Origin of the sequence: Sphaerisporangium corydalis (assembly GCF_025506355.1) — a bacterium.
Taxonomy (GTDB): Bacteria; Actinomycetota; Actinomycetes; order Streptosporangiales; family Streptosporangiaceae; genus Sphaerisporangium; species Sphaerisporangium corydalis.
Genome location: NZ_JANZYP010000027.1, coordinates 1 through 103,132, shown reverse-complemented (window position 1 = coordinate 103,132; position 103,132 = coordinate 1). Strand labels below are relative to the sequence as shown.

The following is a 103,132-nucleotide window of genomic DNA, read 5'->3' as shown; positions in this document are numbered from 1 at the left end:
AGGGGTGGGTGAGGATCAGGCGGGCGCCGGAGTCGTCGAGGATGTACTTCAGCCGTTCCCGTGGATAGGCCGGGTCCAGCGGCAGGTAGCATGCCCCGGCCCGTAGCACCGCCAGCAGGGCCACGATGAGGCCGGCGTCGCGCGGCAGGCACACCGCGACGCAGCTCTCGCCGGTCACACCGCGCGCGCGAAGCGTCCGGGCGAGCGCCGCCGACCGCTCGTCGAGCTCGGCGTAGGTGAGTTCGGTGCCGTCGGCCGCGCGGACCGCCGTGGCGCCGGGGGTCCGGCGCGCCTGCCCGGTGACCAGTTCGTGCAGCGGCAGGCCGGGGTACGGGGCGCCGGTGGCGTTGGTCTCGGCGAGCAGCCGCCGCCGTTCCCCGTCGGTCATCACGGGCAGCTCCGACAGGCGCCGCCCAGGGTCGGCCACCGCCGCCGTGAGCAGCACGCGGTAGGCGGTGACCAGCCGTGCGACGGTCTCCTCGTCGAACAGTTCCGTGCTGTACTCCACCCACACGCCGATCCCGTCCCCGGTCCTGATCACGTCCATGGTCAGGTCGAGCTGGGCGGTGCCGTTGGAGAACTGGTGGCGCCCGGCCAGGGGGAGCAGGTTGAAGCCCACCTGGTAGATCGGCGGCGTGCTCGGGTCGCGGTGGGGCCGCAGCGCCTCGACGAGCCGGTCGAACGGCACCTCGGCGTGGTCCAGCGCGTCCACGACGGTGGCGCGCACCCGGTCCAGCAGTTCGGTGAAGGCCGGGTCGCCGCCCAGGTCGGTGCGCAGCACCAGCATGTTCACGAACATGCCGATCAGCGGCTCGACCTCGGGCAGGTCGCGCCCGGCGACGGGCGAGCCCACGACCACGTCGTACCGGCCGGTGAAGCGGGACAGGACGGCGGTGAACCCGGCGAGCAGCACCATGAACAGCGTGGCGCCCCGGCCCCTGGCCATCGCTTCGAGCCCGGCGGCGAGGTCGCCGGGCAGGTCCTGGTGGTACTCGGCGCCGGCGTAGGTACGCCGGGCGGGCCGTGGCCGGTCCCGGGGCAGTCCCAGGTCGGCGGGGATGCCGTCCAGCCGCCGCTCCCAGTGGCCGACCAGGCCGGCGAGGGTCCCGCCGGCGAGACGTTCGCGCTGCCAGGCCGCGTAGTCGGCGTACTGGATCGGCAGGGCGGGCAGGTCAGGCGGCCTGTCCTGCCCGATGGCGTCGTAGATCTCCGTCAGCTCGCCGGCGAGGATCGCCCCCGAGCGGGCGTCGAACACCGCGTGGTGGACGACGAGGACGAGCCGCCAGTCGTCGCCGGCCACCCGGACCAGGTGGGCGCGCCACAGCGGCCCGCCGTCCAGCTCGAACGGCGCCGCCGCCTCCTGGGCGGCCAGTTCGGCGAACGCCTCCTCCCGCCACGCCGAGGACGTCCCGTCCCCGTCGGTCAACGCCTCCTCCCGCCGCCCTTCCGGCACCCGGTCACCGGCGGTGAGGTCGGTGACGGGCAGCGTGACCCGCGGTTCCACCTCGACGACCTGGACGAGGCCGCCGTCCTCGACCGCCAGGGCGGTGCGCAGCGTCTCGTGCCGCCCGGCCACCCCGGCCAGGGCGAGCCGCAGCCGCCCGGGGTCGAGGTCACCGGGGAGGTCGATCCGCATGTTGAGGTTCTGCACGGGGACGCCGGGTTCGAGGCGGCTGAGGAACCACAGCCGTTCCTGGGCGAACGAGGCGGGGAACACGTACCTGCGCGTCACCTGCTCCCCTCCCTATCCGCCCATGGCTTCGCGCAGGCTGCGTGGCCGCATGTCCATCCATACCTGGTCGATGTGGTCGAGGCATTCCTGCTTCTCGCCCGAGAAACCCGTCTCGCGCCACCCGTCGGGGATGGTCCGGCCGGCCGGCCAGATCGAGTACTGCTCCTCGTCGTTGGCCACGACCCGGTACAGGTCCTCCGGCATGTCACGCCCTCTCGATACGCGGCAGCCGGGTGATGGCCGCCTGCTTGTCGCCGTCGCCGTTCGCGGCCCGGTCGCCGTTCTCGCCGTTCCCCGCGGCCTGGGCGCGTATCTCCTGGACCAGCGCGGCCATCCCGGTGACGGTCGGCACCTGGAAGAGGCTGCGCATGGGGAGCCGCACGCCCAGCTTCTTGCGCAGCAGCGCGATGAGCTGGACGGCGACCAGCGAGTTGCCGCCGAGCTCGAAGAACTCGTCCTCGACGCTCACCCGCTTGGCGCCGAGCACCTCGCACCACAGGCCGGCCAGGGTGCTCTCCAGCTCGTTGCGCGGGGCGACGTGGCCGCTCGCCTCGTCGTCGGCGGCGGTCTCGCCGGTCGTGGTGCCGAGCTCCTCGGCCACGGTGTCCTGCGTGAGCTCGCGCACCCCCTTGACGAACTCGCCGAGCGGGGTGGCGTTGACCACGACCTGGCGGCCGAGGCCCACCGCGACCAGGCGGCGGAAGGCGTCGGCCCCGTCGGCGGGGGCGATGCCGTGTGTGGCGCCCTCGGAGTCCAGTACGGCCCCCGCGGCGGCCGACTGCTCGTCGACGGCCTGCGTCCCGGCGGTCTCCTCGGCGCTCCGGCCGACGGTGCGGGCGACGTCGCCGGCGTCGATCCGCCGCAGGACGAAGTCGGTGATCTCCACCACGCGCTGCCCGCCGTCGTCGTACAGGGTGAGGTCCAGCGCCACGATCTCCCCGCCGCCGCCGTCGCGCTGCTGGGCGTGGCTCCACAGCCGGGCGGGGAGCGGGCCGTGGACCGTGAGGCGCCCGTAGCCCAGGGGCAGGTACTTGCCGCCGACCGAGGCGCTCACGAACGCGGTCGCCTCGTCCAGCAGCGCCGGGTGCAGGACGAACCCGCCGGGGTCGGTCCCGCCGAGTTCGGCCGCCACCTCGGGGCTCGCCTCCAGCCGGGCCAGGTGCTCGTCCTGCCCCTGGTGGACGGCGCGCACGCTGCCCCAGTGCGAGCCGAACGTGAGCAGACCGGAGGAGGAGGCGGAGAACATGTCGTCGGTGGCGTGGCTGATCCCGCCGGAGCAGCGGGCCCGTACCTCGGCGAGGTCGGCGGCGCCGGGCACGGCGGGGACCCACAGCGCGACGCCGCGCGCGTGGGACACCGGCCGCCCGGCGGCGACGCTGGTCACCTCGAACTCCAGGCCGTCTCCTCCCGGGGTGAACACCACGCGGATCTCGGCCACCGCGTCGTCGGCCAGCGACAGCGGCGTGGTGAACGCCACGTCGCGCAGCTCGACGACGTAGCCGGGGCCGGGGCTCGGCGTGGTGGACTCGTACGCGGCACGCGCGGCCTCCAGGTAGCCGGTGCCGGGCAGCACCGCGACCCCGGCGATCCGGTGCTCGTCGAGCAGCCAGTGCGTGCGCGGGGAGATCTGGCCGCCGCACCACGGCAGCCGGCCGTCGGGCGGCTCGTGGCGGTGGGTGAGCACCGGATGGCCGAGCGCGGTGACCCGGTCGCCGCGCTGGAGCGCGCGGAACGCCACAGGGGCGGCGACCTCCGCCGCCATCCCCACCTCCAGCCAGGCGCCCCAGTTGACCGAGACCACCCGGCCGGGCCAGGTGTGGGCGTAGGCGTCGAGGAAGTTGTTCGCGGCGCAGTAGTCCACCTGCCCGAACCCGCCCGCGACCGCGGTCACCGACGAGCACAGCATGACGAAGTCCAGGTCGAGGCCGTCGAAGGCCTCGCGGAGCGCGACCGCGCCGAGGATCTTGGGCGCCATCACCTGTTCGGCGGCCTGGCGCTCCTTGACCTCGGCCATGCCGCCGCCGGGCACCCCGGCCGCGTGCACGATCCCGTCGACGCGGCCGAACCGGGCGAGCGTCTCCTCACGGACCCCGCGCATGCTCGCGGCGTCGGTCACGTCGGCGGCCAGCGTCACCACCTGCGCCCCGGCGGCCTCCATGCGGCGGATCGCGGCGATGGCGCGCGCGGTGCGGTCGGTGCCGCCCGCCAGGTCGTCCCACTCCTCGCGCGGGGGCAGCCCTGAGCGGCCGAGCAGGACCAGCCGGGCCTGGAGGCGTGCCGCCAGGTCCTCGGCCAGGGTGATCCCGATCCCGCCCAGCCCGCCGGTGATCACGTAGACGCCGTGCCGCCTGAGGCCGGTGTCGCCGGTGGCGGGCACCTCGATCGGCTCGTAGTCCCTGACCCAGCGGCGCCCGCCCCGCAGCACGACCGGGGACGGCGGCGCGCCCTCCCCGGCACGGTCGAACGCGGGGTCGCGGGCCAGTTCCGCCAGGACAGCGGCGGGGTCGTACGACGCGCCGGCGAGGTCGAGGTGGCGCACCGACAGCCAGGGCGCCTCCAGCGGGACCACGCCGGCGATGCCGGCCACGGTCGCGTGCTCGGGGCGCGTCAGGTCGTCCCCGGTGACGGCCTGCGTGCCGGAGGTGAGCACGTCGAGGTGGACGCCGCCGTCGCGGCCGGCCTGGGCCAGCGCCTGGACCAGGTCGAGCAGGCTGAAGAAGCCGAGGTCCTGCGCGGCCCACATCCATCCGGGCCCCGGGTCGCCCGGCGGGTCGTCGAGCGCCCACGCGTGGACGATCCGCTCCGGGACGCCGGTGTCGGCGAGCAGCGCCTCGTAGTCCTCGGGGGACCCGGGGCGGACGGTGAACGAGCCGTCCGGCGACCGCCCGTAAGCGTCCCCCGGGATCACCGTGACCACCTCGCCGCCCCCGGCACGCAGCGCCTCGACGAGCGGGCCGGCCGCCGGGCCCGTGAAGGCCAGGCAGCGCGGCACGGCGGGCGCGCCGGCGACGGCGATCGGCGCCTGCCGCCAGGCGGGGACGCTGAACCACTCCCCCACGGGAAGCGAACCGGTGCGCGCGGGGGCGGGGTAGACCATCTCCGGGTCGGGCAGGATGGGCACCCAGTGGTGGGTGCGCTCGTAGGGGTAACCCGGCAGCGGGACGCGGCGGCCGGGCGCGGACAGGGCCTCGGCGCCGACGCCCACCCCCGCGGTCCACATCGCGCCGGCGGTGGCGCACATGACCTGGAGGTCGGACTTCGCGTCGGCCGGGCCGGGCAGGCTCGCCAGCGGCGCCGCGCCGCCCTCACGCACGTGCGTCCTGGCCAGGCCGGCGAGCTGGCGTCCGGGGCCGCACTCCACCACCAGCCAGTCCCCCTCGGCGAGCAGGGTGGCCACGCAGTCGCCGAACCGCACGGTCTCCCGAAGGTGGCGGGTCCAGTACGCGGGGTCGGCCGCCTCCTCGGCGGTGATCCACGTGCCGGTGAGGTTGGACAGGAAGGGGAGGGCGGGGGCGTGCCGCGCCACCCCGGCGACGAGCGCGTGGAACTCCGCGAGAATGGGATCCATCATGGCCGAGTGGAAGGCGTGCGAGGTGCGCAGCAGAGTGCGCCCGGTGCCGGCCCCCTCCAGGCGCGCCGCGTACTCCGCGACCAGGTCGGCCGGTCCCGCGACCACGCAGGCCCCGGGGCCGTTGACGGTGGCGACCGACAGGCCCTCGGGGAGCCGACCGCGCAGCTCGTCCTCGTCGAGGCGGACGGCGAGCATCGAGCCCGCGGGCATGCTCTGCATGAGCCGGCCACGGGCCGCGACCAGGCGCAGCGCGTCCGGCAGGGCGAAGACGCCGGCGCAGGTGGCGGCCACGTACTCCCCGATGCTGTGGCCGATCATGCCGGACGGCTCCACGCCGGACGCCTGCCAGAAGCGCGCGAGCGCGTACTCCACGGTGAACAGCGCTGGCTGGGTGAACTCCGTGCGGCGCAGCCGCTCCTCGGCGGCCTCGCGCTCGTCGCCCCCGGGCATCAGCAGGGTGCGGACGTCCAGGCCGATCTCGTCGCGCAGGATCTCGGCGCACTCGTCCACGGCCTCGCGGAACACCCGCTCGGCGCGGTACAGCTCGGCGCCCATTCCCGCGTACTGGGAACCCTGGCCGGAGAACAGCCACGCCACGCGCGGCCGCCCGGCGATGCCCTTGACCAGCCGGCGGGGGTCGCGCAGGGCCTCGGCCGCGTCGGCGGTGCCGGCGGCCACCACGACGGCGCGGTGCTTCATCTCGCGCCTGCCGACGCCGAGGGTGAAGGCGACGTCCGCCAGGTCGAGGTCCTGGCCGGGCTCGGACAGCCGGTCGGCCAGGCGGCCGGCCATGGCGGCGAGCGCGGCCGGGGTGCGGGCGGACAGCCGCAGCAGGTGGGCGGGGCGCGGCTCCCTGGGCCGAGGTTCGCGGGGCGGCGCCTCCTGCAGGACGACGTGGGCGTTGGTGCCGCCGATGCCGAACGAGCTGACGCCCGCGCGGCGCGGGAAGACCTCCGGCTCCCATTTGACCGGGGAACCGACGACGTAGAAGGGGTTGGTGCCGAAGTCGATCGCGGGGTTCGGCCGCTCGAAGTTGACGCTCGGCGGGATCAGGCCGTGCTCCAGGGCCAGGACCGTCTTGACCAGCCCGGCGATGCCGGCGGCCGGGCCGAGGTGCCCGATGTTGGTCTTGACCGAGCCGATCCCGCACCAGCCCGCGTCCGTGGTGTTCCCACTGAACACGGTGGACAGCGCCGCCACCTCGATCGGGTCGCCCAGGGAGGTCCCGGTGCCGTGCGCCTCCACGTAGGTGACCGTCCGGGGGTCGACGCCGGCCACGCCGAGCGCGTTGGAGACGGCGACGGCCTGCCCCTCCGCGCTCGGCGCGGAGAACCCCACCTTGGTGGCGCCGTCGTTGTTGATGGCGTTGCCGATCACGATCGCGCGGATGTGGTCGCCGTCGGCGATCGCGTCGGACAGCCGTTTGAGCACCGCGACACCGCCCCCGCCGCCCCACACCGTCCCCTTGGCCGCGGCGTCGAAGGCCCTGCAGTGCCCGTCGGCGGCGTAGATGCCGTCCTGGTGGTACTGGTAGCCCCACTCGGGGGGCATCTCGATCGACACGCCACCGGTGAGCACCATGTCGCACTCCCCGGCCCGCAGCGCCTCGCTCGCCACGTGCACCGCGACCAGGGAGGACGAGCAGGCGGTGTGCATCGTCAGGCTCGGGCCGCGCAGGTCGAGCTTGTAGGAGACCAGCGTGGACAGGTAGTCGGGGTGGTTGCCCACGTAGATGCCGAGGTTGCCGACGGAGGCGTGCACCTTCTTGTCGCGGCGGATGTACATCCACTGGTACTCGTCGGAGCCGACGGCCCCGTACACGCCCACCTCCCCCGCGTAGCGCGCCGGGTCGTACCCGGCGTCCTCCAGGGCGGAGTGCGACAGTTCGAGGAACATGCGGTGCTGCGGGTCGCGGGTCTCGGCCTCGCGCGGGGACATCCCGAAGAACGGGGCGTCCAGGGCGCCGTAGTCGGCGGCGATGGAGGCCGCGCGCACGAACGTGGGGTCGTCGAGCAGGTAAGCGGGCACGCCCAGCGCCGCCTGCTCCTCCTTGGTGTAGAACCTGACCGACTCCACGCCGTCCACGAGGTTGCGCCAGAACGCCGGGACGTCGCCCGCGCCGGGAAGCCGGCACGCCAGGCCGATGATCGCGATGGGTTCGACCGGGTACTCCTCGTCAATGCCCATGGGGCCGGTCATTCGTTGTTCTCCTGTCTGGCCTGGTGGGGCCGTCGCGACGGGGTGCGTGCCTGGCGCGCGGCGATCCGCCGGGCGGCGCGCTCGGATCCGGTGGGCCGCCGGTCGCCGTCGAGATGCGCGGCGAGGGAACGGACCGTCGGGAAGCGGAAGAGGTCCACGATCGGCACCTCGCGTCCGAGCGAGGCGGCCAGGCGGACCTGGACCTGTGCGGTGGCGAGCGAGTGCCCGCCGATGTCGAAGAAGTTCTCCTCGGCGGAGACCCGTGGCACGCCGAGCACCTCGCGCCACACCGCCGTGATGAGACGCTCGGTCGTGGTGGCGGACTCCTGGTCGTGGCCCTGGGCGGGGCGCGGCGAGGGGGCGGGCAGCCTGGCCCGGTCGAGTTTCCCGTTCGGGGTGAGCGGCAGGGCCTGCAGCATGATCACGTCGGCGGGGACGGCGTACCCGGGCAGGCGGTCGCGCAGGTGGCGGCGCAGCTCGCCCGGCATGGTCGCCGCCGAGGCCGGGACGGCGTACGCGCGCAGCACCTGGTCGTCGGTGTGGCCGGCCGTGACGACGGCCGCGGCCCGCACGCCCGGGTGTGCCGCAAGGACGTTCTCGATCTCGCCGAGCTCGACCCGGTAGCCGCGGATCTTGACCTGCCCGTCGCTCCTCCCGGCGGGCACGACCCGGCCCTCGGTGTCGTAGCGGCCCAGGTCCCGCGTCCAGTACCTGCGGGGGCCGCCGTCGCCCTCCTCGGTGAACCGCTCCTTGGTCAGCCGCTCGTCGAGGTAGCCCTCGGCCAGCCGGCGACCGCGGATCACCACCTCTCCGAGCTCGCCCACGGCGGCCGGGGCGCCGCCGGGGGTCACCACGAGCAGTTCGGCGCCGTCGATCCCGTGACCGACCGGGACCGGGCCCTGGGCGCCCGCCGCCCGGCCGGTGATCTCGTACATGGCCTGCACCTGCGGGGTCTCGGTCGTCCCGTAGGTGTTCACCAGGCGGGCGGCCGGGGCGATCGCGGCGAAGCGGGCCACGGTCGCCGGGGTGAGGCGGTCCCCGCCGAACAGGACCAGGCGCAGGCCGGGGAGCGGGATGCCGGCGGTGGCGACGAGCGTGGCGAGCTGCGGGGTGAGGTGCGCGACGGTGACCGCGCCGTCGCGCAGCCAGGACGCGAGGGCGGCCGGGTCGCGGATGGCGTCCTGCCCGGGGACCAGCAGCACCGCGCCGGTCACCAGCGGCGTGAAGACGTCACGCAGGAGCGGGTCGTGGGCGAGGCCCGCCAGCAGGGCGAACCTGTCGAGCGAGGTGAGGCCGAAGGCGCGCGGGTACCAGTCGAGAAAACGGGCGAGCGGCTTCTCGCCGGCGCGCACTGGTTTGGGTTCCCCGGTGGTCCCTGAGGTGAACGACAGATACCCCCGCTCCCCCGCCTCCACGACCGGCACCCTGCCACCGCCCACCGACCCGCCGTTGCTCAGTGTGAGGATCCTGGGCTCCTCGGGCGTCAGGGTGGGGAGCCAGGCTAATTCGGGCGGGGGGACGGTGCCTGGGCAGCGGAGGAGCGCGCGGGCGCCGACGGCCTCGGCCTGGGCCGCCAGGCGGGCGGGCGGGAGCTCGGGGTCCAGGACGGCCCACCGCGCGCCGCTCGCCAGCACGCCGAGCAGCAGCGCGGGGAGCTCAGGGTGCCGGGCGGCCAGGACGGCTACGGCCTGCCCCGTTGTGATCCCGGCGGCGGTGACGGCGCGAGCGGTACGGCCGGCGATCTCGACGAGCTCGGCGTAGGTGAGCGCGGCGTCCGCACCGGCGACCGCGACCTGCCCGGGGCGGCCGGCCGCCTGACGCAGCACCCGCTCTACCAGCCCGTCGCCACGCCACTCGGGCAACGCGCCCAAACCATCGGGAAGCGCCCCGAGGGTGTCCCGCTGGGGCGGGGGGCGGAGGTGGGCGAGGTGGGCCGGGCGGGCGGGGTCGGCGACCAGGTCGCCGAGGAGGTGGACGTAGCCCGCGAGCAGCGCCTCGATACGCTCGCCTCGGAACAGCCGGGGGTTGTGCACGGCGTGCAGGAGGTAGCGGCCGTCGCGCTCGGCGACGTACATCGTCAGGTCGAACAGCGACCCGGGCAGGCCGGGCCGCAGCGGGCGGGCGGTGACCCCCGGCAGGTCGAGCCGCTGCTCGGACAGGTCGTACATGTTGAACTGGACCTGGATCAGCGGGTTGCGCGACAGGTCGCGGCCGGAGACGAGCCGGTCCACCAGGCGTTCCAGCCGGACGTCCAGGTGGGCGAGCGCGCCGAGCAGCGCCCGCTGGCACCCGGCCACGTGCTCCTCGAACGCCTCCCCGTCCCGCACCGCCAGCCGCAGCGGCAGGACGTGCACGAAGCAGCCCGCCAGCGGCGCGAACGCCGGGTCCCTGCGGTCGGCGACCGGCGTCCCGACGATCACGTCGTCCGCGCCGGTGAGCCGCCTGAGCACCTGGGCGAACGCGGTGAGCAGCACGGCGTACGGCGTGACGCCCAGCCTGGACGCGAGCCTGCGGACCTCCTGGCTCACCCCGGCCCCGACCTCGGCGAACGACGCGGCGCCCTCGAACGTCTGCACGGCCGGGCGCGGGTGGTCCCCGGGCAGTTCGAGCACGGTGGGCGCGCCCTCCAGCGACCCGGCCCACCACTCCAGGTCCGCGGGGTCCTCCCTGGCGGCGAGCCAGGCGACGTAGCCGGCGAACGACGTCGCGAGCGGCGCGTACGGCTCCGCCCGGTAGGCGCGTGCCAGGTCCTCCCACAGGACCCCCTGCGACAGCCCGTCGAACACGATGTGGTGGGCGGTGACGGCCAGGACGTGCTCGCCGGGGGCCAGGCGGAACAGCCGCGCCCGCCACAACGGCCCCTCGGCCAGGTCGAACACCCGCCGCGCCTCCCCCTCCAACCGCCCCCGCAGGTCGCCGCCGTCTCCGGGCACGTCCTCGACCGGCAGTGGTACCTCGCCCGGTGGGGTGACGACGACCGTGGGAACGCCGCCGGTCTCGGGGACGCGCCAGCGCAGCACCTCGTGCCGGCGGGCGAGGGCCGACAGCGCGGCGCGTAATGCGCCGGTGTCGAGCGGGCCGGAGAGCCGCTGCGCCATCGCGATGTTGTGCGCGGGCGTGCCGGGTGAGAGCCGTTCGACGAACCACATGCGCCGCTGGATCGCCGACAGCTCGGCGGGGGCCGTGGCGGGCGGGGACCCCGACGGCGGCGCCGCCTCCAGACGCCGCGCGATGCCGGCCACCGTCCCGCCGGACAGCACGTCCTCGACGTGGATCTCCCTGCCCAGCTCGGCACGGAGGGCCGACACCAGGCGCATGGCGAGCAGCGAGTGGCCGCCCGCCGCGATGAATCCGTCGTCGAGGCCGGGCTCCGCGCCTCCGAACGTCCGCGCCCACACCTCGGCGACCAGCCGTTCGGTCGCGGTGCGGGGGGCGCGGCGGGGCGCGCCGGAGTCTGGAACCTCCAGGGCGCGCAGGCGCTCCAGGTCGACCTTTCCCGCCGTCGTCAGCGGCAGCGCGGGCAGGCCGACGACGTGGGCGGGCACCATGTAGGCGGGCAGGCGGGCCAGACAGTGCTCACGGATCGCCGCGGGGTCGGCGGCGTCCTGCGGCGTCAAGTAGGCGACGAGGTGCCGCAGCCCCGATGCACCGGTGCCGACGTCCACCACCGCCTGGCGGACCTTCGGGTGGGCGCGGAGCACCGCCTCCACCTCGCCGACCTCCACCCGCTGGCCCTGCACCTTGACCTGCCGGTCCAGCCGCCCGAGGAATCCGATCCGCCCGCCGGGCTCCACCACGACCCGGTCCCCGGTCCGATACAGCCGGGACCCCGGCGGGCCGAACGGGTCGGGCACGAAGCGCTCGGCCGACAGGCCGGGCCGTCCGAGGTACCCCCGGGCGAGCTGCGGGCCGCCGACGCACAGCTCGCCGGGCGTGCCGGGCGGGCAGGGGCGCAGCCGGTCGTCCAGGACGTACGCGGTGCTCCCCGGGAGGGCGCCGCCGATCGGCAGCGGCCGGTCCCATTCGCCGGACAGCTCGGTCCCGGCCACGCACACCGTGGTCTCGGTCGGCCCGTACCAGTTGTGGAACCGGCGCAGGCCCGGCCTGGCCCACCTGGCCACCTGTTCGGGGCCCGCGGGTTCGCCCGCGGTGAGGACGTCGCGCAGGCCGGGCAGCCGGTCCGGGTCGAGCAGCGGCAGCAGGGCGGGCGGGATGGTCCCCCAGCTCACCTCGTGCGACTCCAGGAAGCGTTGCAGCCGGGCGGGGTCCACGCGGTCATCGTCCGGGACGAACATGACCGAACCGCCCCTGGCCAGCGGCGCGAAGACATCCAGGACGGACACGTCGAAGCCCAGCGCGGCGAACCCGATGCTGCGGCAGCCGGCGTCGAGGCCGAAGTACTCGCCGGCCATCGTGACGAAGGCGGACGCGGCGGCGTGGCTCACCACCACGCCCTTCGGGCGGCCGGTGGAGCCCGAGGTGTACAGCACGTAGGCCGCGTTGGACGGGTGCGGCGCCCTCGCCGGGTCCCCCGGCCCGCTCTCCTCGGCTCGCCGAGCCGGCCTGTCCTCGCCTGGGCCGTCTTCGCCTGATCGCCGGGCTTGCCCGTCCTCGCCCGCCCCGGCGTCCTGGCCGGACGTTCCCGCGTCCGGACCGGACGGAGGCGGGAACGTTTGGACAGGGAGGCCCGCCAGCAGGCCGGTGCCCTCCGCGTCGGCGACCACGTGCCGGATGCCCGCGTCCTCGATGACGCCGGCCAGCCGCGCGACCGGGTGAGCCGGGTCCAGCGGCACGTACGCGCCCCCGGCCCGCAGCACGCCGAGGATCGAGACCAGCAGCTCGGGCGTCCGCCGGGCGCAGACGCCGACCCGTGTCTCCGGCCCCACCCCGGCCAGGGACAGCTTCGCGGCCAGGGCTGCGGCGGCGTCGGTGAGCTGCCGGTAGGTGAGCCGCCGGTGCCACTGGCGTACCGCCGTCGCGTCGGGTGTGCGCGCGGCCTGGCCGGCGACGAGTTCGTGCAGGAGTGCGACCCGCGTGCCCCCGGTCAGCATGACGCCTCCGTCAGCCTGGTGAGACGCAGCCTCGGCCGGTCGTACGGCAGCGCCACGGCCGCGAGGACCTCTCCGCGCGGCGTGGGCAGCGACAGGTGGGTGACCCGCCATCGGTCAAGGCCGAGGCCGGGGTCGCGGCCGGTGAGGGGCCGCCACGGGCCCGGGGCGGCGAGGTCGGGGAAGCCGATCAGGGCCGGGTCCACGCCGGTTCCCTCGGCCAGCGCCCGCTTCGCCGTGCGGGCGCGCAGGGCCAGCCACGGCCGGTCCTCCTCGGCCATGCCCTCGATCTGCTCGCGTTCGCCGGCCTGGAGGAGGTCGTCGGTCGTGTCCGGGGCGCCCGGCGGGCCGATGGCGACCCCGGCCGCGTGCCCCAGGGTGACGGCGGCGAGGGTGAGGCCGTCGTGGCAGGCGGCGGCGCACCGGAGCTCGGGCCGCCCGGCGCCGTACCGGCGGGCGATCCCGGCAGGCTGAGTGGCCCCGGTGGGCTGGGCGGGTCCGGCGGCGTCGGTGGTCAGCCAGAGGTGGGCCTCGTCGTCCTCGATCGGCTCGGGGCCGCCGTCCCCGGCCAGGTCCGCGGCGAGGAGCCGGGCGAGGTCCGCATGCGGGTCGGCGAGGAACAGGTGGCCGCCGCGCACGGTGCCCAGGTGGAAGCGGGACCGGGTGTGCCGCCCCCATCCGAGCATCAGCGGTGGGGGCACCTCGGTGTCGTCGAGGCCGGCGAAGGCCACCACGGGGACGTCCAGCGGCGGCTCGGGCGTGAACCGGTACCCCTTGATCCACCCGAAGTCGCTCCGCAGCACGGGCAGGGCCAGCTCGCGCAGCTCCGGCACGTCCCGCAGTTCGGTTCCCGCGCCGGCGCGGCGGATGAGCTGGTCGACGAACGCGTCGTCGGGAAGGTCCACCGCGGCGGCCAGCGGCACCTTGCGGTCGGGCGGGTGCGCCCCGCCGACGTACAGGCGGACCGGCGGGGGCAGCGCGCGGCGGCGCAGCTCCCTGACCACCTCGAACGCGATTCGCGCGCCCATGCTGTGGCCGTAGACCGCGTACGGCCGGTGCGTGCGCGGGGCGATCTCGTCGGTGATCTCGGTGACCGACACCCGGGGCGGTTCGGCGAAGCGGGACTCCCTGCCGGGGAGCTGGAGCGGCACGACCTCGGCGACGCCCGCGAGGGTCTTACGGATGGCCCGGTAGGCGCTGGCCGCGCCTCCCGCATATGGCAGGCAGAACAATGTCGGTACGGAGTCGAGCGTGGGCGGTCGCGAGTACTCGGTCACCTAGCGCAGAGCCCCCTGCTCGGCTGGAATGCCCCGGAATTTGATGTGGTAGGGGCACATACCGCACCCCCCGATATAAACACTCGTTCTTGGCAATCACTCTTATATACAGACGGACGGGACGTCGTCAAGATCCTTTGCGTGCACGCGGGTGGGCCACTTAGGGGATGTCCGAAATAAATCGAACAACCGGACCGATAGGGGACGGCGCGCCCTCGCACGGGCCCCGGCGGCCGGCCGCGACTCCGTACAGCTTCGGGATCGGACCCCGCGGGCGCTGACAGAATAGGCATGACCTGCAATAACGACGACATCGGGGACTTCGGGGCGCCCAGGCGGTCCCACCCGGCGATACGGACAGTAGTGACGCGTACCTAATGCCCGAAAAAGGGCGGTCACCATAGTCGCGCCGACCGAAACGGTCAACCGCCCCGAGCCCGCCCCTTCGATGATCTTGGTCACCGGGGACCGCCGGGCGCCCCGGCCCGCATCGGAGGAGCCGACAATTCCCGTCAGATAATCGGTCTGGATTCCGTCAGACCGCGTTCCACCATAAGGCCGTCCGGCTGTCAAGATGGAGGTTGTATTTCAAAATTCAATGAAAACGTTTCGCTGGGCGAATTCCGCCCGGAAAAACCGTGCCACCGGCTGGCGGTCCGCGTCCCGGCGCGTCACCATGGCAGGATGACCGAACCCGCCAGGGTCGCGGCGACGCTTCTGCTCGCCGTCTGGGTGCTCTTCGGTTGCGCGACCGGAGCCGCCACTCCGTCGCGGAAGGGGGACGCCGTGCCGGACCCCCGCGCGTCCTCGGCCGTCCGGCCGCCGCTGCCGCCCGAGCACGCCGCCGCTCTGGCGAGCCTGCGCAAAATCGACGACCACCCGCTGTGGACCATGACCTACAAGGGCGGGTACGACCCCTTCGCGACGATCGAGCCGGCCCTGACGCCCACCGCCTTCGGGTGCTCCCTGTTCTCCGCGCACGGCGACCCCGCCGACCCGCTGACCGGCCGCAACTTCGACTACGACCACCACCCCGCGCTGCTCCTGTTCACCGCACCACCGAAGGGGCACGCGTCGGTGTCGATGGTCGACGTCTCCTACCTCGGCGTGCGGTCCGACGCCGACTTCACCACCGACGCCGGCCGCAGGGCGCTGCTGAAGGCCCCGCTGCTGCCGTTCGACGGCATGAACTCCAAGGGCCTGGTCGTGGGCATGGCCACCGTCCCCGAGGCCCGGCCCGGCCACGACCCCAAGCGGCGCACGGCCGGCAGCGTCCGCGTCATGCGGCTGGTGCTGGACGGGGCCGCCACGGTCGGCGAGGCCCTCAAGGTGTTCCGCCGGTACAACGTCGACTTCAGCGGGAGCCCGCCGCTGCACTACCTGATCTCCGACGCGCGGGGGCGGTCGGCGGTCGTCGAGTTCGCCGGCGGCGCGATGGTGGTCCACCACGGGAGCGGGTCCTGGCAGGCCATGGTGAACTTCGCCTTCACCGGGTCCACCGCGCGGGCACGCCAGGCCGATCCCCGCTACCGTACGGCGGGCGACACGCTGCGCGCGGCCGGAGGCAGGCTCTCTCCGGAGCAGGCCATGGACCTGCTCTCCCGGGTCAGGCAGAACCACACCCAGTGGTCGATCGTCTACCGGCAGAAGGCCGGCGAGGTACGGCTCGCCACCGGCCGGCGGTACGGCACGGTGCACGAGTTCCGCCTGCCGATGGACTGACCCGCCCGAGTGGGGACCCCTTCCGGTACGAGACTTCCGGTACGAGACAGGAGCCCTCCCGCCCTGGTGTACGCCATGATCTGAATTCTCCGCCTCTTTGATCTTTCGGCCGCGAATCCACGGCGGATTGTCGGTGGGCTCGGGTAAGTTCCCGGATCATTGATCGGCCGCCCGCGCAGGTGCCGACGTCTCGATTGGCGTCCGCGGGCCAGCCGGGCTGGAGGTCGAAGGGTTCGTGGACGCGGAGAGAGCCGCGTGGGAGCGGTGCAGTGTGGTGCGGGTGCTGCCACCCGTCGAGCCGCGCAAGCTGGCGAAGGTCCCCTTCGTCGAGCTGGCCGACGGGCGGTTGCAGGGCGTCGTGTCGAGCGGGTCCGACATCGCGCGGGTCTACGTCTCGTCGATCACCGCAGGCACCCACACCTACGACTGCAGCACCAACAACAACCGGCCGTGCGGCGCGCTGCACGGCTCGCCGTGCAAGCATCTGCGGCTGCTCGCCGACGAGGCCGTCCTCCAGTACGGCATCGACCGGGTGGCGCGCTACCTGCGGGTGGAGGCCTCCGGTGACGACGACCTGATGAGCTGTCTGAACGGCCACCCGGAGCGCACCCCCTCGGCGGTGGTGTTCAGCCGATTCCTGCGCCACCTCGCCTACCTGGAGGTGCCGGGCAGCACGGCCCCCATGGCCGAACTGCACTGGTTCCCGGCCGCGGGAGCCGTGGGCTGATGCTCGGCACGCGGCTCGGCGAGCTGCTCCAAGACACCCCTGAGGGGGTCGGCGAGGCGCTCGGCCTGGTGACGGGCTTCGACGACGCCCTCGCGCACGGGTTCGCCCGGCTCGGCGAGGACCGGTCCGCCGCCCTCGCCGCCCTGGCCGGCGCGCTCGCGGCCACTCCACTCGGCGGGCCGGTGGGCGAGGCGGTGGAGAAGATCCGCGCGGGGTCGGTCTCCGACGAGCACCTGGTGGCCCTGGCCGGCGGGCGGGCCGCGCTGTTCGGCGCGGCGCACGACGCCCTGCTCGACCGGCTCGACACCGCGCTCGGGCGGTCGCGTCCGGCCTGGCGGCCTCCCGCCGCCGAGGACGGCGAGGTGCCGGGCAACCTGCTCGGCGGCTGCCGGGTCTGGCTGCGCGAGCTGGCCATCACCGGCTGGCGCGGCGTGGACCACGACCTCGTCACCGCCTCGGACCAGACGCTGGAGGCCCTGCTTTCCGCGCCACGGCTGCGGGGGCTGGCGGTGCTGCTCGACGGCCTGGCGGCCGAGCTGCGCGCGTCGTGCCCGGTCGGGACGATGGAGCGGCTGCCGGTGCGGCGGTGGGCCGACCTGTGGACGCGCGGCCTGCTGCTGTCGCAGGCCGGCGCCTGGGACGGCGGCGCGGAGCCGGTGTCGGGGCGGTTGCTCATCCTCGGGACCGAGGTCCACGAGCACAGCACGGTCGTGCGCGCGCAGGTTCACGCGATCCTCGAACCCGCGGGCGGCGCCCCGCCCCGGCTGGTGCGCGCGAGCGTGGCCGCGGCCAAGGTCGACACGATCACCGGGCCCGCCGTGTGGCGGCTGCTGGGCGGCTACCCCGTGCTGCTGGGGGCGCTCGCCGGGCACCGCACCCTGGAGATCACCGACATGCCCCTGCTGGCCGGCGGCGACCTGGTCTGGCAGGAGGAGCGGGCCGTCGCGGGCGAGCCGGCCGACCCGTTCGCGACGGCGCGGATCCTGCTCGGGCGGGCGAGCCCGGCCGCGGTGCCGCCCCTGGACCGCCACCCGGTGCGCATCTCCGAGCCCGTGCTGGTCGAGGGGTACACGACGGGCGGCGGCGCGTTCGACCTGGGCGGCGCGGCCATCGACGTGGACGTCGACCGGCTGCCGTCCTGCGGCCCGCTCACGCCCGAGATGGTGGCCGCCTCCTCGTCCTGCCTCGGCCTGCTGCGCTGGGACGGCGGGCGGTGGCTGCTGCGTCCCATGGCGGTGCTGACGACGGTCAAGCGCAAGCCGGTCGCCGCGCACAACGGCGACTGGGCGCTCGGGCCCACCGACCCCAAGGCCGCCAAGGCCGAGGCCAGGGCCGGCGACGGGGTCGCCGTGCTTCGCGAGCGGGCGGGACGGTTACTGAGAAAATGAGCGAGACCCCGACCACCGAGCCGAGCGGCCACCCGCCCGGCGCCGTCGACACTCTGACCGCCGGGGCGGGCCACCCGGCAGGCACCACCGGCACTCCGGCCGCCGGGCACGGCCGTCCGGCGGGCGCCGACGAGAACCGTCGCCAGGTGCTCTACTGGCGCCTGCTGTCCCGGCTGTTCGACGGCGACGAGCAGCCCGCGCTGGAGGCGGCGAGCGTGGCGATCGTCGGCGACCTCGGGCTGCCGCCGCCCCTGCTCGACCCCGGGGTGTCGGTGGACAACCTGGTGCAGCGCTTCCCCGAGCTGGGCGAGGAGCTGCGTGACCTGCTCACCGAGCGGGAGCACGAGGGCGGCGGCGAGGTGCGGCGGGCCGCCCTGGTCTCGAAGCTGCTGCTCAACGTGTTCTCGACCGGCACGGGCGACGTCAGCGCCGGCGACCTCGCGACCTGGCAGCAGGACGCGGGCTGGTTCGAGCGGGGCATGGGGTGCGAGCCGGGCGGGCTCCGCGCCCGCCCTGGGAACGAGGAGCTGGCCGCCGTCCTGGCCGGGCTGGAAGGCGGCCTGGTCAAGCGCATGCGCCTGCGCGAGGTGCTCGCCGACCCGGCCCTGGCCAGGAAGCTCACGCCGAGCATGTCGCTCATCGAGCAGCTCCTGCGCGACAAGTCCAACCTGTCGGGGGTCGCGCTCGCCAACGCCAAGGCGCTGATCCGCAGGTTCGTGGACGAGGTGGCCCAGGTGCTGCGCACCCAGGTCGAGAAGGCGAGCGCGGGCGTCATCGACAGGTCGGTGCCGCCGAAGCGGGTCTTCCGCAACCTCGACCTGGAACGGACGATCTGGAAGAACCTCACGAACTGGAGCCCGGAGGACCAGCGGCTGTACGTGGACCGGCTGTACTACCGGCAGACCGCCCGCCGCACGACCCCCGCCCGGCTGATCGTGGTCGTCGACCAGTCGGGGTCGATGGTGGACGCGATGGTGAACTGCACCATCCTCGCGTCGATCTTCGCCGGGCTGCCCAAGGTGGACGTCCACCTTGTGGCCTACGACACCCGGGCGCTCGACCTGACGCCGTGGGTGCACGACCCGTTCGAGGTGCTGCTGCGCACGACGCTCGGCGGCGGCACCGACGGCACGGCCGCGATGGCCCTGGCCCGGCCGAAGATCGCCGATCCGCGCAACACCGTGATGGTGTGGATCTCCGACTTCTACGACAACCGCGCGCTGATCACCGACTTCGAGGCGGTGCGCCGCTCGGGGGTGCGGTTCATCCCCGTGGGCTCGGTGAACAGCTCCGGCAACCAGAGCGTGGACCCGTGGTTCCGCCAGAAGCTCAAGGACCTGGGCACCCCGGTGATCTCCGGCCACATCCGCAAGCTCGTGTTCGAGCTCAAGAACTTCCTCACCTAGGAGACCCGCGAATGACCGACGACATGCTGCGCGCCCCCGCCGAGGTGAAGTACGCCGAGGAGCTCGAATGGCTGGAGTCCGTCGACGACGGACCCAAGCCGTTCTCGTGGCGGCTCAGCCCTCGCATGGTGCGGCTGTTCGTGCTCGGCTCCGAGCGCTCGGACGGGCTCGACCGTGAGATCCCGCAGAAGTGGTTCGGCGACCGCAGCTTCGTCGAGCGCAGCATCGTGACCCTGGCATCCGACCGAGGGCTGCTGCTGATCGGCGACCCGGGCACCGGCAAGAGCTGGCTCGCCGAGCTGCTCGCCGCCGCGATCTGCCGCAACTCCACCCTGGTCGTCCAGGGCACGGCCGGCACCACCGAGGACCACATCAAGTACTCGTGGAACGTCTCCATGGTGATCGCCAAGGGCCAGTCCCGCCAGTCGATGATCCCCTCGCCCATCATGACGGCCATGGAGCAGGGGGTGATCGGCCGCTTCGAGGAGCTGACCCGGTCGACCAGCGACGTGCAGGACGCCCTGATCTCCATCCTCTCCGAGAAGTACGTGTCCATCCCGGAGCTGGACGACGACAACATCGTCTTCGCCCAGCCCGGCTTCTCGATCATCGCGACGGCCAACAGCCGTGACCGGGGCGTCAACGACCTGTCGTCGGCGCTGAAACGGCGCTTCAACTTCATCAAGATCCCCGTGGTGACGAACAAGCGCAGCGAGGCGGAGATCGTCCGCTTCCGCACCGAGGAACTGCTGAGACGGCACAACATCGAGCTGGACCTGCCGCCCACGCTGCTGGACATCCTGCTGCAGAGCTTCGCCGACCTGCGCGCCGCTGCCGCCTCGGCCACCAGCGACGACGAGAAGCTGGAGTCCGCGCTGTCCACGGCCGAGCAGATCGGCGTGCTGGAGGACGCCATCCTGCACAGCAACTTCTTCGGTGACCGCACCCTGCGCGCCGGGACGCTCGCCGGGTCGCTGGTCGGCTCGCTGGCCCGCCGCACCCCCGAGGACCTGGCCATCCTGAACAAGTACTGGCACGGCGTCGTCGAACCGCGCAGCAAGCAGGACGGCGGTGAGTGGGAGGGCTTCCTCGAAGGCGGCCGCCAGGCCATCGCCACGCTCTCATGAGCCCCTTCGGCGCGCTCCGCGAGCAGTTGCTCGACGCCGCCACGGCCTTCGCCGGCGCCCCCGCCGCGCTGCCCGGCATCCTGGCGGGCCTGGTGGACGACGTCGACCGGGCGCTGGCCGAGCCACTGGAGATCTTCCCGGTCTGCCACCACTCGCCGGCCTCGGCGCTGGCCATGGTGCGGCGCCTGCGGGAGAAACAGCCGAAGGTCATCTACCTGGAGCTGTGCGAGGACCTGCGGCCGCTGCTGCCCGAGCTGCGCAACTGCCGCCTGCCGGTGGCATTGCAGGCGTTCGCGACCGACCTCGACGGCTTCCCGCCCGCCTGGGGTCCGCTCAGCATGGTGGCCCCCATCACCGAGGCGTCGGCCGAGTACCAGGCCATCTCCTACGCCCTGGAAACGCCCGGCGTCGAGCTGGTCCTGGTGGACCGCTCGTCCGACCACGTCTTCCAGTGGGCGCCCAAGCCGGAGACCGAGACCGAGGCGACCGGGCACGGCGAGGAGGCGGCCCTGCACGGCGACTCGGTGGGCGTCGAGATCGGCGACCTGCGCCCCCGCTTCGCCGAGCTCGAAGAGCACCTCATCCACCACGGCAAGGTCAGGCACTGGTCGGAGTGGTGGGACCAGTACGTCGAGCAGCCCCTGGCCGGCGCGGACTACGACACCTACCGCCAGGTCATGGTGCTGATCGGCGGCCTGTTCCGGCGGCTCAGGCCGGGCGGCGGCGACCGGCCGGCCACCGACGAGGACCGCGAGCGCTACATGTGGACCCGCATCCGCGAGCACCTCGCCGCGTCCGGCGCCGACCCGGCCGAGTGCCTGCACGTGTGCGGCGCGTTCCACGCCGCCAGCCGGGTCGAGCAGTTCGGCCTGGCCTCCGACGCCCCGTACGAGATCAGCCCCCGCACGGCCACGCGCTGGCTGTACGGGCTGATCCCCTCCAGCCACTCGGCGATCGAGGCCCAGTTCGGGCTGGCCTCCGGCTCGGTGTCCATCGCCGCGGCGACCTGGGCCAAGGCCGTGGCGCGCGGCGGCGTCACCCCGTTCCGGCTCGCGGGCCGGCCGGACACCCGCAAGCGGCCCGCGCGCGCCGGGAAGGCGGCGCCGGTCCCCCGGACCGAGGTCACCGACCGGCTGTCCGGTTTCCTGTCCACGCCGCCGGCCGTGGACGAGCTCGACGAGGCCGAGCTGCTCGGCTGGTCCGTCGACATCGTGCGGCTGGCCCGCCGCAACGGCTACCTGGCCAGCACGGCGGACGCCATCGCGGTGTTCGAGACCTCCCTGCTGCTCGCGGGCATCCGCGACCGGGCCCGGCCCACGCCGTACGACTTCCAGGACGCGGCCGTCACGTGCATCGAGAAGGACGTGGTGCCGGGCCGCCGGGACGTGCGCCGCCTGTGCGAGATCCTGCTCGGCGGCGACCGGGTCGGCGCGGTCGGCTACGACTCCCTGCCGCCGCTGGCGCGCGACGTGTACGACCGGCTGGCGCCGCTGGGGCTCGACACGCAGAAGCGCACGATCCAGCGGGCGCTGCTTGACCTCGGCGCGGACCCCGAGCTGGTGCCGTGCTCTGACCTGCTGTGGATGCTGCGTTACCTGCTGCCGCCGGACGCGGTGCGGCCCATCATGGGCGGGCGGCGGCTGGGCGAGCGGTCGATCCAGGAGAGCTGGGACCTGGCGCTCGGCCGCCACCAGCGCTCCCTCATCGAGCTCGGCTACGAGGGCGTCACCATCGAGCAGGTGCTGGAGCAGCGGCTGCGCCGCGCCGTATGGGAGCCGGCCGCCACGGCGGCCGTCGCCCTCGCGGCCGTCGAGGACGCCCTGCTGTTCCTCGGCGGCAAACGGTTCGTCGACGAGCTCGGCGCGCGGGCCGTGGAGCTGCTTGCGGCCGAGCGCACGGTGGACGACGCGCCGGAGGTGCTGCGCCGGATCCGCCGCCTGCTCGGCTACTACCGCGCCACCGGGCCGGTGCTCCCCGCCTGGTGCGAGGCGTTCGTCAGCGCCGGATACGCCCACTACTGCACGCTGCTGCCGACCGCCTTCGTGGACGAGGACACCGGCGTCCGGCAGGTGGGCGCCATGCTGGGGTTCCTGTTCACCATGGAGAGCCTCGCGCTGGCGCTCGGGTGCGACCGCGCCCAGCTCGAGCTGGCGGTACGGCAGTCGCATCCCGAGGCGCCTGCCAAGGTGGCGCTGCTGTGGGCGGCGCAGTCCCAGCTCGGCGTGCTGCCGCAGGCCGAGTTGCGGTCGCGGTGCGACGAGCTGCTGGCCAACCCGCTGGTGGTCCCGTCGTTCCCTCTGTACATCACCGGGTTCGTGCAGGCCCTGGAGCCGGCTCCGGGGCTCGCGGGGTTCGTGGTCGAGGTGATCTCCAAGGCGTTCGGCCGGCTGCCCGACAGCGTCCTGCTGCCGTGGCTGCCCAAGCTGATCACGATGCTCCGCGACCAGGCCGGCGAGCTGGTGCCGGTGCTCGTCCGCGAGGCGGGCCGCACGTTCCCGGGCACGCTGGCCGAGGTGGACGCCTGGGTGCCGCCCTGGTCGGCGCGACCGGCGCCCGAGGCGTCCCGGGACCCGGTGCCCGCGGGGCCGGTGACCGGGCTGCTGGTGGCGCACCCCTCGGCGCTCGACGCGGTGGCGGAGCTGCTCGGGTGCGAGGGGGAATGGCAGGATCTCGCAACGGACGAACCGGACGACCAGGAAGTGCGCGCACTCCTGTCCGCCCACCCCGAAACCGCCTTCGCGGTGTCGGCACTGCTCGGCTAGCCGGCCGGTCCGGAGCAGGCCGGGGCGCCTTGTGGTGCCCTGCGGGGAAGCGGGGAAGGTGTCGCGGGTTTCGGTTTTTGGCGGTCGCGAAGCCCCCTGCCTGTTTTGTTAATTCCTGGGTGGAAAAGGTGGGGCACCCGGTCCCGATTGAGGTCCGGGTGCCGGGTCGCTCGCCCAGGCGACGCGGTCATGTTCACCTTTGTCTGGAAATTGCGCCTAGCCTGTGTTCCCGCATGTCGGATGACGGGGAATCAGGCCACCGATTATTAAGGTGGAAAGACAGGGCGCGTCACGACAATGCGTCATGACCGCACCACGCCTCAGGAAAAGGCAATCCTCATGACAGATCCCGGGCGCGCTCGCGTCTTGTCACGAAATATCGTTCGGTTCGTGCTGACGGGCGGCATAGCGGTCCTGCTCGCCGCCGGGGGCGTCATCGCGACGTCTTCCGGCGCGAACGCGGTGACGGCGCCGGTCGCCCTGGGTACGGCCGCGAACTTCGCGGTACTGGCCGGGAGCACGGTCGCAAGCACCGGTCCCACGGCCGTCACCGGAGATCTGGGGATCAGCCCGGGTTCCACGTTGACGGGCTTCCCGCCCGGCACGGTCAACGGGGCGATCCACCTGGCCGACGCCACCGCCGCCCAGGCCCAGGTCGACCTGATCGCCGCCTACAACGACGCCGCCGGCCGGACTCCGGCCGTCACCATACCCACCGAACTCGGCGGCACGACGGTTACGCCGGGGGTCTACACCTCGGCCGCCGGCACCTTCGACATCACCGGGAACCTGACCCTGGACGCCCAGGGCGACCCCACCGCCGTCTTCATCCTCCAGGCGGCCTCCACCCTCACCACGGCCTCCGGCAGCACCGTCACCCTGGCCGGCGGCGCGCTGGCGTGCAACGTCTTCTGGCAGGTCGGCAGCTCGGCCACCCTGGGCACCGGTTCCACCTTCATCGGGAATGTCCTCGCCATGACCTCGATCACCGCGACCGTCGGAACCGAGATCACCGGCCGCCTCCTGGCCCGCAACGGCACCGTCGACCTGGACACCGCCACCATCACCAAGGCCGACTGCGCGCTCGACAGGACCACCACCACCTCGGTGAACTCGTCCTGCGCCATCGACCAGCTGAGCCCGATCACCTTCACCGCGACGGTGAGATCTCCGGGCTCGACCGTGCCCACCGGCCCGGTCGAGTTCTTCAGCGACGGCGTCAGCCTGGGCACGGCCCCGCTCAATGCCACCGGCCACGCGGAGCTGACCGTCGCGAACCTCTCCGAAGGCGCGCACGAGATCGTCGCGGTCTTTCCTGGTACGACCGACCTGGACGCCAGCACCTCGCCGCCGTTCATCGTGCGTGTCGATTCCCAGGGGTTCTGCCAGATAGTGGATTGCTGGACGCCGGCCGGTGCTCCATGAATCGCGGCGTATGAAAGTGCCTGGGGGGATTACGTCACGGCTTTCCCGATGCCATGTCCTCATTTTACCGTTCACCACTCGATCGAACGTATTTTGAGCCATCCAACGGGTATCTCGTGGCCATCACCCATGCGTCAAAGAGGACACCTTTCGGGACCGCAACGACATGGAATGAAATGACTTATAGCGACAGCGGAAATTTCGTAGCCTCGCAGTCCGGCAGAACCGCCAAAACGTGGAGCCTTACCGTGCTGCTCGTCGGCGCTTTTTTGGTGACGTCATGCCAGCCCCGGGCAAACGCACTCAAGGATCAACCGGTCGGAAATCAACCTGTTTCACCGGTCAAAGAGGATGAGCAGCACCCCAAGTGCCATCACCGCACCGCCTCCCGAAAGCCACACGTCCACGTGAAGGGTCACTGCTGGAAGAGATGCTGCGGGCCGTGCAAGTGCCGGAAGGGGCACTGCGGGTGCCACCGCGGGTCGAAGGGCAGGAAAGGCCTGAAGCGCGGGACCGGCCCGACCGTCCGGTACGGCCCCGAAGTCCCGGGGGTCGGGACCGGCGCACCTGGAGGCGCGGCCCCCGGCAGCCGACCAGGCACGTACATCCAGATGGGCCCACCCGGCCCACGAGGCCCCCTGGGCCCGACAGGCCCAGCCGGCATCCACGGACCCGAAGGCCCGGAAGGACCTGAAGGACCCGAAGGTCTCGAAGGTGAGCAAGGACCCGAAGGCCAAGAAGGACCCGAAGGCACGCAAGGCCCGACGGGCCCGCAAGGCCTCACCGGCCCCCCGGGCACGACGGGACCAGCCGGCCCAGCAGGCCCGACAGGCGTACCCGGACCAGCAGGCCCGCAGGGCATACCGGGCACGACAGGACCCATAGGTCCGCAAGGTGCGACGGGACCCACAGGTCCGCAGGGCGTGCCGGGGGCGACAGGGCCGGTAGGTCCAGTCGGTCCGCAAGGCACGGCTGGAGTAGCGGGCCCGACAGGCGAGGCGGGACCAACTGGACCGTCGGGAGCGACGGGAGCGGAAGGCGCGCCAGGCCCAGCCGGTCCACAAGGCATCCCGGGACCGGAAGGTCCGCAGGGCGTAGCGGGACCAGCGGGCCCGCAGGGCACGACAGGAGCGACAGGGTCGGCGGGCGTAGCGGGACCGGCCGGAGTAACAGGCGCGACGGGACCGCAAGGCATCCCAGGGCCGACAGGACCCGAGGGTCCGCAAGGCACGGCAGGAGTAGCGGGCCCGGCAGGCGTGGCAGGACCAACAGGGCCGTCGGGAGCGGAAGGCCCGCCAGGCCCGGCCGGTCCGCAAGGCACCACCGGACTCACTGGCCCGGCAGGGCCGGAAGGACCGCAGGGTGTACCGGGACCGGCGGGCGTGGCAGGACCGACAGGATCGGCGGGCGTAGCAGGTGCGACGGGAGCCGAAGGACCGACAGGCCCGGTCGGCCCACAAGGCATCACGGGACCGGCAGGTCCGCAGGGCGTAGCGGGACCGGCTGGCCCGCAGGGGACGACAGGAGCAACGGGACCGGGAGGGGCGGCAGGTCCAGCCGGCCCGCAAGGCGTCACAGGACCGGCAGGCCCGCAAGGCACGACAGGAGCAACGGGGTCGGCAGGCGTAGCAGGACCGGCAGGCCCGCAGGGCATTACAGGAGTGGCGGGACCGGACGGGCCGGCCGGACCCCAGGGTGTCGCGGGGATAGCGGGACCCCAGGGCGCCACAGGAGAGACAGGACCGGCGGGCCCGGCGGGAGCCACCGGGGCGACGGGAGCCACCGGAGCCGAAGGAGCGGCCGGACCCCAAGGCGCCACAGGAGATACCGGACCGGCGGGAGCCACCGGGGCGACAGGAGCCACCGGAGCCGAAGGACCGGCCGGACCCCAAGGCGCCACAGGACCAGCAGGACCAGCAGGACCCCAAGGTGTCGCAGGGATAGCAGGACCGGTCGGGCCCCAAGGTGTCGCAGGGATTGCGGGACCCCAAGGAACCATAGGAGATACCGGACCGGCGGGGACCACGGGGGCGACGGGAGCCACCGGAGCCGAAGGACCAGCCGGACCCCAAGGAGCCACAGGAGATACCGGACCGGCGGGAGCCACCGGGGCGACAGGAGCCACCGGAGCCGAAGGACCAGCCGGACCCCAAGGCGCCACAGGACCAGCAGGACCCCAAGGCGTCGCAGGGATAGCAGGACCCCAAGGAACCACAGGAGATACCGGACCGGCGGGACCGGCAGGGACCACAGGGGCGACAGGAGCCACCGGAGTCGAAGGACCGGTTGGACCTCAAGGCGCCACAGGACCGGCGGGACCCCAAGGTGTCGCCGGGATAGCGGGACCCCAAGGAGCCACAGGAGAGACAGGTGCGGCGGGGCCGACCGGCGCTACAGGCCCGGCGGGAGCCGTAGGGCCGGCGGGGGCCACCGGGCCGGCAGGAGTCACCGGGCCGGCAGGAGTCACCGGGCCGATAGGGCCGGTGGGGGCCACGGGGGCGACGGGGGCCACTGGAGCGACCGGGGCGACAGGCGCCACCGGGGCGACCGGGCCGCCGGGGATGGTCACCTGTTTGGGGGACAGGTGGGGGGTGATCGGTCGTAACTCGGCGGGGGGGCCGAGTGCTGTTTATCGGGTCGGTCCGTATGGCCGGAATCCTGCCACCAACTCCGCGGCCGATGTGCCGCCCCCCTACGGCGTCGGCAGCCTGGGGCTCATCGTCGGCGGCAGTCCCGACAAGATCGCTTTCGGTGACGAGACGGACTTCGCGGAGCTGCGGGTCAGCGATCTGACGACCCTGAAGTACTGGGCGTACGCGGGCACCGACTCCCCCGCGGACGTCACGGTGCCGGGGCTGAGCATCGAGGTCGATCCCAATGTGGGCACGGAGGCCCAGGCGACCCTGGTCTACCTGCCGGACACCTCGACCAGCCCGTCCGCTCCGGCCACCCGGCTTCCGAACACCTGGCAGCAGTACGACGCCGGTGCGGCCGGCGGCCAGTGGTACGCGACCGGGGCGACGGGAACCCTGGTCAACTGCACCCTGGCCACCCCCTGCTCGTTCGGCGACCTGAAGGCCAGGCTGCCGGACGCGGTGATCACCCTCAGTCTCGGCTTCACCGAGGACAGCGCCTTCATCGGCGCCCTCGACGGGCTGCAGGTGAACAACACGCTCTATGACTTCGAGCCGGGCGGCGTGCGGAAGCTTGCCATACCAGCCTCGGTCACCCGGAAGACGAACTGAGAGGTCGTACCGGCGCAAACGGATATGGACCAGTCGGTCACCCGGAAGACGAACTGAAAGGTCGTACCGGCGCAAACGGATACGGACCAGTCGGTCACCCGGAAGACGAACCGAGAGGTCGCACCGGCGGAAACGGATTTGGACTAGAAGGCGGGCGGTTGTCCGGTCTGGCGGCGGTGCTGCCCTCCTGACGCGGGAACCGACGGCGACGCGTGGCGCCGCATAGCGGCGCCCTGGTCTGGTCGAGTGCTATAACAGATCACTGGCGGCCGTGAATCCCATGGTCACCGGCCTCTCCTCCCGCCTTGAGTCTGCTACGGATGTGGGGCGCATGAGGAATCTCGTGCCGGCGGTGCCGCGGGGCGCCGGGGTCTCGACGCCGGCCGGAGGGCCGGCGATGAGGCGGGTCCCGTCCAGGGCCCACCGGCCGGGAATCGCCCGGCTGGCGGTGCTCGCGCTGCTGCCCGTCGCCGCCCTGCTCGTCGCCGCGCCGCCCGGCATGAGCGCCGCGCAACCGCAGGTGGACCTCGGGACCGCCCGCGGCTTCGCGGTCATGGCCGGGAGCACGATCACCAACACCGGGACCACCACCGTGACCGGTGACCTCGGGCTGAGCCCGGGCACGGCGGTGACCGGCTTCCCGCCGGGCACCGTGACCGGCACCATCCACGCCGCCGACGCCGCCGCCGCCCAGGCCCAGATCGACCTGACCGCCGCCTACAACGACGCCGCCGGCCGGACACCGACGGCGACCGTGCCGACGGAGCTCGGCGGCACCACGCTGACGCCCGGCGTCTACAACTCAGCGGCCGGCACCTTCGGCATCACCGGGGACCTGACCCTGGACGCCCAGGGCGACGCCACCGCCGTCTTCGTCTTCCAGGCGGCCTCCACCCTCATCACCGCCTCCGCCAGCACCGTCACCCTGGTCGGCGGCGCCCAGGCGCACAACGTCTACTGGCAGGTCGGCAGCTCGGCCACCCTGGGCACCGGCTCCAGCTTCGCCGGGAACATCCTCGCCCTGACCTCGATCACCGTCACCACCGGCACGAGCGTGAGCGGGCGCGCGCTGGCCCGCAACGGCGCCGTCACCCTGGACACCGACACCATCAGCAGATCCACCGGCGCGCTCTTCATCAGCGTGCCCGCGTCGGCGGACCTCGGGTCGGCGGCGGCGGGCTCGGCCCAGGTGTCGGCCCACCTCGGCGGCGTCACCGTGACCGACACCCGTGACGCCGCCTCCGCCGACTGGGTCGCGACCGTCAGCTCGACGGACTTCACCACCGGTGGCGCCACCGCGCCGGAGACCATCTCCAAGGGGTCGGTCGGCTACTCTCCGGGCTCGGCCACCAGTACGACCGGTGACGCGACGTTCGCCCCCGGGACCGCCGGGAGCCTCGGCTCCGCGCGCACGGCGTTCTCCGCCTCCGACGGCACGGGCGACAACTCCGCCACCTGGAACCCGACGATCACCGTGACCCTGCCCGCTCAGGTTGTCGGCGGAAACTACAGCGGCGTCGTGGTCCACTCCGTCGCCTGAGGACACCCCTCCTCCGGAAGTCACCTTCACGCGGCCGGCCGATGACCGCCGATGGACAAATCCGTGTTATCCCCGAAATGGGCTTAAAAGGTTCTATCGGAATACTTGTCATGCAGCATCATGGCGGCGGTCATAGTTTTTGATCAGGACTTGGCAGGGCATGAAAGGAGATGCGTTTCCTGTCGTGTTAGCGTGCTGCTGTCTCGCTATATCGATGCATAGCCGAGATATCGACATCCGCCGTGATGCAAGGAAGTTCGGTGGCCATGAACAAGATTTCCAGGACGACTGCGCTAGCAGTCGCAGCGATTACGATGTCGGTGGGCATGGTGACCGGAGTCCCGGTCGCCCAAGCCGCCACCTGCGCGGCGAGTGCCGCCTGCGACACCACGACGACGTTCGACATCAGCGCGGGCGCACTGGAGATCACCGTGCCCGACACGGCCGATCTCACCAACGACGGAGCGCCGGGCGGATTCGCTTACGGTCTGCTCGGGGCGGTCACCGTCAACGACGCGCGGGCGTCGGCCACTCCGGCCTGGACGGCGACCGTCACCGGCACCTCCTTCATCACCGGCGGCGGCGACGACCCGGGCGAGACCATCGCCAACAGCAGCGTGTACTACTGTTCGGGCTCCGCGACGGCGACGACCGGCAACGGTACCTTCACGGCAGGTCAGACGGGCTGCGCCGCACCAGGGCCGGCGACCGGGGCGACGCTGGCCGCCCAGCGCAACGCGTACTCGCACACCACCGGCACCGGCAACAACTCCGCGACCTGGAACCCGCAGATCACGGCCGTGCTGGCGCTCAGCAACATCACCGGCCAGTACACGGGCACGATCTCTCACACGGTGGCCTAGCCACGTGAGACGGCGTCCCTCGCTGTTCACGTCCATCGCGGTGGTCTTCCTGCTGCAGGGAGCGGCCTGCGCCGCGGCTCTCGCGGATGGCGGCCCGGCCGGTTCCCGGCCGGGCCGCCAGGGGTCCGACGGCAAAATCGGGATCAGATTGCTGGAGGCCTCGTCGAATCGTCGCGACGACCCCCGGGCGCTCCTTTATGTCGTCGACCACATCAACCCCGGCACCACGATCTCGCGGCGACTGGAAATAAGTAACACCTCTGCAAAAGCGCAACGCGTGACGATGTTCCCCGGCGCGGCGACCATCGACCACAACAAATTCGTTCCGGCACCGCATCGCGATGCCAACGAGCTGAGTTCATGGATTTCCATCGACCCCTCGGAACCGGTCGTGCCGCCGAACGGCAATGTTCAGGTGACGGCCACGATCGCCATTCCGGAGAACGCGTCCAGGGGGGAACGGTACGGCGCCATCTGGGCCAAACTCGCCTCCTCGCGGGAGCCGGGGCACAGGAACGCCATCGCGATGATCAACACTGTCGGCATACGGGTCTATCTCGACATCGGCCCCGGCGGCGACTCGCCGTCGGACTTCCGCATCGACCGGCTGACGCCCGGCCGTGCCAAGGGCGGCACGCCCGTGGTGAAGGCGATGGTCACCAACACCGGGCAGCGTGCGATCGACCTGGTGGGCCGGATGTGGCTCTCCGACGGCCCGAGAGGCATGCGGGTCGGCCCGTTCACCGCGCAGGTGGGAACGACGCTCATGCCGGGCACCGGCGCGCCGATCGTGGTCACGCTGGACGACTGGCTGCCCGACGGGCCCTGGCGGGTCAAACTCCTGATGGAGAGCGGCCGGGTCCGCCGCACGGTCACCGGCACGCTGACCTTTCCCCAGAAGGACGCGACCTGGGGCCGGGCCGCGCGCCTGGACTCCCTGTCCCCGTGGATGTACGTCGCCGCGGGGGTGCTCGCCACCGTGGCCGCCCTGGCGCTCGCGGGCCTCGTCGTAGGCCGCCGGCTGTCCGAACGGTACCGGTCCGGAGCGGCGCCGAGGCGCTAGCCTGTCCTCCAGGTCGCGACATGCGAGAAGGGCATGAGCGGGTGGCCGTACCGGACCTTCGACACCCCCGGGTGGCAGATGACCCACATGATCTCCACCACGCCCCGGCAGCGGCCGATGACCGGGGCGCGCCAGGTGTCGCGGTGGGCGCACCGGCTGGTGGCCGTCTCCCTCAGCGTCTTCGCGCTGGCAGGGGCGGTGCGACTGTGCGCGCCCGGGACGGCGGGGACGACCGGCGAGCCGGCCGGTGTCCGGCGGCAGCTCGCGTTCCTGCGCTCGGCGCTGGACGGCGGCGCCGGCGACCAGGCCCAGGCACTGTTCCCCGAGGGGTACTTCTTCCTGCACGCGCTGTACGGCCTGACCTGGGTCGAGCTCGGCATGCGCTTACCGGCCGGCGAACGGCCGGCGGCGCTGCGGGAGGCACGGTGGGCGCTGGGACGCCTGGACTCGCCGTCCGGCCGCGCGCCCTTCAGCCCCGGCCTGACCCCGCCCTACGGCGTGTTCTACCAAGGCTGGAGCAACTGGCTGCGCGGCGGCGTGCTGAGCCTGCAACCGGAAGGGCACCGCGACCCGGCCGAGCTGCGGCGGTTCGCTAGCGACTCCGCCGCGCTCGGCGGGGCGTTCGACGCCTCGCCCACGCCGTACCTGGCCGCCTACCCGGGCCAGGCGTGGCCGGTCGACTCGACCGTGGCCATGGCGTCGCTGCGGCTGCACGACACCCTGCTGCCGCCCCGGTTCGCCGGCACCGCCGGGCGGTGGGTCCAGGAGGTGCGGCGGCGGCTCGACCCGGGCACCGGGCTGCTCCCGCACCGGGCCGACCCCGCCACCGGCGACCCGGCGGAGGTGGCCAGGGGCAGCTCGCAGAGCCTCATCCAGCGGTTCCTCCCCGACATCGACCCGGCCTTCGCCGCCGGGCAGTACCCCCGTTTCCGCGACCGCTACCTCGCCTCCCCCCTCGGCCTCGGCCCGGCCGTGCGGGAGTACCCCGGCGGCGCCGACGGCCCCGCCGACGTCGACTCCGGCCCGCTCCCCCTCGGCGTGAGCCTGCCGGCGACCGTGGTCACCATCGGCGCTGCCCAGGTCAACGGCGACGCCACGCTCGCCGCGGGGCTGGCCGCCTACGGCGAGCTGGCCGGTCTGCCGATCGGCACCCCGTGGACCAAGCGGTACGCCTTCGGGCTGCTGCCGATCGGCGACGCCTTCCTGGCCTGGTCCAAGACCGCGCGCCCCTGGGTGACCCGCGCCCCGCCCGCGCCCCCGGACCGCCTCTCCCCCCTCTGGCGCCTCCCCCTTCTGGCCCTCCTGCTCGCCCTCGCCACCGTCCCCTGGCTTCCCGTCCGGGTCAGGAGCCGGGGGCGGGCGGGGCGGCCGTGAATACGGCTCGCGGACCAGGGTGACGCGCGGCGGTCAGCGGGCGGCGGTGCGGAAGATCGGCCAGCAGATCTCGGTGAGCTGCTCGGCGCCGGGGTCCTCGCCGGACACCAGGTAGTTCTCCCGGACCGGCCCCTCGACGCTGAGCAGCCGCTCGGCCACGAAGCCGCCGAGCGCCCCGTAGGTGCGGTCGACGTCGTCGTGCGAGCCCCGGTGGACGGTGACGGCCAGCTCGGCCGCCGGGAGCTCCACGATCTCCACGCGGCCAGTCGCGCCGGACGTGGCCGCGCTCGGCACGAACACGGTCGCCTCGCCGATCTCGTCGCCGAACAGTTCGGGCGCGTACAGGCCGCCGGGCGGTCCCTCCGCCGTGCCGCCGGCGGTGTTCAGGGCGGAGCGGATCTCGCGCATCGCCCCGCTGAACCAGTCCCCGAAGCCGGGGATGTCCACCGTGGCGGTGATCGCCCACACGGGGGTCGCCGGGACGGTGCGGAACTCGACCTCGATGGGGCGGACGGTGGGTTCGAGCAATTCGCGTAGCGCCCCGACGGCTTCGCTGGTCTCGCGCAGGTGCGTCTCCATGCGCCGCAGGTGGGCGCCGATGATCCGGTTGCGCAGGTCGACGTCGCCGGTGGCCAGCACGGCCCTGATGTCGGGCACCGGCATGCCGAGGGTGCGGAACCGCCGGATGACCTGGGCGGTCCTGAGCTGGCTGGTGTCGTAGTGCCGGTAGCCGTTGAAGGCGTCGATGTGGGCGGGCTCCAGGAGCCCCAGTTCGTGGTAGTGCCGCAGCGCCTTCTTGCTGAGCTGCGCCATCACCGCGAACTCGCCGATGGTCAGCAGCGCCGCCATCTCCCCTCCCTCGGCCGCCGAGGACGCTGACGGTGATCGTGGTGTCATGGGGGCGATCACATGATACGCAGCGCGGAGACGAGCCCCTCGCGCAGGGTGAAGTCGAAGGTGAGGTCCGCGAGGCCGCCGGGGAAGTCCCCCTCGACGCGCACCATCACCTGGTGGCGCTCGGGGGAGATGGGCCGGTCGCCGGTGACCGTGGTCGTGTAGGTCCACTCGGACGGCCCGCCCTCCCGCCACCGGACGATCTCCTCGTGGCCGGTGTAGGTCCTGCCCTCGTCCTGGACGGTGCCGTCGGCGGTGAAGCAGGCGGCGAGCCGCTTGGCGTCCCGCGCCTCGGCCGCGTCCAGGTAGCGGGTGACGACGTCAGGGGTGGTGGTCATGGTGATCTCCTCGTCCGGGCGGCGCGGTGGTGCGCCGCTCAAGGACGAGGTTTGACCTTCCCTTAGCGGCAAGGTCAAGCCTTCCGGTGACGGGCGCGTCACCAGGGCGCCCCGCGGCGGAAGGGAAGAGGCTGTGACCATGGAGCTGACCGGCAAGAGGGCCCTCGTCACCGGTGGTACCAAGGGCATCGGCGAGGCGGTCGTCGAGCGGCTGGCCGCCGCGGGGGCGCGGGTCGTCACCACGGCCCGCTCGGCGCCCGCCCAGGGCGTGCCCGATCACGTGGAACGGTTCGTCGCGGCCGACCTGGGCACTGAGGAGGGGGCCGGCGCGCTCGCGCGGGCGACGCTGGACGCGCTGGGCGGGCTCGACATCCTCGTGCACAACGCCGGCGGGACGGACGCGACGGCGGGCCCCTCGACCTCGTTCGGCGAGCGGGACTGGCAGGGGGCGCTGGCGCTGAACCTGCTCGCGCCGGTACGGCTGGACCGCCTGCTGGTGCCCGTCATGAGCGAGCAGGGGTCGGGGGCGGTGGTGCACGTCACGTCGATCGCGCGGACCCTGCCGGGGAGCGCGCCGATGCCGTACTCCGCGGCCAAGGCGGCGCTGAACAACTACAGCAAGGGGCTGGCCGCCCAGACGGCCGCGTCCGGCGTCCGGGTCAACCGGGTGCTGCCGGGATTCATCGAGACCTCGGGCGCGCGGCATCTGATGGACGACACCGCGGCGGCCCTCGGCATCGACAGGGACGGGGCCCGCAAGCTGATCATGGACGCGCTCGGCGGCATCCCGATGGGCCGTACAGGTCGCCCGGCGGAGGTCGCCGAGCTGATCGCCTTCCTGGTCTCCGACAGGGCGGCGTGGATCACCGGCGCCGAGTACGTCATCGACGGCGGCACCATCCCCACCGCCTGAGAGGGCCGCGACGCGCCCTCCGCCCGGACGAGGCCCCGCACCCGCGAGCCGGGCCCGCCGTCATTCCCCGGAGTCGCCGGTGAACGGCCCGAGGTCCGTCCGGCCGGTCACCCCGAGCTTGGCGTACACGGCGCGCAGGTGGTTCTCCACCGTGCGCACCGACACCACCAGGCGGGTGGCGATCTCCCTGTTGGCCAGGCCGCCGGCCGCCAGGCGGGCGATCTCGTACTCCCTGGCGGTGAGGCCGGGGGCGCTGAGCCGCTGGAGAGCGGGGGTGCGGGCGCCCTGACAGCGGCCCGCGAGCACCCACGCGCGAGCCCCCTCGGCACGGGCGGAGGCCTGGCGGGCGGCCGAGGCGTGGGCCTGGGACGACTGCGCGGCGGCCTCGGCCGCGTCCAGGAGCATCCCGAGCGTCTCGAACCGCCGCGACACCTCGGCGAGCGCGGGCCCGTCGCGGTCCACGAAGGCCAGCGCGTGGTCGGCGCACAGCGTGGCCAGCGGCCCGTCCTGCGACGCGGCCACCGCCGCCAGCCGCTCCACGACCTCGCGCGCGGCGCCCAGCCGTACCGCCGAGTGCAGGGCGATGGTCTCGAAGCTCGGGTATCCCTCCCGCCGGCACAGGGCGGCCCCTTCCAGCGTGAGCTCCACCGCGCGGGCCAGTTCCCCCTCGGCGGCCGGGACCCACGGGAGCACGGCGCCGAGGAACGACCGGCTCAGGGACGCGACCTCCGGCCGGAGCAGGGCGCAGGAGCGGGCGGCACGTTCCGCCGAGGCCCGCGCGGTCGCGGCGTCGCCGAGGGTGGCGTGGGGGGGGGGGGGGGGGGGCGGCGCGGGGGGGGGGGGGGGCGGGGGGGGGGGGCCCCGCCCCCCCGGGGGTCAGGCTCAGCGCCGACGGCCGGCGGCCCGCGCGCTCGTGCGCCTCGGCGAGGACGCGGTAGTGGCGGCGTACCCGCAGCGCGGGCAGCCGGGGCCGGATCAGCTCGCCGTAGAGCGGGTGCTCGAGGCGCACCCGTTCGTGCCCCCCGGAGGGGTCCAGCCGCACCAGGCCGAGCGCCTCGGCGCTCTCCACCGCGGAGCGTTCGACCAGCCGGTCCAGCGCGGCCAGGTCCACCGGCTCGCCCAGCGCCACCAGTTCCAGTACGACGCGCTCCTCCGGGTTGGCCGTCCCCATGCGCTGCGCGACCAGGTCGGTCAGCCGGGAGGCGTCGCGCAGGAGCTCCTCGCGCAACCGCCAGACGCCGCCCTCGTCGCGCCGCACGGCCACGTCCACCAGCTCCCTGAGGAACAGCGGGTTGCCCTGGCCGAGCCGGTGCAGTCTCCCGGCCCCGGCCGGACCGGCGAGCACGACCGCGTGGCAGCCGGGATCGGCCACGGCGCGGACGAGGCGGCCCAGTTCCGCCTCTCGCCCGGTGAGTGGCCACGCCCGCACTTGCCCGCCCATCTGAGTACCGAGGCACTCATGCCTCAGGGGCCCCGCTCCCTCATTGTCGGTCTCACGGCCCGCCGCGCCAACCGTCCAGCAGGACCGGTCCTTGGCCGGCGGCACGACCTGGGAGGTCCCATGAAACGGTTCATTCGGCGGCGTACCGGCGCGGAGTCGCCCCGGCGCCCGTCAAGGCGCGGGGGGGGGTCGTCCCGGCGGCCATGGCGACGCTGCTCGCGAGTACCCACCTCACCACCTGCGAGCCGATCAGGACGGCAGAGGTCGTCGTGCTCGCCCTGAACGCACTCGGCCCGCTCTCCGAGCCGACCACCGGCCAGAACGAGCGGCCAGGCCCCGAGGCCGGCACCGGTCCCGGCGACCTTCCCGGCCTGTACGAGCGGAGCGCACGAACCTGCGGCACCCCGGTGCCGGTGTGGTCGGCGGAGCCCCGACGATGACACGCCACACCCGGCCTTGTCCACCGCGATGTTCACAGATCCCGAAAGTCCGTCGAAACTATCGGGACGTCGCCCGACTCCGGCTCGATGATTGGAGAGGGTAGAAAACTAAGACAAAATAGCCCTTTTCTGGCCCACCGCCGCTCGTGACGTTCGCCAACCTTTCAATCTACGTCGACCCTCACACCCGTGAAGTTTCGGATATTATTCGAAAGTTTCTTGGGACGTCCTGTCCACGTTCCCTCCCTCAGAAGGGAGTCCCCGGTGAGGGAGACCGGGGGTGGTTTCGGGGGGTGGGGGTCACTCTTCGGGGTAGCGTAGGCCGACCTGGGTTCGGGCGGCGTCCATGGTGCCCATGATCTCGCAGGACTCGGCCAGCGGTAGTACGGGGCTCTCCAGCAGGCCCTCGCGTAGGCACCGCGCCACCTCTTCGGTCTGGTAGCGCAGACCGTTGCCCGGCACGGGGAACTCGTACCGTTCCACCGCGCCGGTGCGCTCGGTCAGGGTGAACGACGTCGGCCGGTACCAGGTGGCGTCGATGTCGATGCGCCCGTCCGTGCCGGCGATCGAGGCCCGGTTGGGCAGGAACGCCTGCATGCTGCTCGTCGCCACCGCCTGGCGGCCCTGCTCGTACCCGAGCACCACCGCGGTCTGCCCGTCCACCCCGGTGTCGCCGAACTGCGTGGCCGCGAGCACCGACGCGGGGGCGCCGAGCACCATGGACATGAACGACAGCGGGTAGACGCCCAGGTCGAGCAGGGCGCCGCCGCCCAGGTGCGGGTCGAACATGCGGTGCTCGGGATCGTGCCGGAACCAGGCGCCATGCTCGGCGGTGACCAGCCGGACGTCACCGAGGCGCCCCTGGGCGAGCAGTTCGCGGACGCGGACCATGTGCGGCAGGAACCGCGTCCACATCGCCTCCATCAGAAAGACCCCGCGCGACCTGGCCGCCTTCACCAGCTCCTCGGCCTGCCCGCGGTTGATCGTGAACGGTTTCTCGACCAGGACGGCCTTGCCGGCCTCGATGGCGGCCAGGGCCACGGCGTGGTGCGCGGAGTGCGGCACCGCGACGTACACGGCGTCGACGTCATCGGCGGCCAGCAGCTCGGCCTGGTCGGAGTGGGCCCGGGGCGCGGACGTGCGCGCGGCGAACGCCTCGGCCCTGGCGGCCGAGCGGGACCCGACCGCCACCAGCTCGCCGGCATCCGACAGCCGCAGGTCGTCGGCGAACGCGGTCGCGATGCCTCCCGTGCCGACGATCGCCCAGCGGAGCGGCGGGGGGTTCTGAGCTCGCGTCGTCATCGCAGTGATGTCTCCTTTGGAACGGTCGGCTTGTCCGGTTCGTCGGGTTTGCCGCGAATGATGGTGTTGCGCAGCGTACCCACCTCCCCGATGCCGATCTCGACCACGTCACCGTGCGCGAGCGTGAACGGCGCCGGCGGCACCAGGCAGGTGCCGGTCGACAGGACGACGCCGTCGGGGTGCACGTCGCCGCGCATGAGGTACGACACCAGGCCGTCCAGCCGCCGGCGCAGCCGCGAGGTGCTCGCCTGGCCGCTCCACTCGCTCCTGCCGTCCCGGTGGATCGTCATCTCGATCGCCAGGTCGTAGGGGTCCTGGACCTCCCAGGCCGGTGTGATCCACGGGCCGAGGCCGCAGGCGCCGAAGTAGGTCTTGGCCTGCGGCAGGTAGAGCGGGTTCTCCCCCTCGATGCTGCGCGAGGACACGTCGTCGCACACGGTGTAGCCGACGATCTCGCCGAGGTGGTTCACCATCAGGGCGAGCTCGGGCTCGGGCACGTCCACGGTCGAGTCGGACCGGATGGACAGGCTCCCCCCGGGACCCACGGCACGCCAGGCGGCCGACTTGAAGAACAGTTCCGGCCGCTCGGCGTCGTACACGAGCTCGTAGACGGTCGCGGCCCGCTCGCTCTCCTCAACCCTGGCCTCCCGGGACGTCTCGTAGGTGACGCCGGCCGCCCACACTTCGGTGCGGCCGTCGACCGGCGCCAGCAGCTCGACGTCCGCGAGCGGCACCTGGTCGCCGGACGGGCCCTCGGCCAGCCGGGCGCGCAGCCCCGCGAGCGGCAGCGCCCACAGTTCCGCGAGCGAGGCGACGCCCGCCAGCTCGGCGACCCCGCCGCCGTCGTGCAGCCCGACCCGGGGCACCGCGGACTCTCGTGTCCGGTACCTGATGATGTTCACCCGACTCCTTCCGGCGGAGTTTCGTAAAACGCGGTGCTGCCGCGGACCACGAGTTTCGTGGACAGTTCGACCCGGCCCTCCGGCACGGCACCGTCCTGGTGGGCGAGCAGAGTGCGGACGGCCAGGGCGGCCAGCTCGGCGGTGGGCTGCCGTACGGTCGTCAGCGGCGGCGTCACCCACTGGGACACCGGCACGTCGCCGAAGCCCACGACGCTCAGGTCGTCGGGCACGCGCAGGCCGCGCCGCCGAGCCGCGGCGTACACGCCGAGCGCCTGCTCGTCGTCGCCAGCGAAGATCGCCGTGGGCGGTTCCGGCCGGGCGAGCAGGGCGAGCGCCAGCTCCAGGCCGGAGGAGAAGCAGAGGTCGCCGTGCTCGACGAGCCGGTCGTCGGCCGGGATGCCGGCCCGCTCCAGCGCCGCGCGGTACCCCGCCAGGCGCGCCTGGGCGCACAGGAACCGCATCGGCCCGGTGATCACGCCGATGCGGCGGTGGCCGAGGCCGATGAGGTGGCGGGTGGCGGCCATGCCGCCGCCCCAGTCGCCCGCGCCGATCGAGGGGAGGTCGGAGTCGCCGTCGCCGACGGGGTCGACCAGGATCGCCGGCACGCCGAGCTTGGCGACGCGCTTGTGGTCGGCCGCCGGCAGCCCGGAGAGCGCGAGGACCACCCCGCGCGGGTCACGCCCGGCGGCGTCCTCCAGCCACTCCCGGCCACGCCCGGGGCCGCCGCCGAGCACGGACACCACGATGCCGATGCGGGCGGCCCGCGCCGCCTCCTCGGCGCCGCGGATCATCTCGCCGGCCCAGGGGGTGCCCGCGTCGTCGAACAGCAACTCGATCAGGCCGCCGCGCCGGACGGCGGTCACGGCCCTCTTGGTGCGCGCGGTGGGGATGTACCCTCGGCTGACCAGCATGGTCTCGATCTGGGACCGGGTGGTGGGCGCCACGTCGGAACGGCCGTTGAGCACCTTGGACACGGTCGCGCGCGAGACCCCGGCCTCAGCGGCGATGTCGGCGACGGTGACCCGCCGTTCGATCGGGTCGGTCACCTGGCCCCCACCCCGCCGGAACCCCGCTTCGTCGTCACGGTCACCGTCGCGGGAGCCGTCGTCACCCCCGCGCGGAGCCCGCCCGGACGCACCTCGCCCCGCTCCCCCGCACCCCTCACCACCACAACCGCGCCCCCTCCCGCTCGGCCCTCATCATCGCATCCCCGGAGCGACCGTCGCTCGAAACTTCGCTGGAAAGGATCGAAACTCCCGCCGTCACAACGCCGAACGGGACACCGCCGCCCGGGCGTCCGCATTAGGGTGACTGACAAGGGACCGGGGCCCGCCGGAGCGGCGCCGCCCCGGATCGCAGCCAGAATGAGCGGCTCGTGGAGGCGACGTGAAGTTCCAGATGCGCGAACGCATGTTCAGTATCGGCGACGACTACTGGATCGAGGACGAGTCGGGGCACCGCGCCTTCCTGGTGGACGGCAAGGCGTTGCGGATCCGCCAGACGTTCGAGCTCAAGGGGCCGGAGGGCGAGGTCCTCGCCGTCATCAAGAAGAAGATGATCAGCATCAGGGACACGATGATCGTCGAGCGCGACGGCGACACGGTGGCGAAGGTCCACAAGAAGCTGTTCAGCCCGCTGCGCCACAAGATGGTGGTCGAGCTCGCCGACGGGCAGGAGTGGACGGCGACCGGCGACATCATCGAGAAGAACTACACCATCGAGGGCGACCAGGGCGTCATCGCCGAGACCTCACGCAAGTGGTTCCGCATCAGGGAGACCTACGGCATCGAGGTCACCCACCCGGACGTCCCCCTGGTCCTGGCCGTCGCCGTCGCCGTGGAGGAACTCGCCGACGAGTCGCGCCACAAGGACGACAAGGACAACGACGACGACTGAGACCCCCGTCCGCGCGCTGCGGCCGTAATGTCGGTGGCGGTGGTTATCATCGGCGATCTGCGTAAAGGAGTCGCGCATGGTCGACACGCTGATCATCCCGGTGCTCGTCACCACCGATCTGCCGCCCGGCACCGACCTGGCCGAGTTCGGCCGGCTGGTCGCCGACGCGGCGGCCGCCTTGCCCGGTGATCGCGGGGTCCCCTACCCCGGATACCTGTCGGGGGCCGCGTTCTGGCTGGACCAGCCCGGTCCCGCGCGCCCCCCGGGCGGGGTGACCCTGGCCGACCACCTCCGCTTCGCGGCGATCCTGGGCCATCTGTCCACCCGTGAGCCCCGCCCGCCCAGGACGATCCTGGCCGACGCCCGGGCGGCCATCACCTCGGCGGTCAGCGGCCGGTACGGCGACCTGGGCAGCCCGCCCGCGGTGCTGGCCATCACCAGCGAGGACGTGCGCGTGCGCACCCCCGACACGGCCGTCCCCGCGGCCACCCGCCAGGGCCTGCCGGAACTGGCCGCCGCCGCCCGCTCCTACCTGTGAGCCCCGGCCGCGGGTGGCGCGGTCAGGGTCCGAAGCGGAAGAACACGGTGCGGTGGTAGTCGCCCGTGGCGACATTCGGCTGGCTTTCCGGGCCGTGTTCGGCGGCGGGCAGGAACTTGTCGCCGATGGCGGGGATGCCGTCGAGGAACGAGATGCCGCCCGCCGGGTAGGGGACGGTGGCCGACTGCGGGTTCGCGCCGGTCGCCGGGGTGAACAGCCGCAGGAACAGGTTCTCCTCCGCCGCGACCATCGTGATGGTGCCCTCGGTCGTGGCCAGGCTCGCCCAGCAGGTGCCGGCGTGGTAGCCCTTGAACTCGGGGTAGGCCCACCCGGTCGCGCCGGTGGCGGTGTCGTTGTAGGCCTTGGTCCACACGTCGGGCCGCACGCCGCGCGTCCGGTTCTTGTAGACCCGGTAGGGCCCGTCGCCGAGCCAGGTCAGGCCGCGCACCTTCGACTCGGGGTAGTCCATGGTCACGCCCAGGTAGTCGTGGTTCCCGGTGCGGTGGTAGGCGTACTCCATCCGCAGCCAGCCGGCGGGGTCCAGGCGCCAGCGCACGGACGTCAGGTCGCCGGTGTACGCGGCCTGCGCGACCCAGCCCGTGCCGTCGGCGCCGTGGGTGAGGCCGGTGAACGTGGCCGCGCCGGCGGCGAGCGCCGGGCCGTTGGCCAGCGACACCGCGACCCCGTTCCGGGTGACGCCGGTCAGCCGCCCGGTGGATTTGCTGATGGTGACCCTGGTGGTGCCGGCGATCATCGTCACGCCGGCCGCGTCCTGTACGGCGGTGACGGCGGGCGCGCCCGCCACCGGTACCACCAGCCGGCCGGCGTGGTCGGCGGCCTTCTTGATCCGCCACATCCAGTCGCTGAGGACACGGCCGGTCGGATCGGTCACCGTCAGCCCGAGCGCGTCGGCGTCCGCCCAGGTCGCGGGCAGGCCGAGCGTGACGGCTCCGGTGGCGCCCGGCGCGATGTCGGGGCTCGCCGCCGTGCCCTGGGCGACCGTGGTGTGACCCGTCGAGCCGGGGGCGGCGAAGGTCACCAGCCGCCAGGTGAACGTGCACGTCCTGGTGCCGGTGAAGTCGTAGCGGTTGACGAGTTTCACGGTCTTGTCGAAGCCGGAGGGGAACGCCGACGCGTAGTACGCGGGGCTGGCGAGCTGGACCGGTGACCAGATGTCCCTGATCGTGGAGAAACTGGCTTCCTTCTCCCGGTACGGGCCGACGATGCCGTCGGGTGCGCGGTTGCCCGTGGTGTCGATGGCGCCGCCTTGGTCGCCGCGCGCGACGCCCTCGTCCAGCAGCGCCCAGATGAACCCGCCGGCGGCCCTCGGCCCGGCGCCCATGACCTTCCAGTAGTCGTTCAGCCCGGCGCCGGCGCCGCCGTCGTAGAGCCCGTGCAGGAACTCGGTCGGCATGAAGATCGTGCTCCCGGCCAGCTTGGCGACCGTGGAGGCGTACGTCTGGTAGTGGCTGGTGTCGATGCCGCTGAACGTGGTCCACGGGTGCAGGACCTTGCGCTTCTGCGGGTCGTACAGCGCGAAGTCGTCGTCCAGCGCGGTGTTCCAGCCGCCCTCGTTCCCGTTGTCCCAGAACAGGATGCTGGGGTGGTTGACGTCGCGGGTCACCATCGCGGCCACCAGGGGCGCGCCGACGCCCTCGTCGTAGCGTTTCTGCCAGCCGCCGAGCTCGTCGAGGACGTAGAGGCCCAGCTCGTCGCACAGGTCGAGGAAGTAGGCGTCCGGCGGGTAGTGCGACATGCGGACCGCGTTCATGTTCATGTCCTTCATCAGAAGGATGTCCTGCCGGGCGATGCGCGGGCTCGACGCGCGGCCGAGCGTGGGCCAGAAGGTGTGCCGGTTGGCCCCCTTCAGGATGATCTTCTTGCCGTTCACGTAGACGCCGTCCCCAGTGCGCACCTCGACGGTCCTGAACCCGAACCGCTCGGTGACGCCGTGCAGCGGGGTGCCTGCGGCGTCGTACAGCGTGATCTCCGCCTGGTACAGGGCCGGCGTCTCCGCCGTCCAGAGCTGCGGCGCCGCGACGGTGGTGGTGAGCCGCGCGGTGGCCGCCCCCGCGGCGACCGGCACGGAGAAGGCCCCGCCCACGGCCGTGCCGTCCAGCCGCCGGAGCTGCGCGGACACCCGCCCGGCGGCGGTGACCCCGGCGAGCTGGACGTCGGCCGCGAACGCGCCGTTCGCCTTGGCGTCGACGGCCACGCGGTCGACGCGCGCGGCGGGGAACGCCTGCAGCGTCACCGGGCGGTAGATGCCGCCGAAGTTCCAGTAGTCGCCCCGGCGTTCGGCGTCGTTGACCGACGCGTCGGAGGACTCCTTGCCGACCGTCACCTCCAGCAGGTTGGACTGCCCCAGGTTCACCCGTGAGGTCACGTCGTACCGGAAGCGGTAGAAGCCGCCCTGGTGCTTCGGCCCGGCCGAGGTCCCGTTGACCCACACCTCGGTGTCGGTCATCGACCCCTCGAAGACCACGAAGATCCGCCGGCCGGCCCACGCGGCCGGCGGTGTGAACGTGCGGCGGTAGCGGCCGTTCTCGTTCGGCACGAGGGTCCCGCCGTAGTTGTAGGTGCCGAAGCCCTGGCACTCCCAGTTGGACGGGGTGGGGATCGTGCTCCACGCGCCGGCGCGGCGCCCGCTTGAGCACAGGAAGTCCCAGTCGACGGTGTGGTCGGCGTCCGTGCCGGTCAGGTAGAGGACCTCGGTCGGGGCGGCGCCGGCGGGGGCGGCCAGCGCGACGCCGAGGGCGGACAGCCCGGCCGCGGTCGCGCCGGCGGCGCCCATCGCCAGGAAGTCGCGTCGCTTGATCTCCATGGGAACTCCTCGCGCGGGTCAGGGTGCGGCGTTGAGCAGATCGAGCGCGCTGTGCTGGCAGCTGTGGTTGGTGGGCACGTAGGGCCCGGCCCAGTGGCTGCCGTAGGCGTCGAGCGTGTCGCGATCGGCGGCGTAGGCGGTGTCGGCGTTGCGCCGCAGGTAGGTGTCGTACGCGCCGCCGGTCGCCGCGTTCAGCGCGCCGAGGCCGCGGATCGCCGCGCCCTTGAACGAGACCCCGTCTCCGCCGCAGGTGTTGCTCTCGTTGGGTTCGCGCAGGATCCCGTTGGGGCTGAGGTAGGTGCTGGTGGTGAGCGCGTCGCCGACGCGCCGTGCGGTGGCGAGCGCGCCGGCGTCGCCGGTGAGCCGGTTGAGCTGCACCAGGGCGTTGATCAGCACCCCCTGGTTGTAGGTCCAGGTGGGGGCGCCGTTGTTGCGGCAGGTGGTCAGGTCGATGCCGTCGTTGACGAGGTTCGAGCCGTTGAGCATGCCGGTGCCCTGGAACCAGGTCCAGGCGGCCTGGGCCCGGCCCCGGTAGACGGTGTCACCGGGGACGCGCTGCGACAGCGCGGCGTTGAGCTGGATGTAGAGGCTGTTCTCGATGGCGTTCTTGCTCGCCCGGTCGGTCTTCCACCACACGCCGCCGCCGCAGCGGGTGTCCCAGTAGGCGTACATGTGGTCGGCGTCGGCGCGGGCGGTGTCGAGGTACCGGCTCTCGCCGGTCAGGTCGTAGGCGGCCACCCAGGCCAGGCCCCACCAGCCGGTGTCGTCGAGGAACTCGTTGCGGAACCGGCCCAGCCGCGAGCCGGCGTTCTTGTCGTAGGTGGTGGCGATCGCGTAGCGGTAGCTGCTCATGCCGCTGCGCCGGATGTTGTCGATGATCGCGGTGAGCGCGTTCGCGCTCGTCCACCAGGCGTTGGTGTCGAACAGGCCGGTGGCGCGGTCGTAGCGCATCATGAGCGCGGTCGCGGCGGCGGTCCGCCGGTCCCAGGCGTTCCAGGTGGTGCGCGTCCACGCCGTGCAGGCGATCTCGGGGCGGTCGCCGGCCTTGCCGCAGGCCCGCAGCGCGCCGACGCCCAGGCCGGCCCAGTCGTCGACGTTGAACATGGCCGTGCGGGTGCCCCGGGCCCCGGCCGGGGTGGCGGTGAGACCCAGGCGGCTGTCGGGCCAGGTGCGCCCGCCGTCGAACGAGCGGTCGAGCCACACCTGGTCACCGGGGTTCCCGGTCTCCGCCGACGCCCACGCCATCGCGTCGGTGTCGTCGACGTGCACGGCGAAGCGCCGCCCGTACAGGGTCGCGGCGACCGGCTGCCGGTCGGCCGGGGACAGCGCCGGGTCGCGCCCGTCGCAGTAGCGGTTGCAGATCACCGCGGCGGCCTGGGGGGAGGACGCGGCGGGGGCGGAGGACGCGGCGGCCGGGGCGGCGGGACCGGCGAGCACCAGGCACAACGCCAGCGGAAGAGCCCATCGTTCCATCGTGGCGGCTCCATGAGTGGGGGGTGACCATCGCCGGATCGGCGTGGCGTGGAACCTCGGCACAGCAAAGATGAGGGATCGCCGCTTGTCAATGCCCTCCCCCGGCGCGCCCTCGGTGGCGGACCTCCTTCGGCGCCAGGTTTCGGACAGGCCGGAACGAGGCGCGCCGCATCTGATCCGGCGCCCCTGATCCGGGGGCAGGCGGGTCTGAGCAGGTGCGGGGTGCGAAGGCCTACCGGGTGGTGGCCGGGGGGCGCGTTCCGGCCATTGACTCGATCCGTGACGATTGACTAACTTCGGAGAGCCCACCCTGTGAGATCTTGGATCGACAACGTTGTCACGTCGGCCCGCGACAACGTTGCCACATCCCTGCCTGACACGCGTTGTCAGATCCGCGGAAGGTACCCATGCGCTCGCACCGCACCCCCGTTCCCGCCCCCTCAGAACCCAGGCGAACCGGCCGCCCGCGTCCCCGCCCCCGCGTGCTCCTGGCCGTGGTGGCCGCCGTGATCGCGATGCTGGTGGCAGGCGCGGTGCCCGCCGCGGCTGCCGGTTCCGCCGTGGTCGGCGTGGCCTCCGGCCGCTGCCTGGACGTGGTCGGCAACGTCAAGACCTCCGGCACCGGCGTCAACATCTACGACTGCAACGGGCAGGCCAACCAGGGCTGGACGTTCACCTCGTCCGGCGAGTTCCGGGTGTACGACGCCACGATGTGCCTGGACGTGGTGGGCCAGGACACCACGGCCCCGGCCGCGTTGCAGATCTACACCTGCAACGGCGGGGCCAACCAGAAGTGGCGGATCAACTCCGACGGCACCATCGCCGGCGTGCAGTCCGGCCTGTGCCTGGACGTGAGCGGCGCGGGCACCGCCAACAGCACCCTGGTGGGGCTGTGGACCTGCAACGGCCAGGCCAACCAGAAGTGGACGACGTCGGCGGGAAGCGCCGACACCCAGCCGCCGAGCGTCCCCGGCAACCCCAGGGTGAGCGGCCTGGTGTGCGACGCGGTGACGTTCGCGTGGAACGCCTCGACGGACAACGTCGGCGTGGCGTTCTACGACGTCTACCACGACGGCCAGCTCATGAAGTCGGTGAGCGGCACCACGCTGTCCACCGGCCTCACCGTGGTCGGCGGGGTGACGTGGGGCCTGTACGTCAACGCCCGCGACGCCGCGGGCAACGTCTCGCAGGCGAGCACCACCGTGCCGATCACGCCGCCGCAGTGCCAGGCCGACACCCAGCCGCCGTCCGCGCCCGGCCAGCTCAGGGGCTCGGCGTCCGGTACCACGGTGACGCTGAACTGGACGGCCTCGACCGACGACATCGGGGTCAGGGCGTACGACATCTACCGGGGCGGCGCCAAGGCCGGCACGGTCACCGGCACCGCCACGACGGCCCCGGCCACCACGTTCATCGACAGCGGGCTGGCCGCGAACACCGGCTACCAGTACTACGTGGTGGCCCGCGACGCGCAGGCGAACGTGTCGGCGCGCAGCGGCACCGTGACGGTGACCACCGGCGCGGCGTGCGCCAACCCCGTGTGCGCGGTGACGCAGATCGCGACCGACACCGACATCCCGTGGGGCCTCGCGACGCTGCCGGACGGCACGATCCTCTACACTCGCCGCGACGCCCACGACATCGTCCACCTCAACCCGGCGAGCGGGGCGAAGACCACCGTGGGCACCGTCCCGAACGTGGCCAACACCGACGGCGAGGGCGGGCTCCTCGGCCTGGCCGTCTCGTCCGGTTTCGCGAGCGACCACTGGCTGTACATCATGCACACGACGCCGGCCGACAACCGGATCGTCCGGATCAAGCTGGAGAACGACCGGCTGAACACCGGCACCGAGCAGGTCCTGGTCAGCGGGATCCTGCGCAACAAGTTCCACGACGGCGGGCGCCTGCGGTTCGGCCCGGACGGCAAGCTGTACGCCAGCACCGGTGACGCGCAGAACGGCGACAACGCTCAGAACACCTCCAGCCTCAACGGCAAGATCCTGCGGCTCAACCCCGACGGCACCGTCCCCTCCGACAACCCGTTCGGCAACTACGTGTGGAGCTACGGCCACCGCAACCCGCAGGGGCTGGCGTTCGACTCGCAGGGACGGCTGTGGGAGCAGGAGTTCGGCAACTCCGTCATGGACGAGACGAACCTCATCACCCGGGGCGGCAACTACGGGTGGCCGGCCTGCGAGGGCACGACCGGCAGCTGCGGCACCGCCGGGTTCATCGCGCCCAAGCACACCTACCCCACCGCGGACGGCTCCTGCTCCGGCATCGCCATCGTGCGCGACGTCCTCTACGTGGCCTGCGAGCGCGGCACCCGGATGTACCGCGAGGTGATCAGCGGCAGCGACCTGACCAACGTGCAGGCGTACTTCAACGGCACCTACGGCCGGCTGCGCACCGTGGAGCCCGCCCCCGACGGCGGCCTGTGGCTGACCACCACCAACCTCGGTGACAAGGACAGCACACCGAACAACAGCGACGAGAAACTCCTCCACGTCACCCTCGGCTCCTAGCGCCCCCGAGCCGTCCTGGCGGCACGAGACCCGACGATCACGCGCGGCCCGCCAGGGCGTCCCCACCAGGACGCCCTGGAACGTGTTGGCCCGGCATGGCACGCCTGAGAGGTAGGACGTCAACCTCGTCAGGAGGATCCATGCACACCCGGAAACTGCGAACCCTCGCCATCACGGCGGGTCTCGCGATCGTCGCACTGCTCGGCATCCAGGGCACCGCGTCCGCGGACTCGGTGTCCGACTCGAAGCTTCTCACCATGGGGTCGAGCCAGTTCTTCTCCTTCGGAGCCTTCGGCAGCCCATGGAAGGTCGGCGACTGCCACCTCGAACCCGACAGCTGGGTCGCCATCGAGGGCAACGTCGTGCACCTGCACGCCACGAGCGACACCGATTTCACCAAAGGCGCCGACATCTGGCACAGCCGGTTCGTCTTCAACGACGCCAACCAGCGGACGGTGCTGTCGGTGACGAGCTCGGCCTTCGACTCGCCCCGGATGGTGCCCTCCGACGGCCGTTCCTCAGGCGCCAGCGACATCTACGTGTGGGACCGCTTCGTGCGGGTGACCTCGGGGATCCCGGGCGGCATCTTCTCCGTCAGGTGGTTCTCCTCCTGCTGACCGTCCCGGCGTGACAGCACCGCGTGGCGACCGCCGCGCGCCCCTGCCGGCGCGCGGCGGTCCTTCTTCGATCGCGGCGGCGCGATCGTTTCGTTCGGTGTCGAAACGTTCCGGGCGTAGCGTCGAATCACGGGGCCTCCCCAGGGGGCCCGGATCACAACCAGGTCGTCGTCCCCGGCGGATGGATCTTGGTTGTGTCGATGAACGTCCAAGTTTCCGCAGATCGAAGGTGCGGCGTCACGCGCCGGGACGGTCATGGCGTGATCTTTGGAGAGGCCTTTCTCCATCGTTCCCGCCCGGACCGTCGCCGCCGGCGTCGCCGCACCGACCAAGGAGCGCTGCCCATGAGCGAGCACCAGCCGACACCGCGCGTGGTGACCGATCATCCCGAGCGGATCCCCGGTTACACCTACGGCACCGACGAGGCCACCTCCTCCCCGCTGACCCTGGAGGACCTGGCGCGGCTGAAGGAGGCGGTGTGGCTCACCGCCGACGACGAGCGGGCCCTGCGCGAGGCCGCCGAGATCCTCGCCGACCAGGCCGACGACATGGTGACCGCCTACCGGACGCGCCTGGGCGGACTGCCGTGGATGCGGCCCTACTCCGGGCATCCCGACGGCACCCCCAACCCCGAGTACGGCGCCGCGAGCAAGCCGCGTTTCGACCGTTTCATCATCGACGCCTGCACGCGCCCGCTGGACCAGGACTGGCTGGACTACCAGCACGAGATCGGGCTGCGGCACACCCGCGCCAAGAAGAACGCCACCGACCACGCCGACTCGATCGACCACATCCCCATGCGCTACCTGCTCGCCTTCACCGCCGTCGTCATCGCCACGGCCCGCGAGTACCTCGCCGCCAAGGGCGCACCGGCCGAGCAGGTCGACCGCATGCATTCGGCCTTCACCAAGTCCGTCATGCTGCACGTCACCGTGTGGACCCGCCCCTACGTCGACGCCGCCAACTGGTGACCCACCGGCGGACCGGCCCGGCCGGGCCGCGCGCCCCGGACGATCGGAGGGAAACGATGAGCAGGGAGATCATCAGGGTCGAACCCCTGTCGACGTACCTCGAAAGGTGGAAGGCGCCGACCTCGGCCGTCACCCGGAGCGGCGACACGATCTACGTCTCCGGCCTGCCGCCGTTCGACCCCGAGACCGGCGAGGTGGCGGAGTCCGCGCCGGTGGAACGTCAGGCCGAACTCGTGCTGGACCAGCTCAAACTCTGCCTGGAGACGGCGGGCTCGTCCCTGGGGAACGTCCTGAAGTGCAACGTGTACTGCACGTCGGTCGAGAAGTTCGCGGCGGTCAACGCGATCTACGCGCGATACTTTCCCGAGGACCCGCCGGCCCGGATCTTCGTGTGCGTTCCCGCGTGGCCAGGACCCTTCGACATCGAAGTGGACTGCGTCGCCACCAGGTGACCGCGCGGAGAAAAAGTGCCGGGCGGATCTCACGTTTCCCGTCCGGCGGACGTCTTCCTGGTAGAAGAGGGCCGCACCGGCGGCCCCCGGGCTGGGAAGGACGAGCCGGCATGACCAGGACCCACACCATCATCGCGTCGCCGCTGGGCGACCTGCTCGCCGTCGCCGAGGACGGCGTGCTGAGCGGGCTGTACTTCGAACGGCACCTTCGCGGCCCGAAGCCCGAGGACCGGGGCACCTACCAGGAGACGGGCTTCGAGGAGGTCCGCCGCCAGCTCGGCGAGTACTTCGCCGGCGAGCGTACCCGGTTCGACCTGCCGCTGGCCCCCGCCGGGGACGAGTTCCAGCAGCGGGTGTGGAAGCTGCTGATGGAGATCCCCTTCGGCGAGACCCGCTCGTACGGGGACCTGGCACGGCGGCTCGGGAACGTGTCGCTCGCGCAGGCGGTCGGCGCCGCGAACGCCCGCAACCCGCTGTCGGTGATCGTGCCGTGCCACCGCGTGGTGGGCGCGGACGGCGGCCTGACCGGGTACGCCGGAGGCCTTCAGCGCAAGCGGTTCCTGCTCGACCTGGAGGAGCCCGCCGAACGCAAGGCGGCCCGGCTGTTCTGACCACAGGATGTGACCATGCGACCCTTCGAACAGATCGTGACCGAGCACGGTCCGATGGTGCTGCGCGTGTGCCGGGCCGTCGTCGGGCCGCAGGACGCCGAGGACGCCTGGTCGGAGACCTTCCTGTCCGCGCTCAAGGCGTACCCGGACCTGCCCGCCGACGCGAACGTCGAGGCGTGGCTGGTGACGATCGCCCACCGCAAGGCCATCGACGTCGTCCGCGCGGCCGCCCGCAGGCCCACTCCGGTGGACGCGCTGCCGGAACGCCCGGCACGCGCCGGCCGGCCGGAGGACTGGGACGGCGACCTGTGGCGGGTGCTCAAGGCGCTGCCCGACCGGCAGCGCCGGGCGGTGGCCTACCACTACCTGGCCGGGCTGCCGTACAAGGAGATCGCCGCCCTGTGCGGCGGGAGCGCCGACGCCGCGCGCAGAGCGGCGGCCGACGGCGTCAGGACCCTGCGCACCACCTACCCGAGCCCGACCGACCAGAGGGGAGTGACCCGATCATGACCGCATCCGACCCCAGGACCGGGCGCCTATTCACGGCGCTGCCCGTCCAGGACGACCCCGCGATGGCCCGGCTGCACGAGCGTCTCGTGGAGCGGGCACGGCAGGAGGGCGTCCTCGACGTCGCCTACCGCACGCTGGACACCCCCGTCGGCACCCTGTTGCTGGCCGCCACCGCCCAGGGCCTGGTGAAGGTCGCCTACGCCGTCCAGGACCACGACGCCGTCCTGCGGCAACTCGCCGGCAGCGTGAGCCCCCGCATCCTTTCCGCCCCGGCCCGCCTGGACGACACCAGCCGGCAGATCGATGAGTATTTCGCCGGGCGGCGCACCCGGTTCGAGCTGCCGCTGGACTGGCGGCTGTCCACGGGGTTCCGGCGCGAGGTGCTCCGGCACCTGTGCGACATCGGCTACGGCCGCACCGAGAGCTACGCCCAGGTGGCGTCCGCCGCCGGCAGCCCGCGTGCGGTCCGCGCGGTGGGCACGGCCTGCGCCACCAACCCGCTGCCGCTGGTAGTGCCGTGTCACCGGGTCGTGCGCTCCGACGGCTCCGCCGGGGGGTACGCGGGCGGGGCCGACGCCAAGCACACCCTGCTGGCCCTGGAGGCGACGCCGTGAACGCGAAGGCCCGCCACCGGTGGATCCCGGTGGCGGGCCCTGCGGTCTAGGTGGCCGGCACCAGCCCGTCCACGCCGGCGGGCACCGGCCGGGGAAGCTGCTTGGCGAGGGGGGCGGGCGGGCCGGCGGCCTGGACCGGGGCGTCGTCGACGGCCACGAAGCGCAGCTCCGAGGTGTAGCGGTCGCCCTTGTCGTCGGTCAGCCAGGTCTGCTCGGGCGTGGGCTGCATCTCGCTGATGGTGAGCCGCCCGCCGGGGTCGTCGCGCTGGAGCCGGCGCACGGCCTTGGCGAAGATGTTCACGTACACCGGGCTGTGGAAGTCCACGTAGAACGGCCGAGGCTCGGTGGGCGACACCACGAACACGTAGCGCGGCAGGTCCTGCGCCTCGCGCCACCGCCCGGCCCGGACGAACCGCTTCGCCTCGTTCTTCTCGTCGGCGAAGTCCATCGTCGAAGGGTCGAACCGCCAGGTCTCCCGCGCCACCATCATCCGGTCGATCGTCACCCGGGGGAAGTGGTCGACGTCCTCAGGCACGATGCGGAACATGTCGAGCACCAGCATGGTCAGGCCCTGCGAGAAGATGTTCACAAGGTCGAACACGTTCCCGTCGGGCAGCACGGCGACGAGGCGGCCGTCGTCGTCCCGCACGACGACGTCGGCGCTCGGGATCGTGCGCGGGCGGTGCGGGTCGGCGCTGGAGTCCGCCAGCGCGACGCAGTAGTCCTGGTCGCGGACGAGCGAGTACCGGGTGCGGGCCGACAGCCGCGCGCGGTGCTCCTTGGGCTGCAACGGCATCAGGCGCGGCCCGGGGTGGTCGAGGTCAGTGAGCCCGATCAGCTCGTCGCGGTCGGGGTGCTGGTTGACGAAGAGCGACGCGCCGAGCGTGTTGATGGCCAGGTGCAGCTCCCCGAGGGCGAGCTCGAACTCCCCCCGGTTCACCGCCTCGGCGTCGTCGGCGACGACCAGCACGTCCGGGCAGGCGTACCGGGCCGTGGCCCACCCCTCGTCGGCGGGCTCGCCGAAGGCCTCGCGTACCCGGCCGGCGATGTCCGCCCGGGTCAGGCGCACGTGCCGCTCGCCGGGCGTCAGGCGCAGGATGTCCTCCCAGCACTTCGCGAACTCCCGCTTGAGGTCCTCGGCGTCGGCGACGACGCCGCTGTGCAGCATGGGGATGCACGCGAACCAGAAGGTGGCCAGGTCCAGGGGGGTGTCGCCGAGGTTCCGGGTCTCCTCGGCGTACACCTGGCGGGCGCGGGCCATGACCCGCCGCGCCAGGCCGGCCGTCAGCCAGGCCCCTCCGGACAGCAGCAGGTCCAGCGGGCCGAGGGCGTCGAGCAGCTCGGTGCCGACCCGGACCCGGGCGGCGCGCGTGCTGTCGGAGTAGATCAGCGCCCGGCAGGGAGCGTTGCCCCCGCCCTTCTGGCGTTGCGCGGCGACCTGGGTCAGCTCGGTGAACTCGCCTTCGAGCGTCTCCATGGCGGCCACGAGCGCCTCGGGGTCGCCCGCCGCGTCGCGGACCCGGTCCCGGCCGCGTTCGAGGACCGCCAGCTTGGCCAGGGCCCGCTCGCGGACGACGGGGTCGCCGATCTGGGCGAGGAGCCCGGCCAGCCGGCGTTCGGGGTAGGTGTCGGCGGGCACGTCGAGCCGCCACACGATGTAGCGGCGCCTGACCAGCGTCTCGAGCACGCCGCGCACGTCGACGTCGTCGCCGAGTTCCCGCTGGATGGCGTGCGCCGTCCGGGTGCCGTCGCAGAGCCCGAGCACCTCCTGCTCGACAGGGCCGACCCGTACGGGGGGCAGGCCCGGAAGGCTCACCTCGGCGCCGTCGGTCCGTACGAACGGCATCCGGTGCGGTGCGAGCCACTCCCGCACCGCCGGGTCCTCGCTGACGCTGCGTGCCAGCGCGTCGACCGCCCAGCTCGCGAAGTACACGCCGGATCTGGCGATCAGCCCGGTCCCCGGCTCGACCTGCACGCCGCGTATCGACCGGTCCCACTCCCCCCAGCCCACCGGGCCGAAGAACCCGATGGTGTCGTTCTTCACGCAGAACCGCTGCCAGTAGTGCGCCACCAGTTCCTCGCGCTGCCGCGCCATGCTCGGCCGCTTGCCCCCCTCGGGCGTCCACCGCAGGAACGGGCCGATCCCGGACTTCAGGACCGTGCGGTTCTGCCAGGCCACCGCCGTCTGGAACAACGGCAGGCCGGCGATCTCCTGCAGCACCCCCGACACCGACAGCGCCGCGTCCCCGAACCGCTTCTCGAACTCGTCCCACCTGGGCCCGGAAAGCTCCCCCGTGCCGAACCCGCCGGCCGCGGCGGCGAGGCCTTCGGGTGCCAGGCGCAGCACCCCCGAGGCGGGAAAGCCGGGTCCCCGTACCGAGATCTGGGTCCACAGCCGCCATTGGCCGACGTACGGCGCCGATGCGTCGTTCATGTCCGGTCTCTCCGTTCAGTTGAGGCTGGTGCCGTCGCCCGGCAGTCCGCCGGCGAGGCCGGCGACGGCGGTGGCGAGGTCGATGGGCGTGGGGCAGGCGAACACCAGCGCGACGGGGATGTCGGTGTCGAGTGCGGCGCGCAGCCGGGCGATGATCTGGAAGGCGGTCATGGAGTCCCCGCCCTCCTCGTAGAAGTCGCTGTCGGGTCCGAGCCCGTCGTGGCGAAGCGTCTCCTGGTACACGCCCACGATCAGCTCGGTCAGGTCCTCGATGGAGGTCATGTCGCCGGTGTGGGTCATGTCGTCGGTGTAGGCGAGGTCGTCGTTCGTCGTCGTCATGGGTTCCGCCCTTCCAAGGCCGGGGAGGTGAGCTGGTGGTGGTGGACGTCCTGTTCGGGGTGACGGCCGCGGGTCAGGCGCCCGGGCCGGCGTGGGCCGGAGCGTGCGCAAGGAGGGCGGTCCGGTCGGTCTTGCCGCTGTGGGTGGTGGGCATGGTCTCGAGGCGGTGGAACCGCCGGGGCATCAGGTGGGGCGGCAGGGTGAGCGCGAGGTGCGCGCGCAGCGCCGCGTCGGTGACGCCGGCGAGCGCGCCCATGACGTGGGCGACGAGGTGGACGCGGCCGCGTTCGTCGGCGGCGGAGGTGACCACCGCCCCGGTCACGGCCGGATGGCCGAGCAGGGCGCCTTCGACCTCGGCCGGCTCCACGCGGTAGCCCCGGATCTTGACCTGCCTGTCGTCGCGGCCGAGGAACTCAAGGACGCCGCCGGGGCCGCGCCGGGCCAGGTCACCGGTCCGGTACAGGCGGGCGCCCGGCGGGCCGCAGGGGTCGGGGACGAACCGCTGGGCGGTCAGGGCGGGCCGGCCGCCGTAGCCGCGTGCCACGCCCGCGCCGCCGATGTAGATCTCGCCGGTCGCGCCGTCGGGGACCGCGCGCATGCCCGGGTCGAGCAGACGGACCGTCACCCCGTCGATGGGGGTGCCGATCAGGTCGGCCTCGGTGTCCGGCCGAGGGGGGACGTCGTGGCGGGTCGAGGTGATCGTGCATTCGGTCGGCCCGTAGTGGTTGACCAGCCGGCCGGCGGTCAGCCGCCTGCCCCCGGCCGAGAGGAAGGGGCGCAGCGACTCCCCGGCGCACAGGATCAGGCCGACGCCGCCGAGCCGTGCGGCGACGTCCTCGTCCTGGGCCAGAGCGGTCAGCAACGTCGGGGTGCTGCTCAGGATGGCGTTGACGCCGTGGTCCTCCACGGCGGCGGCCAGGGCGGCGGGACGCAGCAGGGTGGAGCGGGGCAGCAGGATCAGGCGGCCTCCCGCGGCCAGCGGCGCGAAGACGCCACGGATCGAGGCGTCGTAGCCGAACGGCGCGAGCTGCAGCGCGGCGGTGTGCGGGCCGAGCCCGCCGTCGGCGACGATGAACCGCAGGTACGCGCCCAGCCCGCCGTGCTCGATCATGACGGGGTTGGGGGTGCCGGTCGACCCCGAGGTGTGGCTGATGTAGGCGAGCGAACGCGGCGGGACGTGCGCCGGGAGCGTGGCCCCGGCCGTGCCGCCCAGGTCGTCGATCAGGATGGCGGGGCCGCCTATGGGCAGGGCGAGCCGTCCGGCGAGCGCGGCGGTGGTGATCTGGAACCGGGTGTCCACGCCGGCGGCCATCGCGTGCAGGCGCTGGACCGGCTGCCCGGGGTCGAGGGTGAGGAACGCCCCGCCGGCGCGCATGACGGCGGCCATCGCGATCACGGCGTGGACGTCGTCCTCGACGGCGACGGCGCAGCGGCTCTCGGCGCCGACTCCTGCGGCGGCCAGCGTCCGGGCCAGGCGCTCGATCCGGTCGGTGAGCTCCCGGTAGGAGATGACGGCCCGCTGCGTCACGATCGCGGGTGCGTGGGGTGCGCGGACGGCGTGGCCGCGGATGTCATCGACGATGGTCCCCTGAGTGGCCTGGTCCGCCGAAAGGAGCCTTTTCATGCCGCCGAACGTAAGGCGGCAATGGCGATTAACGCAATCATCCGGCCCGGGAAATGGCGGCTTTCGCATTCCGATAAGGCGTGTTCATCCAGGCCATCGGCGGTGCGGGAATTCGCTGGGCAGAAGTGCCCAGGGGCCCGTGGACGGAACCACCCAGCTGGCAGGACAGGTGCGGGCTGACAGGCTGGTGAATGCTCGATATGAGAGAAACCGCACCTGTGGAGATGATGGGTAGGGCCCGATGACGAATGTCAGGTCAGCGGATGAAGCGCGAATTCTTCGCATCTGGCGAGACGTCTTCGCCACGGATCGAATCGAGGGCGACAGCGAATTCGGCACACTCGGCGGCGCGGACGACACCGCCGGGCGGATCACGAAGGCGACGCCGCCTCCGGCGGCCGGTGGTATCCGGGAACCGGTGCGGCGGGTCAGGCGGGGCGGGGTCTCGCAGGGGCCCCGGCCGGGGGCGAGGGGCGGGCGGGTGCCGTTGTCGTCGGCGCAGCAGCGTCTGTGGTTCCTGGACCAGCTGGAGCCCGGCGGTGACGAGTATCTGATCCGGGTGGCCCTGCGCCTGACCGGGGACCTGGACGTGGCCGCGCTGCGAGGGGCGCTGTCGCACCTGGTGGCACGGCACGAGGTGCTGCGCACCCGGTTCGCGGCCGACGAGGACGGCCGGCCGTACCAGATCGTCGACCCGCCGGCGCCGGTCGCGGTGACGGTCACCGACCTGACCGGTCAGGACCAGGCCACGGTCACCGCACAGGTGAACGCCGCCGCCTCGGCCCCCTTCGACCTGGCCACCGGCCCGCTGCTGCGCACCGCGGTCCTGCGCACCGGACCCCGCGAGGCCGTCCTGGTCGTCTGCCTGCACCACATCGTGTTCGACGGCTGGTCGGAGGCCATCTTCGCCCGCGAGCTGGCCCGCCTCTACACCGCGGCCACCACCGGCGCCCCCGCCGCCCTGCCCGACCCGCCCGTCCAGTACGCCGACTACGCCGCCTGGCAGCACCAGCGGCTCACCGGTGACCGCCCGCGGGCACAGCTGGCCTACTGGCGCGCCCAGCTCGACGGCCTGCGGCCTCTTGAGCTGCCCACCGACCGGCCCCGCCGCCCCGCCCGGGACCGCGAGGGCGACGCGGTCGCGTTCACCATTCCCGCCGACACGCTCACCGCCCTGCGCCGCATCGCCGCCAAGGCACGGGCGAGCCTGTTCATGGCGTTGCTGGCCGGTTTCCAGGTGATGCTGTCGCGTTACACCGGCCAGGAGGACGTCGCCGTCGGCACCCCCACCGCCGGACGCACCCACACCGAGACCGAGAACCTCATCGGCCTGTTCGTCAACAGCCTCGTCCTGCGCACCGACCTGTCCGGCGACCCCACCTTCACCGACCTCCTGCACCGCGTCAGGAACACCGCCCTGGCGGCCTACGAGCACCAGGACCTCCCCTTCGAGCGGATCGTCGAGGAGCTCGCCCCGCAGCGCGACCTGACGCGCAACCCGCTGTTCCAGGCCATGATCGTCCTGCAGACCACCTCCGCGCGCCAGATCTGGACGCTGCCCGGCCTGGACGTCCACCAGGTCCCGCTGCGGGCGACCGGCTCGCAGGTGGACCTCACCTTCGACCTCACCCTGCAGGAGGACCACAGCGCCAAGGGTTTCCTCTACTACCCCACCGACCTGTTCGACCGGGCCACCGCCGAGCGCATGGCCGGCCACTACCTCACCCTGCTCCGGTCCCTCGCCGACGACCCGGCGGCCCGGTTGTCGCGGGCCGGCATGCTGAGCGAGGCCGAGCGGCGGCGGATGCTGGTCGACTGGAACGACACCCAGGGACCCTTCCCCGCCGACCAGACCATCCACCAACTGATCGCCGCCCAGGCCGCCATCCGGCCCGACGAACCCGCCGTCGTCCACGACGGCCGGACCCTCACCCACCGCGCGCTCGACCAGCGTGCCAACCAGCTCGCCCACCACCTGCGCACCCACGGCATCGGACCGGAAACCCTCGTCGCCGTCCTGCTCGACCGCACCCCCGACCTCATCGTCACCCTCCTGGCCATCCTCAAAGCCGGCGCCGCCTACGTTCCGCTCGACCCCGACTACCCCGCCGACCGCCTCACCTACATGCTCGACGACACCGCCGCACCCCTGGTCATCACCCAGGAAAGCCTCGCCGGGCGGCTCCCTGAGCACGTCGCCCGCGTTCTCGTCGACACCCAGTGGCCCGAGGTGGCGGCCTTCCCCACCACCGAACCCCCGCCGCTGGCGACACCGCGCGACCTCGCCTACGTCATCTACACCTCCGGGTCCACCGGCAGGCCCAAGGGCGTCATGATCGAGCACCAGGGCGTCGTCAGCTACATGGCGGGGATGCAGGCGGCGTTCCCGATCCACGCGGGCGAGAGTTTCCTGCAGGCCACGCCGGTGACCTTCGACGTCTCCGCGTACGAGATCCTGTGGCCGCTCTGGCAGGGGGGCACGGTCGTCCTGGTGCCGGGGGCGTCCCGCCTGGACATGGCGCACGTGGGGTCGCTCATGCGCCGTCACCGCGTCGTCGGGCTGCATTTCGTCCCCAGCCTGATGGACATGTTCGTCGCCCAGGCCGACCCGGCGGACTGCACCACCCTGCGGTACGCGTTCTGCAGCGGCGAGGGCCTGCCGGAAGTGCTGGTGCGGCGGTTCGCCGACCGGTTCGGCGACGGCCTGATCAACCTCTACGGCGCCACCGAGGTGTCGGTGGACACGACGTACTGGCACGCCTCGCCGGACTCCCCCGTCCTGGCCGGTCGCCCGATGATGAACCAGACGGTGTACGTGCTGGACCGTTCGCTGCGGCCGGTGCCCGTCGGCGCGGTGGGCGAGGTCTACCTCGGGGGGCGGTCCGTCGGCCGGGGCTACCTGCGCCGGCCCCGGCTGACCGCGGAACGCTTCCCCGCCGACCCGTTCACGGGTGACCGCGGCGCCCGCATGTACAAGACGGGCGACCTCGGCCGGTTCACCGCCGGCGGTGAACTCGACCTGCTGGGCCGCATCGACGGCCAGCTCAAGCTGCGCGGCGTGCGCGTCGAGCCGGGTGAGATCGAGGCGGTCCTGCTGTCGCACCCCGGCGTGGCGGCCTGCGCCGTCGTGGCGTGGCAGGACGGCGCCGGTGACAAGCACCTGGTGGCGTACTGCGTGCCGGCGACCGGTGACCTGGAGGTCGCCGGGCTGCGCGCCCTGTGCCGGGAGTCGCTGCCGCCGGCGATGGTCCCGGCCGTGTTCATGACGCTCGCGGCGCTCCCCCTGTCCGCCAACAGCAAGGTGGACCGCAACAGGCTGCCCGCGCCCGATGCCGCGGACCTCGCGCCCAGCGCGGCGCACGTGGCGCCGCGCGACGAGATCGAGGGGGCGCTCGCCGAGGTGTGGGCCGATCTGCTCGGCGTGGACCGCGTCGGCGTGCACGACAACTTCTTCGAGGTCGGCGGCCACTCGCTCCGCGCGGTCCAGCTGGTCAACCAGGTGGACCGGCTGACCGGCATCCGCATCAGCCTCAGGGGCCTGTTCCTGTCGCCGTCGATCGCCGGCATCAAGGCCCAGTTGCTCGAACTGATCGACGCCCAAGGTGAGGAATAGTCATGGAAAACGGCTCGACGCAGGCGCGTCTGCTCTCCCGTATCCGGCACCAGCAGGCCCGTCACCTGCCCGTGCGGGATCATTCGAAGCCGGTGCCGTTGTCCTCGGCCCAGCGGGGACTGTGGTTCCTGGACCAACTGCAGCCCGGCCGCGACGACTACGTGGTCCCGATCGCCCTGCGTCTCGCCGGGACGCTGGACGTGGCGGCACTGGAAGAGGCACTGTCGCGGCTGGTGGCACGCCATGAGGTGCTGCGCACCCGGTTCGTCGCCGACGACACCGGTCAGCCGCACCAGATCATCGACCCCCCGGCACCGGTCGCCCTGGCGGTCACCGACCTGACCGGCCACGACCAGGCCACCGTCACCGCCCACGTCAACGGCCTCGCCGCCACCCCCTTCGACCTCGCCACCGGCCCGCTACTCCGCGCCACCGTCCTGCACACCGCACCCGACCAGGCCGTCCTGGTCATCTGCCTGCACCACATCGTCTTCGACGGCTGGTCGGAAGCCATCCTCACCCGCGAACTCGGCCACCTCTACACCGCTGCCATCGGCCACGACCAGGCACCTCTCCCCGCCCTGCCGGTGCAGTACGCCGACCACGCCACCTGGCAGAACGGGCAGCTCGCCACCGACCGCCTCCAGGCCCAGCTCGCCTACTGGCGCACCCGGCTCGACGGCCTGCAGCCTCTGGAGCTGCCCACCGACCGGCCCCGGCGGGCCACCCGCGGCGGTCGCGGTGACGCGGTCCGCTTCACCGTCCCCGCCGACACCGTGACGGCCCTGCGCGACATCACGGCGGGGGCGGGGGCGAGCCTGTTCATGACCCTGCTCGCCGGCTTCCAGGTCATGCTGTCCCGCTACACCGGACAGGACGACATCGCCGTCGGCACCCCCACCGCCGGACGCACCCACACCGAAACAGAGAACCTCATCGGCCTGTTCGTCAACAGCCTCGTCCTGCGCACCGACCTCACCGGCGACCCCACCTTCACCGACCTGCTCCATCGCGTCAAAGACACCGCCCTGACCGCCTACGACCACCAGGACCTCCCCTACGAACGCATCGTCGAAGAACTCGCCCCGCAGCGCGACCTGACGCGCAACCCCCTGTTCCAGGCCATGCTCGTGCTGCAGGCCGCCACGGAAACCCCGGGCTGGACGCTTCCCGGCCTCACCATCACCCCCGCCCCCGTCACCGGCGGCCTCGCCAAGTTCGACCTCAACCTGTCGCTGCGCGAGGTGGACGGCGAACTGGCCGGGCACTTCGACTACCCGACCGACCTGTTCGACCGGGCCACCGTCGAACGCATGGCCGGCCACTACACGACCCTGCTGTCCCACCTCGCCGACCGGCCCACGACCCCCCTGTCCCAGGTCAGTATGCTCGGCGACGCCGAGCGGGACCGGATCCTGGTGGAGTGGAACGACACCGAGGGGCCGTTCCCCGCCGGCCAGACCATCCACGGGCTGGTGGCGGCGCGGGCCGAGGCCCACCCGGACGAGCCCGCCGTCGTCTTCGGGGACCAGGTGCTCACCCACGGGCGGCTCAACGCCCGGGCCAACCGGCTGGCGCACCACCTGCGGTCCCGCGGGGTCGGCCCGGAGGTCCTGGTGGGGGTGTTCCTGGAGCGCGGCCCCGACCTGGTCGTCACGCTGCTGGCGATCCTGAAGGCCGGCGGCGCCTACCTCCCCCTGGACCCCGAGTACCCGGCCGAGCGGCTGACCTTCATGCTGGACGACGCCGCCGTGCCCCTGGTCGTCACCCAGGAAAGCCTCGCCGGGCGGCTCCCCGGCCATGTCGCCCGCCTGCTCGTCGACACCCAGTGGCCCGAGGTGGCCACCTGCCCGGCGACCGACCCCCCGCCGCTGGCCACCCCGCGCAACCTCGCCTACGTCATCTACACCTCCGGGTCCACCGGCAGGCCCAAGGGCGTCATGATCGAGCACGAGGGGGTGGTGAACTACCTGCACTGGTGCGACCAGGCCTATCCGCCCGCCGGTGAGCTGGGCACGCTGCTGTACTCGCCGGTCGCCTTCGACCTCACCGTCACCGCGTTGTTCCTGCCCCTGATGCAGGGGCTGCCGATCGCGGTGCCGGTGCCCCGGCCGGGAGAGTCGGCGTTCGCCGCCGCGGTGGAGCGGCTGCTGTCGGGGGCGTCGGTCAGCTTCCTGAAGATGACCCCCTCGCACGCCGAGCTGCTGGTCTCCTCGGCCCAGGCGGACGGGGTGAAGCTCTCCGTCCGCACGCTGGTGCTGGGCGGCGAGGAGCTCACCGCCGACCTGGCCCGGCGGCTGCTGGCGGTGTGCGAGCCCGGCGCCGTCATCTACAACGAGTACGGCGCCACCGAATGCTCCGTCGCCAACGTCATGTCGGCCACCGTCCAGGTCGGCGACGACGTCACCGGCGCGATCACGGTCGGCACGCCCATCACCAACACCACGGCCTACGTGGTGGACGCCCACGGCCTGCCGGTCCCCGTCGGCGTGGCCGGGGAGTGCCTGCTGGGCGGCATCTGCGTGGCGCGGGGCTACCTCAACCGTCCCGAGCTGACCACGGAGAGGTTCGTCGAGCTGGAGCTCGGCGGGCACCGGCGGCGCCTGTACCGGACCGGCGACCTGTGCCACTGGCTGCCCAGCGGGGAGCTGGAGTTCATCGGGCGCATCGACACCCAGGTCAAGCTGCGCGGGTACCGGATCGAGCTCGGCGAGATCGAGGCCACCCTGGCCGGCCACCCCGCCGTCGGCGCCGCCGCGGTCACCGTCCGCGAGGACACCCCGGGCGTGCAGCGGCTGGTCGCCTACCTGGTGCCCGTTCCCGGCGCCGCGCCGCCCGGCGCGGCGGAGCTCAAGGCCCACGCCGCCCGCACCCTGCCCTCGTACATGATCCCTGCCGCGTTCGTGCCCCTGTCCGCCCTGCCGCTGACCCCCAACGGGAAGACCGACCACAAGGCCCTGCCGGCCACGGGCACGGCGCACGACACCGCGCGCACCCCGCCGCGTACGCCCGCCGAGCGCCTTCTCGCCGGCATCTGGCAGGACGTCCTCGGGGTCACCGATCCCGGGGCGCACGACAACTTCTTCGACCTCGGCGGACACTCGCTGCTCGCCTTCAAGGTCGTCTCCCGCCTCCGCCGCGAGCTGGCCGTGGAGGTGCCCCTGCGGGCGTTGTTCCAGGCCCCCACCATCGCCGCGCTGGCCGCTCTGCTGCCCGGCATGGGCGCCGCCGCCCAGGAGGAGTCGCGGCCGGTGCCGCGTGACCATTCGAGGCCGGTGCCGTTGTCCTCGGCCCAGCGGGGACTGTGGTTCCTGGACCAGTTGCAGCCCGGCCGCGACGACTACGTGGTCCCGATCGCCCTGCGCCTGGACGGCACCCTGGACCTGGCCGCACTGGAGGAGGCACTGTCACACCTGGTGGCACGGCACGAGGTGCTGCGCACCCGGTTCGTCGCCGACGACACCGGCCGGCCCCACCAGATCATCGACCCCCCCACCCTCGTCACCGTGACGGTCACCGACCTCACCGGCCACGACCAGGCCACCATCACCGCCCACGTCAACAGCCTCGCCGCCACCCCCTTCGACCTGGCCACCGGCCCGCTACTCCGCGCCACCGTCCTGCACACCGCACCCGACCAGGCCGTCCTGGTCATCTGCCTGCACCACATCGTCTTCGACGGCTGGTCGGAAGCCATCCTCACCCGCGAACTCGGCCACCTCTACACCACCGCCACCGGCCACGACCAGGCACCCCTCCCCGCCCTCCCCGTCCAATACGCCGACCACGCCACCTGGCAGGACCGGCAGCTCGCCACCGACCACCTCCAGACCCAGCTCGCCTACTGGCGCACCCAGCTCGACGGGCTGCGACCCCTGCACCTGCCCACCGACCGGCCCCGCCGCCCCGCCCGCGCCGGCCACGGGGACGCCGTCGCCTTCGCCGTCCCGTCCGCCACCGTCACCGCCCTGCGCGACCTCGCCACCGGCGCCAACGCCAGCCTGTTCATGACCCTGCTCGCCGGTTTCCAGGTCATGCTGTCCCGCTACACCGGACAAGACGACATCGCCGTCGGCACCCCCACCGCCGGACGCACCCACACCGAAACAGAGAACCTCATCGGCCTGTTCGTCAACAGCCTCGTCCTGCGCACCGACCTCACCGGCGACCCCACCTTCACCGACCTCCTGCACCGCGTCAAAGACACCGCCCTCACCGCCTACGACCACCAGGACCTCCCCTACGAACGCATCGTCGAAGAACTCGCCCCCCAACGCGACCTCACCCGCAACCCCCTCTACCAAGCCATGCTCGTCCTGCAGACCACCACCGAAACCCCCACCTGGACCCTCCCCGGCCTCACCATCACCCCCGCCCCCATCACCGGCGGCCTCGCCAAATTCGACCTCAACCTGACCCTCCACGAGACCGGTGACGGCCTCACCGGGAACATCGACTACCCCACCGACCTGTTCGACCGGGCCACCGTCGAACGCATGGCCGGCCACTACACGACCCTGCTGTCCCACCTCGCCGACCAGCCCAAGACCCCCCTGTCCCAGGTCAGCATGCTCAGTGACGCCGAGCAGCGCGCCATCGCGGCGTGGGGGGCCACGGCCACCATCCCCGCCGAGGTCCGCGGCGTCCCGTCCGGGGCCGCCCAGGTCCGTGTGGTCGACCACCGCGACCTGCCGGTGCCGGTCGGCGTACCCGGGGAGCTGCTGGTCGGCGGCGAGAACCCGTACCGCACCGGCGACCTGGTGAGCTGGTCACCGTCCGGCGAGCTGCGGTTCGCGGGGCGCGGCGAGGACCAGGTGGTCGTGCGCGGGGACCGCGTCGCGCTGGGCGACGTCGACACGGCGCTGACCGCCCACGACGCCGTCGCGGAGGCCGCGACCGCCGTCCACGACGGCGAACTGGTCGCCTACGTGGTGCCCGCCGGACCGGCGGCGCCCGAGGAGCCGGAACTGCGGGCGTTCCTGAGCGGGCGGCTGCCCGCCTCCATGCTGCCGTCGGCCTACGTCACGCTGCCCCGGCTGCCGCGCACGGCGGCGGGCGACCCCGACCGGGGCGCCCTGCCGGCGCCCGAGGCCCGACCGGCGTCCGCGTCGGCGCCGCACAGCGCGGCGGAGAAGGTCATCGCCGGCATCTGGCGGGAGGTCCTGGGCGTCACCGACGTCGGCGTGACCGACAACTTCTTCGCGCTCGGCGGCGACTCGATCATCAGCCTGCAGGTGATCGCGCGGGCGAAGAAGTTCGGCATCCAGCTCACGCCGAGGATGTTCTTCCAGCACCAGACGGTCGCGGCCATCGCCGCGAACGCCCGGTCCACCAGTCCCATCCTGGCCGACCAGGCCAAGCTCGTGGGAGAGGTGCCGCTCACGCCGATCCAGCACTGGTTCTTCGAGCTGGAGCTGCCCGACCCCTCCCACTTCAACCAGGCCGAGCTGCTGGAGACCGACGGCCTGGACGGCGCGGTCCTGCGGCGCGCGCTGCTGACCCTCATCGAGCACCACGACGCGCTGCGCCTGCGGATCAGGCGGGACGGCGGGGCGTGGCGCCAGTACCTCGACGGCGACCCCGGCCCCGGCGTCCTGGCCTGCCACGACCTGTCGCCGCTGGACGACGACGAACTGTGGCCGAGGATGGCGGGCATCGCCGACGAGGCGCAGCGCGGGATGGACCTGGACGGCGGGCCGGTGATCCGCGCCGCCCTGATGGAGCTCGGCCCCGGTCGCGGCCAGCGGCTGCTCATCGCGATCCACCACCTGGCGGTCGACGGCGTCTCCTGGCGGATCCTGCTGGAGGATCTCGGCACCGCCTACCGCCAGGCGGCCGAGGGACGCGACCCGCTGCTGCCGGCCAAGACGACGTCCGTGCGGACCTGGGCGGAGAAGCTCGCGGCCCACGCGAGGTCGGCCGGCGCGCTCGGCGAGCTCGGCTACTGGGCCTCGCAGGGCGAGCAGCGGGCGCTGCCGCGCGACCACGACGGCGAGAACACCACGCGTTCCTCGGCCGCCGTCACGGTCGCGCTGAGCGAGAGCGAGACGTCCTCCCTGCTGCAGGACGTGCCCCGGGCGTTCCACACCCAGATCAACGACGCGCTGCTGAGCGCGGTGGGCGCCGCGGTGCACGCCTGGACCGGGGACGACACCGCTGGGATCAGCCTGGAGGGCCACGGGCGGGAGGACCTGTTCCCCGACGTGGACACCTCGCGAACGGTGGGCTGGTTCACCAGCGTGTTCCCCATCAACCTGCACGGCATGTCGGAGACCGACCCGGTCATCCTGCTCAAGAACGTCAGCGAGCAGCTCGGGGAGATCCCCCGCCGGGGCGTCGGCTACGGCATCCTGCGGTACCTGGGCGACGCGAACGCGCGGCGGTCCCTGGCACACCGCGCCCCAGAGATCAACTTCAACTATCTGGGGCAGTTCGCCGCCGGCGTCACCGGCCTCGGCCGGCACGCGGGACCGCATGAGCCCAGGGGCGGTTCCATCGGCGCGGCCGGGACGCGCCGTCACCTCCTGGACATCCTGGCGGCCGTGGAACACGGCCGGCTGAGCGTCGAGATCTCCTACTCCACGGCGATCCACGACGTCACCACCGTCGAGCGCCTCGCCGGGGACATCGCCCGCAACCTCCGCGCGTTGCTCGGCGTCGCCGCCGACCAGAGCGAGGGAATCGGCGCCGCGCCCGCGTATCTCCCGCTGGCGGAACTCAACGAGGACGAGATGGCCGCGATCATGAAGAGGTTCAGCGCATGAGCACCCCCAACGTCGAAGACATCTACGGCCTGTCGCCCATGCAGTTCGGCATGCTGTTCCATTCGGTGCGCGACAGCCAGGGCGTCAGCCCGTACCAGGTCCAGATGATCGAGAAGATCGCCGGGCCGCTCGACGACGAGCGGTTCCTGGACGCCTGGCAGCACCTCGTCGACCGGCACTCCATCCTGCGCAGCGCGTTCGTGTGGCAGGACGTGTCGACGCCCGTGCAGGTCGTGCAGCGTACGGCGAAGCTGCCGCGCGAGACGCTCGACTGGCGCGACCGCGACCCGGCGGAGCAGGACGCGTGCCTGAAGCGGCTGGCCGCCGACGACTGGGACCAGGGCTTCGACCTGTCCCGGCCGCCGCTGCTACGAGTGCGGATCATCAGGACCGCCGACGACAGCCGCCTGATCATGTGGTCGTTCCACCACATCCTGCTGGACGGGTGGAGCATCCAGCTCCTGAAGAAGGAGCTGTTCGCGATCTACCGGGCCACCGTCGAGGGCAGGGAGCCCGGCCTGCCGCCGGCCATCCCCTACGTCCGGTACGCGAAGTGGCTGCACGAACAGCCGTCGGCGCGCGCGCGGGAGTTCTGGCGCGGCTACCTCCAAGGCGTCAGCGAGGCGACCGAGCTGGTGGCGACCCGCCCCGGCACGGACTCCGGGGTGGCCGAACTGGAGATCTCCCTCGGCGCGGAGCTGTCGGGCGCGGTGCGCCGGTTCGCCAGGGAGCAGCGGATCACGGTCAACACCGTGGTCCAGGGCGTGTGGTCGGCCCTGCTGTCCCGGTACAGCGGCCGCGACGACGTGCTGTTCGGCGCCACGACCTCGGGCCGGTCGGTGTCCCTGCCCGGCATCGAGTCGATGGTGGGGCTGTTCATCAACACCCTGCCGGTGCGCGCCCGGGTCGACGGCCGGGCGACGGTCGGCGCCTGGCTGCGGGACCTGCAGGACCAGCAGACCGAGCTGCGGGAGTGGGAGCACTGCCACCTGGTGGACGTGCAGGAGTGCAGCGACGTCCCCCGGGGCAAGCCGCTGTTCCAGTCCATCCTGGTGTTCGAGAACTATCCGGACCTGCGCGGCTCCGACAGCCTGCCGGAGGGGGTCGACTACCGGCCGGTCGGCTGCGTGGAGCGCACCGGTTACCCGCTCACGGTGGTGGTGTCGGCCGACGAGGTCGTGGAGGTCAAGTTCGCCTACGACCGTGCCCTGTTCGACGCGGGGACGATCGAGCGCCTGGCGGGGCACTTCGAGGCACTGGTGAGCGGCTTCGTGGCGGCCCCGCAGGCCCCGCTGTCGCAGGTCGGCATGCTGACCGAGGCCGAGCGGCGGCGGATGCTGGTCGACTGGAACGACACCCAGGGACCCTTCCCCGCCGACCAGACCATCCACCAGCTGATCGCCGCACAGGCCGCCATCCGGCCCGACCAGCCCGCCGTCCTGTATGACGGCCGGACCCTCACCCACCGCGCGCTCGACCAGCGCGCCAACCAGCTCGCCCACCACCTGCGCACCCACGGCATCGGACCCGAGACCCTCGTCGCCGTCCTGCTCGACCGCACCCCCGACCTCATCGTCACCCTCCTGGCCATACTCAAAGCCGGCGCCGCCTATCTCCCCCTGGACCCCGACTACCCCGCCGACCGCCTCACCTACATGCTCGACGACACCGCCGCACCCCTGGTCATCAGCCAGGAAAGCCTCGCCGCACGGCTCCCCGGCCACATCACCCCTCTCCTCGTCGACACCGGCTGGCCACAGATCGCGGACCTCCCCACCACCGAACCCCCGCCGCTGGCCACCCCCGGCAACCTCGCCTACGTCATCTACACCTCCGGCTCCACCGGCAGGCCCAAGGGCGTCATGATCGAACACGAGGGGGTGGTGAACTACCTCCACTGGTGCGACCAGGCCTACCCCGCGACCGGCGACATCGGGACGCTGCTCTACTCGCCGGTCGCCTTCGACCTCACCGTTACCGCGCTGTTCCTGCCCCTCATGCAGGGCCTGCCGGTCGCGATCCCGGTCCCCCGGCCCGGGGAGTCCGCGTTCGCGGCCGCGGTCGAGGAGCTGCTGTCCGGCACCCCGGTCAGCTTCCTGAAGATGACCCCCTCGCACGCCGAACTCCTGGTCTCCTCGGCCGAGGCGGCCGGCGTTGAGCTCGCCGTGCGCACCATGGTGCTGGGCGGCGAGGAGCTCACCACCGACCTGGCCCGGCGGATACTCGGCGTCTGCGCACCCGGCACCGTCATCTACAACGAGTACGGCGCCACCGAATGCTCCGTCGCCAACGTCATGTCGGCCACCGTCCAGGTCGGCGGCGACGCCACCGGGCCGGTCTCGGTCGGCGTCCCCATCACCAACACCCAGGCCTACGTGGTCGACCAGGACGGCCGGCCCGTACCCCCCGGTGTCGCCGGGGAGTGCCTGCTCGGCGGCGTGTGCGTCGCCCGCGGCTACCTCAACCGGCCCGAGCTCACCAGCAGGAAGTTCGCCGTCCACGACCTCACCGGAACCCCGCAACGGCTTTACCACACCGGCGACCTGTGCCGGTGGCTCCCCGACGGGCGGCTGGAGTTCATCGGCCGCATCGACACCCAGGTCAAGCTGCGCGGGTACCGCATCGAACTCGGCGAGATCGAGAACACCCTGATCGACCACCCGGCCGTCGCGGCCTCGGCCGTCACCGTCCGCGAGGACACCCCGGGCGTGCAGCGGCTCGTCGCCTATCTCGTGCCCGTTCCCGGCGCGGCGCCGCCCGGCCCCGACGACCTCAGGACCCACGCCGCCCGCACGCTCCCCCCGTACATGATCCCCGCGCAGTTCGTGACCCTGCCCGTGCTCCCGCTCACCCCCAACGGCAAGATCGACCGTGCCGCCCTGCCCGCGCCCACCGCTACCCAGCCCGTCGTCCGCACCCCGCCCGCCACCGCCACCGAGCACCTCATCGCCGCCATCTGGCACGACGTCCTCGGCACCCCCGACCCCGGCGTGCACGACGACTTCTTCGACCTCGGCGGGCACTCGCTCCTCGCGTTCAAGGTCATCTCCCGCCTGCGCCGCGCCGGCCGCCCGGCGACGCTGCAGCAGGTCATGGCCCATCCCACCATCCACGAACTGGCGCGCGCGCTCAGCGAGACCGCGCGCGAGCGCGGCGGGCTGATCACCGAGGTACGGCCGGGGCGCACGGCGGCCACCGAGCGGCCCAACCTGTTCTGCGTCCATCCCGGCGGCGGCCAGATCCACTCCTACCAGGCGCTGGCCGACGAACTGGAGGGACGGTTCCGCGTCCTCGGCGTGCGGGCGGCCGGTCTCACCGACGGCGAGGCAGGCGGCGAAGCGCCGCTGGAGGACATCGGCGCCATGGCCGAGCGCTACTGGAAGGAGATCGCGAACCTGCAGCCCGAGGGCCCCTACCGGCTCCTCGGCTGGTCGGCCGGCGCGGTGATCCTGCACGAGATGGCCGCGACGCGTCCCGGCGACGTCGCCTCGGCGCTCCTGCTGGAGCCCGCCGTCACCGGGCCGTACCGCAGGGAAAGGTTCAACGAATTGGCCGGGATATTCGGGCGGGCCGAGTCGCTGTGGCGGCGCGGGCAGGCCGAGAACGGCGAGGCGCGGGAAAGGACGCGAAAAGCGCTGAAACTCCTGGCCGGTCCGATGAACATCGACGCGGACTCGGTGGATCTCGATGAATGGCTGCCGTACAACGTCCTGCGCGCGGAATCGCGCGCGCTGGCCGATTATCAGGCCGTCGTCTCGCGGGCCCGGGCCACCCTCGTGGTGAGCGAGGAGATCGAGCGGGCCGGGCAGGAACTGATGCCGGACGGCGACCGCGAGGGCTATGTGGCGCACTGGAGGCGGCGCTACCCCGCCGGCCTGCGGATCGTCGACCTAGCCGGTGACCACTACGACATGGTGAAGACCAGGGAATCGGTGTCGGCGATAGCCGCGGCGCTCGGCGCGGGGCCGGAAACGCCCGCGAATCAGGGGACATAACTAACCAGTAATGGCCGGGTCCGGATCGCGACATAATCAAAACATCAGAAGTCCGATCCGGACAGCACTGATAAGTCTCCAGAAAGGTCAGTGACCGGAATGTCCCCGCACTGTATCGCCGAGAAACGGCCGAAGCCGTATGCGGTGCTCAGCAGCACCCCGTCGGATTCGCATACCTGGAATCTTTTGTTCGTTCAAATGCTGATGGAGGAGAACGGCTGGTCGGTCACCAATCTCGGCGCCTGCGTGCCCGTCGCGATGCTCATGGACGAGTCGCTGCGCCGCGTCCCCGACATGATCGTGCTCAGCACGGTGAACGGGCACGGCGCACAGGAGGCCCGGCAGGTGATCGCGGCGCTGCGCGCCCAGCCGTCGCTGGCCCGGGTGCCGGTCGCCCTCGGCGGCAAGCTCTGCGTCAGCGAGGACCGGGAACGCGCCGTCGTGGACGAGCTGGTCGCCGCCGGCTTCGACGCGGTGCTGGTCGGCGACACCGCCGTCCCGGTGTTCCGTTCCCTGCTGACCAGGGCCGCGGCCATGCCGGGACGGCACGCGGGGCGGCGGGCATGACACCGGCGGCGCCCGAAGGGACGTTCCACGCGTTCATGGAGCGCGCCCGGCGGACGGGGACGCTGGTGGTCCAGCCGCGCATGGGGTTCGGCACCGCCGCGCAAATGCGCGCCGGGCTGATCGCCACCAAGGACGCCGGCCCCGGCACCGTGGGGACGGTGACGCTCGACAGCTTCACCCGCGTCGGCGACTTCGCCTCCGCCGGGCGCGCGCTGCGCGCCGGGGACGAGCTCAACGGCTACCCGATCGTGACACTGGGCCCCCAGGTCACCCGCGACATGCTCGACGGCGTCCGCGACGCCGATTTCCCCGTGCAGGTGCGTCACGGCTCCGCCTCGCCCGGCCCGATCTTCGCGGCCCTCATGGCCGCCGGGCTGGACGCCACCGAGGGCGGTCCGATCTCCTACTGCCTGCCCTACAGCAGGACGCCCGTCAACCGCTCGGTCCACGCCTGGCGGGAGGTCGCCCAGCGGTTCGCCTCCCTGGCGGAGACCGGCACCGTGCCGCACCTGGAGAGCTTCGGCGGGTGCATGCTCGGCCAGTTGTGCCCGCCCTCGCTGCTGATCGCGATCAGCGTCCTGGAGGGCATGTTCTTCGCCCAGCAGGGCATCACGAGCGTCTCGCTGAGCTACGCCCAGCAGACGCACGCCGGCCAGGACGAGGAGGCCGTGCGGGCGCTGCACGACATCGCGGCCGACCTGCTGCCGTCGGTGTCCTGGCACGTGGTCATCTACGCCTACATGGGCCGGTACCCGGCCACGCGAACCGGGGCGCTGAGCCTGCTCTCGGCCTCCGCACGGCTGGCCAGGCGCAGCGGCGCGGCCCGCCTGATCGTGAAGACCGCCTCCGAGGCCAGCCAGATCCCGTCCATCGCCGAGAACGTGACGGCCCTGCGGGTCGCCGCGCGGGCCGGCCGGGCGAGCGGGCCGAGCCTCGGCGCGCCCCCGTCGACCGGCATCGAGGCGGAGGCGCGTTCGATCATCGGGCGGGTGCTCGACCTGCACGCCGACCTCGGCAGGGCGCTCACGTCCGCCTTCGCCCTGGGCTACCTGGACGTCCCGTACTGCCTGCACCCGGACAACGCCGGACGTACCCGCAGCTACATCGCCGACGACGGCCGCCTGCAGTGGGCGGCGACCGGCGCGCTGCCGATCACCGGCACGGGCGGCCGGCCGAAGGCGGGCGGGCTCACCTCCGCCGAACTGCTGCACGCCCTGTCCTACGTCAGAGATCGCTACGACACCGGTGCTTTCGCCCACCAGTAAGGGAGGTTCACCATGACCACACAGCAGGACTTCCGCGCCATGCCCACTCCGGCGGAGCGCGCGGTGGCCGACGTGCCCGGTCCCCGGGAACATCTGACGTCGCCGAGGACCCAGGCGGTGCTCAAGATCCAGCAGGCGCTGGTGGCAGGGGCGCGCGAGCTGATGGCGGCGGAGGGCGCCGTCGAGCTGTTCCAGCCGCTCATCGGCCCGGTCACCGACCCGGGGGCACGCGGCGCCAAGCAGGTGGACGTCGACTACTACGGCCACCAGTACAAGCTGATGGCCAGCGCCATCCTGTACAAGCAGACCTCACTGGTGGCGTTCGACAAGGTGTTCTTCATCGCGCCGAACGTGCGCCTGGAGCCCCTGGAGACCAGCTCCACCCACCGGCACCTGGCCGAGTTCCACCAGATCGACGTCGAGTTCGCCTGCGCGTCGCGCGACGACGCGATCGCCCTGGCCGAGCGGGTGGTCCGCCAGGCGGTGCGCAAGGCGCTGGCCACCCAGGAGGACGCGCTGCGCCTGATCGGCCGCGACACCGCCAAGCTGTCGGCGTTCGTCGAGCAGCCCTTCGAGGTGCTGACCCACGCCGAGGTGCTCGACCGGCTCGGCCACCCGCACGACCCGGGCACCGAGATCGGCTGGCAGGCCGAGGAGTTCATCTCCGGCCGCGCCGAGGCGCCGTTCTTCATCGTCGACTACCCGAAGGGCTCGCGCGGGTTCTACGACAAGGAGGACCCCGAGCGCCCGTCCACGCTGATGAGCTTCGACCTGATCGCGCCGGAGTCCTGCGGGGAGATCTGCAGCGGCGGCGAGCGCGAGTCGGACTACGTCAAGATCGTCACCCGGATGCGGGAGACCGGCGAGAACCCCGCGAAGTACGGCTGGTACCTGGACGTCGTGCGGGAGGGCATCCCGGGCAGCGCCGGCTTCGGCATCGGCCTGGAGCGGCTGACCCGCTGGGTGGCCGGGCTGGACTCGGTCTGGCAGGCCAGCGCCTACCCGAAGGTGCCCGGGGTGGTGTCGCCGTGAGCGCGCTGCGGGCTCCGGGGTTCCCCGAGCAGGACGTACGGCGGCGGGCCCGTGAGGGCGGCGCCGCGGTGTTCCCGGCCGCCGGACAGTACGGCGAGTCGGTCTTCGGCGCGGACGCCACGGCTCCCCGGGACGAGATCGACGCCTGCCGCCTGGTGCCGCCGGTGTCCATGCCCCGGCGGCTGGAGAAGCTGATCGAGCTGGCACGGGAGCCGCTGTACTCGGACGTGTCGCTGGAGTCGTCGTTCGGCGGGTTCGACGCGCCGTTCCCGCTCTATCTCAGCGCGCTGGGGTCGACGCGGGTGGCCGCCGCCGGGTGCGCCCTGGCCCGGCAGGCCGGCCGGATCGGCCTGCCGATGGTGATCGGCGAGAACGTGGCCCCGGTGGGCGGGTTCCGGTCCAGCGGGAAGCACCTGGCCCTGCTGGAGCGGATCGGCGCCTACACCGAGGCGGCGCAGGGGGCCACCGGAGGGGTCGTCGTCCAGCAGAGCACCGAGGACGCCAACGCCGAGGTCTGGAACCACGTCTACACCGACCCCTCGGTGCGCGGGCTGATGGACTCGGGGCGGCTGGCCTTCGAGCTGAAGGTCGGCCAGGGCGCCAAGCCGGGTCTCGGCGGCCTGACCATGGTCGACGAGGAGACCTCGCGGCGGCTCGGCGGCCAGTACGCCATGGAACGCCTCCAGGCCGGCGGGCAGGTGCTGCGCTGCGGCAGCCCCGGGACGTTCACCGACGAGATCCTGCGCCAGCAGGTCCACCTGATGCGCAACAACTATCCCCGGGCCCGCTGCTGGGTCAAGCTGCCGCCGGCGCGCGACGTGGCCGCGGCCGCGGCCGTGGCGTGGCGGGCGGGCGCCGACGCGGTCACCGTCGACGGCGCCGAAGGGGGCACGGGGTGGGCGCCGGGCGTCTTCCTGGACCACGTGGGGTTGCCGCTCGGTGAGTGCCTGCGGCGGATCGGTGTGCCCGAGGGCACGCTGCTCGCCAGCGGGCGCGTGTACGACGGCGCGCGCGCGGTCAAGGTGCTGGCACTGGGCGCCCGGGCCGTCGGCTTCGGCCGGGCGGCGCTGGTCGCCGTCGACGAGGACCCCGAGAACGGGCTGGTCCGGTTCGTGGAGTCCCTCGCCCTGGAGATGCGGCTGCTGATCAGCGCCCTCGGCAAGTACGCCGCCGGCGAACCGGGCCCTGAGGATCTGTGGAGCCCTCGGGAGTCCCCCGGCGCGGTGGCCCGTGACGGGGTCACCGGCGAGCCGCCGATCCGCCATGACAAGCGAGAGGTCTTCGCGTGATCTACGCCAACGCATATGACGCCGTCATGGACGACGTGTTCGTGACCCTGCCCTACCTGTCACGGCGCGCCGACGTCTACCTGAAGATCGAGGGGTTCAACCCGGCCGGCTCGATCAAGCTGAAGACCGCCATCGGGCTGATCGAGGACGCCGAACGCGGCGGAAGCGTGTCGGTGGGCGTCCCGGTGATCGAGTCGTCGTCGGGGAACCTCGGCATCGCGCTGAGCTCCATCTGCGCGGCCAAGGGGTACCCGTTCACCTGCGTGGTCGACCCGAACACCTCCGGCTCGGCCGTCGCGCACATGCGGGCGCTGGGCGCCGAGGTGGTGACCGTGCGGGAGACCGACGCCAACGGCGGCTACCTGAGCTCGCGCATCGCCTACGTCCGTGAGCGGATCCGGGCGCAGCCCGAGATGGTGTGGCTCAACCAGTACGCCAACCCCGCCAACCCCCGGGCGCACTACGAGCGCACGGCCAGGAGCCTGCTCGCCGGGCTGCGCCACATCGACTACCTGTTCGTGGGCACCGGCTCGACGGGGACCTTCGTCGGCTGCGCGCGCTACCTGCGCGAGCACTCGCCGCACACCCGCGTCATCGCGGTGGACTCGCAGGGATCGGTGACGTTCGGCGCCGAGCCGGGCCGGCGCTGGATCCCCGGGCTCGGTGCCAGCCGCCGCCCCGAGCTGTGCCGGCCGGAGCTGGCGCACGAGATCGTCCACGTGGCGGAGGAGGACGCGATCCGCGAGTGCCGCCGCGTGGCCCGCAACACCGGGCTGCTGGTCGGCGGCTCGACCGGGTCGGTGCTCGCGGCCATCGCGGCACGAGAGGAGGACTTCCGCGACCGGCCGCGCGTCGCGGCCATCGCGCCCGACCTCGGCGACCGCTACCTGAAGACCGTGTACGACGACGACTGGGTGACCGCCCGGTTCGGCGGCGTGGCCACCGCCGAGGAGATCGGACTGGTGGGCGCCCCGGCGGGCGGGTGAGGCGCACGGCGCGGAGCCGTGCGCCCCTGCCCGGCGCGACGCCCGGGAACGGTCACCATTGGTGATCGTTCCCGGGTCCGCGCCGGACGGGGACGCACGGCTCCGGGATGACGCCGGCTCAGGGCTCCGCCGGTCTCAGAGCTCCGCCAGGGCTCAGGGCTCCGCCAGGGCTCAGGGCTCCGCCAGGGCTCAGGGCTCGGCCGGGTGTCAGAGCTCGGCCGGGTCGATGAGCCTCTTGGCGATGGCCACGACGCCGAGCTGAAAGCGGCTGCGCGTCCCGAGGCGTTCGGCCAGCCGGTCCGACAGCCGCCGCACGGTGCGCAGGGACACCTCCATCCGGCGGGCGGCCGAGGCGTCGGTGTGCCCCTGGGCCCACAGCTTCAGGATGTGCACCTCCTGCGACGACAGCGCGTCGCCGCGGCGCGGCCGGCAGTCGCCCAGCGGCTCGGCCTCGGCCCACAGCTTGGAGAACAGCGTGACGAACGAGTCGACGACGGCGTCACAGCTCACGGTGAGCGCACCGGCGATCCCGGTGAGGTTGCCGACCGAGACCACCGCGTGGCGCCGGTCGAAGATCCGCACCCGGGCGGGCAGCGTCGGCAGGGTGCGCACGTCGGCGCCCGCCCCGATCTCCCACCGCAGGTAGGCCAGGGTCGGCTTGTCGTTGCGCGCGCTGTCCAGGACGATCGACCGCGACGGGACGCCGCGCTCCAGGATGTCCTCGTCGATCGTGCGGGCGCTGTCGAGGGTCCTGGTCAGCGGCTGGCCGGCGAGGCGGAGCGACAGGTACTCCTCCCGGCAGTCGGCGGCCAGCCGGGCCGTGCGGTCCCGCACCGCGTGGCCGCCGATGACCCATTCCACACCGGCGCCGTCCTGGGCGTTGCGCTGGCCGCAGGAGGTCAGCAGGCGGGCGACGGTCAGCCGGCTGTCCTCCACCTGCTGCTGGTGCCGGGCCAGCTCGGCCTGCTGCCGCGCCAGCAGGGCGGCCAGGCCGACCTCCGGCTCGATCGCCGTCCACCCCTCGCACCCGTCCTCGCGCGTGATCAGTTCCAGGCGGGCGAGGTGCTCCAGGGCGAACCGGACGGTCACCTCGCTGATCGCCATGAGCTCGGCGAGCTTCTCGGTGCTCGTGCCGGGGTTCTCCACGATGGTCTGGTAGGCCGTCTCGGCGGTCGTGTCGAGTTCGAGGCCGTGCCGCCAGTCGTGCGACCGCGTGGTGTACGGCTCGGGCATCGCGCCGAACTGCTCGGGGGTGAAGGGCTCGGTCCTCGTGGTGAACGGCTCGTGTCTCGTGCGACGTACCGACATTTCAGGCAGCGCGACCATTCTTGGTGCCTTTCTCTTGCTCTGCGGTCGTAAGAGCACTTTCGGTGGAGATATCGATCGTCGGCGCCACCCGGCCCATCTGGGACCACTCGGGCCGCAGCCCGGGCACGACGATGGCGACCAGGTAGAGGCCGCCGACGACCAGCAGGGCGCCGTTCAGCCCCGCCAGCGCGAGGACGAGCGCCGCGAACGGGCCGCCGAAGGGGATGCCGGCCCAGGCCAGCGCGCTGGTGAGCGTCCTGACCCGCCCGAGCAGCCGCGCGGGGATCCGCTCGTAGCTCACGGCGCCGATGATCGGGTTGACGAATCCGGAGCCGAGGCCGCCGACGGCGAAGACCGCGAGCACGACCCACAGCGGGAAGCCCAGGGCCATGACGATGAAGCGCGGGATCCCGCCGACCACGAAGCCGACCATGTACACGATGTGGCGGGGCAGCCGGTCGGCGAGCGTGGCGGCCAGGAGCGCGGCCAGGATGGAGGTGCCCGCGAAGACGCTGACCACCAGGCCGACCGTCTCGGCCCCGTGCCCGGACTCCAGCGCCCACACCGGCAGCAGGACCGCCATGAAGGCCTGGTCGAGCAGGTTGGTGGCGACCAGCATGCCGACGATGGCGCGCAGCAGGCCGTCCTGGCGGAGGAACGCGGCGCCCTGCCGGAGCTGGGCGACGTAGCCGCCCGTCTCCGTCGTGGTGGCCGCGGCGGGGTCGGGCGCGGGGTCGGCGAGTGTGGCGGTGGTGACGACGGCCGCCAGGCCGAACAGGGCCGCCGCCAGCCAGAGTGCCTGGGCGCCGCCGAACGCGGCCACCAGCACGCCGGCGATCCCGGGCCCGGCCACCGTGGCGGTGCGTTCCACCGCGGCGATGAGCCCGGTGCCGCGTTCGATGGGCGCGCGGGCCGCCCGGGTGACCGAGGGGACGAAGACGGATTTGGCGGCGATGGCGGGGCCGTCCGCGGCGCCCACCACGGCCATGAGCACCATCAGCGCCCACAGGTGCAACCCGCCGGCCACGAACAGCAGGGGCGCGACCACCATCGCGGCCATCGACACCAGGTCGCCGGTGATGGCGACGCGCCGGGGCCCGATGCGGTCGATGAGCGGGCCGGCCAGCGCCTGCGCTATCACGAAGGGGGTGATCTGGCAGAAGGCCACCAGACCGGTCATGGCGGGGCTCCCGGTGGTGGTGAGCACCAGCCACGGGACCGCGATGGACAGCAGGCGGTTCGCCGAAAGGGCGGCGAAGTCCGCGCCCAGCACACCGATGAGGCCGCGCAACGAGCGTCTACCGGCCAGGCCGATCTTCCTGCCGTCGCCATCGTCCATGGGATGTCTCCTCAGATAGTCGGGGTGTCGCGATCCGACCATCGCCCGCCGGGACGGGCGCCCGCCAGGGAAGGACCGGCACCGCACGGCCGCCGCTCCTGTCGCGCGTTCTTCTCTGCCGCCGCACCCCGTGCGGCGCGCACAGTTGGCTGACCGCCGCACACCGGGCGGCCGACACAGAAGGGAACAGCCGATGGACGACTACGTGGATGAGGGCGCCTACCGCGTCGTGCGCAACGACGAGGAGCAGTACTCGGTCTGGCCGGCCGAGCGGGAACTCCCGCCCGGCTGGCAGGCCGAGGGCACCCAGGGATCCCAGCCCGAGTGCCTCGACTACATCGGGGTGATCTGGAATGACATGCGGCCGGCCAGCATGCGCCGATACATGGACCGCACCATCTGCGACGAACGATGCTGATCCTCGGCAACGCGGACGTCCGGCACGTACTGGACGGCAAGGACTTCGAGGTGCTCAACGCGGTCCGGCACGCGTACCTGGAGCACGCCCGCGGCGAGACGGCCGTACCCGAGTCGGTGTTCCTGCGCTTCCCCCACAGCGCCCGCGACCGCATCATCGCCCTGCCCGCGTACCTGGGCGGCGGGGAGCCGGTCGCCGGAGTGAAGTGGATCGCGTCGTTCCCGGGGAACCTGGCGGCGGGGATGGACCGCGCGTCGGCGGCGATCATCCTGAACTCGACGGACACCGGCCACCCGCTGTGCGTGATGGAGGGCTCGGTGATCTCCGCGCGGCGCACCGCCGCGAGCGCGGCCCTCGCGTCGGCGACCCTGCAGGGCGCCGAGCCCGCCGACGGGGTGTCGCTGATCGGGTGCGGCGTCATCAACGCCGAGATCCTGCGGTTCCTCACGGTGGTGCACCCGGAGCTTCGCCAGGTCACCGTGTTCGACCTCGATCCTGGCCGGGCCGAGGCGTTCGCGCGGCGCTGCTCGGCCGAGCTGGGGGTGACGGCGTCGGTCGCCGGCCACCCCGACGACGCGCTCGCCGCGCACCCGCTGGTCAGCCTCGCGACCACGGCCACGGTCCCGCACGCCGACCTTCGCGCCTGCCGCCCCGGGACGCTCGTCCTGCACGTCTCGTTGCGGGACGTGACGATCGGCGGGGTGCTGGACGCGGTGAACATCGTGGACGACCGCGACCACGTCCTGCGCGCCGCGACCTCCGCGCACCTGGCCGAGCAGCACGTCGGTCACCGCGGGTTCATCCAGGCCACCATCGGCGAACTGCTGCTCGACGGCGGCGACCACGGCCGCGATCCCCGGCGGGTGACGCTGTTCTCCCCGTTCGGGCTCGGCGTGCTGGACCTCGCGGTCGCGGACATGGTGCTGCGCGCCGCCCGCCGGGACGGGCTCGGCGTCGACCTGCCGGACTTCCTGCCCGTACGCGCGCCGGCCGGGCACACCGGTTAGACCAGTCCCCTCCGCACCGCGCACGCCACCGCATGCGCCCGGTTGCGCACCTGCAACCGGGCCGTGAGGTCGTAGATGACGTTCTTGACGGTGTGCTCCGAGCAGCACAGCACCTGGGCGATGGCCGCGTTCCCGAGCCCGTCCGCCATCAGGGCGAGCACCGCCTTCTGCCGGACCGTCAGCGACGGGGCCGTTCGCGGCGGCGGCGTCGGGGCAGGGCCGCCGAGCAGCCGGACCAGAACCTCGTGCGGCAGGCGGCCGTCGCCTCGGTGCGCCGAGCGCACCGCCGCGCCCAGCCGTGCCGGGGTCGCGTCGGCGGACAGCAGCATGGTGCGCACCCCGGCCCGCACGGCCCGCAGCACGCCGGGAGGAGAGAAGGTGTCGGCGAACAGCAGCAGCGCGTGCCCGGGCCCGGCGGCCTCCGAGCACGCCTCCAGCGCCTCGTCCACCGTGGCCGCCGCGCCGATCACGACCGTGTCAGGGGACCCGTCGGGCCTCTCCGCCCGGGGGAACCCGCAGGGCCCGAGCAGCGTCAGCACCCTGCTCCGCACCGCGCCGCACGCGCTGACGTGCACGCGGGGACGCTCCGGCCCGCCGGTCACGACAGCCCCGTCCGCAGGCTCCCGGCCGGTCACGACGACCACGTCCGCAGGCTCCGGGCCGGTCACGACGGCCCCGTCCGGACGCTCCGGGCCGGCGGTCACAGCAGCCCCGTCCGGAGCGCGTACGCCACCGCGTGCGCGCGGTTGCGCAGCCGGAAGCGGTGGGTGATGTCGTGCACCACGCCGACGACGGTGCGGGAGGAGTAGGACAGTTCCCGCGCGATCTCCTCGGTCTCGCGGCCGTCGGCGATCAGCGTCAGCACGGCCAGTTCCCGCTCGTCCAGGCCCGCGCCCGGCCACGACCCGCGCGGGGAGCCCGCGCCGGCCTCGTCGTCCACCAGGCAGGCGAGCATGTCGGGTGGGACGGTGCAGTCGCCGCAGGCCGCGGCGAGCACCGCGCGCGCCAGGTGGCCCGCGTCGGCCTCGCACCGGCGCACCAGGCCGCGTGCGCCCGCCGCGATCGCGTGCAACGCCTGTGAGGGGTCGAAGTCGCCGGCGACGAGCACCACCCCCGGCCGGCCGGGCAGTTCGCGCCGGGCGCGCACCAGGTCGAACACCTGGTCCTCGATTCGGTCGACGACAACCACGGTGACGTCCGCCGCCTCGGGCGGCGGCACCACGGCGACGTCGGGACAGCCGAGCAACGCGCTCGTGGCGCCCGCTTCCAACATCGGGTCTAACGCGACGACGTTGACCCGGACCGGGTCGCCCATCGGACCTCCTCGGTGGGACATGAGGCTTCTTCCACCCCTAACATCCGCCAGGACCGGCCCCGGTCGCATGGGGTGCCGTCCCCCAGATTCGCCGCGCACCCCCCTGCCTGCCGCGTCACCCTCCCTGCCCGGCGCGCGTCGCCTCGCCGCACCCATATACGGCCCGGCCACCGGCCGCCTACGTACCCGGCGCCCCCGGAGCGGGTAGCCGGGACACAAACATGGGTGCCTTCTACCCATCTCCGGGAGACGGCGCTGTGACAGCGTTCCAGGTATGACGCAACCAGCCGCACGAGGCGAGAGCACCGCCGCCGGGCTGCCGGGCACCGACTGGTGGACCCGGGCCCTGGCGCGGGAGGAGCGACCGGAGACCGCCGCGCACGGCGACACCGCCGCCCGCCCGGCCTGGTGCGACTTCGTGGAGCGGGCCGTCACCATGACCATGCCGCCCGCCGGGCCGACCGGCACCGACGCCTGGCACGAGGCGTTCGCGGTCCCCTTCCGCCCCCTGCTGGCCCTGGTGCGCGACCGGCTGGCCGAGGCCGCACGGCGACATCTGTCCGCCGACGCCGACAGCGCCCGCGCCGTCGCCGAGACGTTCACCGGCGTCCTGGCCGGGCGGCTGGCGCGCATCGCCCTGTACACCCTGATGGCCGAGCTGGGCACGGCGCGCGCCGGCGGCCTGCTGGCCGGCGCCGACGACCGGGAGCGCTTCGCCGACTTCCTGCGCCGCCAGTGCACGCCCGGCGGGCTCGCCGCGCTCTTCACGCGGTACCCGGTGCTGGCCAGGCAACTGGGCATGGCCGCCATGTCGGCCGCCGACGCGGGCGCCGAGCTGCTGGCCCGCCTCGGCGCCGACCGCGCCGAGCTGGTGGCGTCCCTGCTCGGCGGCGCCGACCCCGGACCGGTCATGGCGATCGAGCCCGGTCTCGGCGACCCGCACGAGCGGGGCCGCTCGGTCGGCCTGGTCCGCTTCGCCGACGGGCGCACCATCGTCTACAAGCCGCGCCCCCTCGCCGCGCACGCGCGCTTCAACGAGGTCGTCGCCTGGCTCAACCGGCGGCTCCCCGGCTGCGACCTGCGCACCGCCCGGGTGGTCACCCGGCAGGGGTACGGGTGGATGGAGTTCGTCCAGGCCGGGCCACTTGACCGGCCCGAGGACGCGCGGCGGTTCTACCGGCGCGCGGGCGTGCTGCTCGCCGCCCTGCACGCGGTGCACGCGACCGACATGCACTGCGAGAACGTCATCGCGTGCGCCGACCAGCCGGTCCTGATCGACGTGGAGACCGTCTTCCACCCCGACCTGCCCCTGCCGGACACCATCACGATCGCCGACCCCGCCGCCCACGCGCTGGCCACGTCGGTGCAGCGCACCGGGCTGCTGCCGTACGTCACCGTCGGCGAGAACGGCCTGCTCGACCAGTCGGGCCTGGGCGGCGACCCGGGCGCGACCTGCCCGGAAGGCGCCCTGGACTGGGAGCCGCCGGCCAGTGCCGCGGCGCGCCTGGTCCGGCGGCCGGTCCCCTACGCCGGCGCCGCCAACCGCCCCCGCTTCGACGGGCGGGTACTCGAACCGGCCGACCACCAGGCCGACGTGCTGGAGGGTTTCCGGCTCGGGTACGACGCGGTCGTGCGGCGCCGGGCCGAGTTCGCCCGCCTGGTGGAGTCCTTCTCCGAGGTGGAGACCCGCGTCGTGGTCCGGCCGAGCTGCGGGTACGCGAACCTGCTGGCCGAGTCCACCCACCCTGACCTGCAGCGGGACGCGCTCGACCGGGACGCGGCCCTGGACGTGCTGGACGAGGCCTCGGCCGGCCACCCCCTGTGGCGGCGGCTGGCCCCCTACGAGCGCGCCGAGATGTGGGCCGGCGACATCCCGCTGATCACCGGCCGGCCGGCGTCCAGGGACCTGTGGACCTGCGGGGGCGCGCACCTGCCGGACGCGCTGGAGCGCTCGGGCCTGGAGTGCGCCCTGGAGAAGATCGCGGCGATGGGCGAGATCGACCGGGGCGAGCAGGAATGGGTGATCCGCGCGAGCCTGGCCGCCCGCCGGCCGGCCGGCGGTCACCACAGCACCCGCCCGGCCGTGGCGCGCACCCCCGCCGGCGCCGAGCCCGGCCGGCTGCTCGCCGCCGCCGCCGGGCTGGCCGACGAGATCCTCGCGCGCAGCAAGGTCATGCGGGGCGAGGACGACCGGGGCCGGATCAACTGGCTCGGGCTGCAACTGGTCGACGACCAGCGCTGGATGGTGCTCCCGATGGGCGCCAGCCTGGCGGACGGCTACCTCGGCGTGGCACTGTTCCTGGCCCAGCTCACCCGGCTGACCGGCATCGCGCGCTACGGCCAGGCGGCGCGCCGCGCCGTGACCCCGATCCCCCAGTTGCTCGCCACGCTCGCCGACCGGCCCGACCTGCTCAGCGCGGTCGCCTGCGGCAGCAGCGCCGGGCTCGGCGGCATGAGCTACGCCCTGGCCCGGCTGGCCACCCTGCTCGACGACGGCGAACTGCGTGACTGGGCCGAGACGAGCGTGGAGCTGGCGAACCGCACGACCGGCCTGGACGGGCCGCCCGAGCCGCCCGGATGGGCGGACGGCACCGCCGGGTGCCTGGCCGCGATGGGCGCGGTGCACCGTGAGATCGGTTCCGGGACGGCCGCGAGGCTGGCCGTCACGTGCGCCGACCGGCTCGCCGACCTGGTCGAGCGGACCACCGGGCACTCCGTCCCCGACGAGGAGGAGATCCCGGCGGGCTTCGCCGCCGGGGCCGCCGGGATCGGCTGGGCGCTCACCCGGTTCGCCATGCACGCGCCCGACTCGCGCCACTCCCTCGCGGGCCGGCGCGCGCTGCGGCGGGCGGGCGAGCAGATCGTCCCGGGCGGGCCCCAGGGACACGGCTGGTGCCGCGGGACCGCGGGCCTGCTCATGGCGCGCGCCTGCCTGGCGAACGACACCGCGGGCGACACCGGCGCGGCGCTGCTCTCGCTGGCCGAGCGCCCGATGCTCGGCGATCTGAGCCTGTGCCACGGCGAGCTCGGCATCGCCGACGCGCTCCTCGTCCTCGCGGCCATCGAGCCGGGCCAGGGCGCCGCGCCGACCCTGCACCGCCGCGCGGACCTGGTCCTCGACGCGGTGCACCGGCATGGACCGACGTGCGCCACGCCCGGCGGGATCGCCACACCCGGATTGCTGCACGGGCTCGCGGGCATCGGATACGGGCTGCTTCGACTCGGGTTCCCGAAGAAGGTCCCTTCGGTCCTGCTTCTTGAACCCACACCTTGACCGGCCCGGCCGGTGCGGCGCCCTCACCCTGAGGACCGGCACCGGCCAGGAGACCACCACCGACCTGCGTAACGGCGAATACGACAGAAGGGCGAAGAAAATGGGCTTCGAACTGGCAAGGACGCTTACCAACCGCACCGACGACCGCGACGAGACCCGGCGTCCCGCCTCCTCGGCGAGCGGAAAGACGAGCCGGCAGGGCGTGCAGTTCGGCCTTCGGGTGGCCGTGCTCGCCGGCGTCATCGCCACGACGGGCGGAACCACGACGGGGCTCGGCAGCGCGATCAACAGCCTGGCCGGCCCGGCGGACACCACCTGCTGCGGCGGCGAGACGTCCATCAGCAGGATCGTGTGACACCAGCGGCGAAGCGGCACGGGCTGGCACTTTGGCCGGCCCTCGGTCCGCCGGAATGAGCGTCGCGGCGCGGCACCCGGTTTCTCCGTGAACCCCCTTGGGCACGGGTCACCGCCGGGTGCCGTTTTGATTCCTGACAGACCGCGTAAATCCATATAATTTGGCTATTAACGTCAAATGACCCTGTTCCCCGTATCGGCCGTGGTGTGCCGGGACGAAGAGCTCCGCATGATCGACCACGCGCTGGCCGGCGCACGGTCCGGGCGGGGCGGCGCGCTGTTCGTGATCGGCGAGGGCGGGATCGGTAAGTCACGCCTGTCCACCGCGGCGGCCGACCTCGGGCTCGCGGCCGACATGCGCATGCTCCGCGGCAGGGCCAGCCCGATCGGGCCGATGGCGCCGTTCCGGTTGCTGACCGAGGCGCTGATGTCCCTGCAACGGTCCGGCACCCCCATCGACGTCGCGCAACTGGGCCCCTACCGCCCGGTCCTCGCCAGGCTGGTGCCCGACTGGGGCACCCCGGCGCCCGCGCACGACGGCGGCTCCCTGGTCATCCTCGCCGAGGCGGTGCTGCGGCTGACCGCGCTCGCCGGGCGGGAACGCGGCTGCCTGATGATCCTTGACGACCTGCAGAACTCCGACGCCGAGAGCCTGGCCGTGGTCGACTACCTCGTCGAGAACCTCGCCGGGCAGCCCGCGGTGCTGCTCGGCGCGGCCTCCACCGAGCCGTGCCCCGCCCTCGAACTGGCCCGCTCGGCCGCCCAGCGCGGCTCCGCCGGGCTGCTCGAACTGCGCAGGCTCGACCGCGACGAGGTCCGCCGCCTGACCGCGGGCTACCTGGACTGCGACCCACCGCAGGTCCCCGACGAGCTGGCCGAGCAGTTATGGGCCGACAGCGGCGGCATCCCGCTGATGGTCGAGGAGATGCTCGGCGAAATGCTGCGCGGCGGGCTCGTGGCACGGGAACGCGACGGCGGGCGCTGGCGGGTCACCGGCAGGCCGCACACCAAGGTGACCGGCTCGCTCACCCGCACCATGGCGGCACGGCTCGACAAGCTCGGCCCGCAGGGACGTGACCTGCTCACGGTGGCCGCCGTCCTCGGCCCGCGCTTCCCGGTGTCGGTCCTGCAGGCGGCCACCGGCCTCGGGTACCGCGAGCTGCTGCGGCAGCTGCACACCGAGCTGACCGCCGAGTTCGTCGCCCCCGACGAGGAGACCCCCGACTGGTACGCCTTCCAGCACCCGCTCGTCGTCGAGGCGCTGCTCAGCCTGCTGACCCCCGACGAACGCGAGGTGCTCGCCCGGCGCGCCGCCGACGCGGTGCTGACCGTGTTCCCCGACCTGCCCGACGAGTGGTGCCAGACCTCGGCCACCCTGCGGCTGCAGGCGGGCGAACCCGCCGCCGCCGGCCGGCTGTTCGCGGAGGCCGGCCGCAGGGCGCTGGCCCAGGGCGCGGCGAACACGGCGGTCAGCCTGCTGGAGAAGGCCATGGACCTGCTCGGGCACGGCACCGACGTGCAGGCCCGGGCCGACGCGCTCTCCGCGCTGCTCCTCGCGCTCGCCGAGGCCGGGCAGGTGGAGCGGGCCGTCACCGCGGCCGGCCAGCTCGACGAGTTCGCCGGCCTGCTCAGCCGCAGCTCCCGCGCCGAGCTGCACACCCGCCTGGCCTGGGCCGCCGCGGTGGGGGGCCGGTCCGCCGACGGCCTGGCCCAGGTGGAGATCGCCCGCCGGCTCCTCGGCCCGGACGCCGCCGACCGGGACACCGCGCCGATCGACGTCGTCGCCGCGCACCTCGTCCTCGACCTGCCGGGCCCGGACCAGGTGCGGCTGGCAGAACAGCTCGCGCGGCGCGCGGCCGAGGTCGCCGAGAAGGCGCGGCTGCCCATGGTCGCCTGCCAGGCGTGGCAGTTACTGGGAGCGCTGAAGCGCCCGCGCGACCCGCAGGAGGCGACCGCGTGCCTGGAACACGCGCGCGGTCTCGCCGTGCGGTACGACCTGCCGATCGAGGAGATCCACACCCTGATCCGCCTCGGCAACGACGAGGCGCTGCGCGACGGCGCCATCGGCCGGCTCGAACACGTCCGGCGGGAGGCGTCCCGCGTCGGCGCCATCACGGCCCGCTTCCAGGCCGAGACCTGCCTGTCCTTCCAGGCGATCCTGCGCGCCGACTTCGCCGCCGCCGGGGAGCTCCTCGACCAGGTCCTGGAGTCGGCCTCCCGGCTGCGGCTGCTGGAGGCCGCCCGGTACGCGCTGCTGCAACGGGCCATCCTCGCCGCCCACCAGGGCCGGCGGCAGGAGATGGAGACCGCCTTCACCGAACTCCGCCGCCAGGTGCCCGAGCACGCCCAGCTCACCCCGCGCGCGCACGGCCTGGCCCGCGCGTGGTGCGCGCTGCTGGAGGAGGACCGGGCCCTGGCCATGGCCGAGCAGGCCCGCGCGCTGGCCGCCGAGGACGAGAACCCGACGGTCTACCCGCTCACCGGCCGCTACGGCCTGGATCTGCTGCTGCGGTCACTGGCCGGGGAGCTGGACTGGGCCGAATACCAGACGGTCGTCGCGGCGCCGGCCACCCGCCTGCGCTGGGACCGGCAGTTCGCCCTGTTCGCCGGCGCCGTGCTGCACGGCCGGGCGGGACGCGGCCCCGACGCCGCCAACGCCGTCGAGGAGGCGGTCCAGCACGGCAAGCTGTTCGCCACCGGCCGCAACATCGGGCTGCGCCTGGTCGCCGAGGCCGCGATCACCGACGGCTGGGGCACCCCGGCCGAATGGCTGCGCCACTCCGAGGAGTACTTCCACTCCGGCGGCGTGCCCGCCGTCGCCGGCGCCTGCCGCGCGCTGATGCGCCGGGCCGGCGTCCGCGTCACCCAGCGCCGCCCCGGGGTCGACAACATCCCCTCCCCGCTGCGCGCCGCCGGCGTCACCGCGCGCGAGTACGAGGTCCTGCAACTGCTCGCCCGGCGCCTGGGAAACCGGGAGATCGCCATGCGCCTGCACCTGTCGCCCCGCACCGTCGAGAAACACGTCGCCTCCCTCCTCACCAAATCCGGCCTCCCCAACCGCACCGCCCTCAGCGAACTGGCCGAAACCACCCTCACCCCCTGAGCCCGTGGCCCGTCCTATCGGATGATCGCCTCCAGGTTGGCCCGCATCACCTTGGTGATCGGGTGGTCCCCGCCCAGCACCCGCTCACTGTCGGCCAGGGTCCGCCGCAGCAGGCTGACGGCCCGCCCCAGTTCACCGGCCGCCTGGTAGGCGCTGGCGAGGTTGTTGCGCGCGGTCAGGGTGTCGGGGTGGTCCCCGCCCAGCACCCGCTCGCTGTCGGCCAGGGTCCGCCGCAGCAGCGGGACGGCCCGGCCCAGGTCCCCCGCCGCCTGGTAGGCGTGGGCCAGGTTGTTCCGTGAGGTCAGGGTGTCGGGATGGTCGCCGCCCAGCACCCGTTCCCGATCGGCCAGGGTGCGCTCGTACAGAGTGATCGCCCGGCCGAGGTCGCCCGCCGTCTCGTAGGCGCCGGCCAGGTTGTTGCGGGAGCCGAGGGTGATGGGATGGTCGCCACCCAGCACGCGCTCACTGTCGGCCAGGGCGCGCTTCGACAGCGGGACGGCGCGGCCGAGGTCCCCGGCCGCACGGTAGGCGCTGGCCAGGTTGTTGCGCGCGGTCAGGGTGGAGGGGTGGTCGCCGCCCAGCACCCGTTCACTGTCGGCCAGAGTGCGCTCGTGCAGCGGGATGGCCAGGGCGAGGTTCCCGGCCGCACGGTGGGCGTAGGCCAGGTTGTTGCGCGAGCTCAGGGTGATGGGGTGCTCGCCGCCCAGCACCCGTTCACTGTCGGCCAGGGTGCGCTTCAGCAGCGGGACGGCCCGGCCGAGGTCCCCGGCCGCACGGTACGCGCTCGCCAGGTTGTTGCGCGCGGCCAACGTGGAGGGGTGGTCGCCGCCCAGCACCCGCTCGCTGCCGGTCAGAGTGCGCTCGTACAGGGGGATGGCCCGGCCCAGGTCGCCCGCCGCCTGATAGGCGCCGGCCAGGTTGTTGCGCGAGGTCAGGGTGGCGGGGTGGTCGCCGCCGAGGGTCTGCCGGTTCGCGTCGTGGGCACGGTCGTGGAAGCCGATCGCGCGGGCGGGGGCGCCCTGGTCGTACAGGAACAGCCCGGTCCGATCGAGCAGGCCGGCGGTCGCGGGGGTGTCGGTCGCGGCGGGCGCATGGTCGGCCAGGGCGGTGATGTGCGCCAGCAGCGTCCTCCAGGTGGGCCAGCCGGCCGGATCCTCGAAGGAGGTTGCCGCGAGGCCGTCACTGAGCAGCCGGGTGGCCTGGTGGAGGGCGGTGCGGACATCGGCCTCCCCGCGATGGGGGTCGCCGGGGTCAGGGGTACGGGCGACGGCCTGGACCAGGCGGTGCACGGTGACCGTGCGGCCGTCCAGCGTGATCATGTTGTAGGCGGCCAGGCCGCCCAGCGCCTGGAGCAACCGCGGGGGCTCGGCGATCGGGTCCAGCAGCGAGCGAGGGATCTTCTCGGGGGCGTACCAGGCCAGGACCCGCAGCAGGTGCCCCGCCAGCGGGTCGCCGGCGAGCCGGTCGAGGGTGAGCCGCCAGATCCGGGCGATGGTCCGCTCGGCGGCCGACCCGCGCGCGGCCTGGTCGTACATGACGGCCGGATGCTCGGCCAGCAGCCTGAGATAAGCGCGCGGGGACAACCGGTTCTGGTGCAGGTAGGCGCCCGCCTGCTCGATCGCCAGCGGCAGGCACCCCAGCTCCCCGACCAGCTCGGCCGCCCCGTCCAGGTCGGCCTCGGGCCGGTGGTGGGTGGCGACCGCGGTGAGCAGGTCGATCGCCTGCCCTTCTGGCAGGACCTCCAGGCGCAGCACCGAGGCGCCCGCGCGGTGCCACCCTTCACCGAGCCGGCTGGTGACCAGCACCCGCCCGGCCAGGGTCCGATCCAGCACCGGTGCCGCGTCGGCGGGGTCGGTGACGTTGTCGAGCACCAGCAGCCACCCCTCGTGGCAGCCCAGCCAGGCCAGCGCCCGCTGTGCCAGGGCCTCCAGCGGCACCGCCGCCGCCAGCTCCGGCTGCAGCTCGGCCGCCAGGGCGGCCAGCCCCGCCTCGATGGAGGACGCCGAGTCGGCCGCGATCCACCACACCGGGTTGAACATCCGGGCACGGGTGGCGGCGTAGCGGGCGGCCAGAGTGGACTTGCCGATCCCGCCCAGCCCGTGCACGGCCGCCACCACCACCGGCCGCGGGCCTTCCAGCGCCCGTTCCAGGCCGGCCAGCTCACCGTCCCTGCCGACGAACACCTGCGAGTGCCAGGGCACGTTCCGCGACCCCGGCCGCGCGGTGACCTGGTCGACCGGCCGCGAGGCCTGGTCGGGCAGCACCGACTGGTTGACGATCTGGTCACGGCCCGCCTGGTACACCCGGCTCTGCCCGAAGGCCGCGCCGTCCATGTGGACGGACCCGCCGGGCCGCCGGTCCCCCGCGCCCGGGTCCTCCGGTGGGGTGCTCACCGCTCGTCACTGCCCTGGTCGCGCCCGGCCTGACATGCCCCGCTGGATCTGGACGCCGCGGCCCGGCGCGCATGGCGCGCTCCACCTTCGCCCGGTATCAGCACACATCCGCGCATAAAGGTCATCATCGACCCGCATCACAAGATCACGCAATGTGAGCGCGCCACAACGTTTCGAAGGGCGTCCGCGAGCGCCAGGGCGGTCAGGTGACGGGAACGATTTCGGCCGACAGCAGGTGGCCGTGGTGGATGTGGAGGAGGCCCAGGGTGCCGTGGGGCTGGCGGCGGCGGTCGGTCGGGGAGCCGGGGTTGAAGATGCGCAGGCCGTCCTGGGTGTGGTCGAGCGGGATGTGGGAGTGGCCGAAGATCACCAGGTCCGCGGAGGGGAAGCGGTGGCGCAGGCGGGACCATCGGGCGGTGGCGGGGCCGCTGTCGTGGATCATCGCGACGCGTAGTCCCGCGAGGTCCAGTTCGAGCGTCTCCGGGGCCTCGACGTCGGGACCGTCGTTGTTGCCCTTGACCGCGTGGACCGGCGCGTACGCGGCAAGCTCGTCGAGCACCCACCCCGTGCAGACGTCGCCGGCGTGCAGGATGACGTCGGCACCGCGCAGGTGATCCGCCACCCTCGGCGGGCATGCCTTCCACCGTCGCGGAGCATGGGTGTCCGACAGGACCACTACCTTCACCGCACCCCCGTACCCCGCCCGGAACCACGTCCATGGTCCCAGATCGCCCCGGCGGCCAAGGCTCTCCGGAGGCCGCAGGACAAGTGTTGACAAATGAAATGAACGATTATTTGATTCCTGAGTGGGGCGAATCGCGGGCGTCACCGCCGCCGAGACCCGTGAGCGGCTGCTGGACGCGGCGGCGGGGGTGTTCGCCGAGCGCGGGTACGACGGCACGCGGGTGGCCGACATCGCGGCGGCCGCCGGGGTGAGCAACGGGGCGCTCTACGCGCACTTCGCGTCGAAGGGCGAGCTGCTGGTGGCCGCGCTCCGCGCGCACGGGCCACGGCTGCTGGCCGACCTGCTGGCCGCCGACCCGGACCGGCCGATCGCCGATCTGCTCGTCATGGCCGGCCGCCGGTTGTCCCACCACCGCGCGTTCGGCGGCCACCTCATCGTCGAGGCCCTGGTGGCGGCACGCCGCGACCAGGACGTCGCCCGGGCGATGAGCGCCTACTCCGGTGAGCGCGGCGGCTGGCTCGCCGGCCTCTTCCGCGCCGCCCAGGCCGGTGGCGAGCTCGACCCCGGGCTGTCGCCGGACGCGCTCGCCCACTTCTGCCTCCTGCTGACGATGGGCAGCGCGCTGCTCCCGCCGGGGACGCACGAGGTGGACGACGAGGAATGGACCGCGCTGCTCACCCGCGTGGTGAGCGCGCTGGCTCCCGACGACACCACAGCACGGAGGGGAGTGCCCGAATGAAAGTGAAGATCGACCCCGAGCGGTGCCAGGGCCACGGCCGATGTTACGACCTCGCCCCCGGCCTGTTCCACGACGACGAGGAGGGTTACGGGCAGGTGACCGGCGACGGCGTCGTGCCGCCGGGCGAGGAGCACACCGCCCGGCTGGCCGTGTCCAACTGTCCCGAACGGGCGATCGACATCCTCTAGGAGGCCTGGCATGACGAGCGACAGCCGTTTCGACCAGCAGGAGTTCAACGACAGGCTCCGGACGCGGACGGTCGGCGTCCGGAACGAGGTGATCGCCGGCCCGGTCTCGGACTGGACGACCGACTTCTCCCACGCCGAGCCGGAGTGGGCGGCCGATCCCTATCCGATCCAGGACGACCTGCGGCAGCGCTGCCCGATCGCGCACACCGAACGGTTCGGCGGCGCCTGGCTGCCGACCCGCTACGAGGACATCGCGGCCATCGCCTACGACACCGACCGCTTCTCCTCGCGCGCGATCGTCGTGAGCAACGTCCGGCCGCCGCTCGAACTGGCGCCGGTGGGCGGCGTGCCGCCGATCTCCTCCGACCCGCCGTTCCACCACGACGCGCGCAAGCTGCTGCTGCCGGCGTTCACCAAGTCCGCGGTCGCCCATCTGGAGCCGGAGACGCGGGAGTTCTGCCACTCCCTCATCGACGGCCTGGCCGGGCAGGACGTCGTCGACGCCGCCCACGACTACGCCCAGCACATCCCGACGCGGGTCATCGCCCGCATGCTCGGCTTCCCGCCCGAGGACGGGCCGCACTTCCGCGAGTTCGTCGAGAGCGCGCTGGAGGGGGTCAACCTGCCGCCCGAGGAGCGGATCCCCCGGATGGAGAAGCTGTTCGGCTACCTGCTGGCCCAGATCCGCGACCACGTCGACAACCCGCGTGACGACCTGACGACCTACCTCATCAACGCGGAGCTCTACGGCAGCAAGCTGGAGCCCGGCCACGTGGCGGGCACGATGTCCCTGCTGCTCATCGCCGGCATCGACACCACCTGGAGCGCCATCGGCGCCTCGCTGTGGCATCTCGCCAGGACACCGGCGGACCGTGAGCGGCTGGTCGCCGACCCTTCCCTGCTGCCGGCCGCGATGGAGGAGTTCCTCCGGGCGTACGCGCCGGTCACGATGGCGCGGCTGGTCAAGGAGGACATGCGGTGGAACGGCGTCGACATGAAGGCCGACGACTGGGTCCTGCTGTCGTTCCCGGCGGCCAATCGCGACCCGGCCCAGTTCGACCAGGCCGGCGAGGTCGTCATCGACCGTGAGGTCAACCGGCACGCGGCGTTCGGCCTGGGCATCCACCGGTGCGTGGGCTCCCACCTGGCCCGCATGGAGCTGCGGGTCGCGCTGGAGGTCTGGCTGGAGCGGTTCCCGAACTTCAGCCTCGCCGACCCGGCGGCGGTGCGGTGGGCCACCGGCCAGGTCCGCGGCCCGCGCACGCTCCCGCTCCGCATCGACCGGCCGTGACGTAGGCGGCAGGGAGCCCGGCCTCGGCCGGGATCCCTGCCGGTCGCGCGGCGGGTCAGAGGGTCGCGGCCCCCTGACCCGCCGCGTGAGACGGCGAGGGTCAGGGGGTGGCCCGGGCGGTCAGCCACTGTTCGCGGGTGATCGCGTACTCGACCTCGCCGAGATGCGTGCCCGGCAGTGGTTCGTCCCATTCCATGTGGAACGTACGGATGTGCTGCATGCCGACCGCGACCATCGTCGCGCGGGAGGCGGTGTTGACCGCCATCGTCTCGGCGAAGACGCGGGTCAGCCCGAGATCCTCGAACCCGTGCCGGACGAGCTCACGGGCCCCCTCGCTGGCCAGTCCCTGCCGCCAGTGGCGGCGCAGGAGCCGGTACCCGAGTTCCGCCTGCCCCTCGGCCGGGCCCTGGTCGGGGCGTTCCGGCGGCTCCAGGATCCACCAGCCGACGAACCGCCCGTCGACGAGTCCGGCCCAGAAGCCGAGCCCCGGGACGCGCTCGGCGGCCGCGAGCCGCCGGCCGTGGAAGACCTCCACCTCCTCCCGGGTCCGGGGGCGTCCGTTGCCGAGGTACCGCATCACCTCGGGGTCGGAATCGAGTTCGACCTCGTCCTCGAGGTGCCCGTCGGACAGGGGCACGAGCCGGATGCGGGCGGTTCGCAGTGTCGCCTGAGTCATGGCAGGCATTCTCGCGCCCGGCCACCCGCCGATCACCTGGATTTCCACGCGGCTGCGCCCGCGCCCTCCGGGCCGGTCCGAAGGGCACGGCGGGAGGTCAGTTCTTGATGCCGGTGAGGGTCACCCCTTCGATGAAGTAGCGCTGCAGGAAGAAGAAGAGCGCGATGACCGGCGCGATCACGGCGGCCGAGGCGGCCATCAGGTAGCCCCACTGCGTGATGTAGATGCTCTGGAAGGACGCCAGGCCGAGCGACAGCGTGTACTTGCGCTCGTCGTTGAGGTAGAGGAGCGGCCCGAGGAAGTCGTTCCAGGTGCCGATGAACGTGAAGATGGTCACCACGACGATCGCCGGCTTGGACAGCGGCATGACGATGGTCCACAGGACCCGCCACGGCGAGGCGCCGTCGATGTAGGCGGCCTCGTCCAGTTCGAAGGGGATCGTCAGGAAGAACTGCCGCAGCAGGAACACGTTGAACACCCCGCCGCCGGCCCCGGCGAACCAGCTCGGCACGGTGAGCGGGATGTAGGTGTCGAGCGCGCCGAGTTCCTGCCACATGGCGAAGGTCGGGATGAGCGTCACGGCGTAGGGCAGCATCACCCCGCTCAGCAGGACCGCGAAGACGGCGTCGCGTCCCCGCCACCGCAGCCGGGAGAAGCTGAACGCGGCGACCGAGCAGGTCAGCACGGTGCCGAGCACGCTGATGACGGCGATGATCACCGTGTTGAGGAAGTAGAGCCCGAACGGCTGGGCGGTCAGCGCCTCGGTGAAGTTGGACCACTGGAACGGCGAGGGGATCCACTGCGGCGGCGCGACGAACATCTGGGCGTCCTGCATGAACGCGCTGCGCACCAGCCACACGAACGGCAGCAGGGTCGGCACGGCGCCGGCCACCAGCGCCAGGTAGACCAGTGCCTTTCCGTACCTTCTGGGACCGCGCCGGGTGGCCGGAGGGGCCGCCCGTCCCGTGCGCGGCTTCTCCGGTGCCGCCACCGAGGTCATCGGGCGCCCGCCATCTCGTAGTACACCCAGCGACGGGCGTTGCGGAACATCATGAACGTGAGCACCATGATGATCATGAAGAGCACCCAGGCCAGAGCGCTCGCGTACCCCATCTCGCTCTCGATGAACGCCTTGCGGAACAGGTAGTAGACGTAGAACAGGGTGGCCTGGTTGGGCCCGCCCTCGGTCATCACGTACGCCTGGTTGAAGACCTGGAAGGTGCCGACCACCCCGACGACGAGGTTGTAGAAGATGGTCGGCGTCATCATGGGCAGGGTCACGTGCCAGAAGCGCCGCAGGGGCCCCCCGCCGTCGATCGAGACCGCCTCGTACAGGTGCCGCGGCACCCCCTGCAGGCCGGCCAGGAAGATCACCATGGTGTTGCCGAACCCCCAGGTGCTCATGACGATGAGCGAGGGGACGGCGCTCGACTCGTCGTAGATCCACTGCCCGGCGGGCAGCCCGGCCTGGCGCAGCACGGAGTTGAGCAGGCCGAAGTCGGGGTTGAAGATCCAGATCCACAGGACCACGTTCGCGATCGCGGGAACGAGGGTCGGCAGGTAGAAGATGGTCCGCCAGACGGGCAGCCCGCGCACCTTCTGGTCCAGGAGCATCGCCACGCCGAAGGCGATGATCAGTCCGAGCGGGACGGCGCCGAGGGTGTAGTACGTCGTGGCGGTCAGCGACTTCCAGAACAGCCCGTCGCCGGCCAGCGCGGTGTAGTTGTCCAGGCCCACGAAGGACGGAGTGCCGCCGATCTGCCAGTCGGTGAGGCTGAAGAGGAACGACGCGATCATCGGCCCGGCGGTGAAGACGGCGAACCCGATGATCGCGGGCACCGCCATGAGCAGGCCCCAGCGCCGTTCCATGCGCCGCTGACCGGAAAGAGGGGGCATGTCACAGCCCCTGGGTGTGCTGCCAGCCCCGCAGCCTACTGGTGATCTTGGGGGTGACCTCCCTGAGGACCTCCGCGGCGGGCCGTTTGCCGCTCTCGATCTCCTGCAGCGCCGGGGTGAGCAGGTCGCTGGAGATCGTGGTCATGTCCTTGACGCGGTTGCCGAAGGCCGGCACGCCGTGCTCGCGCGCGTAGTCGACGACCGCGGTGCGGAACTCCGGCGGGTGGGAGTCGTTCCTGGTCCAGGAGTCGATGGCCGCCTGGTCCTCGTAGTACTTGCGCTCCTGCGGCATCCACAACCCCTTCGCGTACAGGTCGACGTATCGGGGGTCGATGTGGAAGGCGAACAGTTCGACCGCCTCCTCCACGTGCTTGGTGCCGGCGAACACGGCGGAGGCCCCGGCGACCTGCGTGGTGGTGTACGGCTCCGCGTACTTGGGCAGCACCCCGATGCCGTAGTCGGCCTTGCTCTCGTTCATGTCGAGCAGGCTCCAGTGCCCGTCGACCACCATCGCCACGCGCCTGGTCTTCAGCAGGATGCTCGTGCCGGGCACCTCGTCGCCGGTGGCCGCGAGCTGCCCGGGCCCGGGGGCGACCCGGTGCTCGTACACCAGGTCCTGGAGGTTCTGGAAGACCTCGATCGCCTCCGGGGTGTCGAGCAGGCACCTCCTGCCCGCCTCGTCGGCGAAGTCCCCGCCGTTGCCGCGCAGGAACCCGTACCAGGCGGGGGCGTAGGTCAGGCTGCAGGAGACGCCGAACCGCCTGATCCGCTTCGGGTCGAATCCGGGCTGGTCGGGGTGCCTGCCGCTCTGGTCCACCGTCAGCTTGTAGGCGTTCTGGACGAGCTGGTCCCAGGTCCAGGCGCTCGCCGCGTCGGCGGGCGGCGGCGCGATCCCCGCCTCCGCGACCGCCGGCCTGCTGTACCAGAGCAGTTCGATCTCGTTGGCGGTCGCCACACCGTGCAACCTGTCCTGCCCTGACCACAGGTAGGCGTCCGGGAGGTAGCCGGCGAGCTGCGGGTACTTCTTCAGGTAGGGGAAGAGGTTGAGCAGCTTCCCCTGCTCGGCGAGGCGGAACGACATCGCCATCGGCACGTAGCCGACGTCGGGCATCCGGTTCCCCGCCACCAGCGTGTTCAGCTTCACGTCGTACTCGTCGGGCGTGAACAGCGGGGTGACCCGCACGCCGGCCCGCTTCCGCTCGAAGGCCTGGAGCATCTTGGCGATGGCCTTCTGCTCGAACGTCGAGCCCCAGTACATGAACTGCAGCGGCACCTTTCCCGCCGTGTCCGCCCCGCCGCCACAGGCGGCGGTGGCACCAAGGGCGGCGAGGCCGCCCATCTTCAGCAGATCCCGTCGTTTCATGTGCTCGTTCCTTGCGCGAGAGGGATCCAGACCCGCATGACGCCACCGTCCCGGTTGTCCCACTGGAAATAGGGGATCGCCGTGGCGGTCACTTTCGTGCCGGTCGGGGGGACGGTGGAGGTGGAGTACGGCAGCCCGGACGGCGGCGGGGCGGGGAGGCGCAGGGCGTCCGCCTCGATCAGCACGGTCTCGCCGACGCCGGGCAGGTCGCGGCCGCCGAGGACGCGCAGCTCGGTGCCGGGGCCGAGGGCCAGGTCCTCGACGTCGGCGCCCCGCTGGTCGGCCTGCTCGAAGCAGTAGACCAGCGGGCCCCGTTCGACGGCCACACACCCGCGCAGCGCGTCGATCCTGCGGTGCGGGTGGACCAGCCGGGGGGACATGTCGAGGTCGAGGGTGAAGGTGTCGCCCGGCCGCCACGCCCGCCGGACGGCCGCGTAGCCGTCCGGGCCGGGTGCCGGGCCGGACGCCCGGCTCCATTCGGGGATCCGCAGCCTCAGCGTCCATTCGGTGCCCGGCGTCTCCTGGACGGTGAACACGACCCGGCCGTCCCACGGGTAGCCGGTCTCGACGGCCAGGGTGACCGCGCCGGCCCGGATCAGGCCGGGCACGTACTGGTGGACGGAGACGTCCTGGTCGCCGGTCGTGGCGACGTAGTGGCCGAGCGAGGAGACCAGGCGCATGATGTTCGGCGGGCAGCAGGCGCAGGCGAACCACTCGCGGCGCCTGCCCAGGTAGGCGTCCTCGCTGAGGTCGGCCCTGCGCTGCAACGGGTTGACGTAGAAGAACCGGTCGCCGCCCGCCGAGGTGGAAGCGGCGAAGGCGTTGTACAGGACGCGCTCGATCAGGTCGGCGTACCGGGACTGCCCGGTGGCCAGCAGCAGCCGCCAGTTCCAGTGGACGGCGGCGATGGCCGCGCAGCTCTCGTTGTACGCCCGGTCGGGCGGCAGCTCGTACCGTTCGCCGAACGCCTCGCCGTCGTGGCGCGAGCCGTTGCCGCCGGTGATGGAGGTCTTGGTGGCGACCATGTCCTCCCACCGGCGCACCGAGCACTCCAGCAGGGACTCGTCGCCGGTCTCCAGGTAGACGTCGACGATCCCGGCCTCCAGGTAGAGCTGCCGCACGGCGTGCCCGACGGGGGTGTCCGCCTCGCGCACGGGCAGGTGGTCCTGGGCGTACAGCGGGCCCATGCCGCTGTCGGCGATCATGCCCTTGCCCCGGTTGCCGACCAGCTTGGCGGCGAGCTCCAGGTAGGACCGCTCGCCGGTGAGGCGGTACAGCTCGACCAGCGCCGTCTCGACCTCCGCGTGCCCGTCGATGCCGTCGTCGCCGCCGGTCAGGAACACCGCCACGAGGTGGTCGGCGAACCGTCGCGCCACGGCGAGCAGTTCCGCGCCGCAGCCGGTCCGCGCGGCGGCCACGGCGGCCTGGAACAGGTGCCCCGCGCAGTACATCTCGTGGCTGTACTCCAGCTCGGCGAAGACCTTGTCCGGCTTGACCGTCTGGTAGTGCGAGTTCAGGTAGCCGTCCGCGCGCTGCGCCCTGGCCAGCAGGGCGGCCGACCCGGCGACGAACGCGGGGTAGGACGCGCCGGGTTCCCGCCCGTGCTCCCAGGCGATCGCCTCGATCAGCTTGTACAGGTCCGAGTCCTGGAAGCGGTATCCCCGGTAGGGCCCGGTCCCCTCCCCCGCGGCCCACCTCAGGTTGGCCAGCACGCTCGACCGTTCCATCCGGTCGAGGCCGAGCGGGAGGCCGGCCGCGCGGTTGATCCGCTGCCATCGCCCGAAGGGCCCGCCACCGATCTCGACGTCGCCGACGCCGAGCGGCCGTCTCGTGCCCGCCGAGGGGACGGCCGGGCCGCGGATCTGGTCACGGAAGTCAGGCATCGCACTCCCAGGAATTTGAGAATAGGTTTTCCTTGCGGACAGTAGGATGTGATACATCACCCGTCAAGAGCCCTGTTCTTCCGCGTGCGGGTCGCGACGCGGTGGCGGTAGTGTGCGGTGAGCGAGGAGGAAAACGGTTGCCCAACCCTGCCCAGAACGCCGGCCGCACGGTGACGATCCACGACGTCGCCGCCGCCGCCGGAGTGTCCATCGGCACCGCCTCCAAGGCGCTGAACGGCGTCGGCAGGATGCGGGAGGAGACCAGGGCCCGGGTGGCGGCGGCGGCCGAGCGGCTGGGGTTCCGCCCCAACACGCTGGCCCAGGCCCTGCTCGGCGGCCGCACCTACACGGTCGGCCTGATCACCTGCGACAGCTTCGGCCGTTTCAGCATCCCGGTGATGCTGGGCGCGGAGGACGCGCTGGGCGACGGGCAGATCTCGGTGTTCATGTGCGACACCCGCGACGACCCGATCAGGGAACGGCACCACGTCGAACGGCTGCTGGCCCGGCGGGTCGAGGGCATCATCGTCACCGGCAGGCGCACCGAGCCGCGCCCCGGCATCGGCCGCGACCTGCCCGTCCCCGTCGTGTACGCGATGACGCAGTCCCTCGACGAGTCCGACCTGTCGCTCGTCCCCGACGACGAGGGCGGCGGGGCCCTCGCCACCCGGCACCTGCTCACGACCGGCCGCACGCGCGTCGGCCACGTCACCGGGCCCGAGGGCTTCCAGGCCGCCCGCGCCAGGGCTGCCGGGATGGCCGCCGCGCTCGGCGAGGCGGGCCTGCGCCCGGCCGGGCCGGTCCTGCACGGTGAGTGGAGCGAGGAATGGGGGCGCCAGGGCGCGGACGTCCTGCTGCGCGCCGCCCCCGACGTGGACGCGATCTTCTGCGGCAGCGACCAGATCGCCCGTGGCGTCGCCGAGACCCTGCGCGACCGGGGGCGGCGCGTCCCCGACGACGTCGCGCTGGTCGGGTTCGACAACTGGGAGCCGATGGCGCTCGGCAGCCGGCCGGCGCTGACCACCGTCGACATGAACCTCGGCGAGGTCGGCCGGCTCGCGGCCCGCCACCTGCTCGACGGCATCGCCGGGCGACCGGTCGAGCACGGCGTGCGGACGGTTCCCGCACGCCTGGTCGTCCGCGAGTCCACCCGGCGCGGCACCTGAACCGGCGGCCCCGCCTCTCGGCGGCGGCCGGCCTCACCCTGCCCGTGTGCGGCGGCCCGCCTCACCCCGCCCGTGTGCGGCGGCCGGCCTTACCCTGCCTCTGCGCGGCGGCCGGCCTCACCCGGCCCCTGTCAGGGCGGGATCGTCAGAGCGGCACGCTCCAGGTGATCCTCGTGCCGCCGTCCGCCGGGCGTCCGGCCTGGAACGACCCGCCGAGCTGGGCGGCGCGTTCCTCGAGGTTGCGCAGGCCGCTCCTGCGGCCGTCCTCGGGCAGGCCGACGCCGTTGTCCCGCACGACCAAGATGACCCTGCCGTCCGACACCTCAGCGGAGACCTCGGCCTTGGAGGCCTTGGCGTGCCGGACGACGTTGGACAGGGCCTCGCGCAGGACGGCGAGAAGGTGCTCGGCCACGGGGGCGGGCACCGCGTTCTCGAGCTGGCCCTCCATGCGCAGGCCCGGCATGAAGCCGAGGTGGCCGCGAGCGCCTTCCAGCAGCTCCACGATGCGGGCGCGCAGGCTCGGCTCGTCGGCCCCGCGCGGCACCTGGAGGGCGAAGATGGTGGAGCGGATCTGGCGGATCGTCTCGTCCAGCTCGTCGATCGCGTGCTGGAGCCGCCCGGAGGCCTCCGGGCGGTCGACCAGCCGCACCGCGCTCATCAAGGTCATCGCTACCGCGAACAGCCGCTGGATGACGACGTCGTGCAGGTCCTTGGCGATCCGGTCGCGGTCCTCCAGCAGGCCGAGCCGCTCGGCGTCCTTCCGGGTCTCGGCGAGCTCCAGCGCGACGGCGGCCTGACCGGCGAAGGCGTGCAGCATGTGCAGGATCGACTGGGTGAAGGGCATCCGCCCGGGGTGCTTGCCCAGGGCCAGGATCCCGCGCACCGAACCGGCCGCGCCGAGCGGGACGGCCGCCGCCGGCCCGATCTCGACGTCGCCGCCGATCTCCGCGTCGCCGGCGTCCAGGTGGCTGACCATGCGGGGTTCGCCGCTCAGGTACGCGGCCCCCGACAGCGACCCGATCACCGCCACCTCGGTGCCCACCAGCTCGGGGGCGCCGTCGGCGATCACCACGCGCAGGGCCTCGCCGTCCTCGGTGGGGAACCGGATGAGGGCGACGTCCGCCCCGGTCATCTCCCTGACCCTCTTGGCCACCTGGGTGAGGACGGCGTCGACGCCGGCGCCCGACAGCAGGCTGGTGGTGACCTCGGAGGACGCCTGCAGCCAGATCTCCCTGCGCCGGGTCTCCTCGTACAGGCGGGCGTTCTCGATGGCGACCCCGGCGGCGGTGGCCAGCGCGGTGACGATGGCCTGGTCGTCCTCGTCGAACTCCGCGCCGCCGCGCTTCTCGGTGAGGTAGAGGTTGCCGAAGACCACGTCGCGCACGCGGATCGGCACACCGAGGAAGGACCCCATGGGCGGGTGGCCGGGTGGGAAGCCGTGGGACGCGGGGTGGTCGGAGATGCGGGCCAGCCGCAGCGACCGGGGTTCCTTGATCAGCAGGCCGAGCAGGCCGAGACCATGCGGCCAGTGCTCGATGCGGGCGATCTCCTCCTGGCTCAGCCCCACGGGGATGAACTCCAGCAGGGTGTTCTCCTCGCCGATCACGCCGAGCGCGCCGTAGCTGGCGTCCACCAGGTGGGTGGCCGTCTCCACGATGCGCCGCAGCGCGGTCTCCAGCTGGAGGTCGCTGCCGATGGCCACGACGGCCTCCAGCAGGGAGTGCACCCGGTCGCGGGTGGACAGGACGGCCTCGAGCCGCGAGTGGAGCTCCGCCAGCAACTCGTCCAGCCGCATGTTCGGGATCAGCGGATGCGGATCGTCGGAGCTCATGCGGCGATTCTGACATCTCCCCCGGACGGCGCGACAGGCCGCCTCACCGCCGGGCCGGGATCCCGGCGTCCCGGCTCCGCTCGCGGGACACGCGGAACGAGGGGCCCGCGCCGCTCGCGGGACACGCAGGGACGAAACTCCGCCGGTGCTCGGCTCGCCGGGGCACGCAGGGACGAGGGTCCCGGGTCGCAGGGGACTTCGGCCCTATGGGCGGCACGGGTCGGCGCGGGACCTTGGAGATATGACACCTACCTCGCCCGAGGAATGCGACGTACTGCTGCGTGACGGCGGCATCGCGCACGTCCGGCCGCTGCGCGACTCCGACCGGGCCGCGTTGCACGGCCTGGTCGACGCCTCCTCCGAGCGCTCCACCTACCTGCGGTTCGCGACCGGCGGCACCGCCACGGCGCACGCCTACATGGACCGCGTCACCGGACCCCGTTACCAGGGCCGGGCGCTGGTGGCGCTGATCCGCGGCCGCCTGGCCGGGATCGCGGAGTACATCGGGGACGACTCCACCGCGCGCGCCGAGCTGGGCATCCTGATCGACGACCGGGTCCACGGCCACGGCCTCGGAACCGTGCTGCTGGAGCACCTGGCGCTGGACGCGGCCGAGCACGGGGTCAAGGAGCTGGTGGCCGAGGTGCTGGCCGGGAACACGCCGGTGATCGGCCTGCTGAAGGACGCCGGCCTGGCGTTCCGGCGCACCTACGCGGACGGGTGGGTGCGGTTCGAGATCTCCACCGCGACCAGCGCCGAGCTGCTGACCATGATCGACGCGCGGGAGCACGAGGCGGAGCGCAACTCGCTGGCGAGGCTGTTCGCCCCGTCCTCGGTGGCGGTCGTCGGCGCGGGCCGTGACGCCGGCGGTGTCGGGCACCGGGTGCTGCGCAACCTGGTCGACGGCGGCTTCCCCGGCCCCCTCTTCCCGGTCAACCCCAAGGCCACCGAGGTGTGCGGCCTGCCGGCCCACCCCGCCATCGCGGCCGTCCCGGGCCCGGTGGATCTGGTCGTCGTGGCCACCCCGGCCGGCGCGGTGACCGGCGTGGCCCGCGAGTGCGCCGCCCGCGGCGTCGGCGGGCTGGTCGTGGTGAGCTCAGGGTTCGCCGAGGCGGGGAACGCCGGCCAGGAGGCCGAACTAGGAGCTGTTTATGGTTCGGATCATGTGGTTGAGGTGAGGAGTTTCAGCCACATGATCGAGCCCCGGAGGTGGAGTCCGGCCTCGTAGCTTTCGGGAGTTTTGTCGTAGCGGGTGGCCAAGCCGC

69 protein-coding genes are annotated in these 103,132 nt (G+C 72.9%); 41 read left to right on the top strand and 28 right to left on the bottom strand.

Annotated features, from left to right (window positions below; translation table 11 throughout):
- From NYZ98_RS19845 to NYZ98_RS19825, 5 genes are all read right to left on the bottom strand, one after another.
- Positions 1-1,732 (bottom strand): condensation domain-containing protein (locus NYZ98_RS19845; protein ID WP_262844316.1); only part of this gene is annotated, 1,732 nt, incomplete at its 3' end.
- A gap of 12 nt (positions 1,733-1,744) precedes the next feature.
- Complete coding sequence (locus tag NYZ98_RS19840; protein ID WP_262844315.1) at positions 1,745-1,936, bottom strand: MbtH family protein; 192 nt, start codon at positions 1,934-1,936, stop codon at positions 1,745-1,747.
- Between the two features lies 1 nt (position 1,937).
- The gene (locus NYZ98_RS19835; protein WP_262844314.1) at positions 1,938-7,502 is read right to left on the bottom strand and encodes a type I polyketide synthase; all 5,565 of its coding nucleotides are present in this window, start codon (positions 7,500-7,502) and stop codon (positions 1,938-1,940) included.
- On the bottom strand, positions 7,499-12,553 hold the full coding sequence (locus tag NYZ98_RS19830; protein ID WP_262844313.1) for a non-ribosomal peptide synthetase: 5,055 nt from the start codon (positions 12,551-12,553) through the stop codon (positions 7,499-7,501). The genes NYZ98_RS19835 and NYZ98_RS19830 overlap by 4 nt, the downstream gene beginning before the upstream one ends.
- Positions 12,547-13,827, bottom strand: a complete 1,281-nt coding sequence (locus NYZ98_RS19825) for a thioesterase II family protein (RefSeq protein WP_262844312.1) — start codon at positions 13,825-13,827, stop codon at positions 12,547-12,549. Before NYZ98_RS19825 ends, NYZ98_RS19830 begins: the two co-directional genes overlap by 7 nt.
- Before the next feature lie 684 nt (positions 13,828-14,511).
- Here NYZ98_RS19825 and NYZ98_RS19820 point away from each other — a divergent pair.
- The 12 genes from NYZ98_RS19820 to NYZ98_RS19755 all read left to right on the top strand — a co-directional run bounded on the left by NYZ98_RS19820 (position 14,512) and on the right by NYZ98_RS19755 (position 32,469).
- Positions 14,512-15,549 carry a linear amide C-N hydrolase gene (locus NYZ98_RS19820; protein ID WP_262844311.1) on the top strand — a complete coding sequence of 346 codons (1,038 nt, stop codon included), beginning with the start codon at positions 14,512-14,514 and terminating at the stop codon, positions 15,547-15,549.
- Between the two features lie 235 nt (positions 15,550-15,784).
- Positions 15,785-16,276, top strand: coding sequence for a hypothetical protein (locus tag NYZ98_RS19815; protein WP_262844310.1), 492 nt, complete (start codon positions 15,785-15,787; stop codon positions 16,274-16,276).
- Positions 16,276-17,664 carry a hypothetical protein gene (locus NYZ98_RS19810; RefSeq protein WP_262844309.1) on the top strand — a complete coding sequence of 463 codons (1,389 nt, stop codon included), beginning with the start codon at positions 16,276-16,278 and terminating at the stop codon, positions 17,662-17,664. Before NYZ98_RS19815 ends, NYZ98_RS19810 begins: the two co-directional genes overlap by 1 nt.
- Positions 17,661-19,070, top strand: a complete 1,410-nt coding sequence (locus NYZ98_RS19805; RefSeq protein ID WP_262844308.1) for a VWA domain-containing protein — start codon at positions 17,661-17,663, stop codon at positions 19,068-19,070. The genes NYZ98_RS19810 and NYZ98_RS19805 overlap by 4 nt, the downstream gene beginning before the upstream one ends.
- Before the next feature lie 11 nt (positions 19,071-19,081).
- Positions 19,082-20,197 carry an ATP-binding protein gene (locus NYZ98_RS19800; RefSeq protein WP_262844307.1) on the top strand — a complete coding sequence of 372 codons (1,116 nt, stop codon included), beginning with the start codon at positions 19,082-19,084 and terminating at the stop codon, positions 20,195-20,197.
- Positions 20,194-22,959, top strand: coding sequence for a DUF5682 family protein (locus NYZ98_RS19795; RefSeq protein WP_262844306.1), 2,766 nt, complete (start codon positions 20,194-20,196; stop codon positions 22,957-22,959). Before NYZ98_RS19800 ends, NYZ98_RS19795 begins: the two co-directional genes overlap by 4 nt.
- 390 nt (positions 22,960-23,349) lie before the next feature.
- Complete coding sequence (locus tag NYZ98_RS19790) at positions 23,350-24,384, top strand: ice-binding family protein (protein ID WP_262844305.1); 1,035 nt, start codon at positions 23,350-23,352, stop codon at positions 24,382-24,384.
- A gap of 2,681 nt (positions 24,385-27,065) precedes the next feature.
- On the top strand, positions 27,066-27,629 hold the full coding sequence (locus NYZ98_RS19775; RefSeq protein ID WP_262844319.1) for a hypothetical protein: 564 nt from the start codon (positions 27,066-27,068) through the stop codon (positions 27,627-27,629).
- A gap of 331 nt (positions 27,630-27,960) precedes the next feature.
- Positions 27,961-29,169: an ice-binding family protein gene (locus tag NYZ98_RS19770; protein WP_262844304.1), complete on the top strand. Its 1,209-nt coding sequence runs from the start codon at positions 27,961-27,963 to the stop codon at positions 29,167-29,169.
- Positions 29,170-29,495: 326 nt separating this feature from the next.
- Positions 29,496-30,032, top strand: coding sequence for a hypothetical protein (locus tag NYZ98_RS19765; protein WP_262844303.1), 537 nt, complete (start codon positions 29,496-29,498; stop codon positions 30,030-30,032).
- Positions 30,033-30,036: 4 nt separating this feature from the next.
- Positions 30,037-31,095 carry a DUF916 domain-containing protein gene (locus tag NYZ98_RS19760; protein ID WP_262844302.1) on the top strand — a complete coding sequence of 353 codons (1,059 nt, stop codon included), beginning with the start codon at positions 30,037-30,039 and terminating at the stop codon, positions 31,093-31,095.
- 33 nt (positions 31,096-31,128) lie between these two features.
- The gene (locus NYZ98_RS19755; protein ID WP_262844301.1) at positions 31,129-32,469 is read left to right on the top strand and encodes a hypothetical protein; all 1,341 of its coding nucleotides are present in this window, start codon (positions 31,129-31,131) and stop codon (positions 32,467-32,469) included.
- Between the two features lie 33 nt (positions 32,470-32,502).
- Here the strand turns inward: NYZ98_RS19755 and NYZ98_RS19750 are convergent, their stop codons facing one another.
- A complete protein-coding gene (locus tag NYZ98_RS19750) occupies positions 32,503-33,318 on the bottom strand; it encodes a MerR family transcriptional regulator (RefSeq protein ID WP_262844300.1) in 816 nt (271 codons plus the stop codon).
- 56 nt (positions 33,319-33,374) lie between these two features.
- On the bottom strand, positions 33,375-33,701 hold the full coding sequence (locus NYZ98_RS19745) for a nuclear transport factor 2 family protein (protein ID WP_262844299.1): 327 nt from the start codon (positions 33,699-33,701) through the stop codon (positions 33,375-33,377).
- 139 nt (positions 33,702-33,840) lie between these two features.
- Here NYZ98_RS19745 and NYZ98_RS19740 point away from each other — a divergent pair, with 139 nt between their 5' ends.
- On the top strand, positions 33,841-34,614 hold the full coding sequence (locus tag NYZ98_RS19740; protein ID WP_262844318.1) for an SDR family oxidoreductase: 774 nt from the start codon (positions 33,841-33,843) through the stop codon (positions 34,612-34,614).
- Positions 34,615-34,674: 60 nt separating this feature from the next.
- Here the strand turns inward: NYZ98_RS19740 and NYZ98_RS19735 are convergent, their stop codons facing one another.
- Positions 34,675-35,307 carry a helix-turn-helix transcriptional regulator gene (locus NYZ98_RS19735; RefSeq protein WP_262844298.1) on the bottom strand — a complete coding sequence of 211 codons (633 nt, stop codon included), beginning with the start codon at positions 35,305-35,307 and terminating at the stop codon, positions 34,675-34,677.
- A 951-nt stretch (positions 35,308-36,258) separates the two neighbouring features.
- Here NYZ98_RS19735 and NYZ98_RS19730 point away from each other — a divergent pair.
- Positions 36,259-36,495 carry a hypothetical protein gene (locus NYZ98_RS19730; protein WP_262844297.1) on the top strand — a complete coding sequence of 79 codons (237 nt, stop codon included), beginning with the start codon at positions 36,259-36,261 and terminating at the stop codon, positions 36,493-36,495.
- Between the two features lie 300 nt (positions 36,496-36,795).
- Here NYZ98_RS19730 and NYZ98_RS19725 read toward each other — a convergent pair whose 3' ends face one another.
- Genes NYZ98_RS19725 through NYZ98_RS19715 form a run of 3 tightly spaced genes read right to left on the bottom strand, consistent with a single transcriptional unit; the run spans position 36,796 to position 39,745 of the window.
- A complete protein-coding gene (locus NYZ98_RS19725; RefSeq protein ID WP_262844296.1) occupies positions 36,796-37,797 on the bottom strand; it encodes a Gfo/Idh/MocA family protein in 1,002 nt (333 codons plus the stop codon).
- Positions 37,794-38,699 carry a fumarylacetoacetate hydrolase family protein gene (locus tag NYZ98_RS19720; RefSeq protein WP_262844295.1) on the bottom strand — a complete coding sequence of 302 codons (906 nt, stop codon included), beginning with the start codon at positions 38,697-38,699 and terminating at the stop codon, positions 37,794-37,796. Before NYZ98_RS19720 ends, NYZ98_RS19725 begins: the two co-directional genes overlap by 4 nt.
- The gene (locus tag NYZ98_RS19715) at positions 38,696-39,745 is read right to left on the bottom strand and encodes a LacI family DNA-binding transcriptional regulator (protein ID WP_262844294.1); all 1,050 of its coding nucleotides are present in this window, start codon (positions 39,743-39,745) and stop codon (positions 38,696-38,698) included. The genes NYZ98_RS19720 and NYZ98_RS19715 overlap by 4 nt, the downstream gene beginning before the upstream one ends.
- A gap of 340 nt (positions 39,746-40,085) precedes the next feature.
- Between NYZ98_RS19715 and NYZ98_RS19710 the strand changes: the two genes are divergently transcribed.
- Together NYZ98_RS19710 and NYZ98_RS19705 are read left to right on the top strand one after the other, a co-directional pair.
- Positions 40,086-40,595: an LURP-one-related/scramblase family protein gene (locus tag NYZ98_RS19710; protein WP_262844293.1), complete on the top strand. Its 510-nt coding sequence runs from the start codon at positions 40,086-40,088 to the stop codon at positions 40,593-40,595.
- 76 nt (positions 40,596-40,671) lie between these two features.
- Positions 40,672-41,133 (top strand): hypothetical protein, encoded by a 462-nt coding sequence (locus NYZ98_RS19705; RefSeq protein WP_262844292.1) that lies wholly within the window; start codon positions 40,672-40,674, stop codon positions 41,131-41,133.
- 22 nt (positions 41,134-41,155) lie between these two features.
- On the opposite strand, the gene NYZ98_RS19700 is transcribed toward NYZ98_RS19705, so the two are convergent.
- Both NYZ98_RS19700 and NYZ98_RS19695 read right to left on the bottom strand, forming a co-directional pair.
- On the bottom strand, positions 41,156-43,957 hold the full coding sequence (locus NYZ98_RS19700) for a glycoside hydrolase family 2 TIM barrel-domain containing protein (RefSeq protein ID WP_262844291.1): 2,802 nt from the start codon (positions 43,955-43,957) through the stop codon (positions 41,156-41,158).
- An 18-nt stretch (positions 43,958-43,975) separates the two neighbouring features.
- The gene (locus NYZ98_RS19695; protein WP_262844290.1) at positions 43,976-45,430 is read right to left on the bottom strand and encodes a glycoside hydrolase family 76 protein; all 1,455 of its coding nucleotides are present in this window, start codon (positions 45,428-45,430) and stop codon (positions 43,976-43,978) included.
- 482 nt (positions 45,431-45,912) lie between these two features.
- Between NYZ98_RS19695 and NYZ98_RS19690 the strand changes: the two genes are divergently transcribed.
- The 7 genes from NYZ98_RS19690 to NYZ98_RS19660 all read left to right on the top strand — a co-directional run bounded on the left by NYZ98_RS19690 (position 45,913) and on the right by NYZ98_RS19660 (position 51,730).
- Entirely contained in the window at positions 45,913-47,955 is a 2,043-nt protein-coding gene (locus tag NYZ98_RS19690) for a PQQ-dependent sugar dehydrogenase (protein WP_262844289.1), read from the top strand.
- 140 nt (positions 47,956-48,095) lie between these two features.
- Positions 48,096-48,572 carry a hypothetical protein gene (locus NYZ98_RS19685; RefSeq protein ID WP_262844288.1) on the top strand — a complete coding sequence of 159 codons (477 nt, stop codon included), beginning with the start codon at positions 48,096-48,098 and terminating at the stop codon, positions 48,570-48,572.
- 344 nt (positions 48,573-48,916) lie between these two features.
- Positions 48,917-49,543, top strand: a complete 627-nt coding sequence (locus NYZ98_RS19680) for a protoglobin domain-containing protein (RefSeq protein ID WP_262844287.1) — start codon at positions 48,917-48,919, stop codon at positions 49,541-49,543.
- A gap of 56 nt (positions 49,544-49,599) precedes the next feature.
- Positions 49,600-49,995, top strand: a complete 396-nt coding sequence (locus NYZ98_RS19675) for a RidA family protein (RefSeq protein ID WP_262844286.1) — start codon at positions 49,600-49,602, stop codon at positions 49,993-49,995.
- Between the two features lie 110 nt (positions 49,996-50,105).
- Complete coding sequence (locus NYZ98_RS19670; RefSeq protein WP_262844285.1) at positions 50,106-50,606, top strand: methylated-DNA--[protein]-cysteine S-methyltransferase; 501 nt, start codon at positions 50,106-50,108, stop codon at positions 50,604-50,606.
- Positions 50,607-50,621: 15 nt separating this feature from the next.
- A complete protein-coding gene (locus NYZ98_RS19665; RefSeq protein WP_262844284.1) occupies positions 50,622-51,116 on the top strand; it encodes an RNA polymerase sigma factor in 495 nt (164 codons plus the stop codon).
- Positions 51,113-51,730, top strand: a complete 618-nt coding sequence (locus NYZ98_RS19660; RefSeq protein ID WP_262844283.1) for a methylated-DNA--[protein]-cysteine S-methyltransferase — start codon at positions 51,113-51,115, stop codon at positions 51,728-51,730. The genes NYZ98_RS19665 and NYZ98_RS19660 overlap by 4 nt, the downstream gene beginning before the upstream one ends.
- A gap of 46 nt (positions 51,731-51,776) precedes the next feature.
- Here NYZ98_RS19660 and NYZ98_RS19655 read toward each other — a convergent pair whose 3' ends face one another.
- From NYZ98_RS19655 to NYZ98_RS19645, 3 genes are all read right to left on the bottom strand, one after another.
- Positions 51,777-54,164 (bottom strand): lantibiotic dehydratase family protein, encoded by a 2,388-nt coding sequence (locus NYZ98_RS19655; RefSeq protein ID WP_262844282.1) that lies wholly within the window; start codon positions 54,162-54,164, stop codon positions 51,777-51,779.
- A gap of 15 nt (positions 54,165-54,179) precedes the next feature.
- Positions 54,180-54,503, bottom strand: a complete 324-nt coding sequence (locus NYZ98_RS19650; RefSeq protein ID WP_262844281.1) for an acyl carrier protein — start codon at positions 54,501-54,503, stop codon at positions 54,180-54,182.
- A 73-nt stretch (positions 54,504-54,576) separates the two neighbouring features.
- Positions 54,577-56,127, bottom strand: coding sequence for an amino acid adenylation domain-containing protein (locus tag NYZ98_RS19645; RefSeq protein ID WP_262844280.1), 1,551 nt, complete (start codon positions 56,125-56,127; stop codon positions 54,577-54,579).
- A 481-nt stretch (positions 56,128-56,608) separates the two neighbouring features.
- On the opposite strand from NYZ98_RS19645, the gene NYZ98_RS19640 reads away from it, so the two are divergent.
- The 8 genes from NYZ98_RS19640 to sbnA all read left to right on the top strand — a co-directional run bounded on the left by NYZ98_RS19640 (position 56,609) and on the right by sbnA (position 75,638).
- Complete coding sequence (locus NYZ98_RS19640) at positions 56,609-59,740, top strand: non-ribosomal peptide synthetase (RefSeq protein ID WP_262844279.1); 3,132 nt, start codon at positions 56,609-56,611, stop codon at positions 59,738-59,740.
- 2 nt (positions 59,741-59,742) lie between these two features.
- Positions 59,743-66,504, top strand: a complete 6,762-nt coding sequence (locus tag NYZ98_RS19635) for a non-ribosomal peptide synthetase (RefSeq protein ID WP_262844278.1) — start codon at positions 59,743-59,745, stop codon at positions 66,502-66,504.
- On the top strand, positions 66,501-70,499 hold the full coding sequence (locus tag NYZ98_RS19630) for an amino acid adenylation domain-containing protein (protein WP_262844277.1): 3,999 nt from the start codon (positions 66,501-66,503) through the stop codon (positions 70,497-70,499). Before NYZ98_RS19635 ends, NYZ98_RS19630 begins: the two co-directional genes overlap by 4 nt.
- Positions 70,500-70,598: 99 nt before the next feature.
- A complete protein-coding gene (locus NYZ98_RS19625; protein ID WP_262844276.1) occupies positions 70,599-71,066 on the top strand; it encodes a cobalamin B12-binding domain-containing protein in 468 nt (155 codons plus the stop codon).
- Positions 71,063-72,331, top strand: coding sequence for a methylaspartate mutase (locus NYZ98_RS19620; protein ID WP_262844275.1), 1,269 nt, complete (start codon positions 71,063-71,065; stop codon positions 72,329-72,331). The genes NYZ98_RS19625 and NYZ98_RS19620 overlap by 4 nt, the downstream gene beginning before the upstream one ends.
- 12 nt (positions 72,332-72,343) lie before the next feature.
- Positions 72,344-73,363 (top strand): asparagine synthetase A, encoded by a 1,020-nt coding sequence (locus NYZ98_RS19615; protein WP_262844274.1) that lies wholly within the window; start codon positions 72,344-72,346, stop codon positions 73,361-73,363.
- Positions 73,360-74,652: a glutamate synthase-related protein gene (locus NYZ98_RS19610; RefSeq protein ID WP_262844273.1), complete on the top strand. Its 1,293-nt coding sequence runs from the start codon at positions 73,360-73,362 to the stop codon at positions 74,650-74,652. Before NYZ98_RS19615 ends, NYZ98_RS19610 begins: the two co-directional genes overlap by 4 nt.
- Positions 74,649-75,638, top strand: coding sequence for a 2,3-diaminopropionate biosynthesis protein SbnA (gene sbnA / locus NYZ98_RS19605; RefSeq protein WP_262844272.1), 990 nt, complete (start codon positions 74,649-74,651; stop codon positions 75,636-75,638). Before NYZ98_RS19610 ends, sbnA begins: the two co-directional genes overlap by 4 nt.
- 207 nt (positions 75,639-75,845) lie before the next feature.
- On the opposite strand, the gene NYZ98_RS19600 is transcribed toward sbnA, so the two are convergent.
- A complete protein-coding gene (locus NYZ98_RS19600; protein WP_262844271.1) occupies positions 75,846-76,946 on the bottom strand; it encodes a helix-turn-helix domain-containing protein in 1,101 nt (366 codons plus the stop codon).
- Between the two features lies 1 nt (position 76,947).
- Complete coding sequence (locus tag NYZ98_RS19595; protein ID WP_262844270.1) at positions 76,948-78,285, bottom strand: MFS transporter; 1,338 nt, start codon at positions 78,283-78,285, stop codon at positions 76,948-76,950.
- A gap of 193 nt (positions 78,286-78,478) precedes the next feature.
- On the opposite strand from NYZ98_RS19595, the gene NYZ98_RS19590 reads away from it, so the two are divergent.
- On the top strand, positions 78,479-78,703 hold the full coding sequence (locus NYZ98_RS19590) for an MbtH family protein (protein ID WP_262844269.1): 225 nt from the start codon (positions 78,479-78,481) through the stop codon (positions 78,701-78,703).
- Positions 78,697-79,710, top strand: a complete 1,014-nt coding sequence (gene sbnB, locus NYZ98_RS19585; RefSeq protein WP_262844268.1) for a 2,3-diaminopropionate biosynthesis protein SbnB — start codon at positions 78,697-78,699, stop codon at positions 79,708-79,710. Before NYZ98_RS19590 ends, sbnB begins: the two co-directional genes overlap by 7 nt.
- Here the strand turns inward: sbnB and NYZ98_RS19580 are convergent.
- A complete protein-coding gene (locus tag NYZ98_RS19580) occupies positions 79,707-80,414 on the bottom strand; it encodes a helix-turn-helix transcriptional regulator (RefSeq protein ID WP_262844267.1) in 708 nt (235 codons plus the stop codon). The two genes, sbnB and NYZ98_RS19580, sit on opposite strands and share 4 nt — an antisense overlap.
- Positions 80,411-81,025: a helix-turn-helix transcriptional regulator gene (locus tag NYZ98_RS19575; RefSeq protein WP_262844266.1), complete on the bottom strand. Its 615-nt coding sequence runs from the start codon at positions 81,023-81,025 to the stop codon at positions 80,411-80,413. Before NYZ98_RS19575 ends, NYZ98_RS19580 begins: the two co-directional genes overlap by 4 nt.
- 274 nt (positions 81,026-81,299) lie before the next feature.
- On the opposite strand from NYZ98_RS19575, the gene NYZ98_RS19570 reads away from it, so the two are divergent.
- The 3 genes from NYZ98_RS19570 to NYZ98_RS19560 all read left to right on the top strand — a co-directional run bounded on the left by NYZ98_RS19570 (position 81,300) and on the right by NYZ98_RS19560 (position 87,756).
- Positions 81,300-84,299 carry a type 2 lanthipeptide synthetase LanM family protein gene (locus tag NYZ98_RS19570; RefSeq protein ID WP_262844265.1) on the top strand — a complete coding sequence of 1,000 codons (3,000 nt, stop codon included), beginning with the start codon at positions 81,300-81,302 and terminating at the stop codon, positions 84,297-84,299.
- Positions 84,283-84,654: a hypothetical protein gene (locus NYZ98_RS19565; RefSeq protein WP_262844264.1), complete on the top strand. Its 372-nt coding sequence runs from the start codon at positions 84,283-84,285 to the stop codon at positions 84,652-84,654. Before NYZ98_RS19570 ends, NYZ98_RS19565 begins: the two co-directional genes overlap by 17 nt.
- Before the next feature lie 177 nt (positions 84,655-84,831).
- Positions 84,832-87,756, top strand: a complete 2,925-nt coding sequence (locus NYZ98_RS19560; protein WP_262844263.1) for an ATP-binding protein — start codon at positions 84,832-84,834, stop codon at positions 87,754-87,756.
- 14 nt (positions 87,757-87,770) lie between these two features.
- On the opposite strand, the gene fxsT is transcribed toward NYZ98_RS19560, so the two are convergent.
- Both fxsT and NYZ98_RS19550 read right to left on the bottom strand, forming a co-directional pair.
- The gene (gene fxsT, locus NYZ98_RS19555; protein ID WP_262844262.1) at positions 87,771-90,149 is read right to left on the bottom strand and encodes an FxSxx-COOH system tetratricopeptide repeat protein; all 2,379 of its coding nucleotides are present in this window, start codon (positions 90,147-90,149) and stop codon (positions 87,771-87,773) included.
- 202 nt (positions 90,150-90,351) lie between these two features.
- Complete coding sequence (locus NYZ98_RS19550) at positions 90,352-90,825, bottom strand: metallophosphoesterase family protein (RefSeq protein ID WP_262844317.1); 474 nt, start codon at positions 90,823-90,825, stop codon at positions 90,352-90,354.
- 130 nt (positions 90,826-90,955) lie between these two features.
- Between NYZ98_RS19550 and NYZ98_RS41380 the strand changes: the two genes are divergently transcribed.
- The 3 genes from NYZ98_RS41380 to NYZ98_RS19535 are packed head-to-tail and all read left to right on the top strand — an operon-like array spanning position 90,956 to position 93,052.
- Positions 90,956-91,573 carry a TetR family transcriptional regulator gene (locus tag NYZ98_RS41380; protein WP_316249581.1) on the top strand — a complete coding sequence of 206 codons (618 nt, stop codon included), beginning with the start codon at positions 90,956-90,958 and terminating at the stop codon, positions 91,571-91,573.
- Positions 91,570-91,761, top strand: coding sequence for a ferredoxin (locus NYZ98_RS19540; protein ID WP_262844261.1), 192 nt, complete (start codon positions 91,570-91,572; stop codon positions 91,759-91,761). The genes NYZ98_RS41380 and NYZ98_RS19540 overlap by 4 nt, the downstream gene beginning before the upstream one ends.
- Positions 91,762-91,771: 10 nt before the next feature.
- Positions 91,772-93,052 (top strand): cytochrome P450, encoded by a 1,281-nt coding sequence (locus NYZ98_RS19535; RefSeq protein WP_262844260.1) that lies wholly within the window; start codon positions 91,772-91,774, stop codon positions 93,050-93,052.
- A gap of 100 nt (positions 93,053-93,152) precedes the next feature.
- On the opposite strand, the gene NYZ98_RS19530 is transcribed toward NYZ98_RS19535, so the two are convergent.
- The 5 genes from NYZ98_RS19530 to NYZ98_RS19510 all read right to left on the bottom strand — a co-directional run bounded on the left by NYZ98_RS19530 (position 93,153) and on the right by NYZ98_RS19510 (position 98,870).
- Positions 93,153-93,728: a GNAT family N-acetyltransferase gene (locus NYZ98_RS19530; RefSeq protein WP_262844259.1), complete on the bottom strand. Its 576-nt coding sequence runs from the start codon at positions 93,726-93,728 to the stop codon at positions 93,153-93,155.
- A gap of 97 nt (positions 93,729-93,825) precedes the next feature.
- Complete coding sequence (locus NYZ98_RS19525) at positions 93,826-94,728, bottom strand: carbohydrate ABC transporter permease (RefSeq protein ID WP_262844258.1); 903 nt, start codon at positions 94,726-94,728, stop codon at positions 93,826-93,828.
- Positions 94,725-95,624, bottom strand: coding sequence for a carbohydrate ABC transporter permease (locus tag NYZ98_RS19520; protein WP_262844257.1), 900 nt, complete (start codon positions 95,622-95,624; stop codon positions 94,725-94,727). The genes NYZ98_RS19525 and NYZ98_RS19520 overlap by 4 nt, the downstream gene beginning before the upstream one ends.
- Before the next feature lies 1 nt (position 95,625).
- Positions 95,626-96,987 (bottom strand): extracellular solute-binding protein, encoded by a 1,362-nt coding sequence (locus NYZ98_RS19515; protein WP_262844256.1) that lies wholly within the window; start codon positions 96,985-96,987, stop codon positions 95,626-95,628.
- Positions 96,984-98,870, bottom strand: coding sequence for a glycoside hydrolase family 127 protein (locus NYZ98_RS19510; protein ID WP_262844255.1), 1,887 nt, complete (start codon positions 98,868-98,870; stop codon positions 96,984-96,986). Before NYZ98_RS19510 ends, NYZ98_RS19515 begins: the two co-directional genes overlap by 4 nt.
- A gap of 137 nt (positions 98,871-99,007) precedes the next feature.
- On the opposite strand from NYZ98_RS19510, the gene NYZ98_RS19505 reads away from it, so the two are divergent.
- Positions 99,008-100,036: a LacI family DNA-binding transcriptional regulator gene (locus NYZ98_RS19505; RefSeq protein WP_262844254.1), complete on the top strand. Its 1,029-nt coding sequence runs from the start codon at positions 99,008-99,010 to the stop codon at positions 100,034-100,036.
- A gap of 145 nt (positions 100,037-100,181) precedes the next feature.
- On the opposite strand, the gene NYZ98_RS19500 is transcribed toward NYZ98_RS19505, so the two are convergent.
- A complete protein-coding gene (locus NYZ98_RS19500) occupies positions 100,182-101,867 on the bottom strand; it encodes a sensor histidine kinase (protein ID WP_262844253.1) in 1,686 nt (561 codons plus the stop codon).
- 241 nt (positions 101,868-102,108) lie between these two features.
- On the opposite strand from NYZ98_RS19500, the gene NYZ98_RS19495 reads away from it, so the two are divergent.
- Entirely contained in the window at positions 102,109-103,095 is a 987-nt protein-coding gene (locus NYZ98_RS19495; RefSeq protein WP_380708167.1) for a GNAT family N-acetyltransferase, read from the top strand.
- The last annotated feature ends 37 nt before the right edge of the window (positions 103,096-103,132 follow it).

Excerpts from the sequence above, each read along its gene's own strand:
- sbnB (WP_262844268.1), top strand. The coding sequence starts at position 78,697 with ATGCTGATCCTCGGCAACGCGGACGTCCGGCACGTACTGGACGGCAAG.
- NYZ98_RS19570 (WP_262844265.1), top strand. The coding sequence starts at position 81,300 with ATGACGCAACCAGCCGCACGAGGCGAGAGCACCGCCGCCGGGCTGCCG.
- NYZ98_RS19770 (WP_262844304.1), top strand. The coding sequence starts at position 27,961 with ATGAGGAATCTCGTGCCGGCGGTGCCGCGGGGCGCCGGGGTCTCGACG.
- NYZ98_RS19800 (WP_262844307.1), top strand. The coding sequence starts at position 19,082 with ATGACCGACGACATGCTGCGCGCCCCCGCCGAGGTGAAGTACGCCGAG.
- NYZ98_RS19515 (WP_262844256.1), bottom strand. The coding sequence starts at position 96,987 with ATGAAACGACGGGATCTGCTGAAGATGGGCGGCCTCGCCGCCCTTGGT.
- NYZ98_RS19680 (WP_262844287.1), top strand. The coding sequence starts at position 48,917 with ATGAGCGAGCACCAGCCGACACCGCGCGTGGTGACCGATCATCCCGAG.
- NYZ98_RS19650 (WP_262844281.1), bottom strand. The coding sequence starts at position 54,503 with ATGACGACGACGAACGACGACCTCGCCTACACCGACGACATGACCCAC.
- NYZ98_RS19560 (WP_262844263.1), top strand. The coding sequence starts at position 84,832 with ATGACCCTGTTCCCCGTATCGGCCGTGGTGTGCCGGGACGAAGAGCTC.
- NYZ98_RS19590 (WP_262844269.1), top strand. The coding sequence starts at position 78,479 with ATGGACGACTACGTGGATGAGGGCGCCTACCGCGTCGTGCGCAACGAC.
- NYZ98_RS19625 (WP_262844276.1), top strand. The coding sequence starts at position 70,599 with ATGTCCCCGCACTGTATCGCCGAGAAACGGCCGAAGCCGTATGCGGTG.
- NYZ98_RS19705 (WP_262844292.1), top strand. The coding sequence starts at position 40,672 with ATGGTCGACACGCTGATCATCCCGGTGCTCGTCACCACCGATCTGCCG.
- NYZ98_RS19600 (WP_262844271.1), bottom strand. The coding sequence starts at position 76,946 with ATGTCGGTACGTCGCACGAGACACGAGCCGTTCACCACGAGGACCGAG.
- NYZ98_RS19820 (WP_262844311.1), top strand. The coding sequence starts at position 14,512 with ATGACCGAACCCGCCAGGGTCGCGGCGACGCTTCTGCTCGCCGTCTGG.
- NYZ98_RS19595 (WP_262844270.1), bottom strand. The coding sequence starts at position 78,285 with ATGGACGATGGCGACGGCAGGAAGATCGGCCTGGCCGGTAGACGCTCG.
- NYZ98_RS19750 (WP_262844300.1), bottom strand. The coding sequence starts at position 33,318 with ATGGCGGCGCTGCTGACCATCGGCGAGTTCGCGGTGATGGCGCAGCTC.
- NYZ98_RS19745 (WP_262844299.1), bottom strand. The coding sequence starts at position 33,701 with ATGACCACCACCCCTGACGTCGTCACCCGCTACCTGGACGCGGCCGAG.
- NYZ98_RS19700 (WP_262844291.1), bottom strand. The coding sequence starts at position 43,957 with ATGGAGATCAAGCGACGCGACTTCCTGGCGATGGGCGCCGCCGGCGCG.
- NYZ98_RS19575 (WP_262844266.1), bottom strand. The coding sequence starts at position 81,025 with ATGGGCGACCCGGTCCGGGTCAACGTCGTCGCGTTAGACCCGATGTTG.
- NYZ98_RS19500 (WP_262844253.1), bottom strand. The coding sequence starts at position 101,867 with ATGAGCTCCGACGATCCGCATCCGCTGATCCCGAACATGCGGCTGGAC.
- NYZ98_RS19765 (WP_262844303.1), top strand. The coding sequence starts at position 29,496 with ATGGTGACCGGAGTCCCGGTCGCCCAAGCCGCCACCTGCGCGGCGAGT.
- NYZ98_RS19755 (WP_262844301.1), top strand. The coding sequence starts at position 31,129 with ATGAGCGGGTGGCCGTACCGGACCTTCGACACCCCCGGGTGGCAGATG.
- NYZ98_RS19830 (WP_262844313.1), bottom strand. The coding sequence starts at position 12,553 with ATGCTGACCGGGGGCACGCGGGTCGCACTCCTGCACGAACTCGTCGCC.
- NYZ98_RS19535 (WP_262844260.1), top strand. The coding sequence starts at position 91,772 with ATGACGAGCGACAGCCGTTTCGACCAGCAGGAGTTCAACGACAGGCTC.
- NYZ98_RS19525 (WP_262844258.1), bottom strand. The coding sequence starts at position 94,728 with ATGACCTCGGTGGCGGCACCGGAGAAGCCGCGCACGGGACGGGCGGCC.
- NYZ98_RS19520 (WP_262844257.1), bottom strand. The coding sequence starts at position 95,624 with ATGCCCCCTCTTTCCGGTCAGCGGCGCATGGAACGGCGCTGGGGCCTG.
- NYZ98_RS19810 (WP_262844309.1), top strand. The coding sequence starts at position 16,276 with ATGCTCGGCACGCGGCTCGGCGAGCTGCTCCAAGACACCCCTGAGGGG.
- NYZ98_RS19630 (WP_262844277.1), top strand. The coding sequence starts at position 66,501 with ATGAGCACCCCCAACGTCGAAGACATCTACGGCCTGTCGCCCATGCAG.
- NYZ98_RS19840 (WP_262844315.1), bottom strand. The coding sequence starts at position 1,936 with ATGCCGGAGGACCTGTACCGGGTCGTGGCCAACGACGAGGAGCAGTAC.
- NYZ98_RS19645 (WP_262844280.1), bottom strand. The coding sequence starts at position 56,127 with ATGAAAAGGCTCCTTTCGGCGGACCAGGCCACTCAGGGGACCATCGTC.
- NYZ98_RS19805 (WP_262844308.1), top strand. The coding sequence starts at position 17,661 with ATGAGCGAGACCCCGACCACCGAGCCGAGCGGCCACCCGCCCGGCGCC.
- NYZ98_RS19510 (WP_262844255.1), bottom strand. The coding sequence starts at position 98,870 with ATGCCTGACTTCCGTGACCAGATCCGCGGCCCGGCCGTCCCCTCGGCG.
- NYZ98_RS19725 (WP_262844296.1), bottom strand. The coding sequence starts at position 37,797 with ATGACGACGCGAGCTCAGAACCCCCCGCCGCTCCGCTGGGCGATCGTC.
- NYZ98_RS19635 (WP_262844278.1), top strand. The coding sequence starts at position 59,743 with ATGGAAAACGGCTCGACGCAGGCGCGTCTGCTCTCCCGTATCCGGCAC.
- NYZ98_RS19615 (WP_262844274.1), top strand. The coding sequence starts at position 72,344 with ATGACCACACAGCAGGACTTCCGCGCCATGCCCACTCCGGCGGAGCGC.
- NYZ98_RS19795 (WP_262844306.1), top strand. The coding sequence starts at position 20,194 with ATGAGCCCCTTCGGCGCGCTCCGCGAGCAGTTGCTCGACGCCGCCACG.
- NYZ98_RS19495 (WP_380708167.1), top strand. The coding sequence starts at position 102,109 with ATGACACCTACCTCGCCCGAGGAATGCGACGTACTGCTGCGTGACGGC.
- NYZ98_RS19730 (WP_262844297.1), top strand. The coding sequence starts at position 36,259 with ATGGCGACGCTGCTCGCGAGTACCCACCTCACCACCTGCGAGCCGATC.
- NYZ98_RS19740 (WP_262844318.1), top strand. The coding sequence starts at position 33,841 with ATGGAGCTGACCGGCAAGAGGGCCCTCGTCACCGGTGGTACCAAGGGC.
- NYZ98_RS19675 (WP_262844286.1), top strand. The coding sequence starts at position 49,600 with ATGAGCAGGGAGATCATCAGGGTCGAACCCCTGTCGACGTACCTCGAA.
- NYZ98_RS19670 (WP_262844285.1), top strand. The coding sequence starts at position 50,106 with ATGACCAGGACCCACACCATCATCGCGTCGCCGCTGGGCGACCTGCTC.
- NYZ98_RS19620 (WP_262844275.1), top strand. The coding sequence starts at position 71,063 with ATGACACCGGCGGCGCCCGAAGGGACGTTCCACGCGTTCATGGAGCGC.
- NYZ98_RS19695 (WP_262844290.1), bottom strand. The coding sequence starts at position 45,430 with ATGGAACGATGGGCTCTTCCGCTGGCGTTGTGCCTGGTGCTCGCCGGT.
- NYZ98_RS19835 (WP_262844314.1), bottom strand. The coding sequence starts at position 7,502 with ATGACCGGCCCCATGGGCATTGACGAGGAGTACCCGGTCGAACCCATC.
- NYZ98_RS19665 (WP_262844284.1), top strand. The coding sequence starts at position 50,622 with ATGCGACCCTTCGAACAGATCGTGACCGAGCACGGTCCGATGGTGCTG.
- NYZ98_RS19655 (WP_262844282.1), bottom strand. The coding sequence starts at position 54,164 with ATGAACGACGCATCGGCGCCGTACGTCGGCCAATGGCGGCTGTGGACC.
- NYZ98_RS19660 (WP_262844283.1), top strand. The coding sequence starts at position 51,113 with ATGACCGCATCCGACCCCAGGACCGGGCGCCTATTCACGGCGCTGCCC.
- NYZ98_RS19530 (WP_262844259.1), bottom strand. The coding sequence starts at position 93,728 with ATGACTCAGGCGACACTGCGAACCGCCCGCATCCGGCTCGTGCCCCTG.
- NYZ98_RS19685 (WP_262844288.1), top strand. The coding sequence starts at position 48,096 with ATGCACACCCGGAAACTGCGAACCCTCGCCATCACGGCGGGTCTCGCG.
- NYZ98_RS19540 (WP_262844261.1), top strand. The coding sequence starts at position 91,570 with ATGAAAGTGAAGATCGACCCCGAGCGGTGCCAGGGCCACGGCCGATGT.